Raw genomic sequence first — 93,159 nt, forward strand, 5'->3', positions numbered from 1 at the left:
CCATACCCGGAGGTCAGAACAATGAAGCCAGCGGTGCTTACTCATTGTTGGCCGGTCTAAGCAACACCACCCACGCTGAAGCAGATTATTCCATGGCAGTCGGACGGGACAACATAGCAGGCCGCCCCTATGCCGTTGCACTGGGGAACTTCTGCTTGAGTTTTGGAGAGAGTTCCTTTGCGGTCGGTGATCATTCCCAAACCTTCATTGGAGCCAATTACTCCGTCGCTATGGGCAGGAACGCCTTTGCCGAACAAGCGGGGACCTTCGTGTTTGCCGACAGTACCGACGCCCTCTTCGATTCCCACGCCCCCAATGTTTTCATCGTTCGTGCTGCCGGTGGAGTGGGGCTGGGCACGGACAACCCGAACGGAAAAGCGTTGGCTATCGACAATGAATTCACCGGTTCGGGGAACGTCATGCTTGACCTGAATGCATCGGTCGATATCACCTCAAGTGGCCGCGATGTTCTTCAGATCGAGGTCGGCGGGTCGGCCACAACTATCCAATACATCGAATGCGAGCGCGGCAGTGACATAGAATTCCGCGTGCACGGTGACGGCGATGTCACAGCCGATGGCGCCTTCACCGGCGGCGGCGCCGACTTCGCCGAACTGATACATGTAAGCTCCGGCGCTCACTCGGTCGAAGCCGGGGACGTTATGGTCATCGATCCGAACAGTCCGCGGTCGATTGTAATGTCAACACAACCGCGCTCGACTCTGGTGGCCGGAATCTTCAGCACCTCCCCGGGCTACATGGCATCCGAACATGACTGGGATGCAATCGAACTGGCCAGGTCCGGAAAGAGTGGCAACGAAGCCGACGACACCGATCTGGAATACACACCGGTGCTCGAACTGGCCGCTGAGATGGATGAAGTACCGCTTGCCGTTGTCGGGATTGTACCCTGCAAAGTGAGCGCGGAGAACGGACCGATTCAAGTCGGCGATCTCTTGGTAACCTCGTCCACGCCCGGCCATTCGATGCGTGATGAAGACCCCAAGACCGGGACCGTGGTCGGCAAGGCGCTTGAATCGTTGAGCGCAGGTACGGGAATAATCAAGGTGCTGGTCAGTCTGAATTAAAGCCCATAGGTCTGCATTGACAAAAACGCCATTTACGCCTATATTTAGGGTCAAATACGCGTCAATGAATTACTTACCGGTTCTTGTAAACCATCCGAGGAGGATGACATGAGAGGTCTTTTAGAGAGTGGTCTAACTGGGCTGGCCGTTGTTCTGATCTTAACCGTGGGCGCGATGGCCGATGTGCCGTCGATGTTCAGCTATCAGGGGTATCTGACCGATTCTGGCGGGAACCCTGTTACCGATACGGTCCAAATCGCCTTCAGTATTTGTGCCGATTCGGTCGGCTCGGCCTGCAACTGGACCGAGGTTCATCCGACGGTTGCGGTTATCGACGGTCAATTTAACGTCAAACTGGGTTCGATCACCCCGATTGTCGATATCAAGCTAACCGATCCGGAGCGATGGTTAGGCATCAACGTCGCTGGAGAATCACTGCCTTACACTCAGTTGGTTTCGGTGCCGTTTGCGCATCGTATTTCTACAGTCGATGGAGCTACGGGCGGTGAGATAACCGGCAAGCTAAACGCCGGGACCTTTAATACCAACAGCGGCAACAACGCTTTTGTTTTAGGCAATAGCAATACAGTGTCCGGCAATGATGCTGTCGTAAGCGGCGGCAATGGAAATGAAATAACCGCAACAGGAGACCATGGCGTCATCTCAGGCGGTGGGACCAATGACGTAGACAGCGCCTACGGCACCGTTGGCGGCGGACGGTCAAACAGAGCCTCAGGTAGTGGCGCAACTGTAGCCGGTGGCCAGTTTAACGCTGTCTTGAACAGCTACTCAACCATTGCCGGTGGTCAGTCAAACACGATAAACGGAACCAATGCCTTCATAGGCGGCGGACAGAATCACAGCGCACCTGGCGACCACAGCGTGATAGCCGGTGGCTTTCAACACACCACCAACGGAAACTATGCAGCCGTGGGCGGTGGACGTTTCAATCAGGCATCCAACCAGGCAGCAACCATTGCAGGCGGCTGGGTGAACAAAGCGAGTGGTCAGTACTCATCCATACTGGGTGGTGCAGAAAATGTTGTTGAAGCAGACTTCTCCTCGATACCCGGTGGCTGGGGGGACACGATAAATGCGTCGGCAGGTTACTCTTACCTGTTCGGAATCCAAAGTACGTTAAACGCCGATTCGACTTTTATGGTAGACATGCCGCACATTCGTTTCGGCGACGAAGCGACCGGCTACGAATTCCCGTCGGTCGATGGATCATCCGGACAAGTGTTATCCACCAATGGTAGTGGTCAACTCAGTTGGTCCGCTGGTGGGGGTGGCGGCGGCGGTGGTGGCTGGACCGACGACGGCGCGGTTGTGCGTTTGGACACTGACGCCGATGAAGTCGGCGTCGGAACAGTAGCGCCCGAAGCCAAGCTGCATGTCGAAGCGGAGCAACCTCACGCTGCAATGTTCACCACCAACACCGCAGCAACGGACTCAGGCGTTGTCCATGCCGAGTACACCGGAACCGACGGCGAGGATGCATACGCGGTCTACGGCAAGTCCGCCCCGCAGGATTACTGGGGAATCGGTGGTCACTTTGAAGGTGGCTTTCGCGGGTTAGAGGCCAAGGTAGTACCCGGAGGATCGTATGCCGGTGTTGACTATACGGGTGTCCTCGCCGAAGTAGTCGGTGGTACTATAGGCAACAATATTGGTGTGCATGGCGAGGCAGGGTCCAGCGATTTTGCAACCGGCGTCTACGGTCACGCGGACACAGCAACAACACACGCTATTGGCGTCGATGGCCTGGCCGAGAACAATAACATCGGCAGCTTTTATAGTGCAACCGGCGTTCGCGGTACCGCCAACGGTAAGGGCGACCGCAGTTATGGTGTGGCCGGTTACTCAGAACTCTCCATTTCGGATTGGAGTTACGGCGTTTATGGTCACGCCTCGAACTCACCCAGTTTCAATATCGGTGTAAGCGGCTTTGCCGATCAAAATTCAGGACAAAAGCGCGGCGGTGAATTCCTGGCCTCCGGTGACGGCACCAACTACGGGATTTACTGCGATTCCTGGAACGGATCGGTCAACCATAGTATCCACGCCTTTAACAACGGTAGTGCTCCAACCCACTATGCCGGTTATTTCCAGGGCGACGTTCATGTCCAGGGCACGCTCTCCAAAACCGGCGGCAGTTTCAAGATAGATCACCCAATGGACCCTGAGAATAAGTACCTGCAACATTCGTTCATAGAGTCTCCGGACATGATGAATGTCTACAACGGCAACGTCGTCACCGATGCCGAGGGCCGGGCTGTCGTTGAAATGCCGGACTACTTCGAAACACTGAACAGAGACTTCCGATACCAACTGACCGTGATCGGCCAGTTTGCACAAGCCATTGTCCAGGAGAAAATCCGGGACAATCATTTTGTCATAATGACTGACAAACCTAACGTCGAAGTTTCCTGGCAGGTAACCGGTATCCGTCAAGACCCCTGGGCCCAGCAGCACCCGATCGAAGTTGAAGTGGACAAGTTGCCGTTTGAACAGGGCAAATACCTGCACCCGGAAGTGTATGGCCTGGACAACGACCGTGCTATCCACTCGGAAGAGAGAGTCTCACAGAATGGGCCGACTCCCAACTTGACCAGGAGTCCGGGAAAAGACAAGAAACAGAAATGACCAAAACCAACAAGTTACTCAAGTACGGCCGCAGGTCCGGCCACTACAGGGTTGACGAAAACCGGTTTTGGAGTATCTTATGTGGAAGCTCAAAAAGAATAGGATATTTGTCTCATATAAAGGTGCAGCAATGAAAAAACTCCTGATCATCCTCACCGTCGTGGTAGCCGTGTCGGCGCTTGGCCTCACCGTCGCAGCTGAAAAGTCCGGCAATAAGTCCGACCTGCCTATCAGCAAGACACAGTTGGCCGATGTCGATCAGATGATTGAGCAGGCGCGGGTGGCTATCAAAGCACGAGCGGGCGAAGAGATTAACTGGCAGGTAATCGCTTCTGGCGGCACTGACGGCAGTTCGGCCAGTTACAATCTCAAAGGAACCGCCGGACAGCTTACCGTCGGCGAAGGTAGTTCCGACAACTACGGTCTGCGCCATGGCTACTGGCAGGATTTCACCACCGGCGGTGGCGGCTGTTGCATGGGTGCGATACGAGGCAATGTCGACTACGATCCGGGTGACGCTATTGACATATCCGACTTAGTCTACCTGGTCGACTTTATGTTCTCCGGTGGTCCCGCGCCCGTCTGTTTCGAAGAGGGTGATGTCGACGGCAGTAATGTGGCACCGATTGACATTTCCGATCTGGTCTATCTGGTCGACTACATGTTCACCGGTGGCCCCCCGCCCCCGGCTTGTACATAACAGGTGATAAATCACTTTTTGCGCCTCGCGCTGAGATATCACTTGGTGAGTAGGGCAGTCCGCCGCGGCGGACTGTGATCCTGCCATCTTCGGCGGCATCGCAGGGATGCTGCCCTACGGTCTGCCGCAAACCAATGGCGGAACCACTATGAGGGTCCCGCCCTGCAGATATCACAAAATCCGAATCTGAAGATTCGGCTATCACAATACGAAGACACAGAACTTACTCCGCTGGAGAGTGCTCATGAAGACAAAGATGATTATTTCGACCTTAGTGGTATCGGTACTACTGGCGAGTGGAGTCTCACCAGCCAATGCCGAGGGCTCACAGATGGCCCTGTCTATTGCCAACAGCTTATTACAGATGCCGCTTGCGGAGAAGCAAAACGCCGTAATCGAACTAATCCTCGAAGAGTATGCAAGCGAACGAGCCCTGGCCATTGCCCGGGCGATCGAAGAGCGCTGGAACAAAGGTGAATTTGATGCCGCGCTTGAGTTGTTCAACCAACTCGCCTTGTTGACCGATTTGAAATTGGCTTCACTTTACGGCGTCTGGCGTACACCGGTACCGACAACCCAACCCGACAAATTCGGAACAGATGTGCTGATGAGCAGTCGTGATTCGGTTCTCCAAATAGAATATGAGTCGCACCTAACGTCGGGCAATCTGATTGGGATAATACTAATTGAAGGCGAAGGTGTCACCAACAAGATGTTCTCCGTCCGATCCACCGATGGTGGCCTCAACTGGTATGAAAAGACATTCATAGTATCGGGTTCGGCTTTCCAGTCAATCTCAGCGGCTATGTTGAACGACTATTGCTATGTGACGTACATTCACAACAACGCGATCAAAGTTATGCGCTACCGTTGGGATACCGGACACAAAGAAGATTGGTCCGCCGGCGTGTTTGAGCTTACGCTCCATTACGGTGACTTCGGCGACGTGAAAATCGTAACCAACGATGACTACGCCGGGACGAATTATCTCTACGTGGTGATAAGACATCTGACCCGTGAACTGACGCTGTATCGATTTGATCCTACTGCGCAAACGGCCTTCGGGCTGAACACCAGTATCACCGACTGTGACAGAGGTCTTGATGTGGTCGCGTCGCATTCGGATTGGTTCCCCGTGTTTATATCATACTATAGCCAGAGCAACATCATGAAGATCTGTCGATATGAGTTAACGCAGTCGCGGTTTGTTCAAGTTTACAGTAACGGGGTACCGAATAGTACTCCGGACGCGACTGCCATTGGTCTTTATGGAATCGATATTATTTGTGTATATGAAACTTACTACAGCACCGCTAGTACGACCTTCTTTATGGGTGCCTACAGCGATGATATCGGTGTTAACTGGGGTACCCAGGCTGTCACAGCAAGCGATGCCAACAGGTACGAGCCGGACCTCACCATGAGAGATGGTGGTGGTGTGGCGTTGGCTTACGGCAAACGAACAACGTTTACTAAAGTCGGTCGATACAAGTGGCGGCCGTATGATAACCCATCCCTTGCGAGTGCATCACCCACGGCGTATGCCGATCATTGGATCACCGGGTCGTCGGACATAGAGTATATCGGCGCTGGTGAGCACGGTATCGCCTACATCAGTAGCACCGACTACAGACAGGCTTGGTTCGACAAGGGTTCTATGTGCTGTGCCAACCGAGGCGACATCGACCACAGCGGAGGCAGTACGCCTATCGATATCTCCGATCTCGTGTACTTGGTCGACTACATGTTTACCGGCGGTTACGCACCACCTTGTTTCACGGAAGGGGACGTGGACGGCTCCAGTGTAGCGCCGATTGACATTTCCGATCTGGTCTATCTGGTCGACTACATGTTCACCGGTGGCCCCCCGCCCCCGGCTTGTACATAACAGGTGATAAATCACTTTTTGCGCCTCGCGCCTTATCAACGTCATGTTGAGGGCAGGTAGCAGGTAGGTCGAAACCTCTGGTCCGAAGGGCATAAATGCCTTTTAGGACCGCCGAAGGCGGGTTTCGACCTACGGTTACTGAGCCCAGTCGAAGCATGAATAAACGATGCTCCGCGCAACATCGAAGCCCCCTAAAACGTCTGGACATGGACGTCTCTGTCTGGTATATTGCAGGTGTCGCGAAGCACACCTGGACAGAGGAGGATTCATGAAAACTATATGCATCACTGCAATAACCGTTGCGCTATTGCTGTCATCATCATTTGCGCAGTCCGGAATCAGTTTGGAGGAGGTCATCGGCAGTTGGGAGAACATACCGGATGAGTATCTCTGCACCGGCACTCAGGTGATCTTTACATTCCGCCTTACCAATGAAACGGGAAGTTCGATTACAGGTATGACGAATGGTTTCCAGATTTATTCTCCCGACGGCGCCACGTGGACCAATGCCACCGGCGCCTGGCTTATTCCTTGCATGGACTGGTTTGATCTTACCTGCGGGGTCTATGACGACGGGGCATCCGGCTCAGGAACGGATATCGTCGGATTCTATGGGTCCAGACTGTTCAGTGACGGGTTTCCGGATGGGTATGACTCCGTCGTATTTCTCTTGGCGGTCGGACCGATTGCGGATGGTGAGGCCGGTGGCACCCTTTGCATCGATAGTTCGTGGTACCCTCCCGGCGGCACCTGGGCCTGGTCTGCCGGAGGAAGTTTTATACCCGGATGGGGCGGGCCATATTGTTATCAAATTGAGATCATCCCGTGCGGTGATCCGGATGGCGACGGCGTCTACTGCGGATGTGACAACTGCGACGGCACGTACAATCCCAACCAGGATGACTCGGACTATAACGGCATAGGCGACGCCTGCCAGGGTTACTGCTGCGAAATCCGAGGCGATATCGATCACAGCGGATCAACGCAGATTGACATCGCCGACCTGGTGTTCACGGTCGACTTCATGTTTACCAGTGGTCCCCCTCCGATATGCGGCGGCGAGATGGACGTGAACGCAAGTGGCGCTTTTGACATCAGCGACTTGGTGTACCTGGTCGACTACATGTTCACCGGCGGCCCGCCACCGGTGCCGTGCTGAGAGCATTGAGAGCAACAAACAGTATGCATGGGCAAATCCTTTGACACCCCACGGGCATCCACTATATTGGGTGTGAGGTCCACGAAGACTCAAGAGGTGTCATGTCCAGATTTGTGTTGCTCGGAGTTTCCCTCACAACTCTCCTGATCGCTCCAACGATTGTCGCGGATCGCATCGATCAGGATTATCGGTTTGCCGCGCCGCAGATAGAAACGCTGACTTACAATGTGGTAACTTTTGACCGGGTAACGGTTGCCGGTGCACCGTCCGGTGGGCAGATCGGCGAACCATCGCTGCCGGTCGGCGCTGCCCGTATTCTCCTGCCGAATGGTCACAAGCTCGACAGTGTCGTTGTTGTAGCGGAGAATCCCCGACGTCTGCGATCCAACGACAGAGTGCTACCGGTTATGGCGCCTGTACCCTATTCGCTTGTCGCCACACGATCATCCCCGCCACGACCCGACGCCAAAATCTATGCGAGCGACAATCCGTTTCCCGTGCGTCGACATACTGCGGTGGGCACCTATCTGTTTCGCGGTTACCGGATACTGGTCTTGAAACTGCACCCGGTGACATACCGACCACTGTCCGGAGAACTCACCGGCTACACGCAACTGACAGTCAGTGTGTTCACTTCGCCCGGAAATGCTGACACTGAAATGCTTCGGGGGTTGTCGACAGATACGGAGGAAGTCCTGCGTCGCGTAGACAACTCAGAAGCGCTGGCCAGCTATCAGGCAGCGTCCAAAGGCGGCGACCGTAGCTATGATCTGCTGATACTCACCACACCTTCGCTCGCTGCCGCCTTTCAGCCGCTGAAGGACTTCCACGACTCAACCGGCATTCCTACCGAGATTCATACCATCGCCGATATCGGCAGCAACGACCCCGACGACGTGCGCGACTACATCCGCGAAAGATACCTGGCCGACGGAATCCAATACGTCCTGATCGGCGCCGATGACGATGTCATTCCGGCCAAGGATCTGTTTGTACAATCATGGGTGGGGATCATCCACGGCGATCCTCCATGGTACGAATTTGCCATGCCGGCGGATGTCTACTTTGGCTGCCTCGACGGTACATACAACTACGATGGTGATCAATACTGGGGTGAGCCGACCGATGGGGATGGGGGCGGTGATGTTGACCTAATGGCGGAAGTCTACATCGGGCGGGCAACAGTCGATAACAACACCGATGTCGGGCACGTCGTGCACAAGACAATTGCCTATCTCACCAATCAACAACCTTACCTCGACCGCGTCCTTACGGTCGGTGAGCGTCTGGGCTACGGCGGCGACGTTGAGTTTGCACAGCCTTATGTGGATGAGTTGATCGATTCCAGTTTCCATCACGGTTACTTTACCCATGGAATTCCGACGGATGCTTACACAGTCGAGAGACTCTATGACTACGATTATCAGCCTAACGGTTGGGAATTGTGGCGTCTGGTACAAAAGATAGAAAACGGACGGCACATGATTCATCACCTGGGGCATTGCAACTATCAGATCGTACTGAAGATGTACTCCTACCAGGTAGCCTCTCTGACTAACAACGGCCTCTTCTTCCTCTACTCACAGGGTTGTCACGGCGGTGAGTTCGATCATGTGACCGACTGTTGGGCGGAGTATGCCACGGCGGGGACGGACTACGCAGCATTTGCCTCGATTCAGAATGCGCGTTACGGTTGGGGCACCTCTCGCACAACATGGGGGACCACCGACGCACCCAACCAGCGTTTTCACCGAGAATTTGTTGACGCCCTGCACCACCCGACCGATCCGATCCGTGAATTGGGACGCGCCAACCAGGACTCCAAGGAGGACAACCTCTATCGAATCGATGAACCGTCGATGCGATGGTGCGTCTACCAGTTGAATCTGTTCGGGGATCCAACGGTGGCAATACGGGACGGCTATACCTGCACGGATATCGATGCCGACAACGTTTGCGACAGTCTCGACAACTGTTCCGAGGTCGCAAATCCACACCAGGAGGATTTGGACAGCGACGGTATCGGCCACGCCTGTGACGACTGTGTCGATTCCGACTACGACGGCTACGCCGATTCAGGCTTCGCCAATGGCGACTGTGCGGAGGACAACTGTCCGTTCGTTTACAATCCGGCTCAGGAGGATGCCGACGGCGACGGGGTCGGCGATGCCTGTTGTTGTCTGATGCGCGGGAATATCAATCACGATATCGGACCGCTGATCGATATCGCCGATTTGGTTTACCTGGTTGACTACATGTTCTCAGGCGGTCCGGAACCGCTATGCCCCGAAGAATGTAATGTCGATAGTTCATCATCGACCCAGGCGGACATCGCCGATTTGGTCTTTCTGGTTGATTTCATGTTCAACGAAGGTCCACCGCCCCCGGCGTGTCCGTAGATCGTAGATTGGGAGGGCTGACCCTCCAACCGTCACGCCGACATTCCACTGGAAAAAACGTGGATTGTCGCAAATATTGTGAGGGCGACAGAGGCCATCCACGCTGAGGTAGTAAAGTTGAAATCTACACTTATTTTCACCATTGCGATTGTACTGTTGCCGATTGCTGTGGCTCCCCAGAATAACCACGGCAGTGTCACACTCGATGAACTCCAGGGACAGCATTCCGGTGGCTATCTCTGCACCGGCACCAATGTGATCTTCAAGTTTCGCATTCACAATGACTGGGATTACAGGGTCAAAGGTTTGACCAACGGTTTTAGGGTCTACTCTCCCGATGGCGCCCAGTGGGACACCACTACCGGAGAGTGGCGTTTCGATTGCAGCGACTGGTTCGATCTTATCTGCGGCGTCTGGGAATTCGGCGTGACCGGGTCGGGCGCGGATACCATCGGATTCGGTGGTAGTATAATGACCAGTCCAGGGATCGCGCCCGGCGAGAACTTCGTGGCTTTCATGGTTTCGGTCGGTCGCTTCGACGACAGTCAGGCTGGGCGTACGCTCTGTGTAGACAGTTCTTACTGGCCACAATCGGGCATCTGGGCGTGGACCTTTCAGGGTCCGGACGTGCCTATCATACCAGTTTGGGGCGGCCCGTACTGCTACGAGATAGCAGTATTTCCGGGCGACGATTCCGACGGTGACGGCGTCTACTCAGGCTGCGACAACTGCGAAGAGGTCTACAATCCCGACCAAAGCGACAGCAACTACAACGGCCTCGGTGACGCCTGCGATGACTACTGCTGCGTTCGCAGGGGCAACGTCGACGGCATAGGCTATCACCGGCCAAACATTGCTGACATGTACTATATGGTGGATTATATGTTCAACCAAGGTCCCGCGCCTACATGTTTGCATGAGGCAGACCTCGACGCCAACGATGTAATTGAAATCGTCGACCTTGTATATCTCATCGAATATGTTTTCTACATCGGCCCGCCGCCGGAGCCGTGTTGGTAGCTAATACAATCTTGTAGGGCGGGTCCGTCTTCGCCTGCGCGCCGCGGCGTGGACCCGCCGTCGTTCACCCTTCGACTCCGCTCAGGGTGACACGGTCAAGCCGTGTCTTTCGCTCTTCGCACACAATCACCTCATTGTGAGCTTAAGTTGTCACACGACTACTGTACAACCATGACTATCGTTGTGGTGGTCGAGTCTTCAGACTCGGCCACACGTGCAACAAGCCCCGCCAAAGTTTGACAAGACGGCATCTATCCCGTATCTTGCTGCCGTACAATACATCAAGCGCTCGGCGCTAACTACCGACACTACTGCATAAACCACTTTTAACGGAGACAAAACATGCAACGGAGTTCCTGGACGATTCTGCTCAATTCAGCCATCATTCTGATCCTGATATCGGCAACTGCCATGAGTGCGGTTCCACCCTACATGAACTACCAAGGCCGACTGACCGATGATGCCGGTAATCCGTTAGATACCACTGTGAATGTTACATTCACGGTTTACGATGACTCTACCGGAGGCACTCCGCTCTGGAGCGAAATCCACCCGTCCGTGACCGTAACCGATGGACTCTTCAGTGTACTATTGGGAACAGTGATTCAGATGGGTCCCAACGTGTTTGATGGCACCGAAAGGTATCTGGCAATCCGGCTCAGCGATGGCCCGGAATATAATCCTCGCGTACCGATCGTTTCTGTAGCTTACGCCCGGCGGGCGACTCACTCTGACACCGCGGCCTTCGCTTTGGCTGCGCCTGCGTCCGGTTCACCCTGGACATCGAACGGCAGCGCCGCCTATCTGAATAACTCCAGCTTGAACGTCGGTATAGGAACCAGTTCGCCTTCATCCAAATTGGTAGTAGACGGCGATATTTGGGCTACCAGCACCGGCGCCTTTGGCGGGCCGGTTTTTGGCAGAAAGAGTATCGCCGCTTATGCTTCCGGAACCGGAGACAGTTTTGCCGTCTGGGGTACCAACAGTAACGGAACCGCCGCAGGATTCTACTCGGGCACCAACGCCAACGTAGCACCCGGCACGCCAACCGCCGTGTATGCCCGAGCCGGTGGCGATGCAACGGCTGGAAACTTCTCGGCTGTGGGAGATGGCTTCGGCCTCTATGCTTTTTCGGCGGGCTCCAGAGATGCATTCAGGGCACAGACCACCGGCACTCAGTATGCCGGTCGTTTTCTTGGTGGTTTGGGTGTAAAAGTTGATGGAAACCTCGATGTGGCCGGTTCATTCAAACTACCCACCGGTGCATCGGCCGGCCACGTGTTGACGTCCGACGCGACCGGAGTTGCTGCTTGGCAGGCTTCAACGGGAAGCTCACCCTGGTCGGCCAACGACACGGTGGCATATCTCACTGATACATCTTCGCGGGCGATGATTGGAGTGTCGGATCTTCCATCGGCCAATAAAATGAGCATTTTAACTGACGGCATAGATGACAACATGGCTCTTTGGACAAGGAATGTCACTGGTACCGCAGCCGGCTTCTTTTCGGCAGATGGGGGCAATACTTGGCCTTCCCCACCGGCCGCCGTCTATGCCCGTGCTGGAGGGGACAACTATGCCGGTCGGTTTGATGCTAAAGGAAACGGAGACGGTATCTCAGTCTCGGCAATGGGAATCGGAACAGCTCTATACTCCAGTGCTTACGGCACCGGCTTTTCCGGTATCTTCAGCGGTGGTTCAGGCGTTTTGGTGGACGGTGATCTGGGAGTCACCGGTACCGCGGTGGGGGATGGAGCCGTCAATCTGCCGGATAGTTCCGTCAGCTCGGATGAGATTCTCGACGAGCCGGGAATCGCCGTTCAGTTTCGCACTACCTCGGTCTCTCTGCCTATCGCAGGTGTAGATGTGGAAACAGTTACTTTGACCACCCCAGCGGCGGGCTATGTTCATATTACAGCATTTTGCACAGCCCAGCTCTATAGTTACACAGGCAAATTCTATGCGGCATTCCAAATCAACGATGTCGCAGACGGTGCTGTGGCGGCACCGTATGTGACGGTAGGAATGCCAGGATACTCAAGCAATGATATTCACAAGTACTCGGTTGCTGTGAACAACGTTTTCTACAAAGAAGCTGGCACACATACATTCTACCTGCGAGGCCGTCGGAATACACCTGGTGGAACCGAAGTTGGCACAGCTTCCGCCGATGATGTCAGAATGGTTGCGGTATTCTACCCATCCTCTTACGGTGAAGTGGCGACAACGATTGCTGCGGACGATGCGGGCCGCTTTGACAACACAGAGTTGATACCGTTAGATCACAACAGTGACGATGCTATTGCGAACAATTCTACACCACTCTACAAGGTCGATCTCCGCGAATTGGAACTAAAAGCGGCTCGTGCTCGAGCAGAAGCCGAGAAAGCCGAGCGCGAACTAATCGAGGCGCAGATGCGTGAGCAAAGAGAGGCGATGTCGGAGGAAGTGGGACGGTAGGTGACAAGTCGCTTCTTTGCGCTTCGCGGCCCCTTCTCCCCGCGAAGGCGGGAATCCATCTTCTCTTGCGTGGTGCGTCTGTGGCCGAAACCGCCATCGTTCACCCTTCAACTCCGCTCAGGGTGAGGTTAATGGGTGGCACTCTCAAGCCCGGCTTGGGGGTGATTTTTCGCGAGATGATTGCATCCGCCCCAAACAAGGTTTGAGACGGCCACCCGACGCCGAAGGCGGGTCGCGACATTTCGGAACTATTCACGATAACCAGGACTTATGGTGAGTCCGTTTGACAGATTTCTGTTTTCCATTAGCGGATGCAGATGCAGAAAAGAGAATCGCGCTTCGCGCGATGTCGAAACCACAGGGGTCTCGACCTACGGTATTTGTCATGGTGAGCGCAGTCGAACCATGAAACGGGAACCGCTCAGCAGCTCCCCCTCTGTCATGCCGAGCGGAGTCGAGGCATGGGTCCTCCCGCTCCCCAACATTTGACAACCACGCCTTTATCCCCTATCTTGTCACCGTACAACAGATCAAGCGCCCGGCGCTAACTACCGACTATACTGCATAAACCATTTCCTTACGGAGACAAAACATGCGACAGAGTAACTGGACAATTCTGCTCAACTCAGTGATCATTATGCTCATAACATCCGTGGCTGCCCTAAGCGCTGTGCCACCCTATATGAACTACCAGGGTCGATTGACCGATGATGTCGGCAACCCGATCGACACGACGGCAGCCATGACCTTTACTCTATACACCGACGACGGCACCAATACTGTCCTCTGGACCGAGACGCATCCACCGGTGACGGTTACCGACGGGCTCTTTCAGGTGTTTCTGGGAGCCTACAATAATCTGAGCCCGGACCTGTTTGATGGGTCAACGCGACTCTTAGGTGTCCAACTCGGGGCCGGACCGGAGAACAGCCCACGCACCACAATTGTATCGGTAGCTTATGCACTGGTTGCGGCTAAGGCCGATACAGCGGCATACGCGTACGCAGCCCCAGGAAGTGGTACTAACCCCGGTTGGGTCGATGATGGGGCCACCGTACGGTTGACATCCTCCGGTGACAACGTCGGGATTGGCACATCCACACCGACCGAAAAACTCGATGTCAACGGTAACGCTCGTGTCGGCGGCGTTCTCGATGTCGATGGTCAACTACACATAAGTGGAGGTACTCCGGAAATAACATCTGAGCTGGATTTCATCAACTTCGACTCGACAAGGCTTAATATACTCGGTCGTGTTACCATGGGCTCAGCCTTCGGCAACCGGCGTCTACAGGTCAGCACCGACGGCACAATGGACACCATAGCCTTCCAGGCCGTGAACCTGACCGGGACGGCTGGTTCATTCTTTTCTGGTGCTGATGGTCTAAGCTACTCGAGCATTTCTGCGGCGGTAAATGCATACGCCGACGGCCCATCCTATGCCGGTCGATTTCGTGCAGCGGGCGAGGGTCTCGGTTTGTTTGCTCGCACCGACGGGGCCGGTAGCGCCGTTCACGGCAACGCCGCCGGAACCGGTTACAGCGGCTACTTCGAGGGTGGACTCGGATTCAAAGTTGACGGTGACTTTGAAGCCACTGGTTCACTCAAGCTACCCACCGGAGCAGGTAATGGTCTGGTGTTGACTTCGGACGCTTTGGGTGTTGCTTCCTGGCAATCGGCCGCCGGTTCACCATGGAGCTTCAATGGGTCGACGGTTTACCTGAGCGACACTGCAACCAAGGGAGCTGTCGGGATTACTGCTCCCCTTACCAATAAGAAGTTCAGCGTCCAAACAAAGGGGACAAACACCACCATGGCTCTCTGGGTACGAAACAGCCTCGGAACCGCGGCGGCTTTCTTCTCGGGCGATACCGGTACGACCTCGCCCGGTGTACACTCAGCTGTTTATGCCAGATCCGGTGGTGATAACAACGCCGGTTTTTTCTCTGCAGGCGGAAGCGGCGAAGGTATAGTCGCGACTTCGAGTGGCAGTGGGGAAGCGCTGCGCACTAATGCATACGGTACTGGTTACTCCGGAAGGTTTAGTGGCGGACAAGGTGTTTTAATTGATGGTGACCTTAAAGTTACTGGCCCGCTCACGCTACCCTCAGGGGCAGCAATCGGGCACGTGTTGACGTCCGACGGCTTTGGCAACGCTTCCTGGCAGCCCGGAGTTGATGCTTCACCCTGGACTCAGCAAGGGGACTTCATAGATCAGGTCGATACCAGTGCTCAGGTGAGGATCGGCAGTAGGTTAATCACCGATGGGCCCAAGCTTATTGTCGAGAAGAACGGCGTAGGCGCCGCGACCGCACTGAGGGTAAGGAATACCATGGGCACAGCGGCCCGATTCTATTCTGGAACTACACAGAGCTCTGTTTCCGTCTGGAACGCCGCCTTGCATGCTTACGGGCACAATGGTAGCCACGCCGGAATATTCCAGGCCTTAGGTGACGACGTCGATTGTGTCAAAGCGGTACTGACCGGTACTGGAAACGCCATATACGGTGAGAATACTGGTTCCGGTTATGCGGGGCACTTCAAAGGAACGTCCGGTGTATATGTCGAGGGACCTATCGAAGCTACTGACGATGTTGTCGTTCAGAGTAGTTTAACAGTCGGGTACTCGTCCCCGAGTTCCAACGGTCGCCTGGATGTCACCGATGCCGCCGATGGTATCGCCTTGCATATCTCAAATGCCGACCGCGATATTGCCTGGCCTACCGGCCAGTCACTGCAGTTCGGAGACTGGAACGGATCGATATTTAATCCAAGAATGAGAATCACTGCCGATGGCAACGTAGGGATCAGAACCACCGCTCCCGCCGGTGCTTTGCATGTCAGACCGAACGCCGATGGCGTGGCATTGCACCTGTCGGGAGCATCGGCCGATATCAGTTGGCCAACCAACAACACTCTGAATATGGGCACCTGGAACGGCTCAACTTTCGACGAACACTTGCGTATTACCGCCGGAGGTAATGTTGGGATAGGAGTGTCGTCGACACCGAACATCCTGACCGTGCAGCAGTTTTCATCCACCGATCCGATAGCCGATTCATGGGGGACTTACAGCTCCCGCCGCTGGAAGGAAAACATCCAGCCACTTGAAGGCGCGCTTGACCGTGTACTGCAACTTCGGGGTGTATCATACGACTGGAAGAAGACCGGTGAACACGATATCGGTCTCATCGCCGAAGAAGTTGGACAGATCGTACCCGAAGTCGTCCACTACGAAGAAAACGGTGTCGATGCTCAGTCTGTCGACTACGCCAAACTGACCACACTGCTGATCGAAGCGGTCAAAGAACTCAAGAGTGACAACGAGGCCTTGAAGCGCCGCCTGGAGGCGGTTGAGAAAACCGGTTCGGGCAACTAAGTAAGGACATGTCATTCCGTGCTTGACACGGAATCCACTCTTCGTAGGTCGAGACCCCTTGCGGTCCTGACGATGTGGCGGGTTCCCGCCGCGGCGCGCAGGCGAAGACGGACCCGCCCTACAGGAAAGATCTCAGTAGGTCGGGGCTCCTTGCGGTCCCGACTTTGACGTCGGGTCTCTAAGAGAAGAGAGACCTGACCTGCAAGAGATGCAGGTTGCGTTCTGACCCTGTTGTGGGAATACAACGGACGAAGCTACACCGGCTCTTCGACCAACTCGAAAGTTGCTCGCACTCGTTCAAAAAGATCGACTGCTTCGTTATCGTAGAAATCAGCCGGCGTCCAGGGCAGACGCACAAATCGTCCCTGCGACCAAACCAGCATGAGTTCGTTGTAGACGCCGTTGGTCAGATAGATACTGTGGCCGTACTCATGATGCGAGGCCATCACCAAATTGTTCGGCGTCATAATACCGGGGTCGATATTGACCGTGCGAAAATGAAAGTCGTCGACATGGTCGGAGAAGTTGGGCTCGATTTTGTGACAGGTCCCTTTGATCGAGGTCAGGGCCGAGCGCGGCGTGTGTTGCTCAAACGAAAAGAATCGTCGAAAGATGTTGTTCCCCATCTCCTCCTTGTATCGCTCCGCAACGGCGCACTCGATTTCGGCGGTTTCAAACTGAACCCGCCCGAAGCGGCGTTCCAGTGTCTTTAGACAGTCCGAAAGAGCGTCCATCGAAGAATAGATGATCGACAGGATCAGCTTGCCGGGAGGTGGTTCCATCACTCGCGCCATACAGGACAATTCGACGTAAAGCGGCATAAATCAACCAAAAAAACTACTGCAAAGCGCAAAAACCCTACTATCGGGCCGATTTCGCGGATAGCCAATCTGTCAATAGCTCAGATAAATCCTTGCCAGAGGCAACCGCTCGGTGGATATTGCGTATCTTACGGGGTATGAACATACCCTGAGAAGCAGCTTATGAATTTAAGAAAAGCAATACTCGGAATCGCCTTAGTACTTATCGGTCTACTGTTGTTGGCACGGACTACCGGGCTGTTCTGGTTTTCTCACGATGGTATCTTTAGCCTATTACTGCCGTTCTTGTTGATCGGTGTAGGGATTTGGTTGGTGATTCGCAAACGTCAGCAGGCCTACGACTGTTGCGACATTCACTTTACAGTAGGCACCGACCACGATCGACCGGCCGAGACGCCGCCTGGTGGCAGGACTGACGATCCCGCCAGGTTTGCCGAACGTCAGGCAAGTGACGCTTCGACCGCCTTTGTCGGCGATGCCGGGCCGACGGTTTCACAGGCGCCGCATGTCGACCCGTCGGGCAAAATCAAGTACAGCAAGCTGCTCGGTGACATGGTGGTCGATCTAAACGGACGCTGCCTGCAGAATGTCGAGATGTCTTTGGGTATCGGCGATCTTGAGATCAGATTGGCCGGGGGGGAGTTGTCGCCTGGTTTGAACCGAGTGGTGATCTCGGGGTTCATTGGTGATGTGCGTGTCTTCGTACCGCCGGACATGCCGTTCTTTGCTTGTTGTTCCAATTTCATCGGGGATGTCGAACTGACCGACCGGCGTGCTTCCGGGTTCGGAAACAATATCGATTTTCAGACCGCCGACTATGCCTCAGCCGAGCGCAAGCTGTACATCGCCGCGCACAACTTCATCGGCGACATCAAAGTGCACAAGGTGTAGATGGGGGTTAGTGTTTCTGGGTCAGCGGACTGCCAGCCGAGTATAGACTGACTGGTCGGCGAAGCATCAGTAAATATCAGCTATCACCCTGTCCATATGGGGCGGTTCGTCAGAGCAATCGCAATTGAAGAGCATTTCTCGATAGAGTTCAGGTTCGTGTCGCTGAGCGTTGACAAGGTCCGGATCCGTTCTTTGGTGTCCACAGAAATTTGCGCCGTTGGCGTCAAAGGCCATCTTGAGAAGATAAATCGATTTCCGTCGCGACTCCGGTGTGTTCTGCAACGACCTTACGCAGGCGAGGTTGTAAAACGCGAACCCCAGGTTGGGAGACGGGCTTTCACCTGATTCATCGGATATCCGAATGGCATGGGTGAGAGCAACCTCTGCCGAGTCAAGACAGGCGCCGATATCTGCCCCGGGAAGACCACGCTTGATTTCAATCCGGTAATCCGTAAGGATGACTGCGGCGCGATTGATGTAAAAAGGAGGATACACGTCATTGGAGCGAATGCCCTCCATCAAGATAGAATCGGCTTGTGAGTTCACCCGTCTAGCCTCTTCCAAATGCTCCTTTTCCAACCACATCTTGGCCAGGGAGTTTTTTGACAGGGCGAAATTGTTGCGTGTTACCGGGCAACTTGAGGATAGCGAAAGGGCAGCCTCGAACAGTCTATAGGCGCTATCGAAGTATATCATGACATCGGGCATCATAGCCGGTATTTTCATCTCCGTATTCACAGTGTCGCGGTTAGCTACTGTGACTTCCACGGTATCAGCTATTGAACGAAAAAGGTGCTCACCCTTCCTCATTTCGACAACCGCAGCCGATCTCAGAAAAGCTACCGAGCTGTCAGCTTTGTCCAACCCCGAGCCCTTCTCAATGTACTCCTCCGCTAAGCGGTCATGTGTGGGGTCAGTGTCCCACATTCGCTGCACAAGTTGTCGATATGCATCGGCCAATGCAGCGTAGGCTATCACGAATTCTGCATCATGACTGATTGCAGCCTTGAAATGCTTGATCGCAGATCGGAGGCCGTTTTCATCAAACTTAGCGTATTCTCGATAACCCTCGACTAACTCATCGATTGCTTTGTCGTTGGTGCTGTACTTTCGAATGGCAACACGCAAATCGTAGTGTTCAGCCTGCTGCGGCAGGGTGTCGTCCGGCACATGCTTGACGACAGGATCACTTTGAAACAGTTTGATGTCCCAACCGGCATCGGCTCCCCCGCTTATAGACAGACGCCCCGATTCGCCACGCATGAAATCCAAACCTGGTATCTTCGCCGACAGCGCAAACGTTTTAAGATCATTGGCAAACACCGGAACGGCTACCCTTGAGCGACCCGTGACCAAGTCCATGTTGTTGGCCACTGCCGTGGCGATGCCGGGATCTGGGTTCCAGAAATCGATTGGTCGTCCCTTAACAAATGAATGGACTATTGGTTCGACTTTCAGCCATGGCGTCAGGTCGGACTTTGTAGCAATTGCAAATTCCTCTATTCTGCCATCGCGCTGTCGATCCACAATGGAGGACAATGAACCATAGCATCCAGACGCAACCAAAACAGCGGAAATCGTTACACCGACAAGACGGTAGACATGAGGTCGCCCACGTAAGTATTTGTCACTCAACGAAATCAATAGGGGCAAAGTGCTAGCCACGACAGCGAAGCCGATCAAAACCTCGGCAACAATCCAACTATTCCTGTTTATATGTATGATACTGCTTAGATTCATGGAAATATATGCGGCAAGGGCAATGAATGCAATCGGGATAATCACCTCCCAAGGCTCAAAGTCATCCAGATTCTCTTTGCTGATCCCCGTAGGGGATCCATCCGCATCCTTTTTCAATGAACTATCCACGTAAGCACTCCTATTTCTTGAAAAACACAAGGTGCATAAAAAACCCTATCAGCAGCCAATAAGCCGCAAAAAAGATACTGGCTTTCGCCCCCAAAATCCTTAGCCACGGCCATCCATTGCTACTATCGGCATCGCCTTTGCGGAATTGAGCCTTCGTTTGTTCAATGCGAACACCAATTAACACCAGAAACCCGAGCAGAAAAATACCGGCAAGAGTCCAGAGTTTCTCGGACGGCAAGGCGTCAGGGGTCCACTGCTCATAGGCAGCAAGACTCAAGAATCGCCAAGCGGAGTAAAGTGGAAAGGCGACGACACTTAGGGCAGCGGCATATGGCCATGCCCATGCGTTCCTCGAAAGATGACTGGGAACCTCACTTGATCCTCCCTCTAATGTCTCTACCGAGAACCTCTCACTGAGGCGATACCAGCGAACCACACATATCTTTGAAGCAATTAAGTTGGCCAATAGCAACAAGGGAGGGATGGTGAGCAGTGCGAGTAATGATACAACCATATGACCGGTCATCTTCTCCTCCGTCAGGTTATAGAGACAGCTCCTGCTTTTTCTGAACGGCGGAAGTATAAAACGGCCCCATTGACGTGTCAAGTGGTTTGTTGATGTGGAAAACGACAGATCAGCAGGATCAATCGCCAGAGAAACCAAGATGCTGACTTCCACGTTGAACCTCTAAAGCTGCGAGGCCGGCATGTATACTCGAGAGTTCTCCATGGTGGATCCACTGTCGAAAGCTGCCGAACACCCAACGTTTCTACATTCCCTCTGTCGATGATTGACTGACCCGCCTTTCATGATGTTTATACGTCGCAACGGGGCAGCGGTTGCCACTTTTAAACCAGTCGAGTCCGAGGGCCGGTCGCCAAACCACTGCTGTCGGCCATCAATACTGCACATAGTTCTCATCAACAACTCGAAGACAGGACGTTCCTGCCCTGGTGAATCAACTCGTAAGATACCAGAGCGCAAATGAAGTAATTCAGACAAGTCAATATAGCTATTTGGCCGCTAATAGTCAAGGTTTCCCGGCGTTTGGCTTGGCGAACAATCACCGCTCGCATCTTTATTGGCCTTGTGTACCAACAACTTCCCCCCTACAAAATATACCTACTCAAATCCTCATTTTCGAGAATCTCGGATAGGGTCGCCTCGACCTGTTTCTCTGAGATCGTGACTTTCTTCTTATCAGCCGGAGGTTCGAACAGCAGATCCTCCAAAAGCGTGGTCATGACCGTGTGCAGACGTCGCGCACCGATGTTTTCGTTCTCGGTGTTGACCCGCTCGGCGTACTCGGCGATTTTCTTGATCGCTCGCTTGTTAAACTCCAATTTGACATTCTCTGCCTGCAATAGCGCCTTGTATTGCGTGATCAATGCAGCCCGCGGCTCGGTCAGGATGCGCTGGAAATCCTCGGCACTGAGCGAGTCAAGTTCGACGCGGATCGGGAACCGTCCCTGCAGTTCTGGAATCAGGTCCGACGGTTTCGCGGCGTGGAAAGCACCGGCGGCGATGAACAAAATGTGATCGGTGTGCACCATGCCATACTTGGTCATGACCGAACAGCCCTCGACGATCGGCAGGATATCACGCTGAACGCCCTCGCGACTGACATCGGGCCCGCTCTTGTTGCTTTCGCCGACTATTTTGTCGATCTCATCGACGAAAATAATCCCCGCCTCCTGTACTCGATCCATCGCCTCGGCGATTACCTCATCCATACTAATAAGCTTGTCCAACTCCTCGTGCATGAGGAACCGGCGCGCCTCACCCACCGTCATTTTGCGCCGTCTGGTTTTCTGTGGCATGAGTCCTGAGAACATTTCCTGAAAGTTCACCCCCAGCTCCTCCATACCCATGGGCGAGAAAACTTCGACCACCGGAAACTGTTTGGCCGGTGCATCCAATTCAACGGTGCGGTTGTCCAGTTTGCCGTCTAACAGTTTTTGACGGAGCTTGGCCAGGGTGCGCTTGCGAGAGTCGGCATCGTCAGCAGGGGCAACTTTACCCTTTACTGGGCGTGGTGCCGGACCGAGCAGCAGTTCGAGGACTCTTTCGATTGCGTTTTGTTCAGCCTCTGATTCGCATTCAGTGGATTTTTCGATCTTGACCATGTTGACGGATATGTCGACCAGGTCGCGCACCATCGACTCGACATCGCGCCCAACATACCCCACCTCGGTGAACTTGGATGCTTCCACTTTGATAAACGGTGCGTGGGCCATTTCGGATAGCCGCCGCGCTATCTCGGTTTTGCCGACACCTGTGGGGCCGATCATGATAATGTTGTTCGGCATAATTTCAGCGCGCAGTTCTGCGTCGGCCTGCTGCCTGCGCCAGCGATTGCGCAAGGCTATGGCGACCGACTTCTTGGCATCGGCTTGACCGATAATGTATTTGTCAAGATGCTCGACGATCTCTTTTGGAGTCGGGAAGTTGTTGTTCATTTGATCGCTTCCACCGTGATGTTATGATTTGTGTAGATACAGATATCGGCGGCGATCTCCATCGCCTGCCGGACAATCTTCTCGGCCGTCATTTTGGGATTGGCTTTCATGAAGGCACGCGCCGCTGCCAACGCAAAGGGTCCACCGGAACCGATTGAGATTATGCCGTCATCCGGCTCGATCACGTCACCGGTACCGGACAACAGAAAAATATGTTCTTTGTCGGTGACGGCGATAACCGCTTCGAGCTTCTGCAGCATCTTATCGGTGCGCCATTCTTTGGCCAATTCCACGGCCGCTTTGGGGAGATTGCCGGTGTATTCATCGATCTTTTTTTCCAGAAGTTCATAGAGCGCCAGAGCGTCGGCAGCCGTTCCGGCAAAACCGGCCAGAATCTTATCGTCGGACATGGTGCGGATCTTGACGGCGTTGTTTTTCAGCACGGTGTCATCGAAGGTTACCTGACCGTCACCGGCCATGGCCGCCTGGCCTTTGTGTATCAAACCGAGAATTGTGGTCGAACGTGTCTGCATCTTTGTCCTCTATTCTGACGAGCCCGATCTGGGATGGGCTCTACGATATGTTTTCTTCATCGTTTCAGCAGTGACATGCGTGTATTTCTGCGTTGTCGACAGCGACGAATGCCCTAAAATCTCTTTGATCAACATCAGGTCGGCGCCGTTTTCGAGCAGATGAGTGGCAAAAGAATGCCTCAGAGTGTGCGGTGTGAAATCAACCCCCTCGCTTCGTGCGAACTTCCCGACCAGCCGATCCACCGATCGGATGCTTAGTCGCTCACCACTACGGTTGAGAAAGAGAGCGACAGTCGCACTCTCTTTCAATGATGCGAACTCCGTCCGCGCAACCAGATACTGCCTGAGATCCGAAAGCGTCCTGTCGCCAACCGGTACCTGCCGGATTTTGTTCCCTTTGCCCAACACCGTGATCATTCCGCGCTTCTGATCAATATCGGACAGACTGATTGCGGCCAGTTCTTCCCGGCGGATTCCGGTGACATATAACAGCGACACCATAATGAAATCACGGCGGTAGAAGTAGCTTTGTTTGTCCTCGCGTGTACCCCCCTGTTCAAACAGTTTGATGGCATCTTTCTGCGAGATGAAGCGGGGAATATCGGCTGAGTATTTCATCTTAGGGATTTTGAACAAGTACGGCTGATACTTCTGGTGTGGTAACATGAATCTCTGAAAACTCGACAGCGCCGACAAAAAACGAGCCAGCGAACGATTGGATACGCCGCCTTCGGAACGCTCACGAAGGTAGACGCGCAAGAACAGCGGGTCGTTCTTGGCCGCCGATGGTTGGGCCTTGAACTGTCTCTCAAGAAAACCGACCCACGGTGACAGATCGCGACGGTAGGCTTCAACGGTGCGCGCTGCGCGGCCTTTGGTGTCGGTCAGGTCCTTCAGAAAGCTTTCCAGAGCTTTGGTCAACATAGGCGGATAATATCCAAAACAACCCTCCCGGTCAATTCATTTGAGGGTGGGAGTGGGTGGCTGAGAAGGATCATTGATTATCGCCATGCCTACTGACACCCTTCTGGCCCGGCTCCGATAAGCTCGCCGCAGGCGTTGTTGTCGGGAGCGCAGGGTGAGTCGGGTTGTAGCCGCAAACCGACGAGGTCCCGGTTACAGTACAGTGGGTCGGCGCTGAGATTGCCGGTTACGCCCGCCTGACTTTCTATATGATCGATCCAGTCGCCGCCGACATTGCCGTAGAGGTTGCAACACTCCAGCGACGGCACCGAACTGCCCTCGGATACATAGATAGCTTCACCACGGTCGCTGTGTGAGATAACGCAATTCTCCAGTCGTGGTCTCGACCCGGCTATAAGAAACAGCCCGGCGCCCGACATGGAACTGTTATCGACCATAGTACAGTTTTGTAGCAACGGTGAGGCCGCCTTGCAGCGAAGGGCACCCCCGCTGATCGTTGCCTCGTTGTTTCTGAAAATACAATTGATAAACCTGGGAGCGGCCGACCGGCAGCGGATCGCACCGTGGCCGGCATAGGCGCCCCGGAAAGTGATCCCCACGATTCCAATGGTCGACGAAGTACTGTTGAAAGAGAGGTGGAAGTGGTTATCAAACGCTGATCCCCCGCAATCGAATATGGTTGTCGCGGGGCCGTTTTCTGACTTGAGAGTAATCGACTTGTCCGGCATCGAGAGGTCTCTGTTTCCCTCACCCCGATAGGTTCCTGGGGCAATCAGAATTGTATCGCCGGTGCTTGCCATGTCCAGCGCCTCCTGAAGAGTGAGTGCTTGTGACGGAACTCGGATGATCGGTGGCGGGCGAGGATCGGGCTTACTGTCGGTTGAGGGATCAGAACAGGCAATCAGTGACAGGACAAGAACACAGCCCATGAAAACTGCAGGCTTCATCTTATACCACCTTTACACAGATGTATATTAGCCACCGGCCGACCAATGGTCAAGCAGATATAGAAAAGTCAGGAGGGCAAACCTCCTGACTTTTCGGGCTATGGCACCAAGTGCTACTCAGCTAATCTACGAACCTCACAATGACACAACGGTCTCTTCCTTCACCCCGCGGGGGATCCATGAAACCGATGCCTTTGACTCCTGCGATCTGATCTTCCGGGACCCCCATCTGTTTCAGGTAGTCCGCGACACTCTCTGCTCGGTCATGGGCCAATTGGTACTTATCACCACCCTCGTACTTACAGTAGATCTTATCTACATAGCCGGAAAGGCACACAGCTTCCCCCGGGTACTTCTTCAGCCTATTGACTACCGTAGTGTCAAGGTAGCGCTCTTGGTCAGTTGAAAGCACAACACTACAAGTGTCAAAGTACTCAACGATTACATCGTCAGATTCAAAAGGGTAACTATCGAAAACATCTTCCATTTTGACATGGTTGGAGAAATAGTAATCACCGAGTGGTTCGGATTTTGTCGAAGTGTCCGGCGTTACGGGTGACAGTTCAAATCCGCATCTGTCTGTCAGACTTGCCAGAGCTTTCCTGTCCTGATCCTTGCCGATCATAATCGTCACACCCAGACTTGAGGTTTCGCGGTAATCGACCAACTTAGCCAGTGTGTTCTCCCGGTACCTGACATACCCAACCCGGTATTTGCCACTTTCCAATGGGTAAAGACCCTTCTTTTTAGCTTCTTCGCTTATAACTCTCAATATCTCAGTTTCGACACTTTTTCCATGGATGTAACCCAACAGAGTATCCTTATCCAGCCAGTTCATGGGCTGTACGTATTCATTGTATCTACCCATGTATGGCTGACCGGCGGGACCGATTGATCGGCCGAGTGGGCCAAGCTCACGAAACTCCGGCTGTCGTGATAGAGTACTATCCCATCGGTATCCGAAGTATTGGCAACTATCCAGATCGACAAAATGAAACAGAGTATTACTACTGTCCAGATTCTTGACAATTGTGTTGCGGTTATCGAAGAGCACAGCGATGAATACACTATCTCGTGCCGAGCCGCCTCTATTCAGCAGTCCGGCTTTGGTGTTAAGCGGGTCCACGTCCAACCCAAAGTCGAGGTTAATCTTGAAGAACTTGAGGTCCGTGATGTCGCCGACTTTGCTAAGTGGCGGCGGGCACGTATCCAAATACACCGTGTCAGTTGGCGGGGTGACGCAAGGGGGGTGCCACGAATTGTAGTCGATACAGCTATCCACTACAGAACGTGGCACTTCTGTATCTAAGCCCTCCTCCAAGCCGTACACGCGCACCTCTCCGTCGCGCTTTGGCAGATCATCGTCAGTGAGTCGTTCGAAATTCTCGCTGTCAACGGCGTTCGTGCCCCAAGCGCCGGCTCGGGTCACGATCGCTCCGCGCGCGGTCAAATGCTCCTTGACTCCCCCGATGGAAACCACGACTCCAACCCGACCCATCCAGTCCTTGAGACCATATTCGTTTTGGATGTCACTCTGCCAAAAAGTCGGGCCGAAATTGGCATCGAGGGCCACATGTCTTCCCTTACCGACATACAACCTCGACCCATAGTAGACTGATAAACCGCTGCTGGTGTTGGTTCCCCCGGTCAGCCACTCCTGCTGAAAGCCAACATACGGGTTCAAAACAGACTGTCTGACATCACCGAACAGCCGGAGTTCGGCGCCCACTCCGATGACGTTGTCATAAGATTCAGTACCCAGCTCTCGACCGTACTCCACGACAGGCGCAAGCGAGACCCCTTTTTTCAGTCTCAGAGGTAGAAGCAGTTTGCAGCCCAGGGTGTTCAGAGACACGTTTCCAACCAACCCAACCTCAAAGGTTCGCGGCATGGGACTAGCGACAGCCGTCCAATCTACCAGGCTGTGAACGTTCAGCCCGGCACCGATGAACCCACCAGGCGGCGAATTATTCCTGAACCCTCCTCGCCAACCTGCTATTCCCAGTTTCAGGTCAAGACTGAGCATATCTTTGACCAGGAACATCCGGTTCCCCCCGTAAAGATAAAAGCCGTGACCGTCGTCTCCCTGTTCGGGATTGACATAAACAGCAGTGAAGCCAGCCAACAGGTTAAACAAGTTGCTCTTCGTCGTATCTTTCTTGTCGCGCAAAAGCTCGAGGGTGACGCCGAAGTTAGATGCAGCTTCGACATCCAAATCCACGATCTTGGAAGTTCCAAAACCGACGAACAGCTTTGCATACAATTCCAGATTCCCGGCTGAATCAAAATCATGAGACCATACCTTGAAGGACCCATTCATAGTATTCAAGGGATAGTGATACTCAGCACCAAAGTTCCATCTGGCAGTTTTCTGCTTCACTAAATCCCGCTTGGTCTTATATATGCCCAGAGGAGCCAGGCGATAGCCGCGGCCAACTGTGTCGTACTCTTGATTCAATTCCAGAAGTCTTCGGTCGAACCAATCATGTAGGTCCTTGGCTGTAGCCTCATTCTCGGTCGCGCCTCGTACTGTATCACCCTGAGCCTTTAGATACCCAATCAGGGAACCATAACTCAGTGTATCCAAACTAATGGAATCTGACGTCGCATCTTCCGCCTGCACATTCAGGATGTAGCCCATATACACAGACATGAGTAACACCAATGACAATACTAGCCTTTTCATCTGGATGATTCCTCCATTCAGCCCTGCGCCGGGATATAACCTCCGGAGATCATGGAGCTTATAGTCCTGCCTTGACTGAGCACAATAGTTAAACGACTCCTAAGTTTCCTAACCACAAATCTTGGCATTAAGCTCTTGAATGCCTAATATGCTACATTCTGAGCTTCCTGTCAAGAGCTGGATGAAATTGGTTTTCATTTAGCCGTCTCGCTTATTCACAACCGATAGTCAGCTGAGACCGTTCTGTCGTCCGAACGTTGGGAGTTTTCTTGATGACATGTTGCTGACCGGTCCCCAGTGTAGGTTTTGCTTACCCCCTTGCAATCCGAACCCAAGTTGTGTAGTTTGGGCCCATGAAAAAACACATCTATTGTCTAATCCTGGCTATCGCGCTGCTCGGCTGCGCTCCGATCGAACGCGATTACCTGGCGCTGCACCGAAAGGCTCTGGTCGCCGACATGCACTCGGACACGGTGCTGCGCATGAAGAACGGCACCGATATCAGCCTACGTGGCGATGAAGGCCACATGGATATCCCTCGACTGCAGGAGGGTGGAGTCGACCTGCAGGTTTTCGCCTGCTGGATCAACACCGATACCGAGCGGGACTCCTGCCGACCGAAAATCGATCTGCTGATCGACACCCTTGAAGCCGCCGCCGACCGTCACTCCGAGGCCATGGCTATCTGCCGCACCGCGGGCGATGCGGAATCGGCAATCGCCTCAGGTAAAATCGCCGCCGTACTCGGCATCGAAAACGGCGTGGCCATTGCCGGTGACCTGGACAATATTAAACACTACTACGAACGGGGTGTGCGCTACATGACCCTCACCCACACGGCGTCAAGCGAATGGGTGACATCTTCAGCCGACACGGCGCCCGCTTTTGATGGTCTGACCGATTTCGGGCGCGATGTTGTCCGCACGATGAACGAACTGGGGATGATCGTCGATATCTCGCACGCGTCGGTTGAGGCGGTGGAGCAAGTGTTGAAAGTTGCGACGGCCCCGCTGATTGCCTCGCACTCCGGTGTTCACGCTATCTATGAACACGACCGCAACCTGACCGACGAGCAGATCAAAGCGGTCGCGGCCAACGGCGGTGTCATCGGAGTCATCTTCTACAACGGATACATATCTACCGAATTCGCCGACCTCGCCGACTCACTGTGGGGTTTACACCGCGCTGAGTTCGATTCGCTGAAGGCGCTTTACGCCGACAACGACAGCCTCTACCGGGTGGCCCGCAAACCGCTGAGAGACTCTATCTACGCACAGCTTGAAGGGATTGTCGATGTCGGCACCGTGGTCGACCATATCGATTACATCGTCAAGCTGGTTGGCCCGGACTATGTCGGCCTCGGATCGGACTATGACGGTGTGCCGAGTATGCCCAGTGGATTGGATGACTGTTCAATGATGCCGAACCTCACGAAAGAGCTGATCGTGCGGGGGTACAGCGATGAGGACATTGGTAAGATACTCGGCGGCAATTTCATGCGTGTCTTTAAGCAGGTGTGTGGTGGTTGACTGCCGAGTTGGCTTCTATTGCCCGGCCCAAAACTGAACGACTGGTGAGTTGACATATCGACGCGTTGAGGGGCGGCCTTATGTCGCCCCGGGTAATATGTCACCCTTCGTCTGCGCTCAGGAAGACCCAGCCGCCGGAGACAAGCCCCGCCGCTGCCCGAGAGTGAAGCCATACCTGAACCAGTACCAAAGCGGCGTCTGAACCAGACTGGCAGGAGGTTGATCAATGCAACCTATCGTGTACTGGGCACAGGGGAATAGGCGATTTGCTCTCACGGGACAAGGTCTTAGACGAACAGCCCCGGCGGGAGTGACGGATTGGCGAGTCAGGAGCACAGGGCTCCTGACCTACTGCTTATCGTTTCAAGTTGTTGTACAATTCGATTACCCCCTAACCGATGTTTAACCCGGCCGGTTCCGCATAATGAATGACTCAGGAGAATCCCGCCTTGCGCGGGATGTCAGGACCCGCTCCACTTTTGGACTTGAGGCTGTGAGACGGACCTGCAGATAACCGTACATCAATCCTGATCTGTATCGACCACTATCACTGCCGCACCGGTGAGTTGTCCCCGGCGCAGATCGTCCAGCGCCTCGTTGGCCTGATCCAGTCGATAGGGATGCACCTTGGTGTGGATAGGTATCTCCGGCGCCAGAGAGAGGAATTCCTCACCGTCGCGTCGGGTCAGGTTGGCCACCGACCGTAGCTGCCGCTCTCCCCATAGCAGCGAATATGGAAAGGAAGGAATGTCGCTCATGTGGATTCCGGCACAGACCACAACGCCTCCTTTGCGTACCGCCTTCAGAGCTGTCGGCACCAGATGACCGACCGGCGCAAAAATAACGGCAGCATCCAACATCACCGGCGGCTCCTCTTCAGAATCTCCAGCCCAGATTGCTCCCAATTCACGGGCGAACGATTGCGACTCCAAGTCGCCCGAGCGGGTGAAGGCATACACTTCTCGTTTCTGATAACATGCCACTTGAGTCAGAATGTGCGCTGCGGCGCCAAAACCGTAAAAACCCAGACGCCTGGCCTCACCTGTCATGCGCAAGGATCGGTATCCAATCAGACCGGCGCACAATAGCGGTGCTGCCTGAACGTCGCCGTAATCTGAAGGTATCTCAAAACAGAAACGCTGATCGGCAAGGCAAAATTCGGCAAAGCCACCGTCCACTTGATAGCCGGTATAACGGGAATCATCGCACAGGTTTTCCCGTTCGTTTTTGCAGTGGTCACAACATTGACAACTTCCCCCCAGCCAGGGAACACCAACTCTGTCGCCCACCCTGAATCGATCCACCTTGGCCCCAGTCGCTGCTACTCGACCAACGATCTGATGACCCGGGATCAGGGGCAACTTCGGCTGCGTCAAATCACCGTCGACCACATGAAGATCAGTGCGGCATACACCGCAGGCGTGCACCTTGATTAACAACTGTTCACCTGAAGCCGTCGGCAGCGGCATATCCAGCAGTTGCAGGGGAGTGCATCGTTGATTGAGAACCATGGCGCGCATCACTGAACACCTTTCACAAAGAGCCAACAAATCCGTTAACGTATCGGATCGCCTTATCACAAGATGTAACCAGACAGTTATAAGCTGGCAAGAAATATCTTGACCGAAAGACTCCTTTGGTTCAGATTGTAGATGCAGGGACGATTGTTGAGAGATGACAAGATACGATTATGCCGTGTCCGGCTGGTGCCTGAACCATTCAATCTTGTGTCCACGACCGGCAGTGTCCAAATTGATGGCATATTGATCGGGTCGTTATTATACGGCTGTCTCGACTTCGCAAAGGTCGACCCAAGAGAGGGAGATTTTGAATGAGAACCGATCGGGATTCAGTGGGATTTGATTTGCCCATGAACACGAACAAAGTCAGAGGAACCGGGGCGTTGTACACAAGTATCTTCGCGATTCTCGTCGCGCTTTTGGCTGGCGGTGGCACGCTGGCGGCCTCCGATACTCAACTTCAGCAGAGCTTCGATGAGGCCACCCGTCAAGTCAACCGCTCTCGCGGATTGACCCTGGCTATCTTGAAACAGATCAAACAACTCGATGCTGCTTGTCGGTCAGGCGATGGATCACCCATATTGAGCCGCACAGCGGACGCACGCAATCTTATGGCTCGTATCAAACCCTTGGTCGACGGCTTTCATGCCAATGCCGATGAGGCCGAGTCGATGTTGAATGATCTGAATTCTGAGCTCAGTCAACAGGCAGGCTCTTCGGACTTGGTCGCCGACCTCAGGAACGAGTTGGCCACCATGACCAGCGACTTGGAGAAATACCGGGGACACGTCGGCAAGTATTGGAACCGATCTATCGACGACTTCGGTCCACCGACCGAGCCTCTCAAACCTACCGCAAGCGTACCGGGTGATCCAGCTGCTCAGATTCACGGCGAGCTGTCACTGGGGTTGGGGGGCTCAAAGCACACCAGACCAAACGCCGGGCCCGGTATCGATGCCTCTTCAACCGATCTCAGCCTCAGTCTTATGGGACGTTACACGCCCGGAGCGGCTACCGGTATCGATGCACACTTGAGTCATAAGAAAACCACCATGCGTCGCGAGATCGGCCAGACCAATCTTGGCGCCACCCTGACTCACCACCTATCCTCGCAGGTTTCGTTGTCCGGCGGTTTTGATCTGTTCAAATACGATGACAAAAAGTTCGATGTGTTCGACTACAGCCAGACCGGCCTGTTCGCTCAGGTGGCGGCGCAGACCTCCGGGCACAAGTCCAGCATAGTCTTCCGGCGGGATTCGCGAGGTTACTCGAAAAACAGTGCCGCCGATTACAACACCCTCTCATTCACCGCCGTCGATTTGATGTCGATTGGTGTCGGTCAACTCAAAATGCAATTGCACTACCTGAAGAAGTCGAACGATATCAAAATCTCCGATCATACCGAAATGAATCCACGCGTCGTGTATACTTTTTCACCCGGCGGATCGCAGATCGGCGTGAGTTACCAACAGTTCAAAATGCCGAACGCCAATGATTCGCCGATGGAAAACAATCGGCTCAAGCTGCATCTTTACTCCGAACGGCGCAGCGCCACCGGCAGCAGGCGTTGGGGGCCTGAAGTACAGATGTACAAGTATCCCAACCTCGACGATGCCGACAAGACCGATTTCAAATTGAAATACAACTCGACCTCGCGCGGCAAGAAAATGCTCCTGACTCAATTGAGTCTGGTCTACCGGATGCACCAGGACACGCTCCGGTTCGATTTTGCCCAGGCCAAGTATCGCCGCAACTCACGTCCTGTCGGGTCCGGGTTTTATCAGCGACTCAGCCTGGCCGCACGATACTACATCGAAGCCTCGGACAAGGATGACTCGCTTAGGTTCTCCAATGTTCATCCGGCTCACACGGTCGATGTCTATTACCACTTCGGCTGGTCGCGGTCCTCGAAAGGTTTCCTGCGCACCTTGTCGATAGGACCTATCCTGGGCGCCAAGGCGTTCATTGATACCGAGCGGGCCGACGCCTTCGACGAGGACATTGTTGACGTCGATTTCCTGCTGCGCAATCCGCGAAACACGGCGCGCATCGGCCTGGACATTGCCGCCGGCCTGGCTATCGATCCCGGTGTTACAGGTCAGGCGGAACTCCGCTTTGTGCAGTCAGCTTCGTACAATGCCGACCCCATTCGGAGTAACGGTACTCTTGAGTTGAAGCTCAGATTCACATACCCCGTCAATCGGGAATGGTTCGTCGATGGCTACGGCAATCTGCACTCGACCCGTGCAGATATCGCCTCCCCGTCCGACCTCGACAAATCACAAGTCGGCGTGCAGGTTCGCTACCTGTTCGATGTTCGTCCATAGATGTCTTGCCAGGAGAATTGAAAGATGAAACGCACACCGTTCATGTTTGCTCTGACCGTTTGGATGTTGTTCGCCTTTGCATTGCCGACAATGGCTATCGACGACGAGTTCAAAGAAGCTATCCAGCAGACCGAGGACGAATGGAAAGCAGTCCGCAAGACCATGCAGGAAGGCAAGGGGAAGTTCGACGACTTCCGGGCCAAGTACAAAGAATACCATGATGCTGTCTTCAGTGATTCACCGGAAAAGGGCATAGAGCTGGCCAAGAAGCTCTTCAACTTGAGCGATGGACAGACCGCCGCCGCCAACGACAAGGTGAACCAGCTTCGTGAGATGTTCAACGAGCTGGACAAAGCCGGATTGTCGGACAAACTCGAAAAAGCATCCGGCTATCTTGACAAAGCCGACAAGTATGCAGGCGAAGCGGAGAACCTGTGGGAATTCACCAAAAAGTTCGATCCCGACCACGCCAAGGACAATCCCACTTACGGACTTCGTCTGATCGGCGACCTGCTGAAGGAATCGGCCGGCAAATTGGAAAAGATACCGCTGGTGGGACAGATACTCGGCAAGTGGGTCAAAGCATACGGTGAGGTAGCGGGCGATTTTGCCAACGCCCTCGACCGACTGGGCAAGAAGATAGACGAATTCCGTGGCGGCTCGCTGTGCGCCCAGTCCGGCTACCGTCAGGATCAACAAACGGCCTTCAAGGCAGCCGGTGGAACGAACTGTCTGGTATACTTTGCCTCGGGTATCTTTCCAAGGATGCGCGGCGAGACCTACGAAGGCAACTCAGACTATTTCCTGTATGACCCGGGCACCAAGCGCGGATACCTCGCCTCCAAGGAAGCCGAAACCGTCTACCGCTGGCACGAACTGCTTCTGGAACGTCGCGCCCTTGATCCCGACTGGTTGGCCAGCCGCGCCAACTCACTCAAGCCGGAGATCGTCAGCGAGGCGCGTAGTTATTATACTCTGTTCAACGGCTGGAAAAACAAAACCGATCTCGGTTGGATCATCATCGACAAGCTCGGGTTGTATCAGGACGCCTACTTTTACGGACGGCTCGATGAGGAAACCTTCGTCGCCAATTACGTCCTGACCGACAAGCATCAGGCTGCGGTTAATGCAATAATCAAAGAGTATGAAAAGTACGTCTTGGTCAGAGGCACCGTCTACGAAGAAGTCGACAACAACACACGCCGTTCAACGGGTGCCAGGGTGGAGTTCACTTTCGGCGGGAAATCATATTCGGAAACAACCGAAGACGACGGCCAGTATGAGTTACTGATGGAAGGCAAGGCCAACGAGGCCATCCACGAAAAAGTGTCCAAAGACAAATTCGACACTATCGAACGAGACGGCCGTCTTCCTCAGAAGGTCACCAGCGGTCTGGATTACACGCTCGGCCAGGGTGCCCTGTCGGCTGTCATCAAAGGCACGGTGACCATCAATACCGACCCCGATCAGGCGGCTGTCGCCTGCGATGCAGCCACCGTAACGGCCGCCGCGCCGCAAGCATCCGGCCTCGGTAGCGCCACGACTGCTGCCGACGGATCCTACACGCTCACGGTGCAGATTGCTCAGGGCGTCGATGTAACCTGCACGGCCACCAAGGACGGCTCGGCCGGGTCGGCAACTGTGAAGATCACAGGCGAGAGCCATGCCGGTGTTGATATCGTCATCGATGCCACTTCAAGCGACAGCGCTGCCGCCGGGCCGGCCTGGATAATCAACGCCACCGTGCTCGATGACAACGGACAGCCTTTGCAAAACGCTGTGGTGTCATGTTCTCACAATGTTGCTTCGGCCACCACCGGCGCCGACGGCACGGCCGTTGTCGGACCGATTGAAGTTCCCGAAAACTGGCAGGAGGAAGCGTTCAGCGTGACACTCACACCCACGGTGGTGGCGCAAGGTGGCATAAAAGTCGGCGGGAGCGCCGCCTCCGTCACCTATGAAGGAGCATCGCCCAGCGCCGTTACCCTGAGTATCCCGGTCATTATCCCCACCGCTGTGACGGTCAGCGGTAGAGTCACCGATGCCAACGGGGTTAGTGTCGTTGGCGCCGTTGCGACCGGTGGAGGTCTGGCCGTCACTGTGGCTGCCGGTGGATCGTTCAGCATCGGACCCTTCATGTTGATCAAAGATTCGTCGATCACCCTCATGGCTACGCTCACCGACGGCGCCAATACCTACGGCGGCGCACCCCAGACGGTTGCTTTTGACGGCGCCAACGCCACTATCTCAGGTGTGGTGATAGCACTCGATATTGAAACCGAAACCGATGTCACAATCTCCGGCTACGTTCACGATCTGGACGGCAAAGGACTGCCCAACACAACCGTTACCGTGCCCTCCGGTGGCTCCGCCGTCACCGATGGCGCCGGGCATTACACTCTGCCACCTTTTCAACACAAGTTGGGCACACCGGTTACAATCAGCGCGTCGCTTACCGACCACCAGGGCACACCGGTGGCCGGGACGGCTGTCTGCACACCGCTGGCCGACGCGGCAACGGCGCCGACCATCGTACTTCAAGTGCAGCAGGAAAAAGTGCACGACGTGACCATCTCCGGAAGCGTTGTCGACGAACAAGGCACCGGTATCGCAGGCGCGGTGGTCACCAGCGGCAGCGTCTCGACCAGCACCGATGGTTCCGGCAGCTTTGCATTGCCGCCGGTTGAACTTGCCGCCAACGAATCGGCCGCTGTGAGCGCCACCCACACCGATGGCTCGACCCAACTCTCCGGCGGGCCGGTCACGGTCACGTTCGACGGCACCACCACGGCTATCGGTGGTGTTGTGATAACCATGAGTGCCGGCACCTCACCGGTCACGGTCACCGGCACGGTCAACTCCTCCGACGGCAATCCAATCAGCGGCGCCTCGGTAGCAGGGGGCGGCGCCACGGCTACAACCGACGCCGGAGGTGCTTTCTCGTTGGGACCTATCGACCATGAATTGAACACGCCCTTGTCGCTGTCGGCAAACGTGGCTCTGCCGGACGGTAGCAGTGCCGGCGGCAATGCAACCGTGACGCCGACCTCAGGCAGCGTGAGTGCCAGTATTTCGATTGATATGAGTGGAGCCTCCGACGAAGAGGATAGTGAGATCGATGATGACATCGATGACGTTGAGGACGATGGCGAGGATGTCGTCGACTATGACGCTCTTCTGGCCGAGTTTGTTTTGTCGGTGGCCGAGCTTGACGGCGTGGCCGCCGAGTTTGCCGGTATGGCTGAGTTCTTCGATCAACGTCTGCGCGAACTGCGTGAGGAGGCTTGCAACTCAAGCGACGTATCTTATGCCTTGACCAACTCCAAGAGTCAGGTCGAATTGTATTCGCTCTACCTGACCGGTCTCTATGGAGTGTACGGTGAGATCATTGCCGCTCAGGCGACCGATCCGGAGAATCGCAGCCTCGGCAACGTGGAATCGGAGTTTACCCGATGTGTTGACCAGGAGGCCACTCTCGAAAATCGCCGCGAGAGCATGAGCACCGCCTACGGTACCTACCAGTGCGATGAAGATGAAGCCGAAACCGACGAAGGCGACCGCGCCAACGACGACGCCGACCCGGACGACGTTGAAAGTGGGGCCGGCGACGGTGGTGGTGTGGAGGTGTGCGGTGACGGCATCGACAACGACGGCGACGACGAGATCGATGAATGCGACGCCGGTTGTTGTGACAAGAATGTGCAGATCACGGTTACCGATTGCGGCACAGCCGACGACGACATATTCCTGGTCGCCGTCGATGGCGGCGATGTGGGAGTAACGCCCAAGGGTGCGGCCAACACCTTCAACGTCGAGTTGACACCGGGCGATCACTCCATTACCGTCACCTGTCTTGATGACGGCGGTGATCCACTGGGCACCGATATTGGTACCGCCTGTGTCACGGTCGTAGTCTTTGGCGAAAGTCAGGCTATCGGCGGGGGTGAAATGGGCATACCGTATGGCGGCTCGCAGACGATCAGTTTCTATGTGTCGGAGGGACCGGTCTCGGCCAAGATAAACCGCACTTTCAACGGCGCTTCGTTGCGTGGACTGGAAAAATAGACTCGACGAGATAGACTGTAGATTCGCTTTGAAGCGGTCGGTGTCACTTATGCCGACCGCTTCTTTGGCCGGCCAGAATCTGGTCGTACACCTTGAGATAATCTTGAGCCATATTCTCAAGTGTCAGGTGCTCCTCGGCGAATCTTCGACATGCGGCATGATCGTCGAACCTCTGAAGGCGCATGATGCTGTCAACGAATCCGGATTGATCCTCAAACAGACAGGCAACCGACGCCGACTGGAGAATATCGGCGAAATGGCCCCTGTTGAACGACGCGACCGGCGTGCCCGAAGCCAATGCCTCGGCCACTACCAACCCGAAAGGTTCTACCCAGCGTGAATCCTCCATGCCCGAGGGAAAGAGCAAAGCAGCGGCATGACTCAGCAGCAATCGCTTCTGCCCTTCGTTCACCTCACCGACATGGACAATCTTGCCGGTATACTCGTCCACGTCACTGCTGCACACCCGTTTGATGGTTGCATCCAGGTCATCCGGTACGACAGTAATGTCGAAGAACTCCTGTTGTAATCTTTCCACATAGTCCCGATCACTCCCCGGCATCGCCTTACCGGCCACGATCAGGCTGGCACCGGCAGAGCGAACGGCTCGGCAAGCCGAGAGCACGGCTTTTCTGGGCAGCAAGTCGCCAATATAGAGCATGAACCGACGACGCTCACATGATGCATCAAAACTCCGAACATCGATACCGTTGAGTGTGGTAAATATAGTGTCCGGACCGCCGGCCGCTTTGAGTTGCTCGACATGGCCGGGAGAAACTCCCGAGAAGTGCAGGCGTTCGTGCCGGGTCGACGTCAGTTCGGCGAAAGACTCTGTCAGGTACGGCAAGGTATGTATCGTCACAAGAACCGGCGCGTTCAACTTCAGCAGGCGGCGTACCAGGGCGGCATCTTCGAAATGCGTGTTGATGATATCGTAATCGCCGCCGACCAGCCCGACCACAATGTTGTCGATGATGCCTTCAAGCTCGGCATGGTAATCGTCTATCGAAAAATGCTCATACTTTTCGACCAACGGTTGATCGAGATAGCTCACACAGTCGACACCTTCAAGAGTGCCGCCCGGTTTGAACAAGGTAAACGAAACATCACGCTGCCGGAAGGCCGACGAAAGATTGTACAAGACACGTTCGACACCGCCATAGCCGACCGGAGGAATATCGAGAAAGGGATATGCAACAAGTGCCACTCTCATGTAGACGTCCCAGGTTCGGTCTTGAGTGCATGCCTAAAGAGCAAGTAGCGATTGTGCGACAGTGAACTTCGAATGGCCAGAGGATAGTATTCCTCCGAATAGATCTTCAACAGATCGGACGAATCGATCAGCCGTTCGTTGAGCCGGGAGACAAAACGACATCGATCATCGGTATCGCATGAGACCACTCCAAAATGAGAAGGCTCGCGACCGATATCGGAGTTCGGTTCGAGACGATAGGGACCGACGAAGGCCGCGTCGATCACAGCAGACACCTCTGATAGTTTCTGCATGTCATCTTGAAGTTCATCTTTGGTTTGAGTCGGGAATCCGCTTATCAACCAGATAGCCTGTCTCAAACGGGCGGTGTGAGTGTCTTTCAAAACACGCTCTACCAGTTCAGGACTGGTGCCCTTCTTCATCAGCCGCATAAGCCGCCGGTTAAAAGTCTCCACACCGTAGAGAACCAAACGGCATCCCCGCAGGTAGGTATCACGCAACAAGGCAGGTGTCAGGGCCTTGTCGATTCGCAGATAGCTGAACCATCGCAGCCTGGTTTCCGGATCAGTCGAGGCCAGGGACGCCACCAACCGGCTCAACCAATCCGGCTTGAGCGCTTCATCGACAAACTGAAACTGCCCGGTCTGATGGCGATGTCGCAGTTCGGTGAGTTCCCGGGCGACTTTGGTTGCATCTTTTTCGCGGTAGTGCGTTCGATATCCTTCCTCATGATCGCAAAAACTGCACAACCCCCAATAGCATCCGCGTGATGCCTGATAAGGCAGCAGAGGTTGCGCCATGAGGTATCCATCGTCAATGGGTAAGCCATCGAATGAGGGCGGTTCCAGATCATCGAGTTTCTCAAAGCGTCCATAGCTCACGCTTACCCTGCCGACGTCCGAGGACGCGATAACATTGTCCGGTAAGCGACGGCCGGACGCTTCTTCCTCGACGCTCCACGAAGCCAATTCGGAAAGGGCCACTTCTCCCTCACCGAGTACAAACTGATCGACCAACGGTTGCCACCAAACGTCCTGTGATGTCGATAGCTTTCGCAGGATGTTCCCAATCAAAGAGCCACCCCACACGATTCGACCGGCATACTCCCGACGCAACTTAGCTGAACAGATCACGGCCGCGGCCAGTTGATCACTCCCGGAGATCGAGAAACCAACCACGCTCGGCCGCTCATGGTTGATCTCGCGCAGGCAGTGAAGCTCAAAGAGGCGTGTCAATTCGCATACGGTGTTTGTCGCGCACGCCTCGGATTCTATCAACTCGTTCAACGCACGGCCTTGGCGCACGAAGTAGCCGTAGTGAATCAGAGCATCCACGACATTCAGGCCAGGCAGGTCCCACTTGTCAATTCCCGATCGAATGTCATTGAAAGTCAGATTTGCTTCGGTCAGACCCACTGCAGCCAGGGGATCGGGTCGGAACTCGCCTCCGGTAAGCACAACCCGGTGCTCAAAGGGGAGAGTGTTTTGAAAAGCCGTCTGGTTGCAAGCGTCATCGAGAGCATCATGCAGGACTTCTTCGCAGATGCTTTTGAAATAAGCCTGGTTCAAATCGAACTGCCGACAGGCAATGTCATGCTGCCTCATGTAGGCCGTCAGCGATGCGGTCGCGGCCGGTGGGGCGTACATATCCCACAAAGGTGGGTGAATCAAGTATACTGAGGGATGCCGATTATCCACGCGCAGTTGTTCTCATCGTAAAGACCATAACCAATATACGATCAATTGGCCAACATCGCAATGCCGGCAACGTTTGGACAGTGCAAACCGGCGACCGGTCGCCGACCGATAGTTGGCAAAAAACAAAAAAAACTGGGGAACAGAGCAGTATTCGGTTAGATTCCGGGTGATATGGAACAGCAGGAACGAAAAGTACGCGTAATCATGTCCCTCTTGCAGGACCTGTTTGAGATTTCGGCCGTATATCGTCAGAACCAGCGCTTGGTATTCAGTTTGAATTGCCGCTACCAGCGCGAACGGTCGGTCAAGATGATCACTGATCGGCTGCAAACCGCCGGTTACCGTTTTCGTCTGGACAACGATGGTGACATGCTTCTATTGAACATAGATCCCAGAGCGCGGGTGAGGATTCCGCCTTTGAATATCATCCTGTTCCTGGCTACGCTGTTTACGGTATATGTCGTATCAGTGTTTTTCCGTTTCATCCTGTCGGCGCCAAGCTTCGAGGCGGCTGTGGACGGCGCCCTGCAAGCGTTGTCCCGGGGTGCAGGATTGGTGTTCACCCTGGCCTTGATGTCGATACTCATTGTGCACGAGATGGGTCATTATATAGCCAGTCGACGTCGCAATATTGTAACAACCTGGCCCTATTTCATTCCCGCACCGACGTTGATAGGCACCTTTGGCGCCGTGATAAAATCCAAATCACCATTTTGGAACCGGCGCGACCTGATCGAGGTCGGGGCGGCCGGGCCTATTGCCGGATGGCTGGTGGCTCTGGCCTGGTTGTGGTACGGACTCTCGCAAACGGGAACGATCGCACCCGACGTACTTGAGCCGGGAGCCATACCTTTCGGGATGGAGGGTGAGTCGATCCTGATGCGTCTGTCCACCTGGCTGCTGGTTGGACCGGCACCGGCAGGCCATGTTTACTCATTGAGCGAGGCCGCCTTTGCAGGCTGGGTGGGGTTGCTGGTCACGGCCATCAATATGCTGCCCATCGGTATGCTCGATGGCGGCCATGTCGTCTATGGCTTGTTGAAACGACGCCAGCATCTGTTGGGGAAACTGGCCGTTCTGGGCCTGTTGGCTCTCGGCTTCCAGACTCCGATGTGGTGGTTGTTCGCAGGCTTCGGGCTATTCCTGGGGATGAATCATCCGCCTACTCTGAACGATGGTCGCCCCCTGAGTAGGGCTGCGAAAATTATGGGGTGGGTGGCGCTGGTGATATTGGCGCTGTCGTTTACACCGATGCCTTTTCGCTAACCTTAAGAGCAGCGATTTTACTTACATCCATTTCCCGGCCGTACTTGGCGGCGAAATCGATCTCCCCTTGCCGCAACAGGTCCAACAAGACATCCACAATGGCCGGATCGAACTGGGTCGATCTGTATTTGACAAGCTCGTTGACGGCCACCTCAAGATCAGCTCCTTTTCGGTAAGGTCGATCGGACAAGATAGCATCCAGCGTATCGGCAACCGTCAGCAGTCGACCCTCAATCGGTATTCCCTCCCCCTTGAGGCCACGCGGGTAGCCGCTACCGTCATACCATTCATGGTGTGCTATGATGTACGGTACGGCTGGACGGAAGAGATCAATGCCATCGATTATCTTTAGTCCCAGTTCCGGATGGGTTTGCATCTTGCGGCGTTCTTCGTCGGTCAGTCGATCCGGCTTGTTGAGAATACCGTCGGGGACGCCCAGCTTACCTATATCGTGCAGAGTGCAACCCATGATGAGATGCTCGATGCGACGTTCGTCCCAACCAAGCTGCCGGGCGATCAGTTCGGCCAGCTTGGTAACACGATCGGTATGACCGGCTGTGTATTGATCGCGTGCTTCAATGGCGTTGGCCAGCCCTTTGATGGCCTGAAGGTAGGATGTGTGCAAGTCCTCGTAATGGCGATAATTGGCAATAGCGGCCGCCGCTGAGTTAGCCAGGATAGCCAACACATCGATCTCCCCCGGCGTCAAACGGTCGAATCGAGATTCGATCAACAGATTGATGACACCATGGAACCGTCGCCTGACAAAAATCGGTTGTGATATCCAGATCCGTGTTCGCGTCTCACCGTCTGCGTCTATCTCATCTTTGGAAATGCTCGGCTTACTACTGCGCGTGTAGGTGAATTTATCGACAGTGGCGTTGTCGAGTACGCCGTCCGGTGGAAGTTCCTCTTCGCCTGCGTATATCTTCCGCACCACCTCTTTGGTTTGCGGATCTGTCTCGATTATGCCGACCGCGGTGGCATCCATTTCTTTGCGACAGGAGCGAGCTACCATGGCCAGAAAATCATCGATTTCAATATCGGCATTGGCCGCACCGGCGACTTTCAAGAACTCCACTTGACCTTTTAGATGCAGGTTTTCACGAACCACCTGTTGATGCTCCAAACCGCGTTTGATGGTCGCCTTGAGCAACTCCAGACGAAACGGCTTCACCAGAAAGTCATAAGCACCTTTGCGCAAGACTGAGATGGCAGTCTGGACAGTCGGGTGGGCAGTCATCAGAATCACCGTGGCGTCGCCGTGGCTGGCCAGTGCGGTCTCAAGCACCTGGACACCGGTATGCTCGCCCATTACCAAATCGGTCAGCACCAGATCGACGGGATTCTGTTCTATATGAGTAAGAGCCAAAGCCGGGTCGGAGAATGCCCGGACGTCGTACTTCTCCGACGACAAAGCCTCGACGATGATGTTACATATATACTTTTCGTCGTCGACGACAACAATACTTATGGGTTGGTTTCTGGTCATCATAACTATTCTCTTACCACCATCTCATCTATCGGACGATCAAAGGGAAAGCCCACCGGACGGTGGGCTTCTGTTTAATAATTGGACTTGTGATTTGTGCGCTTACAGATTCACGTATTCTTCAGCCCGATAAGAGGACCTGACCAACGGTGCCGAGACGACTTTGGGTATACCGGCCATCATAGCTTGCTCCCCCAACGATGTAAACTCCTCCGGCGGTACATATCGAACAACCGGCAGATGGGATTTCGATGGAGCCAGGTACTGGCCGATCGTGAGCATGGAAACCTCAATGGACGCGAGATCATCAAAGACTCTTCGCAGTTCCTCGGCCGTTTCGCCAAGCCCCAGCATTAATCCCGACTTGGTGACGATCTGAGATCGGCGGCCTACCTCTCTAAGGAGGTCCAACGAACGTTGGTACACGGCGCCGGGCCGAACTCGACGATAGAGTCGCGGCACTGTCTCTACGTTGTGGTTGAAAACTTCCGGGCGGGCATCAATGATTATGTCGATAGCTTGGGGAGCATTTCGAAAATCGGGCGTCAGTATCTCAATGGAAGCGGTGGGTAGTTCTTTTCTGATCGCTTCAATAGTTCTGGCAAAATGAGTCGCCCCGCCATCGGGCAGATCATCTCGATTAACCGAAGTTACCACGACATGATTCAGCTTGAGTTCTGCTACCATCTGAGCCAACCGGGCCGGTTCATCAGGATCAACCGGCTGCGGCTTGCCGGTACCGATATTGCAAAAACGACAGCCACGGGTACACAGTGGCCCCAGGATCAAAAAAGTTGCCGTGCCTCGATTGAAACATTCGCCCCGGTTGGGACAACCGGCTGCCTGGCAGACGGTGTTGAGCTTGAGATGGTTCAACATACGGTCAACGCGGCGATATCCGACGCCCGTGAATCCGCTTACCTTCAGCCACTTAGGCTTTTGAATTGTCTGTACTGCCATGCTCCGAGTCTATCTTTGGCGGTCTCTGTTTCCGACCGGTTTCAACTTCTGTTTTCACTCACCTTCTAACACCCGAAGGCATAAACTTGTTCGCACCAATTCAATTGGCCTGCCGGGCGGCTAATAATATAAGGGGATAGGCCGATAATCAAGAGAAACAAGGGAATAGCTAGCTATAGAGGAGTATGCGCATGTCATGCCGGACGATACTATCGATCTTTCTGTTAATACCCATTCTGGCCGCTTCGGTTCTGCCTGCCCAAAAGCAGACGGCGCAGGTTGCGCCGGTCAAATATAGTTCCGTCAAGAACCTACGTCAGTCCACCGGTCTGGCTCTGGCCGATACATGCTTTCTCGACAATGCCGATACTCTCACCTGGTCCGTTACCGGCTGGATCATCGGTGATGAACTATACAAGGTCTACCTTGATCCGGCTCAGGGTTGCGAAAATCCATATCCCTTCACTATCACGGAAGTGCATATAATACTGACTTTCGCCGACACCACCACTTTGATCTACGAAGGCGACATCGAAGCAATCGACTGGAGTGATCCCAGTTGCCCCCTGCCGGACACCCTGATTGCGATCTCGCCAACCTATCAGGATTACGTGCCGGGCCCCGACGCCTACGACATTTGGGTCGAACTGGACCCGCCGGTGGTTGTCGACGGACCGTTTTTTGCCGGCTTCTATCTCGGCAGCGGCATATACCCGGGTTCTGATCCGGCCATCGTAACCGACAATCACCCCCAACTGTGCAACTCGTATAACATCTGGGACGAGTCTATCGGCTGGGTCGATATGATGAATACCGGCGGCGAGTTCAATTTCCCGGGCCGTATGGCCATGTATGTCCTTGGCATCGCCGGCGGCAGCGGCGGCACTCATCCTGAACCGGAACTAACGCTGGTGGCCCCCTCAGACAACAGCACACTTTTCGGTTCCGGGAACATCTGGGCGTCCGAATCATCGGGATCGGGCATCATCGATTACGTCTCCTTCGAATACTCCTCAGGAGGCGGCTTCGTTGAAATCGGTAGAGATTTCGACGGCAGCACTCCCTTGCGTGACGGCACCAATTCTGTCAGCGGCGGCAACGGCTTCAGCTACGACTGGGACTTCTCTGCTCTCAGCGAAGGGAACTACACTTTGCGAGCAACGGCTGTCGACACACTCGGTCGCAGCTCTGCCGATAGCGTCGCCGTTTATCTTGAACCAACGCCGCCGACACCGACAATTCTGAGCCCTGAAAACGCAGAGGTTTTTTGCGACACGTTGAACCTCTTGATGTCCGTCAATGACGAAGACATTGCCTACATCGACATCAAAAGACGCCCCGGCAGCGTCGGCTATTCAGCCGGTCTGACCACCGTGGACGTATCGTCGGTCGGCAACCATCTGGTGGCGCCGGGGGCTGCGGCGCTGGCTACCTACTTGTGGGGCGGGCGAGGTTACGAATTTCTCATCAAGGAAGGCACAGCCGTTCTCTCAGTGCTTGAACTGACCGACAGACTGGCAACCTCGTTTGACACCTACGACAACAACGGCACCTATGATGAAGACATGTTGGCGGGGCTCGATGCGTATTTTCGCGCCATCGGCAACGCTCTCGAATTCGACTATCGACGCAATCCCAGCTACTTCGACCTGCGAATCTGGCTTGAGGAACAGGAGCGCGCCGTCATTATTGCGTTGAGCGGCGACCCCGGCACCTGGCTGGCCGTCGACGGATTCCCCGGCTGGACCCAGGGCGACGGCAGTTACCTGATCCGGGTATCGAATCCGCTGACCGGGGCAATGGCTGATATACCGATGCGCAACAGCGTCGGTATCAACCAGGTCAACCTGAACGGCAGTTGGCAGAATATTGACTTGATGGTGTCCCTGCTGCCGAAAGATTACGTCGTCAATCGCGTCACGGTCGGGGCCGACTTCTCGGGCGGCGACGGCTGGTTCTTTGGATGGGCACCGTTCAACCTGGACGAAGACAGTCTGTATTACTTCACGGCCAATGGTCATGATGGCTCGGGGCATCAGGATGCCACTACCGTTCTGTTGCAGTATGCCTGTCAAGGTTTCTACGTAAAGGGAGATTACGACGGCAACCAAAATGCCAACATTTCCGATCTGGTCTGGCTGATAGACTTTCTCACCGCGGCCGGACCGGCACCCGTCGGTGGCGCCGAGCGGGCCGACGCCAACTGCGATGGCTTTGTCAATATCGCTGACATTGTCTACTACATGAACTTTACTTTTGGAGTGGCTGATCCCCCCTGCCACTAAGAGCCATGTCTCCACTCCCCATGGCTGGGTCATTTCGGCTGGGGGTGATCCGCAGAACTTCTCAAAAAGGCCGCCCAAGTTGGCGGCCTTTTTCACACTGACAATTCCTTGATGCTATCTACGTTCGGCCGCCAGCTACCAGGTCAGACGCCAACTGGTCGAGTCCGGCACAGTCAGTCGCTGCCTGAGAATTGTTCCATCGCGTAGACTGATCGTAAACTCATATTTTGTCCCGGACGGTATCAGTGAGTCCGCCGGCACCAGATCCAGATAAAAATACCCGGTGCTGTCGCTGGTCGTGCTCACAGGCGATGGCGAGATTACGGTCATGCCGAATCGAGCCACCCCCGAAGGCAGCCAGGCGCTGACAGCCGCATCCTCTTCAGCCACACCATCGGCCGTGAAAAGATGCCCATAAACCCGACACAAAGTCGGGAAGGCCGGAGCGCCGGGATCAAATTGGTCACAGAAGATAGTGTCCACACCCGCGCCCGACACTACGACAGTGTCATATCCGCCAAAAACGTAACCCGAAGCTGAAGCCACGACCAGAAAACTGTCGGCATCCAGATTAAAAGCGACCTGCCCCAGATTGTCGGACCGGCCAACCGCAACCAACGATGACTGGTCAACACTTCGCACACCCAGCGATGCGTAAGGTATGGCCAACCCCACGCCGGAATCGTATGTTTGTATCGTGAACGAATAAGCTCCCGAGCCGGACGATACTCCCGACACCTCGGTGTCGAGGTACTTGCCGAAACTGCCCGAGGTGGTGTGACCACTCTGCTGAGTGTTCCACACCCAGCCGGCCGTGGTGGCCGAGTCGCCGCCCAATTCGGTACGATTGGAATCCACCGCCCCGCCCTTGACATTGACCGAGTCGTCAATCAAAGCCAATTGGTCGGAGAGTTCGTCGCCGATAATCTGAAATGAATAGACGTTCGGCGTCAACAGACCACCCGTGTTTTTTTTGGCAAGAATGGTCATACAGTAGGACCCTGCGTCGCCGCTGCCGTCGAGGTTGGACACCTGATCTTTGAATGAATAAAACTGTTTTGCTCGAATAGTAACCGAGCTCACCCGGCTATCGGAAATTGCAGCCGAATCCTTGTAGGCTACATCACCCGAAGGACCACTCACCAAAACGTAGAACGAGTCAGCCGTTGTGGCATTGCCCAGACTGTCCACCGAGTAAAACAAAAACGACAAAGAATCTTCGGCCGTCGGTGTCGATGTCGAGTTGTTGACAATACCACCGAACAGCGACGCCGCTGATAAAAGACCGACTCCCAACAGTAATAGTTTACGCATCATACTCCCTTCCTGGCAAAAATGTGTCTGTGGGCGGCAGTTGGACGCCACTTGTGGCTGTCCCCGTCTTCCCCAATACAAACGTGGCGCACGAGGACGTACACCAGGCACAAATCACACTCCGCATCATACTCCCTTGCCCGCTTTAGTTTCTAATCTCTCAAGAGCGACCGAACCACCTTCGAACGTCGCACCTGCGTTGTATCGGCCGTATATAAGAGCAGTAACGGATAATACCCGGCGCCACTTTCCGATGATTTGATCACTTTGCGGCTAAGGTTCACCGGTGGGTCGTTGCTGTTTACCAACATGAAGCCGTAGTTACTGCCCGAGGTATCCCAATAGGTCAGCATACGGTTGAAGTTCTTCATAGTGAAGTACTGTCCGGTGCCGGTGACGTTGACGCTGCACGCCACCGCCGTATTGTAGTCACCACCGGCCGAGGTCCAACTGACCGAGTCGCCGTCGCCGACATCCAGATAGGCATGCAGCCAGGTGGCGCCTGAGTCCGGGTCCGGATAGTCACCCAGATTGTGTTTGTTCTCGCTGCCCTCGAAAGTCTCCTTGGTCAAAGGGTAAGCGATCAATTGTCGGGCCAGAATACCGCTCTGGATGTAGCAGTATACTTTCAACTCCGAAGAATCCGGAATTGTATCGTTCCATCCCGGAAGCTTGAAGACTACCCGTAGCTCGTCGCAACATCCGCCGTTTCCAACACCCATATTGATCACACGGCCGCCGTTGAAGCGTGTGCAATCTTCACCTGTTTCTTCCGGGTCGCAATTGGCATACGAGTATATCAGGCAGTCCTCAATGTCGGAGGTATCCTTCAGCGTGTCTACCCTTGCCGACACCGATGCGGTAACCATGAACCCAATCATGACAGCCACACCCACTTTGTGGAGCGCGCTTCTCACTTGCTCTTCCTGGAGGTCGTTGTTTTCGTTCGTGTCGTTTTCTTAGCCGGCTTCTTTTCGGGGATGCCCTGGCGAATCTCATCCACAAGTTTCCAAAACCGTTTCTGATCAGCGCCGCCCGGTGTCAGTTTATGCCTTAGTTCAACCATTTTGATCAGGTCTCCCAATTTGGCGTTTTCTTCAGCATGCTTAATGATTTCACGGTAGTACCTTTCGATGAGTTCATCAAACAGCTTCAACCAGGGAGAACCGTCGGGTGGTTTCCCTGCGTTTCGTTTCACGTTAATCGCCCATCTCAATTATCAACAGATCAACCAGCACCGGACCGGATGCATCCGGGTCGCGTGCTATCTTGAAGCCCTCAGTCGACTCCTCACCCACAACGAAGGCCGTCTCAACACTGCGCGGTCGAACAATTACCCGTGGCGATGACAACGATTGAGGTAGCTGGTTACCGCGATGGTCGGTGAGATTGGCAAACGTTACTTGTTGAGCGACATCTCCAATATCGATAGTCCCATACAGAACCGATGTGGTACTCTGCACTTGTTCCTGGACAACAAACTCGATCTCGCTCCACCCGGCCAACCCCCAGGCTGAAAACTCGGGAACAAACCATACCCGATGCGACTTGGCTCTTTCCAATCCTGATATCATATCATCTCCCTTAGCTGTGTACCGGCGCCGACGGACCCTGGGCCGGTGGGCGGAATCGGTTAAGGAGTTGCTCACTACCGGCTGCGTATTGATCGGATAGTTTCATCCAGGCCAGTGCAGTACGATCCTCGCCGCGACGACTGGACAACTCCCGTGCGGCAGCGGTGCGACAAACAATCGCCAGCGCGCGCTGAGTGGCCGCCGCCTGCAAAGTACGGTCAGCACCGAACTGTCCGTCCGGGTCCACCTCCTGCTCGACCAGACTGTTGGCCTCAGCCACCGCGTTGTTCAGCACATCATCATTGAAACTGTCATAAATCGGTGAGTAGTCCAGAAAGACCGTTTCGCCGTCGATGATTTCGCCGGATACCACTCTTTTGATCTCGCCGGAGTCGACTCTTACTTGATAGTCTGCGCCATCGGTGTACGTCGCAAACGTCTGATACCATACCGTCACCGCCTGGCCGACACTTAGCGACCCGCCCGACTTGACCGCGATGGTTCCCACACTGTAGTCGATGGCATAGTCTGTGTTCTCCACATACAACGTACCCATCGAACTATCGCTTGCCACCACCACCGAGCCCGGCGCAATCGGCGAGGCCGCCACGCTTACCGGACTGCTGCCCAGGGTAATACTCGAGCGCGACAAGCTGTTGCTCTTGAGCGTCTTCACCTTGAGCACCGAACCGTCGATAGCGCCGTTGAAAAACGGCAGGTAGTCATCCCCCTTGAAATACAGAGCTTGGTTGACCACCTGTTCGGCCGTTGGAAAGGCACTGACCAGGTGGTGACGAATCAGTTCCACATTAGTATATGACATCCCTACCTCCTCACGATAACCGCACCGGCGTTGGAAATCGATGTTATCTGACTGCCCACCGGACCGGTGCTGAAGCCGGTCGTTACCTGTATTTGCACCCAGTAACGTTCATCATCGCCCAGCGCTTCTTTCTGCCAGTCGTCGGGCGTAGCGTCGTAGTCGTTCCACAAGAGCAACTCCTTGTCCGAAGCATCGAAATCGTAGGCGCCGCCCGCCGGCGTGAACGCAATCCAGGCCGAGCCATCCCAATAGGAGTACTTAAGGACTCCACCCACACCAACCGTTGACAGGAGTATGCGAAGATAACGGAATCGACGATCCATCCCGATATGCACAGTATCCCCGAGAATTTTCAACAATGTGGAGCTACTGGAATGATAGACGTCCGCTGGCGTGCCACTGGCCGCAGCGGCCGTAAGATCATTGTAGCTGGATGACCCGATGTCATAAACCAGGACTTCGTCAAAAGCTCCCGCACCCGAGTCCAGAGGTTCAGGTGTCACAAAGCTACCCGTCTCACGGCTGGTGTACATCAATTGCTCCTGCCCTGTTGCGTACTGCGACAGGTACACCACCACCGGTACGTTCACGTTAAACAACACCTGCGGGCTATTGCCCTCGGCCGCATCCAGGTCCACCACCGGACTCCAAACGGCCCCATCGTACTCACGATACTTCAAGGCCGCCTGATCATAGGCCACAGCCAGTAGTCCGTTGTCCGAGACGGCCACGTCGAAGTGATCATCGATATTGCTGGCGCTTGAAGCCAGATCAACGGCCGTCGTCCAACTGCCGCCCACGATCGGACGAGAACGCACCGACAACGTTGAGCCGTCGTAACTGTAGACGATGAATATGTCACTGGTACCTATGACGACCTTGCTGTAAAGCTCCGACGCGGCATTGCTGAGTTCATCACCATCGTCGGCCGGACCGCTGCCCCAGGTCGCTCCCGAATCGGTCGAGGATTTTGCGTGAAGGTAGTATGACCCGGTATTGAGATGCGACCAACTCACCCACAAAGTCCCCGCGGCTTCAATCGTCACCGACGGATTGTACGCCTCGGCGCCGTTGAATACGGTCACCTTCGAACCGATCGACCAACTACCGCCCGAGAAAGAGAGCTTCTTCGTCACCAGATACTTGGTCGTGACCTCGCTGTAGACAACATGAATGTTGCCGTTGGTGTCCATCAAACAGTCACACGGTTCGTCGGCTGCATCGGACGCGATGGTCGCAGGGGTCGACCACGTCCCGTAGGGCCGGTCTGCCCAACTGTACTCGATATCGCCGGACGCCGTTTGCACGACAGCCACCAGCCGCCCGCGGTATTGTCCCGATGCCACCTTTAACAGTTTCCTGGAAGGGGGCAGGCCGACCGGATAGGTAGCACTTGATTCAGTTATCTTCTTTTGCATCGTTCTCTCATTCAGCGGGGGGACCGCCCCGGGCGATCCCCCGGCAGGGTATTAGGTCCAAACGCTGTCCATCACCACCGACGCTTCTTTGATGACCTTGGCATAGGTCACCGACTCGGAAATCACGGCTTCCTCGAAACGCTGTTCGATGACTTTGTCGTATTCGATAGTCAACGGCTGAGTGATCACTTCCTCGACCGCAAAGCGGCTGTCGAGACCGAGAACATAGTCGGTTGGAACGTCATCACAACGAACCAAACGAGCGCCCAAAGGACTGAACAGATCGCCGGTGTTCTGAAAACGATAACCGGCCATCGGGTCCTTGAACTCAGCCAGGGTCAGGATCGTCTTCATCTGATCGATATGGCAGACAATCGTGTTCATTTCAAACGGCGAGAACTGCGCCCACAGACTGATCAAGTCGTCGTAATCCAGGGTGGCGCTGACAGCCGTATTGACCACCGTAGCGCCGTTTGAGTTACCGTCACCGTTGATAATGGTGTCAACGACCAAGGCGATTTTGTCGCTCTGAATTCTGAAACCGATGTACCACAACAATACGCGGAACTGCGAACTGCTGCGATAACGAAGCGCCTTGTAGCTGGTCTTGAGAGCCAAACCGTAGTCGGCTACCTTGACCGCATGGTTCTGTTCCGTTACCAAAAGCTGCGGCACATCGGCGCCGTCACCGATAGGACGAAGCGAAAACTTGGTGTCGTCCGAGGTATCGATGAAAAACGGCGTGTAACTGTTGGATGCCACGCTGGTCGAGTTGGCAATCAAACGACCCAATTCCGGCCGCATGGCTTGACCCTTCTTCACCTCGCGCAACATGAACTCCGGCAACAAAGCCGGCGCCTGCTGATAGAACTGCTCCACCGTGGTCGGCGACTTGCCGCCGAGCCGGACACCGGCCAGGGCCAGCTGCCGTTCAAAAGCATCAAGCGGACAACCGGTCGGCGTCGGATCATACTCCTCGCACTCCAGCAGTTCTGAGAGCGTAAGCCCGCGGCTCTCCGCTTCCGTGTAAAGATCGCGTCCTACTTCAACCGCCGTCGCCCTGGTCAGATCCACCGGAATCTCCGTTGTCGCTTGTTCGATCTCTCGGTTCAAATTGACAAAGGCGGCCGAATTCAAAAACTGATTGAAATTCATCTTCGGTCCTTTCTTAGTTAAGCAGAATGACGCAGTCGGTTGTACCGTTCACTTCAAGTACCGTCCCGCGTGCCACGTTGCCACCGGCCGGATCGGAGGCCACCGTCGGAGCCTGCTTGACCGTTCCGCTGGCGCCACAGACCACCCGATTACCCACTACGGGATAGGTAGTGGTAATAGCCAGGCGGCAGACCCCGCCGACCTGCACCGAAGCCAGCCGGTCGCCGTCGTCACCGTCGTTTAACGTCAAACTGATTAGCCTGCCCAACAGTTGGTCGCCGTCACCACACGGTCCCACTTCGCCGTCGTCTGTCAGTATCACCGGCTCGCCTATGTTGGTATCTTTCAGATCATCGACACTGGCCGTCTGCTTGATCGTAAAGGTGGCCAGCACCGGCGCTACCGCATCCAGGTTCTGATCTCTTACTGCCATCTCGTTTCCTTTTGTTCATTGAAAGTTGAAATACTTCGGCCGGGAGCGAATCCCACAAGGCCGGGACTTATGAGCTTGTTGACAAACGTCTCATGCAGAGGTGGTGTAGGGCGACCCCGCCCGACACCTACCTCAAAATCCACAGACAGTCAGGCCAGTCACCCAACTGCACCGGCGCCTGGAGGCGCTTCGGTTCGCAGAAGAGAAGTCAATCAACACTTCCATAAATCCCTCCGGTTCATTTGTAAAGCTCGGGGTCCATCGACCGCCGTCGAGTTGAATACCAACCGGTGCCGCTGAAACTGGCCGGAAAGGCATCACGAAAACGGGCCGACGTTCGACGATATTGACGGACCAGCTCCTGGGCAGTCATTTGAGGCAGCGCCTCGAGATAGTCGGCGATACTCTCAAGACCCGAGTCGGATCGTGTAACCGCCGCCACCGCTTTCATCATACCGCTGATACGACCCACTATGTCTTCGCGCAACGTTGCACATTCATCCTGCAACCGCCCAATGTCCGACAGCACAGGCGCCACATCGCAAAGCCACTGTCTCAACTCGTCGAAATCGATCAGCGCCATGCCGTCATCGGTTAGACTGGTCGTCACTCGATCGATGTATTCCTGGTGAGGATTGTTCGTCTCCAATGTTCTCTCCTGGTTTATTGATGAGGTGATACTCGATTCGGGCGAGCCTTGCCTCGATCTCTTTCGAAAAACGATAGAACGTCTCTTTATCTACCACCCCTTGCTTCAGAATCACCTCAAAACCGGCCAGTTTCTTGTCCAGCGTTTCTACAACCGCCGCTTCAGCCTTGGCGGCCAGCTCGATCTTCAACGATTGGATAGTGAGAAAATAGCCGGCTGCGATCCCAAATACGACCGTCACGAATCGAAGTAACGGACCGTTCAAACGAATGCCACCACTGTGCTCGTCAGCCACCTTTTGCTCCTTTTTTTGTTGACCGCCATCCCGGCCCGCTGGATCTTGGTCGCATGTCTGATGAACGTCCATATATTGCCGTCCTGTTTATTCGGCTGCTTCTGGTTGGTCTGTTCGCCGCCGGCTTTCTGATCGGTTGCGGTGAAGAAGGCGGTCCCTCAGGTTCATCGGGAGGGGCTCTCGATGGCCTTGACCTGCTTGGTCTGGAAGACGGACGTTCACTGGTCTATATCCGTATAGACTCCATTCGAGACAGCTCCTTCAATCTCTATGTCAGCACCAGCTACGACACCTTTACCATCACCGGCGACCTGGAGGACTGGGCCATCGGCAACAACCACCAGCCGATCATCAGCCTGAAAGTCAGTGATCAATCGGTCATTCAGAATGGATATTGGCCGCTCACCGTCGGTACACCCCAGATCACATACCTGCCGGTGCCACCGGTAATGATGCCGCGCCAACTTTCGGCCACGGATTCGTGGGGTGGGTACGTACCGCTTTTGCAGGTCGGACTCGAAGACGTGCAGCATCTTTTCTATTACTCATACTTCGGTTTTCACCATTCCAAGTCGTATGTCGCGCATCCCCAGGTTACCGTCCCGGCCGGATCGTTCGGTGCTTATCAATTCGATGTCCGCTTGTACCAGCGCTACGACGACACCGACCCCGTCGCCATCGTGCGGGAGTACTATGTCCCCAACATAGGACTCGTCCGACTTGACATCTCAGGCGGCTCCTTCAAGCGCGTCCTCAGTCTCATCAGTTACCAGTAACTACCCGCCGAAACCTGTGGGCGGCAAATGTCCTCATCTGCCCCAATAAATGGTGTAGGGCCACCTCGCAAGACACCTACGGCGGTACCCCCAAGCAGTCGGGCGAGTCGCCAGACCGCACCTGCCAGCCAACAGTACAGGCAGCGTTTATCAACTGACACTCCGACGGTAGAACAAAAAGCGCGTCCGCCCCTCCAACTTGATCCTGCGCAGAGCAAACCAGCCTTCCAACGCTCCCGACAGCCTCAGCAGGTAGCCCCCATCCTGCCGCGACAGCTCCACCAACCGACCACTCGCCATGGTGGAGAGTTCTTCAAAAGTTACATCCTCCACCGGAACTTCGTCGGCCACAAACCGTGCCCCTCTGGCCAGGCGCGCTTGATTCCCTTGTCGAACCACAAACCTCCCCCGCTCACCCTCGTGAGCAAATATGAAGGTCAAATCGTCGCTGCCGGTTGACATCCCGTCCAGCCAGGCCGGGCGACACACTCGATAACTACCCAGCGACTGCTTACCGCCATGGGGACAATATCGATATCCCAAAGATTGCGGCGGAAGTTCGTCGAGGCTCCACACCCGGACACCATCCCGTGTCATTACAGAACGCGCGGCTTCGTCTACCTGCGTGGAAGCGACAACCTCGTGTCGTAACACTCGGATACGATCCGGCCTGCCGTTCCTGGACAGATTCGACGGGTCCAACCCATTCTGCGGAACCAGTTTCAGCTCCAGTCGAGATGCATGTGATGGTTGTCCGCTCAGTAGTTTGCTTAAAGCCGACAGTTTCAACCGCTCCTTACCGCGATACGGCACCAACAACCCACACAACTCTTCATACTCCGCGAGTTGATCAAGATCAAACCGATTGCAGAATTCCTCCCCAAGCAACTCCCCGTCGAGGCGGCACAGTCTCATCTGGCCGTCGACCATGCTGACTCTCACCATCAGTCCATCGTAGTACGGCGTCACCAGACATTGAGATGCATCACTCAGCTCAGACAGGTCCTTCAACTCGGCAGGCACCTCTGCCGACAGGGACTGGCCGGCGACGTCAGCCGCCTCGGCCTTCAACTCTTTGGACACCGAGGTATCGTTGACCGCACCCCGGTAGACCAGCGAGGTCTCCAGCACCCGTTCAATCTTGCGATAATTAAAATGGCAGGATACCTGTTCGCCGTCGACTTCATACTCAGCCAGCGGCTCATGTTCACAGGTGCGGATGTCCTTCTTGCAGACCGAGCACTCCGGCATCAGAAAAGTAAAGCCGATCGAACACTCCTTGTAAATCCCGCCGTCGATATTTTCACGCAGATTGTCGGCGCCTTGGGCGCTCTTCAGCCAATAGAAATAGCTCTTAACCCACTGACGATTTTCACGCTCCACCGTCCCGGCATGGAAATTCCGCGCGATCGGCAGTTTGTCCTTGCGATGCCCGACCATCACCGGCGAGTCGATCAGAAGTTCAACCAGCCGCTTATGCTCCTCGACAGGAAACCGCCCACCGAAGCTGTTGACTTCATCAGACACGATATACATTGCCCGCACAAAGACGTCATCAGCCACTATCGGCGTCGGAGGGTTCACGTTTTTGTTTATCAATTCAACCAGATCGGCACTCACCTGTTCAGCCGGCTCGGCCAGCTTGGCGGTGACACGGCCAAGACTTGCGCTCATTTTACCTCCATTTGCTTTACCAACCGACCCATGCAATCCAATTGCAACAAATCACCGACCCTAATGCGCAATTTGTTGCTAAGAACACACCAGATTATGGCCGGTCAAACAGCACGCCGAACCACCTAATCGACTGTCTCACAGACTGGTACATAAAGCCCCCCCACTTTGTCTTAAGTGGGCATTACCTTTGCTTTTAGACTGAGTGGTTGGAAACGTAGACAGAAAACTTGAGGTAATTGTTATGACCGTTTACAAGAACAAGAAGAGCCACAGTATGAAATGGCTGATCGCCTTGGTGATCTTTGTGCTCGGTATGACCATCACCTGGTCCTCAGTGGAAGGCGCCGAGGTCTCGTCCACCATGAGTATTCACAAGGCCCACACCGCCCACGCCTCCTTTGGACGCAGCCGCTTTCATCCCAACTGGTTCCCCGGCTTTTTGAAACCCCCGAGGACTATCCTGGCCTCTGCCACACTTCGTTTGGACGTTTCAGATAACAGAGTTCTTGATGTCAAAAAGGCGAAGTTGGATCAGTTAGATACTTCGCCTACTCTGCGGACGGGTTACATCAGCCAAAGCTAGATTCCCCTACGTTCCCAACCCTTCCGCCCTCTCGCGCCCTTTGAGATCCTCCCCTTGAAGGGCGCTCTTTTGTGCCTCAGTATCTTCAGTCGAACGACCATCTGCTTTTGTAGGGCGGGTCCGTCTTCGCCCGCGCGCCGCGGCGTGAACCCGCCTTTGTTCTGGTGCCGTCATTCCACCCCGAGTGTTTTGTACCGTTGTGCGACCCCGCGCGACGGCTCTTGTAGGTCAGACCGCAGCCGCGGATTGCGCTCCTGACAAATCCAACTTGAGCGCTGTCGAAGGATGGGATGGCTTGTGCCCACGTGATCTTCAGATCGCGTGAACTGCACCGAGAAGAGGGCGCCTTGCGTCGCCCCGTTGAGCGCCGATTGTGACTAATCTAGCCCTATAGTAAGCCCGGGTGGCCGAGGGCTTGCCCTGGGATTAGATGAATCCTTGGGCTATATAGAAAACTTTCCATGTTCCACAGCTGCCTATCATGCCATGAGCAATCGTAGCTCTTACACGAAACCAACAACTACAACAAGAAACCCACCGTAAACGGATGGGCTACCCGATCACAATGGCTCATGCTTCGACTCCGCTCGGCATGACAGTAGCAACGCGCGAAGCGCGAAAGAGTGATTTATCACACCTTCCCAACTCTTGCCTGGATGGTCGGTTCACACCGGCGCCTGAGCGGCCACAAAGCCAGCGCCAGGGCCATAAGCGAATCGCACTCGTTGTTGTCATCCCAACGGGCCGAACGTAACTCATCCTCAAACGACCAGACCTTCCCCGGCCCGTCGGGCAGTGGCCATCGTTCATAGCTGATCCGCTCGGTAGCATGAAACAGCTCGACGTTGGTCAGCATCTCAGCCTTGGACGCGGCCGTGAAAATCACGGCCACCGGATTGAACTCTCTCAGTTGCTCAACAACTACGTCCCCCAGCCCGGTAGCGTCCACGATCAGTTCACCGGGGTATCTCACTTGCCGCTGTTTGATTTTCTCCACAACGACGTTCCAATCAAATTGCTTAAACCTCTCCAGCGCCACCACTCGGGCTACGCCGTCGACCACTTCAACCGTGACCCCCACCGTGGCTGTCTTCTTCCGGGCAAGGTCCCAACCTGAGATGAATCTCTTTGTGTCTCCGGGCGCGGTCATGACATCCGTGTCATGTTCCAAGGCACAAAAAGATGCCAGCGCCCGATCGACATAGGACCCTTTGAGAATCTCCCCACCGGAGTCCACAAACTGCCCCATGATGTTTTGTTGCACCCTATGTTCGGAGAAATGCGTCAACCGTTCTTTCAGAAAGTCCTGCGAAATGTACACATTTTCACGACTATCGCCCGACTGAAAGTACCCGTTGCGAGAACCTTTGGTCACCTCACGCGCCCGCCGGTAAAACCAGTTGCGACCGTTGGGTGTGCTGACCAGGTCGAGTTTCCCCTCGCGGTCGGCCAACCGCATCTGAATCACTTCTTCTACTACATACTCCGGGTCCGGCTCAAACGCCACCTCATCGAAGATGAACAGATCGTAGTCATGCCCCAGCAGGTACTCGCCGCGATTCTGCGTCGAACGCGCTTCGATCACGGCGCCGTTACCGAATGACATGCGTGGATAAGGCGTTCGCACCAGCGTTGTCATCAGAGCTTCCAGCCATGGCAGCCCGCGCACTATCCGCACCACCTGGTCGAAAATGATATTGGCTTGATCCTGAGTGATCGACGCCGTCACAATGTGATACCGTCCACACCGGTCAAACTCCAGTTTTCGCAGCCGATAGATAGCTCGGTGCAGGATCTTCACGGCCGCTGCGAAAGACTTCCCCCAACGATTCCCGGTCACCAGAACGTTCTCAGCCTTAGTAGAATTCTCCAGCCATTCTCGCTGCCCCTTGTGCAATTCAATCCCGAGCGCGGCGGAAGCGAAATAGGCCGGATCGGCCATCCCGCGCCGCCAGTCGATAACCGATGTCAGGCCGGCTATAGCAGGTCACCAACTTTTGTCCGGGCACTCGCTTCGTCGATCAAACCCGCTTGGTAGGCTTTGAGCAGGGAGTCTACCTCCGTGGCGCGCACCGATGCCAGTTCCGTCGCTTGATATGAAAAATTGTTATCGAACACGAAACGACACTCGGCGTTCAGTCCGCTCAGGGCCAGATCGATATTGCCGATCCACTCAAGAAGCTGCGTTGCCTCGGCCTGCACCGAACGAACCTGTCGCATGACAACGTCAAACTTGAAAGCCGACCAGCTGGTAGTATCGCCGTAGGAATAACCCAACAGAAACGGCGCCAGATGGGTTCCGGCGCAAACCTCCTCGATTATGGCCCGATGCTGGAAAAACCACTGGTTGTTTCCGGATCGTCCGCCCGGTTGTGGCCCGATATACTCGATGCCGACATTGTCCCAGGTCACCGGGTTGTCGTCAATCTCGCATGAACGAATCATCGACACGGTCGAATCGAAATAGCTGTTGATCCGGTCGGTGAAAGCTGAGTCGGACTCGCCCGACATCCGCTCCGGCGGCGTGATCTTGACATGCAACCGATGAAACCCGGCATTGTGGCTGGACCGCCTCATGTCGTCGATCAGTTGTTGCTCGATATAGGACACGAATGGTATAGCGTGCAGGATGGATTGGCCCAGCGGTTTTGATATGCCGGGGTTGAAGGCCAGATGACGAAAGTCAGGCCGGGACAAATCGATCTGCTTGTCATCGGATTCCAGAATCAGGCGCGGTCGCCCCCGGCTTTCATCGACCGCAATGTCGATCGAATCCACCGGAATAAACCGATGCACGCCCGAACCGTCCGGCTGCACCGTCACAAATCCGCCAAAGACACCGTCCCTGAACAAACAGCGAAACATATCCACCAAAAAAGCAGGCGTACCCGATGTCTGACCGGACGGGTCAACGTAGATTCTACGAGCCAGATCATCCAGCCGCTGCTGAGCAGAAGCACTGTCGGCGCCCTGACCGTTCTCGACCACCTTGAACACGCCCGGCGCCGCGGCCAGCCGGCTCCATGTCCAAATAACCGAGTTCACCACCGGAATGTTGTCACAGAGAAACCGGTACAACATTGATCGATAGCGACCGGTCTTCACATCACCGGACGACATTTTCAACATCGCTCTGATGCGGTCCGTTGTTTGATACGAGTCTTTTGACACCGCCCTAGTCCGGGTGGCAAGTCTCAAATCGCGCTCGGGTCGGTTTTTCGTCGATACTTTCCTGCGTCTGAGGAATTTCATACTTTCTCCTTTTTTCAAACCATTACCGGCTGACAAAACCCACGATCCTGTAATGTTTTTGAACGCTGCCGTACACAATCGGACGAACTTGCACGCAAAGTTTGCGCATCCAAGTCACGCCGCAACAAAACAGCGACCGATGCGTCCTTATAAACAGAAGAACCGCCCGAAGAGAGGCTCGATTGGCCTGCCGGCTGTTCCGGGACAGATCGGGCCGCTCGGAGACATTGCGAAACTGGTATTATAGAACGTAACGAGGTTGCCTTCGTTGTGGGTCCGGGTCGTTGAAACCTGCTGCCTTCTCACCGTTTCGATCCGCATCAACTGCTTCGCGCTCTGAACACTGACACCTGACGTCCTCGTCTTAACGTTTCAAATTTCAGGTGCCTCAGACAAGGGTGGAGTCTGTCCACGAGCGAATGCCGCGTCGTGCACTCAAAGATGCAACAGCTTACGAACCAAAGACAGCCTTCGCTCGTCAAGCAGTGGACCACCTGGGGACAAGTACGTCCCTCCCGTCTGTGGGCGTTCGCGCTGGTCGTGATACTGGCCGGCTACTTTGCTCATGCCTGGTCCTACCATCATTATGTCAACGATGATGCCTATATCACGTTTCGCTACAGCCGCTCCCTGGCCGACGGACTCGGTCCGTTTTTTAACCTCGACGAGTCGGTAGAGGGGTACACAAGTTTTTCCATGATGGTAATTGTTGCCGGGGCTATTCGTGTCCTCGGTGAACAAGCAGCCGCACCTGCCGCCAAAGCTATCGGTGTTTTGTCCGGCGCCTTATCAATCATAATCATCTTCTGGTTCACTCGCTTTCTGGCCGCCGGTAAAGGCTCAGCATCATCGGCCACCTGGTGGGCAATCATCGCCGCGACTCTGGTCGCCCTTAATCCCTGCTTCGCTCTCAACTCAACCAGCGGCCTGGAGACGACCCTGTTCGCCTTTCTGCTCACTGCCGCGGTCGTACTCGCGACTATAGAGACAACCAAACGGCGTTGGTATGGATCGGGATTTTTGTTCGCAGCCGGCTGCCTGACCAGACCCGAAGGTCTCATCCTCTGGTCAGTCTTTGTGGTTGTGCAATTGTTGTTGATCACCGTCGCACCGAAACGTCCAGTTCCACAGGGTTCAGTCGCGCCTACCGGGCGAGTATCCCTCGCTCGTCTGGTTCTTTCGAACGGAATCATCACACTAAGCGTTATCGTTGCCCATGTTTCCTGGCGTCTGGCGGTGTACGAAGGTGAGTGGCTGCCCAACACCTATTACGCAAAACTGGGCGGGTTCCTTCACGAGGGAACCTGGTCATACATAGCTGAAGGTATGCTGCCGGCCGTGCTCGGCCCGGTCGGACTGATTATCACGTTAGTCGGACTTGGTCTTGGCCGGCGGCTCCTTAAGGAAATGGCCCCGATGATAGCAGTGGCCACTACCGGCTGTCTGCTACCTCTCGTTACCGGCAAAGACTGGATGCCCGGCTATCGATTGCTGATTCCTTACCTTCCTCTGGTCGCCTGTTCGGTGGCCGTTGGCTGGGGGACACTCTTTGAACGATTCGCTGAGGGCAAGGCCTGGTTCCGACCGGCCGTTGTACTGAGCATCTGTCTGGCCCTGTGGCTGTTCCACGGCGATCTAAGACAGAACCACCGTGAATATGTCGACATCCGATCATCAGGTTACCAAACCGGGCACATCGCCTTAGCCCAATGGCTCAACAGCGACACCCACGATCCCGCCCGCCCCGTCGCGCTCATGGACATCGGTCTGATCGGCTACCTCTGTCCACAACGCGACATCATCGACATCACCGGCCTGACCGATCGCTTCATCGCCAAGTGTGAGGGTGGCTTCCTCGACAAGAGATATGACCCCCGATACATCCTTGATCGGCGGCCGGAGTTTGTGGTTCTCACTTTCACCGCACCGGGCGATACCAAAGCACCTTTGTCACCGCAAGCAGAGCTGTCGTTCTGGACACCTATCGAACGACGCATCTATTATAGCTCTTCCTTCCAAAGCACTTTTGTCAGCCATGATCTCCCGGAAGCATCAGACGACAACCTCCACCGCCTGGCTCACCGGATCGGCGCCGAACAGGTTTTTGAGCATACCCATCCCGATGCACGCTACCTGCTGGCCGTCTTCCGCAACCAGGAATTGGCCCAAGGCGGCGAGCAGCATGTATCGAAAACAGAATCCCAGGAGCTGAACCAGCTATAGAGTTTTTCTAAGGGTTGCTACGGGCGATCCCACCAAAAAAAGGATGACCCGTGTAATCCGACTGGTGGGCGTGCTAAGAGACGAGATGTGGTCCTGATTTTTCGATGGTAAGGAGCTACTCCCAAAGTTTTGCCCTTAAAGCGTTTTTGAACACCTTGATATTTGGTTTTTGGGGGATTGGCATTGATTCGTGGTCCGGCTTGAAGACCCACTTTTTTAAGTCAATCCGTTCCCATCCATACTTTAAGGCAAAACTCCCTCCACTTTCATTGACCAAGTTCCACTTGTAGGTCGGAGTTCTGTATACAATAGGATAAATACTCACCAACCATCTTAGGCAAGGGCTTCTCCAGTTTCTCCAACGGACGGTGTAAACCACGCACTCGATTGAAATCAATTGGTTCTTGTCTTCATTGCCTTCCGTATTAGCTTCTAAACTGGCCTTTGGTGAAAACTCATCAATCATCTTGCTTACATTAGTAACACCCGATATTTCTACTTGGGCCTGAAGAGTCCATATCCACCCTCCGCAATAGGCACCTTCATCTGACTTAAACTGCTTTCGCTCCCCGTTACTCAATACGAATTCGATAATCACAATACCAAGAGCATCTGTATCACTAAGGTTGTGCAAGTGGGGGCGAATTGTAAGCCCAGTAGGGATTCCATGCTGAGGATTGGGGATAAGATTGAACTTGATGATCGGCTTTGTCTTTTGTCGATAAGTGATGAATGCGACAAGAAAAGTAAGGAACAGCACGATGGACGTGAAGTCGGGCAACAGTTCACCTATATCTGTATCCCACCAATCACTAATCAACGCTGGGATTGATTTGGATTCGTCCTTAACATTTTGCTCGGAATCCGTCAGCGATAGTTCTGGCATAGGAGACGTATCTACCGGTTCGGTCTCGGCGCCAAATGCGCTGTCTGGACCTGATTCATGGAGCAATGTAGAGTCGAGGATTGTACTGGTCCCCGATGCAAGCTCCTCGTGTAGAGCGAAGGTGCGGCTTGTATCAATGCTGTCTGTTCCCGTAGATTCGCTGATCGTATCAGGGTTTTTTCTAACTGTAGAGTCTTGAATTCCGTCTGGTGCCGATCCCGGTGCAATATCCTGACCCGCAACACTCCTTGACATGAAAAGACCAATCGTAACTATGATCACTGTCATCAGCCGCATGGGTTCCTCCTGCTCATCCAAAAATGGTACACCAAAATATGAAACCTAGAGGGGACTATCAACGATAATCGATCCAGGGCGGATCAGTGACACAAGCGGTTGGTCGAACAGTGACTCTGAACCGCTGTGGATTTCCGATACGTAGCGCATGGATGGGGGCATCGACCCGGTTCAGACTACGGGTCAGAGAAGTTATCCTCAGTGATTAGAATAATCCGACCGTCATTTGACCGGCGTCCGCACCTTCTGTTCGGTCGTAAGCAAATTGAAGAACTTTTAATCTCGCCGACCCCAATTAAAGGATAAAGCCTTATCCTTTAATCCAAAAAAATCGTCCCGGATAGCCCCAGAACATAACTTATGGCATAACAATATGTTAACTGGCCCAGCGGATTTTAGCGGCTTACGCTATGTCCAACCTCTCAGCACCCGGCTGGTCTGGTTGCCGCAACAGATCCTACCCACAAAAAAATGACCCATGTAACCGAGAATTGGAACCAAGTGGCCACCGATTTGATCCAGATGCGCAAGATAAGCGCCCTCATGTCAACTGGATAGACGCAATCCACGTCGTTCGTTGGGGACGAACCAGTACGGCTGGCGGGTTCCGTGTGGTTCCTCACAGGACCGACATTTTCTACTGGCCGAAGAGGGTTATTCTCCTGATTGTCAGTAGCCGGTGACGGTCCTTCGTGTTCTTTTCTGCTCACATTACCAGTCCAGTCTGAGGCAGAGACGCCTATCGTATCCCCACTCTTTATTCTAATACTCTTGTGATCGAAGCAACGGTCTAACGAAATGACTGCCTGAACGCGGGTTTCCACTGATACGATCTGTCAGTGGGGTGTGGTATTCTGACGGCTAGAATCGGTCAGGGATACCACACGGGACGCTTGACAAACGGCGATGGAGTGGTATACTCTCATGAACGCTAAGAGACAACTTTACCGGAGGAACAGGCCATGCGACGCTGTCCGATAGTCTTGGCAATCTTGCTCGCACTGTGTGGCTGTGCCACCACGAGCATGCACTCACGTCGTAACCGAGAGTTCCGGGATGCAGCCTACAAGAACCTACTGGTAATCGCAGCCTTCGGCGATCTGAGCCTACAAGAGGCGTTGGAGCGTAAAATCCGTGATGAGCTTGCACTCCTACACGTCAGGTGTGAAATGGGTCACGAAGTCATATTCCCGGGGAAGAGTTACACCGCGGAAGAATACAGCGAATTGATAGATTCACTATGGGTCAGGGGCGTATTGATTATTACATCATCTGGATCGGGCTACTCAAAAACCTACATCCCACCGAGTACAAGAACAAAAACGAAGGGGACCGCGACCCGCACATACGGGGGTGGCTTCAGGTATAACGAGAAGTCTAAGACAACAACGTCAGGTGGTTACAACATCCATAAACCTTGGGCAAGTTTCGTGGCCGAACTTTACGATGTCAATACGGGTGAGCCGGTCTGGTATGCCACGGCGTCAACGAGGGGTAATGCTTTTGCGAATTTCAAGAACGTGGTCCGATCCATGGGCGAAAAGACTGTAACAATGCTAGCCAAAGATAGTCTTCTTATTAGGTAGACTTCCCGCTGAGGAATTTCGTTGTCTGTCCTGAGTGCCAAGGTCCGGTAACGGGCAGCGGCTCTAATGTAACACCTTACCGACACCTGCAATCGCCGTTGGCAATTTGCTCTGAGGCTGTGTTTGTCATGAGTGTTCCCACCACCCCAAAAAAAATGACCCATGTAACCGAGAATTGGAACCAAGTGGCCACCGATTTGATCCAGATGCGCAAGATAAGCGCCCTCATGTCAACTGGATAGACGCAATCCACGTCGTTCGTTGGGGACGAACCAGTACGGCTGGCGGGTTCCGTGTGGTTCCTCACAGGACCGACATTTTCTACTGGCCGAAGAGGGTTATTCTCCTGATTGTCAGTAGCCGGTGACGGTCCTTCGTGTTCTTTTCTGCTCACATTACCAGTCCAGTCTGAGGCAGAGACGCCTATCGTATCCCCACTCTTTATTCTAATACTCTTGTGATCGAAGCAACGGTCTAACGAAATGACTGCCTGAACGCGGGTTTCCACTGATACGATCTGTCAGTGGGGTGTGGTATTCTGACGGCTAGAATCGGTCAGGGATACCACACGGGACGCTTGACAAACGGCGATGGAGTGGTATACTCTCATGAACGCTAAGAGACAACTTTACCGGAGGAACAGGCCATGCGACGCTGTCCGATAGTCTTGGCAATCTTGCTCGCACTGTGTGGCTGTGCCACCACGAGCATGCACTCACGTCGTAACCGAGAGTTCCGGGATGCAGCCTACAAGAACCTACTGGTAATCGCAGCCTTCGGCGATCTGAGCCTACAAGAGGCGTTGGAGCGTAAAATCCGTGATGAGCTTGCACTCCTACACGTCAGGTGTGAAATGGGTCACGAAGTCATATTCCCGGGGAAGAGTTACACCGCGGAAGAATACAGCGAATTGATAGATTCACTATGGGTCAGGGGCGTATTGATTATTACATCATCTGGATCGGGCTACTCAAAAACCTACATCCCACCGAGTACAAGAACAAAAACGAAGGGGACCGCGACCCGCACATACGGGGGTGGCTTCAGGTATAACGAGAAGTCTAAGACAACAACGTCAGGTGGTTACAACATCCATAAACCTTGGGCAAGTTTCGTGGCCGAACTTTACGATGTCAATACGGGTGAGCCGGTCTGGTATGCCACGGCGTCAACGAGGGGTAATGCTTTTGCGAATTTCAAGAACGTGGTCCGATCCATGGGCGAAAAGACTGTAACAATGCTAGCCAAAGATAGTCTTCTTATTAGGTAGACTTCCCGCTGAGGAATTTCGTTGTCTGTCCTGAGTGCCAAGGTCCGGTAACGGGCAGCGGCTCTAATGTAACACCTTACCGACACCTGCAATCGCCGTTGGCAATTTGCTCTGAGGCTGTGTTTGTCATGAGTGTTCCCACCACCCCAAAAAAAATGACCCCCAAGTAGCTGAGAACTGGAACCAGATCGTGACCGACATTGCCCGCTTGCACGAGATAAGCGTCACAACATCAATAGGATAGAGGTGTGTTCATAGCTGTACGTCACTTCAGCCGGAGATTCCAGGCAGTTAATCGCTGGTTCGGGTAGAACTTCTCCTCGGTTGGTGTTACTGGCTGTTGTACGCAAAGGAAGCGGGTTTGCCGCGGCCACGAAAATGAAAAGCTCGGACTCTTTTGGCGTTCCGATACGGTGCATCCCCCTCAGTTTATTCCAAGTCTATTGATTAGATGCGCCACGAACAATTGGACATTGTCAATTAGGCATACTCAGTTCGGCAGTGAGATTTAGCGTCCAACTAAGCCGGAGACTATGAAATATCACTTCCGTACTGAGCTGCGATCTGATCGACGATACTCAACACTGACGGATCATTTTGGAGAACACGTTCTCTAAGGATGTCCGAATCCACCATTTCTGGCAGGGCTTTGTTTAGAGCCTTATCATAACAGATTATTCGGTGACATAGTTGTCCTTGCTCGATTTCGGTGGCGTCGAACAATATATCGATGAATTCAGAGCCCGATTCAGCCACCTTGCCGGATGCTCTCCATAGAAACCGAGGCGTGCTCTCCACAAGCACCGACTTCTTCTCCTCCATTGGAATATCATCTCTTTTTAGTATCTCCGACTTCAGATCTCCGACGCGAATGAGGTAAACATCCCAATCGATACCTTTTGGAACATCATAGATGCTCTCAGAACTAATCCATCGAATGAGCCCGTCGAATTTCAATACCAAATCATGAATTGTCTCAAACGGAATCCTGATCTTTTGATATAGGGGTGCGATCAGAATGTCTGGGACTGCCCGTCCCTTATCGGGAGTTCCATCCTCGCCCTGCCAAGACGAGGACAACGATAGAACACTCTCGACTGCACCGTTCTCTTCTATCGAAACCGCCTCTCCGTCAAATTCCATTCGAGCAAACGGACCAACCTGATCGTCGTGAGCGTAAAGCCCATTGATTCTCGAGGCCACCAACTGGAAACTTGTATCGCCATAGGGTTGAATCATATCGCTTCCCAGCCTGAACCCTGTGATCGTCACACCGTGATAACCGATGTATATGGCCTTCTCTCCTTGATTGTCATATATCGAGAAAATCATCAGAAGTGGTATCCCTGCTTTCAAATATCCATACACCGTACTTTTCAATACATGCTCTTCGGACGCGTTTACCCTGAATGGCTCGAGGCCAACTGCTCTAATGGCATGAAAAATCTGTCGGGTAGACAATCCGCGGTTGGGCATGGCTCGAGGCTCCAATTCGGATTCCACGAGGTAAGCGAACTTCGTGATTTCTATGGGAGGCGGTATATTGTGCTGAAAGAGCTTTCCCGTTGCCTGGAATGCAGACCACAAGGCACTCGTGGCACAAGCAGACACTACCTGATCCTGCTCTTGAAACGCGAGTGTACTCACCGAAAGCTCGATTCCAAAAAGATTGACGTCGTAAGTCCGCTTGTTTGGATAGCTCCTCGGTGTGCCAGCCTCTTCATATGTCCTCAAACATGTGCGACCGACTACAGTGTACGGAATCGGCTTAGCTACGAGGAAGCCCAGATATGAGCCTTTGTCCTTCAGCTGATTCAGCAATTGATCAGCATTCCCCATAAGCACTGATTCGAATTCTTGCTCACTAAACTCAATAGAAAAGAAATGTAAACGAGCACAATGTCGACTGTATTTCCTGAAGCAGCGAGCGTAGTAACCCGCGTAGTCGAGCAAAAAATCCCTATCCACATAATTATACTCCACCACAACGGTCTTAGCATTCACACCCTTTTGGGAAAAATACTCTTCGAAATAGCGGCTATGGTTCTTCTTTTGTAGAAGTTCAAGAGGAGTACGAGAGTGTTCCGCGAGGAATCTTAGCAAGTCATCAATGGTGTAGGACCACGAGCAGAAATCTTTCTCAGTCAAACTTTGTCCCCCACTTGCAATAACTAATGAGTTATTATTTTATCGAATTTTTTGGGGTCGATTTGTCTGGCCTTTTTCAGGCGTTCTGTCTGCTTTTGCGTCTGACTCAAAACCAGATCAAGGGCTTCTTTGCCTGCTTCGCTTTGAATCCACCGAGAAAGTGGCTTTTCCTTTTTGCCGTTGCCATCATTTGTCATTATAATTCTCCAATGCCGCACAAAAACAGATTAATGGTCAGTATACAACCTCACAGCGACAAAGTCAACAGGTTTCAATTGACCGTTGGTCACAATGACCCTCAAAGAGAAGTTCAAATACACTCAAGAACAGTATCGACGCCAATTTGAACGAACTTTCGCAAGCCAGTCAACAAAAAAGTGCGGCTTAGACTCATTACAAGACAACAACTTGGGAAGACGTCACGACTTCCTCGAGATGATACCTTAAGTGAGAGTGGCGGAGTTTCGAGCTCTCCGTTTGCGAGATTGGATACCGATTTCCCTGTGTTCAGATACGCTCCAACTACATGGCTATACCCCTAATATCAAAACGCCCAGCATAAAGGTCAGGTCGTCAATGTTAGCTATCGATACGACTTCAGAGCCTTCCATATTTTGGCAACCCTTTTCACCGACTGTAACTCATTGTACCCTTTCAGCGCATACTCCACCGCTGTATAAGCTCGGATGTTGTCGTTCATGTACTCCGCTGAGATTTTTTCGGCAGCCTCTGATATGATTAGGAAAACCTCTCTTAGCTTGGCAAATGCATCTTCGACACTACTGTCAACTAATTTGACATTCTTGTTGAGTATGGTCCCTTCCCCATCTTCAGATTCGCCGAATACGGATAGCATTGGCAAATATTGAGTTGAATCTATCCCAAAATCGTCAAGCAGTTCTCTGTTTTCAGCAGGCTCCTTCCACACCGGCACCATCATGCTCACGGTCTCACGGGGCACTCTGGGCATTCTGTGGGAACCCTGCTTCGCCTTGATGGCATAAATGCACCAAAGCGGCCCAGAAATGTCGTCAAGCGCTGTCCAATAGTCGTCGTCTCCCAGAAGTTTCTTAACATGAGGATTTGCATCCGTATATAGGATTACGCCGTGGAGATTTGCTCCTCCACTCTTGTGTTTGTAAATCCGCGCCAGTTCCACAGCCCAGTTCACCATAACTTAGCCTCTCTTATTGTTACCGTACCGCAGCAGACTTGGGCAGTCACCCATTTGTAAGCAAACCTATGATCTCAATCTCTAATGGCCTTAGCCCGACTTCTCATTGAACTGACTCCACATTCTCAAAGACCGCCTGGTCTTCGGGGCTCAGAACAGTGTCGAAGAGACCAATATCTTCGCCCTCGTGCTTATTGATGCCCGTGTAGCTCAGACTGGCATCTTCGTATCGTTTGAACTTATAGACTGCGTCATTCATCCTTGCGCTGTTAAAGACTCCGAGACTGACCAGTAATTCAAAGTCCTTCACGCTCAAACGAGTTACCTTCTTGAACAGTCCTGGCTCCAGTTGCGTAATCACATCTTTGAGGCATCGCTCTCGGTAATCGGTCAGATACATGAAAATCGGCACGCGGGTGGCAAACTTGATCAGCTTTTCCTGAATCTGCTTACGCTTGCTTTTGTATTCCTTTTCCTCTTCAGTGAGTTCCTTTTTCTCTTTCTTAGTCAGTTCCTCGTCGTTCTTTTCTTTCCGTGTCTTTTTCACAGCGTCCGATTTGTTGATGATGGTCTCTATATCCTGATTGAGATTTCTGAATCCCTCAATACCCATTAGCGCATTCATTGCCTGTTCGTTGGCCATGAGTCGCTTCAGAGTATCGTTATCCACGTTTACCAGCAGGGCACTTTCCCATCGTCGTGCAAGAAGTGTCGCAGAGGTTCCACTCATGGCTATATCCAGAATGCTTGCGGCATCAATCTGCTTCATGGAACTTCCGTCATAGGCCAGCACTGGCAGGAAGCTGATAAACTCCTCTACCTTTTTCTCGGGGTTCGACTCATCGACATTTAGGCGGCAACTGTACTCTTGAATCTGTCGCAATGCCCGGTCCGGCGCAAAATCGAGAACATAACATTCTCTTTTGACAATATCCTCGCGGTTCGGCGTTGCGTTATCAGGGTTCATCAATGTCCACGGGGATTGAACACGGAAGGCAGCTTGAAAATAGGTCTCCGGGGTAGATGAATTGCGCAGCATGAATATTCCAGTCCACGGCCTCACCGTCACTCCGGTAGTCAGCTTCCCGCATGATAGAGTGATAGTCTTCGTCTGCAGAGGGTCGTCCATTGCATCCAGGACAGGGGGTAGAGCGTCAACACCAATCCCGGCGGCACGCCCTGCCGCAACTATTACCTGATAGTCACGATAAAAGCGATTCTGTTTCTTCCACAGCAGTTTCCGCATGGCATAACACGAAGCTACACTCGGCAGAAACCAGAAGGTGTGGGACAATACATTAAGCAACCGGACATCTGAAAAAGGCATAGGTGGTTTCTTCGCCCCTAACTTCAGATTATCGATTGTTGCAGCCTGAAAAGCGCCTCGAATCAAATCCAGCCACTTCTGCACTTCATCCTGATATTTGAACTTCGCGTTCTCGCCGGTTCCTTCTGCGGAGAAGAATACATTTAGGTCAAACTCGTCGTATTCCCCCTGCATAGCGATGTCTTTAATGTCATCGGGCATTTGATACGTCATCAAGACCATTCGGGGGAGCGACGCATAAGGGTTGTCTTCATCCTGCCAATCCTGCTTGGCCCGTTGTTCATCTGAATAGGTCCAGTTGAAAATCTGCTCCTCGATGAACTCCCCTGATGTAATAGCTCGGAACGGCGTACCGGAGAGATAAAGATAACCGTTCGTCGTGATCGGCATGATCTCTTCGTCAAAATACTCAATGCCTTCCCCCTCGCCGAATTCGACCTCCTTCTTGTCCTCCGCCTCGAACAGATCCTTGGCGCTTTCGCGCCAGGCGCCGTAGTGGTACTCGTCGAGAATCACGCAATCCCAGTGGGTCGTATGGACCCATTCGTTCTTGGTCTTGATGCCACCCGTGCTTTTGTTCTTCCCCAGATGGTCCTGAAACGATCCAAAATAGACTAACGGCTTCTTCTTGTCGGCCTCTTCGTAGCTCAGGCCGCCGGGCTTGATGAACTGCCAGCCCTTGAAATCAATGTGTTGCTTCAAATCGTCTTCCCAGGCATTCCGCACCGCTGGTTTGAAAGTTAGAACCAGCACCTTCCGCCAATTCATCTTTTTTGCCAATCGATAGGCGGCAAAGGTCTTGCCGAAGCGCATCTTCGCGTTCCACAAGAAATGCGGTGTTTTGTCAGGGTCGTCCTTTTGGGCACTCTTGAGATAAGCCGCAGTCTTTTCCACAGCCGCTTTTTGCTCGGGGCGCATAGTGAAATCGAGCGTGCGATTTCCCTCGTTCCATTCCCCCGTCCGCACCGCAACCACCGCTGCCCTGACATCATCTACAGTACACTTGAACCACTCGCCGTCTGGGTTTTTCACTCCCGCGCTTTTCAGGGAACGATGCACGTCATGATCGGTAAAGGCCGTGCCGTCATTGCGCATTGCCGACTCTTCGAGCACAATCTTGTAGGGTGGCTTGCCGGGTTTCTTAGTCGGATACTGCTGCGCCACACGACCTTGAACATCCACTGTAGTGTAACCCACTTTCAAGAGGCCATCATATTGAGGATTTGTATCTTCGTAGGCGTAGATGGTCGGATTAGAGTCAGGCCGTGGTGGAAAAAACTCTTTACTCATTGTGCAGTTCCATTGGGCGAATCATTGATTCGATGAACTCAGCTTCTTCTCGGTTGATTCCGTATCGTTTGTACAGTTTGTCGTCCGTCCACTGCCTGGTCCACTTCTGGATCGGCACGAAAGTATAGACCCTCCGGGTTGTGTTTTGAGACGGCTTGTGTAGCTGAATCAGAAAGCGAGTCAATCGACAGGATAGATAGGACAATACGCTCTCGGCCTGATGTTTTGAGTCCAGCGGGCCGATGCACAGATACGTCTCGGACGAGATGCTTCCTGGCTCCCCGATGAATGGGGTGCTGATGACCCTGTTCGGATAGGTGTCCTTATTGCCGGTGCCTGGAGCGGCGAAGCCGACAAAGACCTTCCACTTATCGATGAGATGTTTACCGGTGTTAATGGACTTTCTTGGCGTGTACCCCGGTCCTCCTTTTTGATGGACGAGAACGTTTCCAGTAGCCTTGGTAGCCTTGCCCTTGAACATGGAATCAAGACCGAACGGCCGCCTGGTACTCACCAACCGATCGAAACGCTTGCTTTCGGGTAGTGACAACGAGCTCGATGAAACACTCTCGCGAGCCATAACCTTCTTCAGAATTGACAGACCTTCGTTGTAGCGGATGAACACGTCCACACCTTCTTCAAGAAGCAAACGATGGGCTGTCGAAACAGGCCAGTCCTTGAAATGGGTGGTGACTCGGCAGGCTCCGCGATTGTCCCGGTCCCAGAGGAAGTAGCAAACGCCACCCTTGAGGGCCACCCCTGGGAAGACGTCCGACGCCATGAGGTAGTCGTCGATCGAGCGCAGCCGATCATCCGTGAGCATAGATTCTCTGAACTCATCAAGCCCCTTGCCACCGGTAAACCAGCGTGACGGAATGATCATCACAAGATAGCGCGGTGCCAGTTTCTTCGCCTGGTCAACGAACCGGTTGTAGATCGGGGTAGCAGATTTACCGCTGCCCCCACCGTCCGACAACTGGTACGGCGGATTGCCGATGATGACGTCGAATTTCATCTTGAATAACTCCTCGGGATTGTCTGTATGTATGAACCGGTATGCATGGGTTTCAAGGTCCTGACCGCGCTCATAGTTGGCTTCGTTCGCACCACAAAAGGCGCAGCGGCCATGTTCCCAGGTATGCCGAATTCGCTCAAAGCGAATTCCGCCCTGCGGATCGTCAAAAGTTTCGCAAACCGAGTATCTGCCGTCCGCCGTCTTGGAGCAATACACAGAACGACGGGAAAGCAGCGAGGTCAACTCAGTGATAGCGAGGCCATAGAGTTGCTTGCTAAAAATGTGGTTGATGCGATCCTGCTTGTTGGGGATTTCCTTTTCCAACCCGGCATCGAGCCGTTTGGCAATCTCGCGCAGAAAGACTCCAGACTTGCAGACCGGGTCCAGAAATCGGACGTTCTTGTCACTCCAGATTTGCGGGGGGAGCAGATCGAGTAATGCGTTGGCTATCTTCGGGGGCGTGAAGACCTCGTCGCTGCTCAGGTTGGCCAGACAGGTCAGTACATCGGGATTGTAGTTAGGACTGTTGTGCATCGGCGACCTTCATGAAATGTATGAGTGGATGCTCTTTTACCGGCGTAGGGATGAAGACATCCTCTCCAAGGTCAGAAAAGAGTGGTGTGCTCTTGTATGCCTCATGATCAAGTAATCCTTGGAAGGCAAAATCACGACGTTTCAGTTTACTCCCCCTGACCAGTGACCATTCCGAAAACACAATCGGTTGTGGGTTCTTTCCCACGGTCTTAAGGGTTAGGGCATCGCCACAGATTAAGTTGCGCTCAAGGATGTATCGAACCGCCTCACGGCAATTGTTCTTGGTCCGCTTCTTGAAAAGGTCTTCATAATTCCACTCGAAAACACCGAAGAGCCTATGGCGACACTGCTGCACGTTGTCCTCAAGTATATCGATCCCGTAGATACTGGAGATAGCAAGTACGGCATTCCGTTCGTATTCAAGTTGACTCTTGCGGTATCGGTTTTCTACTACACTTAGTTTTCTTTTCAAAATCTCTGTGAGAAAGTTCCCTGTACCACAGGCAGGCTCAAGGAATCGGGAGTCAATCCGCTCTGTCTCCTGCTTGACCAGATCGAGCATGCCGTTGACTTCTCGTTGGCGAGTATAGACCTCGCCATGATCCGCGACACGTTGTTTTGAGACGACTTGCTTTTCCATATAATGGGCTTGTTTCATTGACCCGGCTTGCATCTTCCCATTGTGTAAATGAGACTGACTAATAATAGCACGATACGGCCTTGGAGGCAATCCCTATACGCGAAAAAGTAGAGTAGTCCATAGGTGAGGATAGGAGTCCCGCACCGGCAACTGTCGATGACTTCCCGTGTGATGTCCTCCGGTATGGGCATTGACCCTCTTTGCAGTGGTCGATCATACAATGTCGGGGCATGGGGCTGCGGAGTCAATGGTATGGCAAGATAGCGGTTGCCAATACGGAGTGATGAAGTTATGTTGTTTCTGGGAATAGGTTACTTTTCAACAAGAGAGGCGGACAATGATGTTTGCCGAGCTATGAGCAGAGGTACTGGAATGCCAGAGTTCATGTTGGCAACAACAGAATTCAGGAGGTCAAGCTATGGCACGCACCCCACAATGGATCAAGAAACTCGGCGGCCACGCAGGAGAACTTTACGTTGCTGCGGAGTTGTCGAAGCGGGGCATCCCGAATGCACTGCTGCCTGAGAACTTCTCTGACGATGACATTCTCGTCGGCAAGAAGGATGGTGCTAATATGGGATTTGTCCAAGTCAAGTCCTGTCACCCTGATAGGTCAAAGAGTTTTATACTTCGAGACTCGCACGAGGCATGGGTCGAGGCACCTGAGAATCAATTCGTCGCGTTCGTTTGGCTGGGATCGCCATCGACAAACGATTCACCAAGGTTTTGGATAGCACCCAAGAGCAACGTGGGCGATGATTGCGTTGCCCACAGGGCTCACGGTACGGATAACTGGGAACGAAGATTTCACCTGAACGAACTCCGAACAGACTGGGAGAATAATTGGGAGGTTTTTGCGGAGTTCATGCCATAGGTTTCTCTGGCACCTCAGTTAGCCCTTGAGACGCACCAACCGGGACTATCACCACGATTTGAGGTTGATATAGAACTACCTTGACATACAACTCAAATGTGCACTATATTTCGCGCGAGTGATGGTAAGGTGGCTATGGGGTGTTACCAAGCAAGGCTCCGAAAAGGGAGTTGGCCGCGTGAAGAAACAGCAGTGCAAGCAGATCAAAATTGACGGTAAGCGGTGCCGAGGCAGGGCGGTGACTGGCTCCAAGTTCTGTTTCTTTCACGATCCGAAAAGAGCCAAGCAGCGGCAAGCAGCGCAGCGAAAGGGTGGCATCAATCGGCTTAGGCCGGATAAGGTGACGGTGCTGCCCAGCAATACTCTCGATGCCGTTCTAAGAACAGCCGATGATGTTTGTCAATTGTTGAGTGACACGATCAACCAAGTGCGAAAAGGTGTGCTTGACGTAAAGATAGCCAACTCGGTAGGCTACCTGGCCGGTGTTATTTTGAAAGCTCGATCTCAGGGTGAACTGGAGGATCGCATTGTCGAGATCGAGGAGCACATAGCTAAGGAGCGAACTGGACATGGCCGGTAGCCAGCGGCAGCGAATTGAAAAGGCAACGGACGCATTGGTCATAACCGACGATCGTCGGCGCTACGAGGCGTTGAAGCGTGAATACTACAATACGCCTCAGGTGAGTACCGAAAGCCTGATAGTGAAGGTCTGTGCGCTTCTGGGCGGCTTTGAATGGCCACCCTGGGTCACTGCGGAGTTTGACGCGCCCATTCCCGCAGATGCCCCGGCTTGGCTTGAGAAGGAATCCGAGTTCCTCGCGCGGGCACGAAGGCATGAAGTCGACAGACAAATGAGAGCCTCTGAGACAGAGGCGTCGATAGACGAGATATTGACCGAGGTCAAAAGGGCGCATCTACCGCTGCTGTCTTGGCTCGTGGGTGTCACCCTCAAATCGGTGGAAGATGTGCACAGATGGTGTGAGGGTGAGGGCAAAGATCACCGGCCCCGCGAGCTTTGTGGAAAGGGACTGTGAAACGACAAAGCTAAACCGCGTACCGGCCACGTGACGGGTCTTCGGATATGAGCAGCAGCACAGCTATCCGGGAGTTGTAGAAGCACAATGTCTCAGAAAACCAGAGTCGACAAGTTGCACGACCGTACGCTGCGAAAAGAGGCTGACTCACGCGAAAGCCGGGAGTCTTTCGATATGCGCGTGGAACGGCTTCAACACGCCCTATCCAAGTTCGGCTACAACGTAACCCACGAACAAGCCACCTTTGAGGCGTACCGGTGGGCTACGGAGAGACCGAACTTCCGTGGCTTTGCGTTCGATCTGGCGGAGGTGGGTCTGGTGGTTGGAGACGATTCTGAGATCGCACGGTATTGTGTCAGCCCTAAAGACAACCGAAGTGCACAGCGTTAATCCAGAAAAACCTAAGCCCAGAGGCCACCGCATGTATCCTCTTTCTATCTGCTGTGAGGGGTTAGTTTTCTCAAAAAAAACCGAGAATTTAATGGATACTACTTGACAAGGGGTACGACTTCCACATATACTACCCCCAAGAATCGTAACCTTTATTTTGAGGTTTACAATGAATGATAGTGATTTCATAACAACTCTCAAGAGAAAGAAAGACAGTCACTTATCTGAAATTCGACGATTGACTCGTCTTGTTGAGAGTATTGATAATCTGATGCGTGAGTATTCCAATGGCACAAAACCACTTACGCAGACGGAGATTCCGATGGTTTCTGGCCCTCCGCCCTCAACAGAGATTGATCTGACAGGTCTTAATCTTACGGAAGCTATACTGCAAGTCATGGGACTAAAGCCGAGCTATGGTTGGCGTGGGGCGGAGATTACCAAAAGACTCCGAGACTTAGGATACAAATTGAACAATCTGGGCCAGAAAGTGTCTGCACGCCTGATTGAACGGACGAAGTCCGACAATGCCCGTTGGGAAAGGCTGGAAAAGAAAGAAACGGATAAGTATCCGAAGTACAGATTGAAAGGTGCGCTTGAAAACACACAGAATTAGGCGCAAAGAAGCCAGGCGCGGCAACGCCTGGCTCAAACTGGAATCAACCATGCGTTTCTTTAACAGGGTGTTCCTTTGTTAGTATATATCAAAACTCTGCTCGCGTCAATACCCAACTTACGGCCCAGGCCACCACCACCCGAGGCAGAAAGCTTACTGGTGGCGGGGCCTACATTGGCCCCGCCCCGTGCTATTCTAAGAAGCCAACAATTAGCTGCGAGAATTCCGCGTCTAAGCGATGACGCGTATAATATCCAGCTTTCATGAAGGTAATATGTATTGATGCCGGTGGCAATAGTATGGACGAAAAAACAATTGGCGGTTATTCGGATAAAAGAAGGCACTTTATTGTTTGGAGGTAACTTGCGGTCTTTTCTTAAGTCAAAACCAAAGTGTGGGTATGTGAAAGACCCTTTGGTTCGTAAGGGTTGTGGCTCAGATGCTGTTCCGTTTTCGGAAGGTTCGTCTACTCTCGAAACAGAATCCTGTAGTGATGGGGGTGGCCCATCATGCTACCTCTTGATAAATGCCGGAAGATTCTCAATCAGCCCAACTTGGAAGATGATGCTGTCGATAAGATTCGCAATCAATTATATGCTATTGCCGAATTGCTGGTGAGTGACTTTCTTAAGAACAAACAAGTGGACGAACTGGAGTCCGACCCTTAAGCCAGGAGTTTGTGATGATGGATAAGCCGAAGAAGGCGATAATCTACTGCCGGGTTTCGTCTAAAGAGCAAACCTCGGGATATAGCCTGAAGAACCAAGAGGTTGCGTGCAAGGCGTTTGCGGAACGAAGCGGCTACGCCGTAAAGCGGGTTTTCGTTAATCACGAAGGTGAATCAGCCAAAACGAAGAATCGACCTGTCCTCAAAACGATGTGGGAATATGTAGCCAAAGAACATCGTAGTATTGACGCGCTGATTGTATGGAAAATCGACCGCCTTTCACGGAACATGGCCGATCTCCTGGACATGCATCAGGAATTAAAGAAGCTCGGGATAGATGTTCGTTCAGCCACAGAGCAGACCGATGACACTTCTACGGGTAAACTGATGCGAAACATCATCGGGTCGTTTGCTCAGTTCGAGAACGATGTCAAGTCGGAACGCACAGTAGCCGGTATGCGAAAGGCAGTGGAAGAGGGTCGTTGGGTCTGGAAACCACCTCTTGGTTATCGGATGGGCGAAGATAACTACGGTAAGAAGACTCTAATTACAGACGAGAATGCGACGTTTGTGACTGAGGCTTTTCAGCTTGCGGCAAAAGGTCTTCACACGCAGGTGGAGATTTGTCGCCGACTTAGGCTTAAAGGATTTCCCATGTACGAGCAGAGATTGAACCGCCTGCTGCGCAGTCCGATTTACGCGGGTCTGATCGTCAAGCCTGAATGGACTCCTGAACCGATCAAGGGCGTTCATGACCCTCTGGTCACTGTCGAATTGTTCAATAAGGTCCAGCAGATTCTGGACGGAAAGAAAGTTTCGCTTCGACCCCGTAGACGCAACCACCCAGACTTCCCGCTGAGGAATTTTATTGTCTGTCCTGAGTGCCAGGGTCCGGTGACGGGCAGCGGCTCAATAGGCAGGCGCGGCAAACGCTACACTTACTATCACTGTGGAGGAAACAGGTGTGGATTCGGCAGTGTTCCGACTACGAGGCTTCACGTTCAGTTTGCAAAGCTCCTCACCGCGGTTAAGCCCACGGATGAAAACTTGCGTTTGTTTGAAGCCATAGTGGGAGATGTGTGGGGTTCTCGCCATCAGCTTCGCATAAGCCAAGAGCGTCGCGTCCGTTCCCAAATCCATAAACTTGAGGAGCGAGGCCGCAAGGCCCGGAACTTGCTTCTCAAGGGCACTCTAAGCGAGGATGACTACTTGGACGAGTCGGACACTATTCGCGACCAGATCGGTGGTCTACAGGCAGAATTGGATGAATTACAGGTATCCCTGGAGGGCATTGAGCCTTGTGTGAGCTATTGTTGTGATCTACTGAAAAAACCTGCGGAGTTTTGGGTGTCTGCAAGTCTTGACAACAAGCAGAGGTTCCAAAACTTCGTATTTCCGACTGGAATAACGTATTTCGGCGGCTCTTTTGGAACCGCCGAAACCTCCATAATTTTCAACGTCTTAGGGGGAAAGAACGCTGAAAAATCAAATTTGGTGACCCCTACGGGAGTCGAACCCGTGTTTGCGCCGTGAAAGGGCGCCGTCCTAGGCCACTGGACGAAGGGGTCATAAACCGATCTGTCGGTCGTCTATAATATACCTTTTGCCGCCCCTGTCAAGCAATATCAGAAAACTGAAATGATAACAAAACCACCCCTCGGGCACCGGGCGAAAAGTGGCTTAGTCGAAGATCAGCAAGCAAACACTCTAAGTCGTCTCGTCGGCGTATTGGGTAGCCAAAATCTCTCGAGCCCGATTCCGCACGAAGGCATAACTCAAGCTGTTGACCGAATTGAACTCGGCCACCCGCACACACATCTCTTTAGCTCTTTCGTGATCGTTAAGCCCCTGATAAGCCAGCATCATGCGAAAATGGGTATAGGGACTCTGCTGGTCGGCCCGCGTCAGTTCTTCAATGGCTCGCCCATACATCTTCTCTTCAAGCGCAATTATCGCCATCAACTGATGCGCGTTGGTTATCAAACCGTTGTTTTCCAGGGCCTGAGCTTCTTTCTGATACGCCCGTGCTTTAGCTTTGGCGGTGGCCAGGTCCTTCTTCATAAGAGCAATGCGAGACGAAAGAAACTGGTATAACCGCTCGCTGTTCTTCTTGACCGGCTTGGACAGCTCTGAGTTCTCAATCAACTTCAGCGCTTTTTTGTACACTTTGCGCGCCTTATCCGGCTCACCCGCTTCCAGAAAAACACCCCCCATAGATGTCAGATCAGCGGCCATAGCACCAACGTCCCAACCCTCCTCGGCCAACTCATATTGGCTGTGAAGCGCAGCTATTGCCTCCTCGAAACGTCTCTCGTAGGCATAAGTAACAGCTATAGCATTGTACCCTTGGCGACGAGCGCCCACATCAGTGGTCCCATCCACCATATGCGTCTGCAGTCGTTCCCTCGCCTTATCGTATTCGTCCTTGAAACAGAGATTGGTGGCAATCCCGATGTGCGAGAAATTGAATTCCGAATTCTGCGCCAACGCCTTTTCATACATCTCTATAGACTCATCATACTTACCCATTTTCATCAGCAGTTCGGCGTATGAGTCGTAAGGGTTGGGATCATCCGGAATCAACTCAATGTACTTCTTGAAAGCCCTTTCAGCGGCGTCAAAGCGGCTCAAAGCCCGGTAGGCATATCCCATCTGGTTGTATGGTGTCGAATAGGTCGAGTCTAATTCAAGTACGCGAACATAGAACCGGATAGCCCGCTCGTAGTTCTGGCCGCCGAAGTAAAAATTGGCCAACCTGATTAGCGCCCGTGGATCGTTGGGGTGCAACTCGACCAACTGCTGCAAGTATTCCTGTGTTGAGGCCTGATCGTTGTCACTGCCGGCTTTGAAAGCCAGGATCATCAGCCGCTCACCCTCGGACACTTTGTCCACCTGCGCCACAGCCTTATTCAGATGCTCGAAGAAACCCTTGTTAGTCCCGACCGCAACTGCATACTCCATGTGAGCCATGGCAAAGTCCGGATCAAGCTTGAGCGCTTGCTCAAAGTAGGGCCGGGAATCTACAATACGCAGTTTCTCCTGTAAGTCCCGCCCGGCAAGATAGGCCTCGCGTGCTTCCTGCGACGTAGTTGTTATCGGCACGTTTTCAGCCGACTGTTTGGTGCAGCCCACCATCAGTGCTGTCATTACGGTTAAAACCGCTATCAGTAGTAATCCGGACTTTTTCATCATATTCCTTTTCTCGTCCTTTTTCTCACACTATCTACTACGATAAACAACGACAAACGGAGAAAGTTTTCAAGAAAATAATAGAGGGTACATTCTGAGTCTGGCGCCTAAACGCAATCAGCTGCCCTCCCCCCCACAAACTTGACTCCCCAGCCACACCCACCGATAATACAACCATGTTCGCCTCATCCGGAAAACTCCTGGCCGTGGCCGTATTCACAATACTCTTGATCCTGGCCGTCAACTTAGCCTGGTGGCTATTCTATGACCGCACCGAACAGATGCTCGACCAACAACTCAGCCGCCGCCTGGCCGCCGTGGCCGGCACCACCGCCCTGTCGCTGGACCCAACCACTATCGACAATCTTGTCATTGGTGACATCGAGGCATGGCTCCGGGTCAACGAACTCCTGACCGAAGCGCGCAATTCAGATTCCCTCTCCGAAGTCTTCATTCTCGATGACAACTACACCTATCTCGCCACCACCTCCACAGCCACCGACTCAGTCTACTTTCTGGCCGGATTAAACGCAGTTTATGTCGACTCACTGTTTTACAGCGAGACCGAACGACCTATCGTCACCCAAGCCTACCCCTCCGGGTCGATCATTCTGAAATCCGCTTTCGTGCCGCTTTTCGATGAACTAGGCAGCATCAGTGCAGTCCTCGGCATCGAGGCCAGCGTTGACTACTTCGACGCCATGGCCGATCTGAAACAGAATCTCTATCTGTCCAGCGCGGTCTCTGTTTTGGGTGGCCTCCTCTTCGGTCTTTTGTTCATACTGGTACAACGCCGCCTTAACAAGGCTCAGCAACAGCTGTTCATGACTGAGACCCACGCCTACCTCGGACGCATGGTGGCCGTGGTCGCACACGAGATCAAAAACCCGTTGATGATTATCCGGGCCTCGGCCGAACGACTGGCCAAAAAACAAAAAGCACCGGAGAGCGAGTTCGTGATCGAGGAAGTCGACCGTCTCAATCAGATCGTCAGTGGCTACCTTGACTTTGCCAAGGGGGGTAGAGGTGGTTCAGCCCTCGGCGACGAACGACTATCCGAGGTCGACCTGCACGAACTATGCGCGTCTATCCGCCGTCACTTTCAGGACAAATATCCCGACAACGAAATCAGTTGGCTGCCCCAAAGCGCTGGCGGCAATACCGCCGTCACCAAAAAACTGGTTTACCAGTGTCACCCGCGTTCGTTAAGGCAGGTGATTCTGAATCTGTTGATCAACTCGGCCGACGCCTGCCTCAGTGCATCCCGACCGATCAGCGTCGGCCTCACCGCCATAGATCATAACGACACTATCAGCATAACCGTAAGCGACCAGGGACCGGGCATGACCAAACGGGAACTGGCCCACGCCTTCGATCCTTTTTTCACCACTAAACTGACCGGCTCCGGATTGGGCTTGTATCTCAGCCGGAAAATCGTTGCCGAGATGGACGGTGTTTTGGATATTGTCAGCAGTCCGGGCAACGGCACTCAGGTGATCATCCGGCTGCCAAAAATGCCGAGTAATTGAAAATGGCCAACATTTTAGTAATCGATGACGAACCAAAAATGACCTCGCTGATCTGCGGCCAGCTTGAAGACGCCGGTCACCAGGTCACCACCAGTACACAGCCGAAAGAGGCGCTGGGTCTCATCACCGAACATTCGTTCGATATTGTTATCACCGACCTCTCTATGCCCGAGGTATCCGGTATGGAGATTCTCGACAAAGCACTCAGCAAAGAAGGCACTCAAGTTGTCATGATGACCGCTTACGGCTCAGCCGAGACGGCGGTGGAAGCGATGAAAAAGGGCGCCGCCGACTATCTGCTCAAACCCTTTTCGCTGGACGAACTTGAGATTCTGGTAGGCAAACTGGCTGACCAACAAAAACAGTCCGCGCTCATCGACCATCTCAAAAAAGAATCGCAAACGGCATACACCGACTTTGTCGGCTCTTCAGCTGCCACCGTGGCCGTCAAGAGCGACCTGGCCAAAGTAGCCGCCACCGACACCACCGTGCTGCTCACCGGACGCTCCGGCACCGGCAAAGAACTGGCTGCCCGCATGGTGCACGATCTGTCGACCCGCCAGGACCAGCCGTTCATCGCCGTCAACTGCGCCGCACTGACCGAGTCGCTTTTGGAGTCGGAACTGTTCGGACACGAGAAAGGCGCCTTCACCGGCGCCGTCGCCCGCAAGCGGGGACGATTCGAACTGGCCGACAAAGGCAGCATTTTTCTCGATGAAATCGCGGAAACCTCGTCAGCCTTGCAATCCAAACTGCTGCGCGTACTGGAAGAGAAAAAACTCTTCCGAGTAGGCGGCGTCGATCCTATCGACATCGATGTCCGAATCATAGCCGCCACCAACCGTGAGCTCAAAAGCGAAATCGAAAAAGGGACTTTTCGTGAAGATCTGTACTACCGACTGAATGTCTTCCCCATTGAAATGCCCGGGCTGTCGACACGTCGCGACGATATTATCGAACTGGCTCAACACTTTCTGACCTCTCTGAACTATCATCACCCCGACCTGTCTGAGCCGGTCCGGAAACTGCTTATGAAATACGATTGGCCAGGCAATATCCGTGAACTCAAAAACGTCATCGAACGAGCCACGATACTGGCCGGCGGTGAACCGATTGATACCGAAGATTTCTCGCTGGACATTGACGATGCTCCGTTGGTCGACTCGGGAACAGCCGGAGCCGGGGCCGCCGAGGGTTTGGAAACAGCCGAGAAAATCATGATTCTCACCGCTCTCGACCGCGCCGAAGGCAACAAAACCGAAGCAGCCAAACTGCTCAAAATAAGCCGACGCCGATTGTACAGCAGGATGAAAGTTCATGATATCAAACCATAGTGCTCCTTTAGGTCCGGCCATCTGTACCGTCTGGTACAGATTCGTATGGGCCAGGCTGGAACGACAAAAAACGGCAACCTGTAGTGGCAACAGTGGCAGGAAGTTAGCCCGACCGAATCGATTGAGCCAGGATCGGCACACCGTTTGATTATACTCCTAATGGATTTTGACCAGGAGTTATGATGTATCGAAATACAATACTGACTTTGACCATCCTCGGTCTGCTGATAATCGTGGCAGGTTCTGTCCCTGCTCAGACCACCGACGATCGCGGAAGCCTCACCGACGCCCTCAGAGCCGAGCTGGAACGCACCGATCAATTGATCGAACGGGCCAAAGAAGCGGTCCAGGCATCCCAGTCACCGGTGGCTCGGCTCAATCTGGAGGCGGCTATAGATCTGCAATCGCAGGCGTGGCGTGCCTACGAAAACGAATACCCCCGCCTGGCATTGCGTCTTACCAAACAAGCCCGCGAAAGAGCCAAGAAGGCGATCGCCACCGGACGCATGAGCGAACAAAGCCAACACGTTGTTCTGACCAAACTGGAACGCACGGCTGAGATGCTGGAACGAGCCCGCAACCAACTCATTGATCAATCTGACAGCCACTACCTGGCCATACTGCAATCGGCTCAGGACAACCTCGACAAAGCCTGGGAGTTCTACAGGCTTGGCCAGTTCCGCGCCGCTTTGATGCTGGCCAACCAGGCAGAAAAAGCACTGGACAAACTGGTCCGCTCCTCGAATCGTGATCTGCGCAACCGATTGAATTTCGAGCGGCGCGCCGACGCCGCCCAGCAATTGCTCGAACGGGCCCGTACCCTTCTGGCCGAATGCACATCGCCGGCCGCGCAACAACTGGCCCAACATGCCGTTGAGGCCTACGAGCAGGCCAACAAGTTTGCCGCCAACGAAAGATTCCAGGCAGCTATCCAGGCACTGCAACGATCCAGAAAAATGGCCAATCAAGCGCTGCGTGAATGTCGTGGTGATGATGTTCTTATCAAACGGTACGAGAGGCTGAAAAACGAATTTGATCGCCTGGCTGAGGTTGTTGCACCCTCCGATGACCGCGGTCAGAAGTTTCTTGAGATGGCCGCTGAACAGCTTGAGCTCGCACGAGAAGGGCTCGACAATGATCGCTCCGAAACAGCCGCTGCCGCCCTTAAAGCTACCGAGATGACATTGACACAACTGAAGAGATACCTTGATGCCGGTTAATAACCGGATGCTGTGCTTGAAAACATCACGACAACGCCCGCTTGTTGCAGCGGGCGTTGTTTTGTAGTAGGTTCTTTGCGACCGGATGGACAGGACGCAACCAATCCTCGAGGTAGTATTGCAAGCCCGCTTGAACGCCACCCACACATTAATACTCATTACCGTCCTCTGCCTGACACTGTCCGCGCACAGTGGTGATCTGACAATCAACGCCGGGTTGGGATATGATCTGTTGTCGCAGGAATACTTCCTGGACAACCTCGTCCCCTCGGGCGCAGACTCGGTTTTGGTAGAATGGTCATTGACCAAAGACTACCTCGATGACCTCAAAGGCCAGTTGTGGGTCAAGTACCGGCCGTTCGATGACAACCGTATGGAACTCCGCGCCGGTTACGATCAGACCGCCGAGTTCCTGCGGTTGCGACTGACCGGCGATTTTTCAAAGCGCTGGCACGACCGAAAGGTACAAGTGGTCGGACGAGTGGAAGTCAAAGATCGTTACCGCGGCCAAACCGAATTCGGAGATAGCTATCTTCGCGCCTCCGCCCGAAGCAAATTCTCGGCACCCTTGGGTAGTTCCACCAGCATCACCATGCAATTGAAAGGTGACGGTGTACGCTTTCAATCGGTCTCCACCTACAACTACAACCATTTTCGCATCGGTGGCTCCATCGGCCTTGAGAAACTATTTGGCGACTTCTCCTTCGCCGACTTCAAACTGACCGTCGACCAACGAAAAGTCCCCGACAGTCTGGCTCTTGACTATCTCTCGCTCGGCGCCGAAGCAACCTGTCTGGCCTTTTACCGCCTGGGCGAAATCGACATCTGGGCCGGACTTACTCAGAAAAACTACAACCAGCCCGAACACAAAGACGACCATCACCGCCTCGTGTTTCAGGCCGACCACCGCATCCGAATCTCAGACAGATGGTTCAGTCGTCAACTAATCGAAACGGAATTAACCCTCTACCACCCCGACGACCCTATAAACGTCAGCTATTCTCAAACCGAACTGGCCCTGCTTGGCGGTATAGAGAGCGGTCCCTTCAGTGTGGCTTGGGGACCTGTCTTTGAGATACTGAACGAACGAGACAACGAGTATACGGCCGGTGAAGATTACACCGAACCGGGCGCCAGAGTCGTTTTTGATTACATGGCCCCCGGTCGTCTGTTCGTCTCGACTGAGTCCACGACCGGACGACGCAACCTCACCGCGGAATCCGAACTGCAATCCGATTTCACGTTTGAACGCCTGAGTCTGATCGGCGACCTCTCTTTCAACTCGGCTCTGCGATTGAGTCTGTTGTTTTCAGGTGTTTGGGAGTGGCACGAACAGAGCCAGGAGAACTCCCGCTTGTACCTCGTATCATCCAACCTGACCTACGAGTTTTAGCCCATAAATGGCCCATGAATGGGTTCTTGGTGCTTCGCGCGTTTTTCCGGTCAATCCGAGCAGAATCGTTTGATGCTACACGCCATCAATGCGTTACCGCCAATTGGGTTCGTTTTGGGTGCTTTCGCTTTTTCCAACATCCCACCCCTGAGCCAGTATGTTTGTTTTGCGGGGAATCTGCATTCTTACAATCGAATCGATGGTGATTGCTGGTCCGACCCGCAACGCTGAACGCAAACGATGAACCCGCCCGTTGGGTGGGGTACCGAAGAGTTGTTCGTGGTAGCCTGAGGTCATAGGTCTGGTCCTTTTATAGACCAGCGTCCAGACGTAATTTGATTGGAGTTGGTGGTTTTCTTGTGGGGGATTTGGTGGGCGGTCGCAGCCCCCGTTTGGCCCAAGACCTGAATTGTAGTTGACAGAGCACACTACATCCTGCAGAATCCTGGGCAAGGATAGAAACCTCAATACTCAATGCTGAAAGGGAATCCACAATGAGAAGTTTCTTCATGGATACCCCGAATGTGGGCTTACTGATAGTTCTGATACTGGTCACAAAAGTTCTGTTTGTCAGCTGTCAAGAAAACAGCACCCCGGCATCGGATATGATTCTCATTCACAACAACCTTACGTCCGTTGGACAAGGTGGCTTCTGGATGCCCAATGGCACACAGCACAAAGAAGGTTGCGGATGTAATACGTGTGACGCTATCCGCATTAACCTTGAGGAATTTTGTTTTTCTGATACGATTGTAGCCACTGATACTATTGTTGTGGTGGACACTGTCGAGATAACCGCTGCGCTTGCGGGTGAGTGGTTGAAGTTTTCGGCCTATGAAGCATCAAAGGCGTTCGTCAAAGAACACTATCCTGAGAGAGCGACTGATCGTTTCTCAAGAATGGGTACGTTCTGTAACTATGGTAGTAACCCTGCTGGCCGGGCAGGGTTTAAGTTTGCTGACAACGGTGATAGCACCTTTCTGACGGAAGGTTATACTTACGAGTACTTGTTTGGTGCGGCCGGCTTCGTCTGGGGCGCTGCCCAGGGTCAACCAACCGAAAGAACCTACAATTATGGCTGCTCGCTGCACCTGGATGAAAACAATGACTGGGTACTACTCAATATCAGTATGGGTCCATGCGGTGACTATATTCGAGATACACGACATGATTGATCTCTCAATATTCCTGTGAGCGGCGGGTGGCACCCTCAAACCCGGTTTGGGGGTGATCTTCAATCTATTGCAGAACCGTCCCAAACAAGGTTTGAGACGGCCACCCAGCCCGTTGCCCACAGAAAAAGGCGGGTCCGAAGACGGACCCACCCTACAAAACTGGATCAACGTGGCGCACGAGGACGTACACCACGCACAAGAAAGGGTGATCTAATACCCGCTGTGCAGCTCCTCCACCGCCGAGGCAATCTTGTCCACGGTCGGTAGACACGCTTCGTCACCATCGACGCCGTAGGCAACGCGCGCGTCAATAGCCGTTACCAGCTTGACCGGCGCCTCCAGATGAAAGAGCGCATCGCCACCGGTAATGACCGATGCGATTGTTGCCGCCGAACCGCCGTGGAAACGATCCTCGGTCACAACGATTACCTTGCCGCACTCTTTAGCCGTTTGGAGAATACAATCCTCGTCCATCGGCTTCATGGTGCGCAGGTCCACGACGCGCAGGTTGATCCCTTTTTCTTTTACGATCTCGGCCACTTTGCGAGCCATGTGCACAGTCGGTCCGAAAGTGATCACGGCAACATCGGTAGCTTCTTCGTTGTAGACACGAGCCACACCGAACGGAATCAGTTCATCGATATCCGGCACCTCTGTTTCAATCGGTACTCCCTCCCAGTCACGACGGTTATATAGAGCCACACTCTCGCAGAAGAGCACCGGATCATCGCAAGCCCAGGCTGTCTTCAGGAGTCCGGCGGCATCATAGGCGGTCGAGGGCACCACGATTTGCAGTCCGGGGATATTCATCCAGGTGCCCAGGTTGCCTTCGGAGTGCCAGAACGATCCCGCACCCTGCTTGTAGCCGCCGTAGGTGCAGCGAATCACCATCGGCATCGACCATTGCCCGTTGGACCGTTGATAGGTAGTCGCGATGCGGTCTTTCAAGTGTTGATAGGCCGGTGACATGTAATCCAAAAACTGCACTTCCGGAATCGGACGCCGCCCCTGGTAGGCATGGCCCGAGGCCCGACCCAGGATACCGGATTCGTCAAGCGGTGTGTTAAAACAGCGCGCGTTGCCGAATTCGCGCTGTAGGTTTTTTGACACCAGAAAAACACCACCCTTACCTTTCATGCCGGTCTGTTTCTCTTTCTCCTCGATCATGTGGCCGGAAAAGTCGGCCACATCCTCGCCGAAGAGTATAGCATCTTCAGTCAACTGAAACAGATCGAACAACGTGTAGTTGATGGCAAAACGCATAGTCATGGGACCGGCGTTTTCGGGCAATTCCGGGCTGGCGTAGTATTTCTTTTCGTGGTACTGTTTGAACCGCTTGGAACGGTCGAACTTTGTTGCGCTGCGGTAGCGCTGCCACGTTTCCTGTACTTTGTCGAAATCATAGGCAGACACTTTGGACTCGATGAACTCAAGTGTCTTCGGTCTGAAGTCAGCCACGGCGGTAGCGGACTTCTGGGTGATCTCTTTGTCGATAGCTTCCCACATGTCCAGTATTTCATCCGAAGTAACAATCCCGTCGTCGATAAGGGTGCTGATCGTCTTGAGAATGCAATCGTTGTTGGTATGCCATTTTTGTTCGTCCGGGTCCATGTAGAACGATTGATCATCCGAGCCTGAGTGCGAGCCTTCGCGGGTTACCCGGACGTTCAACAGGACCGGTCCGGCGCCCGAGCGGGCATACTCAACAGCCTCGTCCGCCTTGGCCAGAGCGTCTTTGATATCGGTGCCGTCCATCTGGATGATCTTCAAACCGAATCGCTGATACCCCTCAAACGGCGTCGTCGGGTCACCTTCGGGAAACTGTTCTTCGACTGAGACGGAAATAGCCCAGCCACAGTTGTAGATGGCAAAAACCGTGGGCGACTTGTCAAAGGTAGCGTAGAATACCGCCCGACCAAACTCCGGCGACGATGTCGACCCCTCACCGATCGAACAAAACACCACCGCATCGCCGGGGTATGCGCCGCCCGGCATATCCGATTGCTTCGACACTTTGGTGGGGTGGATGATGGCATCGCCTATACCCGCTGCTTCCAAAGCGTGCGAACCGGTGGGTGATGCCTGGGGGATTATCGACAGCGCCGGATAGGCCGAATGGGCCGGTATCAACATGCCGCCGGTTGCCTCGGCGCGCGGATCACCGATTGCTTCCAGCATTTTCTGATCTATCGAGGCGCCTCGATGCATATCAAACGCTTTGTTGCGGTAGTAACCGCACATCGGGTCGCTGACTTTCAGGTTGTCACAAAAAGCCACATCGGCCAACTCTTTACCGCCACAGCCGATGAAAAACCGGTTGTATCCTTTGCGCAGCAAGAGTTTTTCCTCGCGCTCGATGCGCCGCGCCGTCAACATCGAATGAAGCATCTTCTTCAACTGTTTCGGCGTTTTGCCTGCATACTCTTCAAGCGCCTCGTTTGCTTTCGGTTTCGAGGCGGCTTTCCCATCGAAACCCTTGACTTCGTCTATGATCGTAAGTATGTCCACCGTCGTGTCTCCTGCGAATTCTAATAATTTTTTGTTCCGGGCAGTCTTCGTTTCATTGGCTAAGTAAACACTTTTGACGGCCAAAGGCTCCCGGAAATCGCAGCTTTTTCAAATTCTTCTCAGAGAGAATAATAGACAGCCACGGTCCCGACATCGCGAGAGCACGCTCCTGGCGTGGTGGTGGCGATCTCAACCGACTGCCCGACACGACGTTTGAGATTGCCGCGTCCGCCTAATGCGTCCTCGCAATGACTTTCCGGAGGGCTTTGCAAGAAGGCGTGATGTGGCATTTCAAGCTGCCGGGCACATTTTCCTTGTCGGAGGGGTTCTCGTAGCGTAGCTTTTCGGCCAACGATGCTATCGAACCGAAAGGACCCGCCATGAATAAGCCCGCTCGCAAAAAGACCACCCGACGCCCCATATCAGCTGCTGACCTGTTCAAACTGCGCTTGCCGACCGGTGTCGCGCTGTCGCCGGACGAGAACAGAATCGCCTACTCGGTTGAAAGGATGGACAAGAAGGCCAACAAGTATTTCACCAATGTTTTCCTGCATGATCTCAAAACCGGGGAGGGCTATCAGTTTACGCACGGCGACCATAACGACGGACAGCCGGTCTGGTCGCCCGACGGCAGAACGATCGCCTTTGTCTCAACTCGTGATAAGAAAACAGGCATCTTTGTCATGCCGGTCACCGGCGGCGCTGAGAGAAAGTTGATCGAAATCGAGGGCGCCATCGCTTCACTTCAGTGGATGCCCGGTGGAGGGCAACTTCTGTTCAATCTCCGCTATAGCGATTCGCACTTTATCCAGGACGAAAAGAAGAAAAAGCAACAGCCGGTCTACCGGCATATCACGCGGCTTTTCTACCGGCTGGACGGCGCCGGCTTCCTGCCGAAAGACACTTTTCAGGTCTATACTCTTGACATCGAGTCGGTCGAACTCACTCGAATCACCAAAGGCCGCCGCGATAATCTCATGCCGAATGTCAGCCCCGACGGCAAGTCAATTGTCTATGTCTCCAACCGGGCCAAACAGCAAGACCTCGACAGCGACCGGCTCGACCTGTTTGTCATCGGCGCCGGCGGCGGCAAAGAGCGCATGCTGCCCACACCACCCGGACCGGTTTATGCGCCGGTGGTATCGCCGGATAGTAAATCTGTTGTCTACCTCGGCCACGACAACCCCGACGATGCCTGGGGCGTTACCAATGTCCATGTCTGGAAAGTCGGACTGGCCGGTCGGTCAAAAGCGGTCGATCTCATGCCCAGCTTTGATCGGATGACCTATGACCAATCCATCACCGACACCGGCGATGTCGGCGACTTGACAGCCCCGGCCTGGTCGTCCGACGGCAAGCGCGTTTTCTTCCTGTCGTCCGATGATGGTGTTACCAATCTGTTCAGTGTACCGCGCAAAGGTGGTCGACCTACCCGGCTGTTCGCAGGTAAATGCCATGTCAAAGGGTTCTCCGTAAACGGCAAGACCTCGAAGGCAGCCCTGATCCACTCTGACCCCAACAGCCCCGGTGAGATACTGGTATGCCCGACTCGCTACAAGGGCCATGAGAAAGCGGTAAAGTGCACCGACCTCAATTCGTTCGTGCGGCTTGAGCGCACCCTTGGACGGACGCGTGAGGTCAGCATAAAATCGTTCGATGGCACAAATGTCCAGGGTTGGCTGGTGATGCCGCCGAATGCCAGGCCGGGGCGACGCTACCCGGCTATTCTCGAAATCCACGGGGGACCGCGCGTACAGTATGCACACACTTTTTTCCACGAGATGCAGTATCTGGCCGCCAAAGGGTATGTGGTTCTCTACACCAACCCGCGCGGTGGCGCCGGACGAGGTGAGACCTGGGCCGAGGCTATCGCCGGCGGTTGGGGTGAACTTGACTACAAAGACTGTATGGCCGCCGCCGACTGGCTGGAGAAACAGAAATTCGTCAACCCGAAAAAGATAGGGGTCACCGGCGGTTCCTACGGTGGCTACATGACCAACTGGCTGATCGGCCACACCAACCGGTTTGCGGCGGCTGTCACTCAGCGCTCGGTGGTCGACCTGAAATCGTTCGTCGGGTCGTCGGATATCGGATATGCGCTCAATCGAGAGTTCGACGGTTACCCCTGGACCAACAAAGAGAACTACGAAAAATGCTCACCGATGACCTACTTCAAGAAAATCCGCACGCCGGTTTTGATCATTCACAGTGAGCGTGATCTCAGGTGCAGTATTGAGCAGGCGGAGCAGATGTTCGTCATGCTGAAGGTGTTGGGCAAGACGGTCGAGATGGTTCGTTTCCCCGAGGAGCCGCATGGTTTGTCTCGACATGGCCGTCCCGACCGGCGTATCGCCCGCCTTGAGTGGATCGACAAGTGGTTCAAGAAGTATATGAGCAGGTAAACCTGCTTTTGCGCTTCGCGCGTAACCGCCCCCTCTGTCACCCCGGCCAAGGCCGGGGTCCAGCCTTTGGTTTTGTGGTGGTCAGTGGGTGGCAGCCGCCCTCGTCTGCCGCTGCAAACACACCCCGGCCCCGCCGAAGTGTACGACCGGGTACATAGGTTACACTTTAGACCGGGCACATGGGTAACACTTTTTTCTATTTCTGTTCTTTTTTGTCTTTATTGCTGTTCTCTCTTTTTGGTTTCCGTGGAAGATGTATTAGTCG

General features: G+C 53.8%; 67 protein-coding genes and 1 tRNA gene (1 of these 68 running past the window's edge). 32 read left to right on the forward strand and 36 right to left on the reverse strand.

The features are described from left to right. The 9 genes from OEV49_07355 to OEV49_07395 all read left to right on the forward strand — a co-directional run. Window positions 1-1,088, forward strand: the 3' end of a protein-coding gene (locus OEV49_07355) for a hypothetical protein (protein ID MDH3890887.1). 1,147 nt of this gene lie to the left of the window's left edge; the window shows 1,088 of its 2,235 coding nt (coding positions 1,148-2,235); its start codon lies beyond the left edge, outside the window; its stop codon occupies window positions 1,086-1,088. A 108-nt stretch (window positions 1,089-1,196) separates the two neighbouring features. Beyond that, window positions 1,197-3,734: a hypothetical protein gene (locus OEV49_07360; GenBank protein ID MDH3890888.1), complete on the forward strand. Its 2,538-nt coding sequence runs from the start codon at window positions 1,197-1,199 to the stop codon at window positions 3,732-3,734. Between the two features lie 130 nt (window positions 3,735-3,864). Further along, window positions 3,865-4,434 carry a hypothetical protein gene (locus tag OEV49_07365; protein ID MDH3890889.1) on the forward strand — a complete coding sequence of 190 codons (570 nt, stop codon included), beginning with the start codon at window positions 3,865-3,867 and terminating at the stop codon, window positions 4,432-4,434. 244 nt (window positions 4,435-4,678) lie between these two features. Then, entirely contained in the window at window positions 4,679-6,322 is a 1,644-nt protein-coding gene (locus OEV49_07370) for a hypothetical protein (GenBank protein ID MDH3890890.1), read from the forward strand. Window positions 6,323-6,590: 268 nt separating this feature from the next. Then, a complete protein-coding gene (locus tag OEV49_07375; protein MDH3890891.1) occupies window positions 6,591-7,481 on the forward strand; it encodes a hypothetical protein in 891 nt (296 codons plus the stop codon). Window positions 7,482-7,582: 101 nt separating this feature from the next. Then, the gene (locus OEV49_07380; protein ID MDH3890892.1) at window positions 7,583-9,880 is read left to right on the forward strand and encodes a C25 family cysteine peptidase; all 2,298 of its coding nucleotides are present in this window, start codon (window positions 7,583-7,585) and stop codon (window positions 9,878-9,880) included. Between the two features lie 117 nt (window positions 9,881-9,997). Continuing rightward, the gene (locus OEV49_07385; GenBank protein ID MDH3890893.1) at window positions 9,998-10,900 is read left to right on the forward strand and encodes a hypothetical protein; all 903 of its coding nucleotides are present in this window, start codon (window positions 9,998-10,000) and stop codon (window positions 10,898-10,900) included. 342 nt (window positions 10,901-11,242) lie between these two features. Next, window positions 11,243-13,360 (forward strand): hypothetical protein, encoded by a 2,118-nt coding sequence (locus OEV49_07390; protein ID MDH3890894.1) that lies wholly within the window; start codon window positions 11,243-11,245, stop codon window positions 13,358-13,360. A gap of 592 nt (window positions 13,361-13,952) precedes the next feature. Next, a complete protein-coding gene (locus tag OEV49_07395; protein ID MDH3890895.1) occupies window positions 13,953-16,739 on the forward strand; it encodes a tail fiber domain-containing protein in 2,787 nt (928 codons plus the stop codon). Between the two features lie 254 nt (window positions 16,740-16,993). Here OEV49_07395 and OEV49_07400 read toward each other — a convergent pair whose 3' ends face one another. Continuing rightward, the gene (locus OEV49_07400; GenBank protein MDH3890896.1) at window positions 16,994-17,560 is read right to left on the reverse strand and encodes a DUF4416 family protein; all 567 of its coding nucleotides are present in this window, start codon (window positions 17,558-17,560) and stop codon (window positions 16,994-16,996) included. A gap of 162 nt (window positions 17,561-17,722) precedes the next feature. Between OEV49_07400 and liaF the strand changes: the two genes are divergently transcribed. Then, window positions 17,723-18,451: a cell wall-active antibiotics response protein LiaF gene (liaF, locus tag OEV49_07405; GenBank protein MDH3890897.1), complete on the forward strand. Its 729-nt coding sequence runs from the start codon at window positions 17,723-17,725 to the stop codon at window positions 18,449-18,451. 66 nt (window positions 18,452-18,517) lie between these two features. On the opposite strand, the gene OEV49_07410 is transcribed toward liaF, so the two are convergent. From OEV49_07410 to OEV49_07440, 7 genes are all read right to left on the reverse strand, one after another. Beyond that, window positions 18,518-20,320 carry a hypothetical protein gene (locus tag OEV49_07410; protein MDH3890898.1) on the reverse strand — a complete coding sequence of 601 codons (1,803 nt, stop codon included), beginning with the start codon at window positions 20,318-20,320 and terminating at the stop codon, window positions 18,518-18,520. 10 nt (window positions 20,321-20,330) lie between these two features. Further along, on the reverse strand, window positions 20,331-20,999 hold the full coding sequence (locus tag OEV49_07415; GenBank protein ID MDH3890899.1) for a hypothetical protein: 669 nt from the start codon (window positions 20,997-20,999) through the stop codon (window positions 20,331-20,333). Window positions 21,000-21,430: 431 nt separating this feature from the next. Then, the gene (hslU, locus tag OEV49_07420; protein ID MDH3890900.1) at window positions 21,431-22,780 is read right to left on the reverse strand and encodes an ATP-dependent protease ATPase subunit HslU; all 1,350 of its coding nucleotides are present in this window, start codon (window positions 22,778-22,780) and stop codon (window positions 21,431-21,433) included. Continuing rightward, window positions 22,777-23,313, reverse strand: a complete 537-nt coding sequence (gene hslV, locus OEV49_07425) for an ATP-dependent protease subunit HslV (GenBank protein ID MDH3890901.1) — start codon at window positions 23,311-23,313, stop codon at window positions 22,777-22,779. Before hslV ends, hslU begins: the two co-directional genes overlap by 4 nt. Before the next feature lie 9 nt (window positions 23,314-23,322). Beyond that, window positions 23,323-24,237: a tyrosine-type recombinase/integrase gene (locus tag OEV49_07430; protein MDH3890902.1), complete on the reverse strand. Its 915-nt coding sequence runs from the start codon at window positions 24,235-24,237 to the stop codon at window positions 23,323-23,325. Between the two features lie 89 nt (window positions 24,238-24,326). Continuing rightward, on the reverse strand, window positions 24,327-25,184 hold the full coding sequence (locus OEV49_07435; protein MDH3890903.1) for a right-handed parallel beta-helix repeat-containing protein: 858 nt from the start codon (window positions 25,182-25,184) through the stop codon (window positions 24,327-24,329). A gap of 121 nt (window positions 25,185-25,305) precedes the next feature. Next, window positions 25,306-27,870 (reverse strand): OmpA family protein, encoded by a 2,565-nt coding sequence (locus tag OEV49_07440; GenBank protein MDH3890904.1) that lies wholly within the window; start codon window positions 27,868-27,870, stop codon window positions 25,306-25,308. Between the two features lie 353 nt (window positions 27,871-28,223). Between OEV49_07440 and OEV49_07445 the strand changes: the two genes are divergently transcribed. Next, window positions 28,224-29,399 (forward strand): dipeptidase, encoded by a 1,176-nt coding sequence (locus OEV49_07445; protein MDH3890905.1) that lies wholly within the window; start codon window positions 28,224-28,226, stop codon window positions 29,397-29,399. Between the two features lie 521 nt (window positions 29,400-29,920). Here the strand turns inward: OEV49_07445 and OEV49_07450 are convergent. After that, window positions 29,921-30,919, reverse strand: coding sequence for a zinc-dependent alcohol dehydrogenase family protein (locus OEV49_07450; GenBank protein MDH3890906.1), 999 nt, complete (start codon window positions 30,917-30,919; stop codon window positions 29,921-29,923). A 311-nt stretch (window positions 30,920-31,230) separates the two neighbouring features. On the opposite strand from OEV49_07450, the gene OEV49_07455 reads away from it, so the two are divergent. Further along, window positions 31,231-33,246 carry a hypothetical protein gene (locus tag OEV49_07455; protein MDH3890907.1) on the forward strand — a complete coding sequence of 672 codons (2,016 nt, stop codon included), beginning with the start codon at window positions 31,231-31,233 and terminating at the stop codon, window positions 33,244-33,246. 24 nt (window positions 33,247-33,270) lie between these two features. Further along, window positions 33,271-37,311, forward strand: coding sequence for a hypothetical protein (locus tag OEV49_07460; GenBank protein ID MDH3890908.1), 4,041 nt, complete (start codon window positions 33,271-33,273; stop codon window positions 37,309-37,311). Window positions 37,312-37,354: 43 nt separating this feature from the next. Here the strand turns inward: OEV49_07460 and OEV49_07465 are convergent, their stop codons facing one another. Together OEV49_07465 and OEV49_07470 are read right to left on the reverse strand one after the other, a co-directional pair. Beyond that, window positions 37,355-38,524, reverse strand: coding sequence for a glycosyltransferase (locus OEV49_07465; protein ID MDH3890909.1), 1,170 nt, complete (start codon window positions 38,522-38,524; stop codon window positions 37,355-37,357). Continuing rightward, on the reverse strand, window positions 38,521-40,221 hold the full coding sequence (locus OEV49_07470) for a radical SAM protein (protein MDH3890910.1): 1,701 nt from the start codon (window positions 40,219-40,221) through the stop codon (window positions 38,521-38,523). The genes OEV49_07465 and OEV49_07470 overlap by 4 nt, the downstream gene beginning before the upstream one ends. A 171-nt stretch (window positions 40,222-40,392) precedes the next feature. Here OEV49_07470 and OEV49_07475 point away from each other — a divergent pair, with 171 nt between their 5' ends. Beyond that, on the forward strand, window positions 40,393-41,487 hold the full coding sequence (locus tag OEV49_07475) for a site-2 protease family protein (GenBank protein MDH3890911.1): 1,095 nt from the start codon (window positions 40,393-40,395) through the stop codon (window positions 41,485-41,487). On the opposite strand, the gene OEV49_07480 is transcribed toward OEV49_07475, so the two are convergent. Continuing rightward, entirely contained in the window at window positions 41,465-42,982 is a 1,518-nt protein-coding gene (locus OEV49_07480) for a response regulator (GenBank protein ID MDH3890912.1), read from the reverse strand. The genes OEV49_07475 and OEV49_07480 overlap by 23 nt on opposite strands. Window positions 42,983-43,081: 99 nt before the next feature. Continuing rightward, window positions 43,082-43,939 carry a lipoyl synthase gene (lipA, locus tag OEV49_07485; GenBank protein ID MDH3890913.1) on the reverse strand — a complete coding sequence of 286 codons (858 nt, stop codon included), beginning with the start codon at window positions 43,937-43,939 and terminating at the stop codon, window positions 43,082-43,084. A 191-nt stretch (window positions 43,940-44,130) separates the two neighbouring features. Between lipA and OEV49_07490 the strand changes: the two genes are divergently transcribed. Further along, entirely contained in the window at window positions 44,131-46,224 is a 2,094-nt protein-coding gene (locus OEV49_07490; protein MDH3890914.1) for a hypothetical protein, read from the forward strand. A gap of 135 nt (window positions 46,225-46,359) precedes the next feature. On the opposite strand, the gene OEV49_07495 is transcribed toward OEV49_07490, so the two are convergent. From OEV49_07495 to OEV49_07540, 10 genes are all read right to left on the reverse strand, one after another. Further along, window positions 46,360-47,541 carry a hypothetical protein gene (locus OEV49_07495; GenBank protein ID MDH3890915.1) on the reverse strand — a complete coding sequence of 394 codons (1,182 nt, stop codon included), beginning with the start codon at window positions 47,539-47,541 and terminating at the stop codon, window positions 46,360-46,362. A 149-nt stretch (window positions 47,542-47,690) separates the two neighbouring features. Beyond that, window positions 47,691-48,455 (reverse strand): hypothetical protein, encoded by a 765-nt coding sequence (locus OEV49_07500; protein ID MDH3890916.1) that lies wholly within the window; start codon window positions 48,453-48,455, stop codon window positions 47,691-47,693. After that, complete coding sequence (locus OEV49_07505) at window positions 48,452-48,736, reverse strand: hypothetical protein (GenBank protein MDH3890917.1); 285 nt, start codon at window positions 48,734-48,736, stop codon at window positions 48,452-48,454. Before OEV49_07505 ends, OEV49_07500 begins: the two co-directional genes overlap by 4 nt. A gap of 1 nt (window position 48,737) precedes the next feature. Beyond that, window positions 48,738-49,112, reverse strand: coding sequence for a hypothetical protein (locus tag OEV49_07510; GenBank protein ID MDH3890918.1), 375 nt, complete (start codon window positions 49,110-49,112; stop codon window positions 48,738-48,740). 10 nt (window positions 49,113-49,122) lie between these two features. Continuing rightward, window positions 49,123-49,935, reverse strand: a complete 813-nt coding sequence (locus OEV49_07515) for a hypothetical protein (GenBank protein MDH3890919.1) — start codon at window positions 49,933-49,935, stop codon at window positions 49,123-49,125. 2 nt (window positions 49,936-49,937) lie between these two features. Next, window positions 49,938-51,353 carry an exo-alpha-sialidase gene (locus tag OEV49_07520; GenBank protein ID MDH3890920.1) on the reverse strand — a complete coding sequence of 472 codons (1,416 nt, stop codon included), beginning with the start codon at window positions 51,351-51,353 and terminating at the stop codon, window positions 49,938-49,940. A 51-nt stretch (window positions 51,354-51,404) separates the two neighbouring features. Beyond that, window positions 51,405-52,508 carry a hypothetical protein gene (locus OEV49_07525; protein MDH3890921.1) on the reverse strand — a complete coding sequence of 368 codons (1,104 nt, stop codon included), beginning with the start codon at window positions 52,506-52,508 and terminating at the stop codon, window positions 51,405-51,407. A gap of 13 nt (window positions 52,509-52,521) precedes the next feature. Continuing rightward, window positions 52,522-52,941, reverse strand: coding sequence for a hypothetical protein (locus OEV49_07530; GenBank protein MDH3890922.1), 420 nt, complete (start codon window positions 52,939-52,941; stop codon window positions 52,522-52,524). A gap of 238 nt (window positions 52,942-53,179) precedes the next feature. Beyond that, window positions 53,180-53,551: a hypothetical protein gene (locus OEV49_07535; GenBank protein ID MDH3890923.1), complete on the reverse strand. Its 372-nt coding sequence runs from the start codon at window positions 53,549-53,551 to the stop codon at window positions 53,180-53,182. Further along, window positions 53,529-53,885: a hypothetical protein gene (locus tag OEV49_07540; GenBank protein MDH3890924.1), complete on the reverse strand. Its 357-nt coding sequence runs from the start codon at window positions 53,883-53,885 to the stop codon at window positions 53,529-53,531. Before OEV49_07540 ends, OEV49_07535 begins: the two co-directional genes overlap by 23 nt. A 53-nt stretch (window positions 53,886-53,938) precedes the next feature. Here OEV49_07540 and OEV49_07545 point away from each other — a divergent pair, with 53 nt between their 5' ends. Continuing rightward, window positions 53,939-54,661, forward strand: a complete 723-nt coding sequence (locus tag OEV49_07545; GenBank protein ID MDH3890925.1) for a hypothetical protein — start codon at window positions 53,939-53,941, stop codon at window positions 54,659-54,661. Window positions 54,662-54,811: 150 nt separating this feature from the next. Here OEV49_07545 and OEV49_07550 read toward each other — a convergent pair whose 3' ends face one another. Continuing rightward, window positions 54,812-56,335: a hypothetical protein gene (locus OEV49_07550; protein ID MDH3890926.1), complete on the reverse strand. Its 1,524-nt coding sequence runs from the start codon at window positions 56,333-56,335 to the stop codon at window positions 54,812-54,814. A 244-nt stretch (window positions 56,336-56,579) separates the two neighbouring features. On the opposite strand from OEV49_07550, the gene OEV49_07555 reads away from it, so the two are divergent. After that, window positions 56,580-56,921 (forward strand): hypothetical protein, encoded by a 342-nt coding sequence (locus OEV49_07555; protein ID MDH3890927.1) that lies wholly within the window; start codon window positions 56,580-56,582, stop codon window positions 56,919-56,921. Between the two features lie 631 nt (window positions 56,922-57,552). Here OEV49_07555 and OEV49_07560 read toward each other — a convergent pair. Beyond that, window positions 57,553-58,863, reverse strand: coding sequence for a terminase family protein (locus OEV49_07560; GenBank protein ID MDH3890928.1), 1,311 nt, complete (start codon window positions 58,861-58,863; stop codon window positions 57,553-57,555). Window positions 58,864-58,898: 35 nt separating this feature from the next. Further along, on the reverse strand, window positions 58,899-60,173 hold the full coding sequence (locus OEV49_07565) for a hypothetical protein (protein MDH3890929.1): 1,275 nt from the start codon (window positions 60,171-60,173) through the stop codon (window positions 58,899-58,901). 441 nt (window positions 60,174-60,614) lie between these two features. On the opposite strand from OEV49_07565, the gene OEV49_07570 reads away from it, so the two are divergent. Then, a complete protein-coding gene (locus OEV49_07570) occupies window positions 60,615-62,396 on the forward strand; it encodes a hypothetical protein (GenBank protein ID MDH3890930.1) in 1,782 nt (593 codons plus the stop codon). A 115-nt stretch (window positions 62,397-62,511) separates the two neighbouring features. On the opposite strand, the gene OEV49_07575 is transcribed toward OEV49_07570, so the two are convergent. Continuing rightward, window positions 62,512-63,579, reverse strand: coding sequence for a hypothetical protein (locus OEV49_07575; GenBank protein ID MDH3890931.1), 1,068 nt, complete (start codon window positions 63,577-63,579; stop codon window positions 62,512-62,514). Window positions 63,580-64,541: 962 nt separating this feature from the next. On the opposite strand from OEV49_07575, the gene OEV49_07580 reads away from it, so the two are divergent. Beyond that, entirely contained in the window at window positions 64,542-65,165 is a 624-nt protein-coding gene (locus OEV49_07580) for a hypothetical protein (protein ID MDH3890932.1), read from the forward strand. Between the two features lie 646 nt (window positions 65,166-65,811). Continuing rightward, window positions 65,812-66,435 (forward strand): hypothetical protein, encoded by a 624-nt coding sequence (locus OEV49_07585; GenBank protein ID MDH3890933.1) that lies wholly within the window; start codon window positions 65,812-65,814, stop codon window positions 66,433-66,435. Window positions 66,436-66,966: 531 nt separating this feature from the next. On the opposite strand, the gene OEV49_07590 is transcribed toward OEV49_07585, so the two are convergent. From OEV49_07590 to OEV49_07615, 6 genes are all read right to left on the reverse strand, one after another. After that, complete coding sequence (locus OEV49_07590; GenBank protein MDH3890934.1) at window positions 66,967-68,583, reverse strand: hypothetical protein; 1,617 nt, start codon at window positions 68,581-68,583, stop codon at window positions 66,967-66,969. Between the two features lie 23 nt (window positions 68,584-68,606). After that, on the reverse strand, window positions 68,607-68,780 hold the full coding sequence (locus OEV49_07595; protein MDH3890935.1) for a hypothetical protein: 174 nt from the start codon (window positions 68,778-68,780) through the stop codon (window positions 68,607-68,609). 386 nt (window positions 68,781-69,166) lie between these two features. Beyond that, window positions 69,167-69,757, reverse strand: a complete 591-nt coding sequence (locus tag OEV49_07600) for a hypothetical protein (protein ID MDH3890936.1) — start codon at window positions 69,755-69,757, stop codon at window positions 69,167-69,169. Window positions 69,758-69,860: 103 nt separating this feature from the next. After that, window positions 69,861-72,374, reverse strand: coding sequence for a GIY-YIG nuclease family protein (locus tag OEV49_07605; protein MDH3890937.1), 2,514 nt, complete (start codon window positions 72,372-72,374; stop codon window positions 69,861-69,863). Further along, a complete protein-coding gene (locus OEV49_07610; GenBank protein ID MDH3890938.1) occupies window positions 72,367-73,923 on the reverse strand; it encodes an Eco57I restriction-modification methylase domain-containing protein in 1,557 nt (518 codons plus the stop codon). The genes OEV49_07605 and OEV49_07610 overlap by 8 nt, the downstream gene beginning before the upstream one ends. Next, window positions 73,907-74,581 carry an SAM-dependent DNA methyltransferase gene (locus OEV49_07615; protein MDH3890939.1) on the reverse strand — a complete coding sequence of 225 codons (675 nt, stop codon included), beginning with the start codon at window positions 74,579-74,581 and terminating at the stop codon, window positions 73,907-73,909. The genes OEV49_07610 and OEV49_07615 overlap by 17 nt, the downstream gene beginning before the upstream one ends. Window positions 74,582-74,981: 400 nt before the next feature. Here OEV49_07615 and OEV49_07620 point away from each other — a divergent pair, with 400 nt between their 5' ends. The 6 genes from OEV49_07620 to OEV49_07645 all read left to right on the forward strand — a co-directional run bounded on the left by OEV49_07620 (window position 74,982) and on the right by OEV49_07645 (window position 78,145). After that, window positions 74,982-75,437, forward strand: a complete 456-nt coding sequence (locus OEV49_07620; protein MDH3890940.1) for a hypothetical protein — start codon at window positions 74,982-74,984, stop codon at window positions 75,435-75,437. Window positions 75,438-75,615: 178 nt separating this feature from the next. Next, complete coding sequence (locus OEV49_07625) at window positions 75,616-76,017, forward strand: hypothetical protein (protein ID MDH3890941.1); 402 nt, start codon at window positions 75,616-75,618, stop codon at window positions 76,015-76,017. After that, window positions 76,007-76,471 (forward strand): hypothetical protein, encoded by a 465-nt coding sequence (locus OEV49_07630; protein MDH3890942.1) that lies wholly within the window; start codon window positions 76,007-76,009, stop codon window positions 76,469-76,471. Before OEV49_07625 ends, OEV49_07630 begins: the two co-directional genes overlap by 11 nt. 87 nt (window positions 76,472-76,558) lie before the next feature. Beyond that, window positions 76,559-76,861 carry a hypothetical protein gene (locus OEV49_07635; protein ID MDH3890943.1) on the forward strand — a complete coding sequence of 101 codons (303 nt, stop codon included), beginning with the start codon at window positions 76,559-76,561 and terminating at the stop codon, window positions 76,859-76,861. Between the two features lie 169 nt (window positions 76,862-77,030). Continuing rightward, window positions 77,031-77,477: a hypothetical protein gene (locus OEV49_07640; protein MDH3890944.1), complete on the forward strand. Its 447-nt coding sequence runs from the start codon at window positions 77,031-77,033 to the stop codon at window positions 77,475-77,477. A 509-nt stretch (window positions 77,478-77,986) separates the two neighbouring features. Further along, window positions 77,987-78,145 (forward strand): hypothetical protein, encoded by a 159-nt coding sequence (locus OEV49_07645; GenBank protein MDH3890945.1) that lies wholly within the window; start codon window positions 77,987-77,989, stop codon window positions 78,143-78,145. 1,491 nt (window positions 78,146-79,636) lie between these two features. On the opposite strand, the gene OEV49_07650 is transcribed toward OEV49_07645, so the two are convergent. Together OEV49_07650 and OEV49_07655 are read right to left on the reverse strand one after the other, a co-directional pair. Further along, window positions 79,637-79,712: transfer RNA gene (locus OEV49_07650), tRNA-Glu, on the reverse strand. Between the two features lie 139 nt (window positions 79,713-79,851). Next, window positions 79,852-81,336, reverse strand: coding sequence for a tetratricopeptide repeat protein (locus tag OEV49_07655; GenBank protein ID MDH3890946.1), 1,485 nt, complete (start codon window positions 81,334-81,336; stop codon window positions 79,852-79,854). A gap of 173 nt (window positions 81,337-81,509) precedes the next feature. Here OEV49_07655 and OEV49_07660 point away from each other — a divergent pair, with 173 nt between their 5' ends. The 5 genes from OEV49_07660 to OEV49_07680 all read left to right on the forward strand — a co-directional run bounded on the left by OEV49_07660 (window position 81,510) and on the right by OEV49_07680 (window position 87,984). Next, window positions 81,510-82,862 carry a HAMP domain-containing histidine kinase gene (locus tag OEV49_07660; protein ID MDH3890947.1) on the forward strand — a complete coding sequence of 451 codons (1,353 nt, stop codon included), beginning with the start codon at window positions 81,510-81,512 and terminating at the stop codon, window positions 82,860-82,862. Window positions 82,863-82,864: 2 nt separating this feature from the next. Beyond that, entirely contained in the window at window positions 82,865-84,196 is a 1,332-nt protein-coding gene (locus OEV49_07665) for a sigma-54 dependent transcriptional regulator (protein ID MDH3890948.1), read from the forward strand. A 182-nt stretch (window positions 84,197-84,378) separates the two neighbouring features. Then, entirely contained in the window at window positions 84,379-85,416 is a 1,038-nt protein-coding gene (locus tag OEV49_07670) for a hypothetical protein (protein ID MDH3890949.1), read from the forward strand. Window positions 85,417-85,534: 118 nt separating this feature from the next. Beyond that, complete coding sequence (locus OEV49_07675; protein MDH3890950.1) at window positions 85,535-86,809, forward strand: hypothetical protein; 1,275 nt, start codon at window positions 85,535-85,537, stop codon at window positions 86,807-86,809. Between the two features lie 494 nt (window positions 86,810-87,303). Beyond that, window positions 87,304-87,984, forward strand: a complete 681-nt coding sequence (locus tag OEV49_07680; GenBank protein ID MDH3890951.1) for a hypothetical protein — start codon at window positions 87,304-87,306, stop codon at window positions 87,982-87,984. A gap of 210 nt (window positions 87,985-88,194) precedes the next feature. Here the strand turns inward: OEV49_07680 and OEV49_07685 are convergent, their stop codons facing one another. Further along, entirely contained in the window at window positions 88,195-90,492 is a 2,298-nt protein-coding gene (locus tag OEV49_07685) for a thiamine pyrophosphate-dependent enzyme (GenBank protein ID MDH3890952.1), read from the reverse strand. 380 nt (window positions 90,493-90,872) lie between these two features. Between OEV49_07685 and OEV49_07690 the strand changes: the two genes are divergently transcribed. Continuing rightward, on the forward strand, window positions 90,873-92,894 hold the full coding sequence (locus tag OEV49_07690) for a S9 family peptidase (GenBank protein ID MDH3890953.1): 2,022 nt from the start codon (window positions 90,873-90,875) through the stop codon (window positions 92,892-92,894). The last annotated feature ends 265 nt before the right edge of the window (window positions 92,895-93,159 follow it).

This window comes from Candidatus Zixiibacteriota bacterium (assembly GCA_029860345.1).
GTDB lineage: Bacteria > Zixibacteria > MSB-5A5 > GN15 > FEB-12 > JAJRTA01.

Coding starts and splice junctions, on each gene's coding strand:
- OEV49_07360 (MDH3890888.1), top strand. CDS start 1,197: ATGAGAGGTCTTTTAGAGAGTGGTCTAACTGGGCTGGCCGTTGTTCTG.
- OEV49_07365 (MDH3890889.1), top strand. CDS start 3,865: ATGAAAAAACTCCTGATCATCCTCACCGTCGTGGTAGCCGTGTCGGCG.
- OEV49_07370 (MDH3890890.1), top strand. CDS start 4,679: ATGAAGACAAAGATGATTATTTCGACCTTAGTGGTATCGGTACTACTG.
- OEV49_07375 (MDH3890891.1), top strand. CDS start 6,591: ATGAAAACTATATGCATCACTGCAATAACCGTTGCGCTATTGCTGTCA.
- OEV49_07380 (MDH3890892.1), top strand. CDS start 7,583: ATGTCCAGATTTGTGTTGCTCGGAGTTTCCCTCACAACTCTCCTGATC.
- OEV49_07390 (MDH3890894.1), top strand. CDS start 11,243: ATGCAACGGAGTTCCTGGACGATTCTGCTCAATTCAGCCATCATTCTG.
- OEV49_07395 (MDH3890895.1), top strand. CDS start 13,953: ATGCGACAGAGTAACTGGACAATTCTGCTCAACTCAGTGATCATTATG.
- OEV49_07400 (MDH3890896.1), bottom strand. CDS start 17,560: ATGCCGCTTTACGTCGAATTGTCCTGTATGGCGCGAGTGATGGAACCA.
- liaF (MDH3890897.1), top strand. CDS start 17,723: ATGAATTTAAGAAAAGCAATACTCGGAATCGCCTTAGTACTTATCGGT.
- hslU (MDH3890900.1), bottom strand. CDS start 22,780: ATGAACAACAACTTCCCGACTCCAAAAGAGATCGTCGAGCATCTTGAC.
- hslV (MDH3890901.1), bottom strand. CDS start 23,313: ATGCAGACACGTTCGACCACAATTCTCGGTTTGATACACAAAGGCCAG.
- OEV49_07430 (MDH3890902.1), bottom strand. CDS start 24,237: ATGTTGACCAAAGCTCTGGAAAGCTTTCTGAAGGACCTGACCGACACC.
- OEV49_07435 (MDH3890903.1), bottom strand. CDS start 25,184: ATGAAGCCTGCAGTTTTCATGGGCTGTGTTCTTGTCCTGTCACTGATT.
- OEV49_07440 (MDH3890904.1), bottom strand. CDS start 27,870: ATGAAAAGGCTAGTATTGTCATTGGTGTTACTCATGTCTGTGTATATG.
- OEV49_07445 (MDH3890905.1), top strand. CDS start 28,224: ATGAAAAAACACATCTATTGTCTAATCCTGGCTATCGCGCTGCTCGGC.
- OEV49_07450 (MDH3890906.1), bottom strand. CDS start 30,919: ATGCGCGCCATGGTTCTCAATCAACGATGCACTCCCCTGCAACTGCTG.
- OEV49_07455 (MDH3890907.1), top strand. CDS start 31,231: ATGAGAACCGATCGGGATTCAGTGGGATTTGATTTGCCCATGAACACG.
- OEV49_07460 (MDH3890908.1), top strand. CDS start 33,271: ATGAAACGCACACCGTTCATGTTTGCTCTGACCGTTTGGATGTTGTTC.
- OEV49_07465 (MDH3890909.1), bottom strand. CDS start 38,524: ATGAGAGTGGCACTTGTTGCATATCCCTTTCTCGATATTCCTCCGGTC.
- OEV49_07475 (MDH3890911.1), top strand. CDS start 40,393: ATGGAACAGCAGGAACGAAAAGTACGCGTAATCATGTCCCTCTTGCAG.
- OEV49_07480 (MDH3890912.1), bottom strand. CDS start 42,982: ATGATGACCAGAAACCAACCCATAAGTATTGTTGTCGTCGACGACGAA.
- lipA (MDH3890913.1), bottom strand. CDS start 43,939: ATGGCAGTACAGACAATTCAAAAGCCTAAGTGGCTGAAGGTAAGCGGA.
- OEV49_07490 (MDH3890914.1), top strand. CDS start 44,131: ATGTCATGCCGGACGATACTATCGATCTTTCTGTTAATACCCATTCTG.
- OEV49_07495 (MDH3890915.1), bottom strand. CDS start 47,541: ATGATGCGTAAACTATTACTGTTGGGAGTCGGTCTTTTATCAGCGGCG.
- OEV49_07510 (MDH3890918.1), bottom strand. CDS start 49,112: ATGATATCAGGATTGGAAAGAGCCAAGTCGCATCGGGTATGGTTTGTT.
- OEV49_07515 (MDH3890919.1), bottom strand. CDS start 49,935: ATGTCATATACTAATGTGGAACTGATTCGTCACCACCTGGTCAGTGCC.
- OEV49_07520 (MDH3890920.1), bottom strand. CDS start 51,353: ATGCAAAAGAAGATAACTGAATCAAGTGCTACCTATCCGGTCGGCCTG.
- OEV49_07525 (MDH3890921.1), bottom strand. CDS start 52,508: ATGAATTTCAATCAGTTTTTGAATTCGGCCGCCTTTGTCAATTTGAAC.
- OEV49_07530 (MDH3890922.1), bottom strand. CDS start 52,941: ATGGCAGTAAGAGATCAGAACCTGGATGCGGTAGCGCCGGTGCTGGCC.
- OEV49_07545 (MDH3890925.1), top strand. CDS start 53,939: ATGTCTGATGAACGTCCATATATTGCCGTCCTGTTTATTCGGCTGCTT.
- OEV49_07550 (MDH3890926.1), bottom strand. CDS start 56,335: ATGAGCGCAAGTCTTGGCCGTGTCACCGCCAAGCTGGCCGAGCCGGCT.
- OEV49_07555 (MDH3890927.1), top strand. CDS start 56,580: ATGACCGTTTACAAGAACAAGAAGAGCCACAGTATGAAATGGCTGATC.
- OEV49_07560 (MDH3890928.1), bottom strand. CDS start 58,863: ATGGCCGATCCGGCCTATTTCGCTTCCGCCGCGCTCGGGATTGAATTG.
- OEV49_07565 (MDH3890929.1), bottom strand. CDS start 60,173: ATGAAATTCCTCAGACGCAGGAAAGTATCGACGAAAAACCGACCCGAG.
- OEV49_07570 (MDH3890930.1), top strand. CDS start 60,615: ATGCAACAGCTTACGAACCAAAGACAGCCTTCGCTCGTCAAGCAGTGG.
- OEV49_07575 (MDH3890931.1), bottom strand. CDS start 63,579: ATGCGGCTGATGACAGTGATCATAGTTACGATTGGTCTTTTCATGTCA.
- OEV49_07580 (MDH3890932.1), top strand. CDS start 64,542: ATGCGACGCTGTCCGATAGTCTTGGCAATCTTGCTCGCACTGTGTGGC.
- OEV49_07585 (MDH3890933.1), top strand. CDS start 65,812: ATGCGACGCTGTCCGATAGTCTTGGCAATCTTGCTCGCACTGTGTGGC.
- OEV49_07595 (MDH3890935.1), bottom strand. CDS start 68,780: ATGACAAATGATGGCAACGGCAAAAAGGAAAAGCCACTTTCTCGGTGG.
- OEV49_07600 (MDH3890936.1), bottom strand. CDS start 69,757: ATGGTGAACTGGGCTGTGGAACTGGCGCGGATTTACAAACACAAGAGT.
- OEV49_07605 (MDH3890937.1), bottom strand. CDS start 72,374: ATGAGTAAAGAGTTTTTTCCACCACGGCCTGACTCTAATCCGACCATC.
- OEV49_07610 (MDH3890938.1), bottom strand. CDS start 73,923: ATGCACAACAGTCCTAACTACAATCCCGATGTACTGACCTGTCTGGCC.
- OEV49_07615 (MDH3890939.1), bottom strand. CDS start 74,581: ATGAAACAAGCCCATTATATGGAAAAGCAAGTCGTCTCAAAACAACGT.
- OEV49_07620 (MDH3890940.1), top strand. CDS start 74,982: ATGGCACGCACCCCACAATGGATCAAGAAACTCGGCGGCCACGCAGGA.
- OEV49_07630 (MDH3890942.1), top strand. CDS start 76,007: ATGGCCGGTAGCCAGCGGCAGCGAATTGAAAAGGCAACGGACGCATTG.
- OEV49_07635 (MDH3890943.1), top strand. CDS start 76,559: ATGTCTCAGAAAACCAGAGTCGACAAGTTGCACGACCGTACGCTGCGA.
- OEV49_07640 (MDH3890944.1), top strand. CDS start 77,031: ATGAATGATAGTGATTTCATAACAACTCTCAAGAGAAAGAAAGACAGT.
- OEV49_07645 (MDH3890945.1), top strand. CDS start 77,987: ATGCTACCTCTTGATAAATGCCGGAAGATTCTCAATCAGCCCAACTTG.
- OEV49_07655 (MDH3890946.1), bottom strand. CDS start 81,336: ATGATGAAAAAGTCCGGATTACTACTGATAGCGGTTTTAACCGTAATG.
- OEV49_07660 (MDH3890947.1), top strand. CDS start 81,510: ATGTTCGCCTCATCCGGAAAACTCCTGGCCGTGGCCGTATTCACAATA.
- OEV49_07665 (MDH3890948.1), top strand. CDS start 82,865: ATGGCCAACATTTTAGTAATCGATGACGAACCAAAAATGACCTCGCTG.
- OEV49_07670 (MDH3890949.1), top strand. CDS start 84,379: ATGTATCGAAATACAATACTGACTTTGACCATCCTCGGTCTGCTGATA.
- OEV49_07680 (MDH3890951.1), top strand. CDS start 87,304: ATGAGAAGTTTCTTCATGGATACCCCGAATGTGGGCTTACTGATAGTT.
- OEV49_07690 (MDH3890953.1), top strand. CDS start 90,873: ATGAATAAGCCCGCTCGCAAAAAGACCACCCGACGCCCCATATCAGCT.